Below are 113,392 nucleotides of genomic sequence, written 5' to 3' on the forward strand. Positions count from 1 at the left end.
GTCGAAGCTGGCGACCGTATCGTTGCCGAAGTCCGCCGTATCGTAGACGATGGTGCTGAAGCCGTCGCCGACATTGATGGTGTCGTTGCCCGCACCGCCCCGCACCGCGTCGTTGCCGGCTCCGGCATTGATGATGTCGTCGCCGTCGCCGCCATCGAGGAAGTCGTTGCCGTCTTCGCCGAACAGCCGGTCGTTGCCTGCGCCGCCATAGAGGCTGTCGTTGCCGACACCGCCGGTCAGGGTATTGTCGAGCCCGTTGCCGGCCCCGGTGAAGCTGCCGGTCCCCATATAGGCCAGGTTCTCGACATTCGCGTCGAGCAGGTAGCTTGCAAGCGTCGTCTGCACCGTGTCCGTGCCGCCGTTCGCAAGCTCGACCACCGTATCGCCGAGGTCGTCGACGATATAGGTATCGCTGCCCGCGCCGCCGACCAGAAGGTCGACGCCCGCGCCGCCATTGAGGATATCCGCGCCATTGTTGCCGAAGAGCATGTCGTCGCCGGTATTGCCCAGCAGCGTCGTCGCCTGATTGCCGGCCAGATCGACCAGAACGGTGTCGATATCGGCGGCTGCCGACAGCGTGGTGCCCGTTCCCGTATGGAGCGTATAGGCGCCGCGCATGACCTCGTCGCCTTCGTCGTCGGCGAGATAAAGCTGGTAGCCGTTATAGCTGCCGCCGTCGAAGGTGATCGTCTCGACGGCGCTGCCGGCACCGTTGAACTGCCCCGCGACGCGGATCGTCTGGCCGTTGAGCGTGATGAGCAGATCGCCGTTGGCGGCGCGGCTGAAGTTGAGGTCGGTGAGGGCCGCCCCGTTCGTGGCGATGCTGATCCGGTCGTTGCCGCCCGTCTCCTCGATCCGGTCGACGCCGTCGGCAAGGCCGAAGACATAGATGTCGTCGCCGGCGCCGCCGCGCAGCGTGTCGTTGCCGGCGCCGCCGATCAGCACGTCGTTGCCCGTCAGCCCGTTCAGCGTGTCGTTGCCGGCAAAGCCCATGAGGACGTCGTGGATCAGCCCGGTGCCCACGGCATCGCCGTTCAGCGTTTCGTTGCCGGCCGTGCCGGAGATCACATTCATCGTCAGGTCGGTGAATTCGAGCCGTTCGATGTTGCGCACCGTATCCCGCCCGTCGAGAACCGGCCGCTCCGTCACCCCTTCCACGTTTTCCGCGAGCGGGTCGGTCTCATCCGTCGCCGGCGGCGCATGGTCGACATAGAGGCTGCCGTCCGTGTTCACGCCGAAGCCGTAGTGTTCGCGAATGCCGGTATAGACGGCCGTGTCGATATCGCCTGCGACATTCCCGTCGACGATTTCCCGGACGATCGACAATTGGCCGGGATTGAGCACGCCGGCCAGCATCAGCGCATCGAGCGCACGGCCGCCGAACTGCGCGACGGCGCCGGGGCGCAGCGCACCCCGCTCCATGTCGGCTTCGAGGTAGACCTTCTTCGTCATGCCGTCGGCGGTATAGACATCGCTGCCGACCGCGATGCGGATGCGCACGTTGAGCCACTTGTCGCCGTCGATGATGTCGCTGCCGGCAAGGCCCTTGATGCGGTCGCTGCCGCCGCCGCCGAGCAGGATGTCCGAGGCGTCCGCCGTGTCCATCACGACCGTCTCGGCAACGCCGTCATTGCCGACCTCGACATAGCGCTGGCGATGGGCGACCAGCGTATTGAGGCCGTCTATGAGGGCGACGTTCCGCTCCAGAAGCGCGTTGGAATAGGAATAGAGGGGCGAGTCCGGACCGGGGATCGCCGCCGTGCCCGTCGCCTCGACGCGGGTATTGACCGGCACCACGCGGCCGGTCAGCGTGTCGCTGAACTTCCAGCCGGAAAGCCCTTCCACGAGATCGAAGCGGTCACGCAGGATGAACGCTTCCTGATTGGCGAAGATGGGAATGCCGAGATCGGAATTCGCCGCAACGGCGTCGTCCTTGTGGATCGCCCAGTCGAAGCCGGCCATGCCATTGCTGCGCTGGATGCCGACGCCCTGGAACATGATGTCGTCACCGGCCTCGGCGTCGTAGTCCGTATCCCCGCCCTGCCCGTTCAGCACGTCGTTGCCGATGATGGTGGAGTTGAACATCAGCTCGGAATTCTCGCCGGCCAGCGTATCGAAACGGCCGCCGCCCTCCATCCAGTCGTCACCGGCCTCGCCGAGCAGGAAGTCCATGCCGTCGCCGCCGAGGATGAAGTCGTTGCCGATGCCGCCCATGACGGTCTTGCCGTCGGGACCGGCGATCAGGAAGTCGCTGCCCTCGTTGCCGAAGATCAGCGAGAGGCCGCTGCCGCCGTGGATGACGTCGTTGCCCTCCTCGCCGTGCAGGAAATCCATCGCGCCGATATCGGTGCCCGCATTGGTGATGATGTCGTCGCCGGTGCCGCCATGGATATGGTCGACGCCGTAGCCACCCTCGAGGCGGTCGTTGCCGGCCCCGCCCCAGATCGTGTCGTCGCCCTCGCCGGTGATGATGTGATCGTCACGGTCGGTGCCCTGCACGACGACATGCTCGCCGCCATTGTAGCGGAGGTAGTCGGTTTTTCCGTCGCCGTTCTTGTCGAGGCGCTCGACGAGCGGAGACAGGGCCTGGAGATAGGCATTGTCCTGCACGGGATCGGCAAGCCCGGTCATTGTCGCCTGTTTTGTCGCATCGACATAGAGCACCCGGTCCGGCCGCGAGAAGAAGTCGCCGGGTATGGCGCTGCCCGTCTCGCCGAGGTCCGTGGTGCGCAAGGCCATCTTGGAAAGCGAATTGCCCTCCAGTTCGGACAGGAGATTGAGGCCCTGGGTGCGCGAGAGATAGTAGAAGCGGTCGCCGTCCTGCAGGTTCTCCATCTGCAGCTCGAAGATGAAGGAGAAGGTGGAGCCGAGCATGCCGCCGAAGTCCATCTTCTTCTCGGCAAGGCCGCCCACCCACAGGTCGACATCCATCAGGCCGCCGAGCCGGGGCGTCGCATACTCTCCCGTTGCGTTGAGGAAAGCCGTGCGGTCATCGGCATCCGGCGCGGCTATGGTCCTGAAGCCTCCGGCGACCGGATCCCAGAAGGTTTCCGACGTGCCGAACACGATCGCCATCGCCGCCGCGCGCTTGCCCTCGATGGTGGTCTCGCCGGTAATCAGCTCATGAGTGCCGTAGGCGGCGATGAAGTTGACGATGGAGGCCGGGTTCTTGAGGTTGAGGGCGAAGTCGGTCCAGCTCGCATAGGGCGCAAGCTGGCTGTCGCCATGGGCCATGGCCTGGAACTGGGCACGCGCCTCGTTCAGCGTCGGCATGCCGGTATCCCGGCCGCGGGCGATATTGATCGTCGCAAGGTCGAGGGGAATGCCGAGCAACTGGTTGCGCAGCGTGTTGGTGACGAACTCGTCGATCTCGTTGCCGACCTGGGCACTCATGCCGCGAATGATCGCGCCCGCCGCCTGCGCATGGGTGAGCGTGCCGCCTTCGTCATAGGCGACCGGATTGAGGAACGCATCGAACAGCGACATGTGATCGGACGCTCCATTGGCGCCGATGCGGTCGACGTTCTCGTTGAGCATCGAGTGCCCGAAGCGATAGACCACATTGGCGAACTCGGAGAAGATGGCGGGATTGATGGTCGGGTCCGGCTCGAACAGGAACGCATCGACGTCCGGCTGCATCTTGCGGGCGAATTCCTCGAAGACGAGATGCTGGTATTCCATCTCGGTGACGAAGCGGGCCGCCTGGAACAGGCGCTCGCCATCCCAGACCAGCGTTGCCGGATTCGCCGGCATGGCGTCCACATCGACCAGCAGCCACTCGTTGAGGAAGGCCAGGTCGCCGGCCGCGGCCGCTTCGAGCGCAACCGCCTTGGTCTCCTCCACCATGCGGTTGTGCTCGCCGTGGAAGATGTGGTGGATGGTGGTCAGGCCGATATTCTCGTTGCCGCGCCCGTCGCCGGTGATGAAATGCGCGTCGAGCAGTTCATTGTCATAGGCGGTCTTGTTGCCGCGACCATCAACGGCGATGTGGTTGCCGGCGGCGCTGTTCGTCGCCGTCGCCTCGTCCGTATCGGGCGCGACCATGATCATCGGCGTTCCGGGCAGGCCGTCATGATCGAACATCGTCCCGGGGGCCGCATTGTGGGCGATATCGTCCAGGAAGGCATGACCGGTGCGGGCGGCGCCGACAGCCGTCGGATCGACAGGCGCAAGCGGGTTGCCCTCGACGAGTTCGTCATCGGCCGTGCCGAAGACACCGTCGACGCCGACGCCGACGACCAACTGGGCATAGCCGTTGGCGCCCGGAATGAAATTGCCGTATTCGTCGGTCACGATCAGGGGAATGTTGCCGATATCCATATCGGTGAGCTTGATGCCGAGCTTCTCCGCGGCCTGCGCCTTCACATCCGCCCAGGTCGCAAGACCATGTCCTTTTCCTTCCAGCAGGAGACCGGTCGCCATCGGCTTGCCGTCCGGCCCGGCCGCGTATTCACGCATGAACACCTGCTTGGAGGCATTGGAGCCGTAGGTCTGGTTCTGGTCGACCCATGGCGTGGTGCTATTGCGCGCGCCTTCCCCGGTGGTCACCCGGGTCAGCACCATGAAATTGGTATGCGGGCTGGCCGGATTGTAAAGCGGATCGTCCGGCGAGAGCGGGATATAGACGTTGTCGTTGCCCCCCTTGGCCACAAGGTCGAGACCGTGGTCGAAGAATTGCCCGAACAGGGTGAAGAGGGCGCTGTAGGGCGCGGAATCGCCGATATCCGGCGACACGTTGGGCAGGAAGACGGTCGGGCCGTCCATGACGATGCCATTATCCTCCAGCAGCGCATCCAGGTGCGCCTTCGCGGGAGCATAGGCCGGCGAATTGGTCGGCAGGGCCTTCACGATCACATGCGCGTCGCGAATGGCCTGCAGCGCCTCCGCCTGCGCCGCCCCCACGACCCCGGCATGCTCCAGCGCCGCGACGATGGCAGCCGGATTGTCGAGCGTCTGGTCGACGACAAGGTTCGAGATCAGGCGGGGCTGGGCATCCGTGACGCCCCCGGCCTGCCCGTAGTCGTTGTTTGCGGCATATGGGAACGTGCCCGTGCCCTGCGTGAACTGCGGCTCGGTCAGGTTCAGGAACTCCTGGTCCGCCGCGCCCCATTCTTCCCGCCCCGGCACCAGATTGTTGTAGCTGCCGTCCACGGTGCGCAGGCCATAGGGCAGCAGGTGGATCTGCGCGGATGCCGGCGAATTGGGATCGACGCCGCCGGCTTCGGCGACCAGCGTCGTGAGATCCTCGCCGGCTGCATGTCTCTCGGCGATCTTGATCTGTTTCAGGATGAACTGCAGATCGTGTTTGACGATATTGACCATGATCCTTCTCCCCTGTGGCGTTCCGTTTGCCCTTGTCCCGCCCTGCGCCGTCTTTCCCGACAAACGCAATGCGCGAGCCTGGAGACAATGATGCGACCGGAAAGCGCCCCCGGCACACCTCACATGGTCTGACGGGTTGCGTCCCCAAAAGGGCAAGAACGGCTGGATTTTCGGGAGTCGATAGCCTGGGCTTTAGTCCTGGCAGATGATCGGACCATGGATCATGTTTCACAACGCGAAGGTGTGTTAGCCTTGTATCCGTCCAACAAAGCGTCTCAGGATGCCGATGACAGACGTCGCAATCACATCGCCGCGATTTCGCTGGGTGCAGGATTTTCGCAGCCTTGGCCAATCGACGCAGTTCGCACTCGTCGGCGGGTTCATCATGCTGGCGGCGATGCTTCTGGTCGGCCTGGTCATATCGGGCGTCGTCGCGCGGACCATCACCGACAGCAGGGCGACCAATTCCGCGCTTTTCCTCGACAGCATCCTTTCACCGCTCGTCCAGGAACTGGCGCAGGAGGAAACCCTCAGCCCCGCGAGCATCGCGCGCCTCGACAACGCCCTGAAGAACAACACGCTCTCCGAGCGCTTCGCCCATGTCGACATCTGGATGCGCGACGGCCGCCTCGCCTACTCCACCTCGCCGGACCTGATCGGCGGCAGGTTCGCCCCGCCGGAAGGCACCGCCAGGGCCTTCGAGGGCGAGGTTTCTTCCCGATACACCGACCTGACGGCCGACGAACACATCGCACGCGCCTGGACCACGAAATATCTCGAAATCTACGCGCCGCTGCGCGAGCACCGGTCCGGCCGCATCATCGCGGTCGTCGAGGTGCATGAACTGGCCCACCGGCTCCAAAGCCGGCTCCGCAGGGTCGCGACCCAGACCTGGCTCGCCGTCAGCGGCGCCACGCTCCTGATCGCGCTCGCCCTTATCGGCGTGGTCTATGGCAGCAGCCGGCTGATCGGCGAGCAGCAGGCCGCGCTGCGCAATCGCATCGCCGAGATCGAGCGGGTCTCCAACCAGAACCGGGAACTGCGCAGGAAGGTCCAGCGCGCCTCCGGCCGGCTTGCCGAGATGAACGAGCGCTACCTGCGGCACGTGGCGGCCGAGCTGCACGACGGCCCGATCCAGATCGTCGGCCTTTCCGCGCTGAAAATCGAACAGGTGCGCCGCGCCGCCGATGCCGAGGGGCGGGAGGCGGTGCTGCAATCGATCGAGACCCTTCTCGGGGATGCCTCGCGGGACATGCGCGTCATCGCGCACGGGCTGATGCTGCCGGAAATCGAGGGGCTGTCCCTGAACGAGATCATCGCCAGAGCGATACGGATACACGAGCAAAGGACGGGAACCAGGGTCTCGGTCGCCTGCGGGGAAATCCGGCACGGCGCGTCCCAGGCGCTGCGGATCTGCGTCTACCGTTTCGTGCAGGAAGGCCTGAACAACGCCTATCGCCACGCCGCCGCCCGCGGCCAGGCGGTTGAATGCCGCCTCGACAAGGACAGGCTCGTCGTGCGTGTTAGCGACGAAGGCGGCGTATCGCCCGGTCGAGACCGAAAATCGGATGGAAGCCTCGGCCTTGCCGGCCTGCGGGAGCGGGTGGAAAGCCTCGGAGGCACCTTCTCGGTCTCCCACCGGCGGCAAGGCACCACCATCGAAATGTCTGTGGCTCTGGGTGAGGGAGAAGAAGCATGAATGCGTCCGTCAGGGTCATCGTCGTGGATGACCATCCGCTTTTTCGGGCGGGCGTCAGCCAGTCGCTCGCGCTCGATCCCGCCATCACGGTCGTCGCGGAAGGCAGTTCCGGCGGCGAAGCCCTCGATCTCGTCAAGCGTCATGAGGCCGATGTCATCCTGCTCGACATCACGATGCAGGGTAACGGCATCGAGGCGGCGGCCGCGATTTCCGCGACAGCAAGCGCGCCACGCATCCTGATGCTGACGGGATCGGACGACAGCGACGACGTGCTGGGCGCCATCGAGGCCGGCGCTGCCGGCTACGTGCTCAAGGGTGTCAGCGCAAACGATCTGATCGCTGCCGTCAAAAACGTATCCGCCGGCCAGTCCTTCATGTCGCCGAGCCTCAGTCTGGCGCTTCTGGCCAAGCTCAGCGGCGACACGAAGCCCGATCCCCTCGCGCTTCTGACGGATCAGGAGCGCCGTATTCTCGATCTGGTCGCGGAAGGCCTCAGCAACCGGCAGATCGGCGACAGGCTCGGCGTGCTGGAGAAAACGATCAAGTACCATATGACCCATGTCATGAAGAAGCTCGCAGTACCGAACCGGGTTTCTGCGGCGCTTTATCTGAGAGATGCGATGGCTCGTTGAAAGATGCAGTGATCTTGCTCCCCAAAACACTGAACCTTGCCATGGGGCAAGGGTTTCATCGTCGGCCAGACCATGTTCGACAGCCCCGCCATGGCGAAATCATCGCCGAGCTGGAGGAAGTCGGCACCAAGTGCGGCACTGGCTGGACCTGGCCTGCATGCAGTTAATCCTGCCCTCGCAACAAGCAGGCACCTCCCTCTCGTTTCACATCGGTGGTATGAGGAAGCCATGTGGCGCGCGCAACGCAGATGGGACAGGCGAAGACTTGCCTTGCTGGTTGCAGGGGGGCTGGCCTCCAGCATGCCGACGGATACTGCGATCGCCCAGATCGAATGGCGCGCGCCGCCCTGTACTTACTCAATAGCCACCGGCACCGGAGCGCTCTGTGTCCGCGCGGTCAGCTTCAACCGCGACATATGCGGGGCGCTTGCCCATTTCGCCGGCGAACACGATCTGCCGCCCGAATTCTTTGCGCGGCTGATCTGGAAGGAAAGCCGGTTCCGTCCCGATGCAGTCAGCCCAAAGGGCGCGGAAGGAATAGCGCAATTCATTCCCTCCACCGCAAGACTGCGCGGCCTATCGGACAGTTTCGATGCTTTGGAGGCATTGAAGAAATCGGCCGAGTATCTCGATGACTTGCGGAACCGGTTCGGCAATATCGGCCTGGCTGCCGCCGCCTACAATGCGGGCGAGAACGGACTGCAGGCGTTCCTGAAAACCGGCAACCTGCCGCAGGAGACCCGCAACTACGTCCTCGATATCACCGCCCACACGGCCGAGGACTGGCGCGACAACCCGCCTGCGGCCATCGATCTGCGCCTCGACGGGCAGAAGTCCTTCGAGGACGCCTGCATCGCGCTTGCCGCCACGCGGCGCCTCAAGACCCTGGAATTCGAAGCGGAAGGCGTCTGGGCGCCGTGGGGTGCACAACTGGCGGGGCATTTCCAAAAGCCGGTGGCCATCAGACTGTTCCTGTCGACCGTCCGCTCCCTGCCTGCACCTCTGAACAAGGAAAAACCGCTGATCCAGAAGGAACACAACCGTGCCTTCGGAGCAAGGCTGCGATACACGGCCCGCATCGGTCGGTCAACCCGGCAGGAGGCCGAAGCCGTATGCCTTGAAGTCCGCAAGAACGGCGGCGCCTGCATCGTCTTCAAGAACTGACCGGGACCAGCGGTCGTAGATTGCAAAGCAAGCGCCAAACCGAAACCTTCGCTCTCTTGGATCGGCGCAATAGCCGCAGGCAACCAGCGAACTGAGACTGCGGGCGCGAAGGGGACATTAGCGCCGGATTATCTCGGAATAGTGGGGGAATACATCGACTAAGCCGCAGAAATTTCCGCACTACAGCCAAGCCAACAAAAATTAGGAGATTCCCGCTGGCGGGTTGGTAGCGGAGGACCGCTTCCGGCGGCGCAGCCCTATATGGACCTATACCGCAAAATCGCAACCCAACTGCCGTAACGCTACTCGGCCAGCAGTTTACCCTCAAGGGGGTAAATCTCGCACAGCCCCAGTCAACAGTTCAATCAGATCAAGAAAAGCCGGTTGAACTGGCTGACCTCGATGGTTCGCTCCCACCGAGGCCAGTCGAAATGCTCCCAACAGTCCCGCCGGAAGAGCGCCGATTTTATAGCACGCTCTTCTCAGACTTTAAACTCTGCTCACCAGGGGGAGAGAGATCGTGTCGAAGCAGCATAAAGCAACGTCATCCAAAGCGAAATTTTCTCAACTCACACGACCTGAGAAAATCACGAAAGATCCCGGAAAGCTGCCGAGTTCAGGGGCATTCAACACCGCCCAGGTAAGCCTCATAAGCAAAGGCGACAAGTCCGGTTACGCTCCTGAGAAAATCCCCTGTGATGGCTCCCAGGGTGGCAACGACGATATAGTCGATTTCATCAAATCTGCCCGAGCCATGGTGCTTCGCGGACGCTTCAAAGCCGAAGAAAACGCGCATAGGAACATGTTGCAGCGAGCCAAGAACGGGAAGGTCGTTCACCCCTCCTTTAAATCGTTCCGGGATTTCCTGCTCCATGTCCGCCCGATGCCCGGCAAGGGCATGACACTCGACCGGATCGACAATGACGATCCAGAGTATGCGCCGGGGAAGGTTCGCTGGGCAGACCGTCATACCCAGAACAACAACAAGTCGGACACCCTGACTTTTTACTATTCTCGAACCAGAGATGTTTACACCACCTCCCGCCTGTCCAAACTTCAGAACGTATCACCGGATGCGATCCGTAAGCGGAGGTGTCAGGGCTGGACCGACGACGAGATCATAGAGGGCAAGCGTACCTCCTCAGTCCCGAAGCCTCATGTAACGAAAGGAGCTACAGGCGCTGTCGGCCCGGCCTCCTCCAAGTTCCCCGCAGGACTTTACACCCCCGCTCAGTTGGCGCTGCTCTCACGGAGCGAAAAGCAATTGACCTCGGCGTCTGACATCATGTTCCACCGTGATGCCCACTATCAGCAGTGGGAACGTTCGACCAATGGCACGGAGCACATGCTGCCGACGTATGAGGAGTTCTTGGAGCTGGGAGAGGAATTCGCGGTCATGACCCCCGAGAGCCACAAGCGCGGTTTTCTCAGCCGCTGGGGAAATCTTCGCCCTCATGTGATCTACGGCAACCTCCTCCCCCATCAGAAGGCGATGTTGGCGGAGTATGATCCGGCATGGGTTGCCTGCCAAGAAGCGAAGGCGCGACCAGAGCAAGAGCTTAAGGATCACATATAATCAGATAAGCCTCTGTTTTTTCTATGTATTCAAAAGCCTCCTTGTGCCAGAATTGTTCACACAAGGAGGCAATCAACTTGCAGAATACCATCTTCAGCGTTGGCCATTCTTCGCACTCATGGGAACATTTCCGGTCATTGATCGAGGCCCCCGACATCGGCGTCATACTCGATGTCCGATCCAGCCCCCGGTCGCGCCTGCATCACTTCAACAAGCCGGAGCTGCGCTATCGTCTGAATTCCATCGGGGTCAGCTACGTGCACATGGGCGACCAGCTCGGAGGCCGTCCAGCTAGCGGTGCCGCCGACTACGAGATGATGGTAACGACCGCTCCTTTCCTAGACGGAGTTGCCAAGGTTGTTGATTGCCACTGAGAACTGACCCGGCGTTTCCACCGAGAATTGACCCGCTTATTAGGTATGTTTCGGCTCTGCGGTCGTGGTCAAGTTCCTCGTTTTCTCCTTTGTCGTTTTGGTGTCGTGCGCGGAGCTGTTCTTGAAGCGGAAGCTGTCGTTGCCGGTCTCGAGGATGTGGCAATGATGGGTGAGCCGGTCGAGCAGCGCGGTTGTCATCTTGGCATCGCCGAAGACACTGGCCCATTCGCTGAAGCTCAGGTTGGTGGTGATGATGACGCTCGTGTGCTCATAGAGCTTGCTCAGCAGATGGAACAGCATCGCACCGCCTGAAGCACTGAACGGCAGATAACCGAGCTCGTCGAGGATGACGAGATCGGAGTGTGCCAGGCGGTTGGCGATCTGGCCTGAGCGACCTTGGGACTTCTCCTGCTCGAGCGCGTTGACCAGTTCCACGGTCGAGAAGAACCGAACCCGCTTGTGATGATGTTCGATGGCCTGGACACCGATGGCCGTGGCGATATGCGTCTTGCCCGTGCCGGGACCGCCGACCAGGACAATGTTGTTGGCGTCGTCCAGGAAGTCGCAGCGATGAAGCTGACGGGCCAGCGCCTCGTTGATCTCACTGCTGGTGAAGTCGAAGCCGTTCAGGTCACGATAGGCTGGAAAGCGTGCCGTCTTGAGCTGGTAGGCCGTCGATCGAACTTCACGTTCCGCGGTCTCCGCCTTGAGGAGCTGCGACAGGATCGGGATTGCCGCCTCGAATGCCGGCGATCCCTGCTCGGTGAGTTCGCCGACGGCCTGGGCCATGCCGTGCATCTTCAGTTGCCGCAGCATGATGACGACAGCGCCGCTTGCTGGATTATGACGCATGGCGGGCCTCCGTCTTTCTCAGCGCATCGTATCGTTCGACATTGGCCTTGGGCTCGTTGACGAGCGTCAGGGCCTGAGGTGCATCGATGGTGGGCGGTGTGAAGGATTTGCCGTCGACGAGGCGATGCAGCAGGTTCAGCACGTGGGTCTTCGTGGGGACGCCGGACTTCAGCGCCATGTCGACCGCCGATAGCACGGCCTGTTCGTCGTGCTGGAGAACAAGGGCCAGGATATCGACCATCTCGCGGTCGCCACCCGGCTTCTTCAGGAGGTATTGCTGCAAGGTCCGGAACGCGTCCGGTAGCTCGGCAAAGGGTGCACCGTTGCGAAGCGCGCCTGGCTTGCGTTGCACGACCGCCAGATAGTGCCGCCAGTCGTAGATCGTCTGTCCCGGTCGGTCGTGAGAGCGATCGATGACGCGACGATGCTCGCAGACGATCTGGCCTTCCGCAGCAACCACGACACGATCCGGATAGACCCGCAGGCTCACCGGTCGATTGGCGAAGGATGCCGGCACGCTGTAGCGATTGCGCTCCAGATGGACGAGGCAGGTTGGCGTGACCCGCTTCGTATACTCCACGAAGCCGTCGAACGGACGGGTAACAGGCATCAATGCCAAAGCTTCCTCAGCCCAGATGTCGGCAATGGTGCCGCGCATCTGTCCGTGTGGGGTCTTTGCCCAGAATTCCTTGCACCGAAGCTCCAGCCAGTCGTTCAGGGCATCCAATGATGGAAAGCGCGGAACAGGTTGGAAGAAGCGATGACGCGCATCCTGAACATTCTTCTCGACCTGCCCTTTCTCCCAACCAGACGCGGGATTGCAGAACTCCGGCTCGAATACGTAGTGACTGGCCATCGCCAGGAAACGGACATTGACGTCGCGCTCTTTCCCGCGGCCGACCTTGTCGATCGCCGTGCGCATGTTGTCGTAGATTCCGCGGCCGGGGATGCCGCCGAAGACCCGGAATGCATGATTATGGGCATCGAACAGCATCTCATGCGTCTGCAGGAGATAGGCCCGAACGATGAAGGCGCGGCTGTAGCTCAGCTTCGTGTGCGCCACCTGCAGTTTGGTGCGCTCATTGCCGATGATGGCCCAATCTTCCGACCAATCGAACTGGAAGGCTTCGCCGGGGTCAAACGCCAGGGGCACATATGTCCCGCGGCCCGTCGTCTGCAATTCTCTCTGCCGATCATCACGCCATTCCCGAGCAAATGCCGCAACCCGATTGTAGGAGCCCTCGTAGCCAAGGCTCATCAGATCGGCATGCAACTGCTTCATCGTCCGCTTCTGCTTGCGGTTCTTCTTGGATTCGCTCTTCAGCCAGGCAGACAACCGATCAGCAAAAGGATCAAGCTTGCTTGGCCGCTCCGGGACTTTGAACTTCGGCTCCACGCCGTCCAGGCGCAGGTATTTGCGGATGGTATTCCGGGACAGGCCAGTCCTGCGGCAAATCTCCCGGATCGATAGTTCTTCTCGAAAATGCCAGCGTCGGATCACGCTCAATAACGCCATGTCGATCACTCCATAGCCCCCGCTGAAAACATGCGAGGGAAGGTTGGAACATGGGTCAATTCTCAATGGAAATATCAGGCCACGCCGGGTCAGTTCTCAGTGGCAATCAACACTCGCTTCTCTACCGATATGCAGAACGATAGGTCCGCCGAGGACCAAATCGACTATTGCAAAGATTTCGCGAAAAGTCGCGGCTATGAGATTGTTGGCACCTACGCCGACAAGGCTGTTTCCGGCGCTTCGATCCATGGTCGCTATAATTTGCAGCAGATGCTTCAGGACGCCCAAGCGGGCAAGTTCAGCATCATCATCGTTGAAGCTCTCGACCGCCTGTCACGCGACATTGCCGACATGACGCTCATGTACAGGCAGCTTGGTTTTTTGAACATCCGCCTTATCTCCGTGAACGAAGGTGAGGCGAACCTCATCAGCGTCTCGCTGCACGGCCTTCAAGCCCAGATGTTCCGCGAAGGGAATGTGCTCAAGATCAGACGAGGCATGGGTGGCTTGATAAAACAGGGCTTGTCCGCAGGCGGCAAGGCATACGGATACAGGCCAGTGAAGAAGCTCGACGCCAAGGGCGAACTGATCCGAGGAGAGCTCGAAATCGTTCCAGAGGAAGCGGCAGTCGTCCAACGCATCTTTGAGGATTATGCCGCTGGCACCTCCCCGAAGGAGATCAGCCATCAGTTGACGCGGGAGGGCGTTCCGGCACCACGGGGCTCGGACTGGTCCCCATCAGCGATTTACGGCTGGGCTAGCCGAGGTTCAGGCATCCTTCGTAATTCCATCTATGTCGGGCATCTTGTCTGGAACAAGAACAAGATGATCAAGAACCCAGACACCGGCAAACGAGTATCCCGCCAGAACCCGCCCGAGGACTGGAAGCACGCTCACCTCCCGGAGCTTCGCATCATCTCGGACGAGCTATTCGAGCGTGTACAGGCCCAGCTCGCCGAGCGGTCTCAAGTGGCGAAGGAAGGTCGCATCGGCGCAAACAACCGTCCCAAGCGCCTTCTGTCCGGCCTTCTGAAATGCGCTGCCTGCGGTCGGGGAATGTCCGTCTATGGCCACGATAAATCAGGTAGAGTTCGGGTGCGATGCTCAAAGCACAATAATAGCCGGACCTGCCCCGACCCGAAGACCTTCTATTTGGAGGACATCGAGAACTTGCTCATCAACTCGCTGGCTCACGAGCTTGCCACGCCTGAGCGCATTCGACTTTACGCTGAACGGTACATCGAAAGCAGGTACAAGGACGAGCGAGACAGCCACCGTAGGCGGGCAGACATAGAGCGCCGCCTGTCCCAGATCGAAATCGAGAACAAGAAGCTGGTGAACCTCATGCTTCAAGACGGCGCGGACACTAAGGCGCTGGGGGCGAAAACGAAGGAGAATGCCGAGGAACGAGACCGGCTCGAACTGGAACTGTCCCGGCTCCCGCAGCCCAGCAACATCGTCCTGCACCCGACCGCAATCACGAGCTTCGCCAAGCGGCTCATGACGAAAAGCTCGAACCCCTATCGCTCGAACCGTGCGAAGCTCGAAATCGCTCTGACCGAGATGGACGAAATGGGTGGGCTTGGTCCGGTGCTACGCGAGCTTATTCACTCGGTCACGGTCTATGACGATGGTGATTATATCGGGATCAATGTGCAAGGCCACCTAACACCGTTCTTGCAGGAAGACGGGAAACCCCTAAAGGACATGGGTGCTGTGGCGATGGTAGCGGAGGAGGGATTCGAACCCCCGACACAAGGATTATGATTCCTCTGCTCTAACCTACTGAGCTACTCCGCCGCCCGAAAGGACGCTTGGAACGATGTCCGTTTCCGTCCGGTGGGCGGCTTATAAGGCGGGGTTCCTGCGAGTGTCAAGCGCGGTTTTGAGAAAAATCGCTTTGTCCGCAAAGGCTTTGGCCGGCGCGGCTTTTCAGGCCGCGGCCGGGGTGGCGAGGATGCGCTTCAGGGCGTCCTCGGCCGCCGCTTCCCGCTCGGAGCGCAGGATGAAGCCGCCGCCGTAGATGCGGGCGTCCTCGCCCTCGCCGGAATAGAGCGCGCAGGCCTGGCCGGGCGCGACGCCGGGCTCGCCCTCCGCAAGCTCCACATAGATGCCGGCCTCGCTCGCCTGAAGGCGCGCGGGACGCGGCGGGCGGGTGGAGCGCACCTTGGCGTAGCAGTCGAAACCGGCGGCAGCGACGGTTTCAAGATCGCCGTCGCCCAGCCAGTTGATGTCGCGCAGGTAGAGGCGGCGGGTTTCCAGCGCTTCCTTCGGGCCGACGATGACGCGGCGCGAGCGGGCGTCGAGATAGACGACATAGAGCGGTTCACCCGTGGCGATGCCGATGCCGCGGCGCTGGCCGATCGTGTAATGCAGGATGCCCTCGTGACGGCCGAGCACGCGGCCGTCGATATGCACGATTTCGCCGGCAAGCGCCGCATTCGGCTTCAGCTTGTTGACGATATCCGAATATTTGCCCTGCGGCACGAAGCAGATGTCCTGGCTGTCCGCCTTCTTGGCGACGACGAGGCCCATCTCCTCGGCAAGCGCACGCGTCTCGGCCTTGGAGAGATGGCCGAGCGGGAAACGCAGGTAGTCGATCTGCTCCTGTGTCGTCGCGAAGAGGAAGTAGCTCTGGTCGCGCTCGGCATCGACCGGGCGATAGAGCGCGCGGCGGTGCGGCGCATCCGGCACCGGGTTGGCGCGCGAGCGGATATAGTGGCCGGTCGCCAGCGCGTCCGCGCCGAGTTCCCGGGCGGTGGCCAGAAGATCGGCGAACTTGACGGTCTGGTTGCAGGCCACGCAGGGGATCGGCGTCTCGCCGGCGATATAGCTTTCGGCGAAGGGGTTGATCACCGTCTCGCGAAAACGCTTCTCATAGTCGAGAACGTAATGCGGGATGCCGAGGGTTTCGCAGACCCGGCGCGCGTCGTCGATATCCTGGCCCGCGCAGCAGGAGCCGGCCCGGTGTACGGCGGCGCCATGATCGTAGAGCTGCAGCGTGATGCCGAGGACGTCATAGCCTTCGCGTTTCAGGATGCCGGCCACGACCGAACTGTCGACGCCGCCGGACATGGCGACGACGACGCGCGTATCTTCGGGCTTGCGATCGAAATCGAGACTGTTCACGCGAGGTCCGTTCCGGTGCGCGGGCGCTGCCGTCATACACCTTTGAATTGGGGCCGATCCCGGCCGTTGCGACATGCCGCGCTCGGCGGAATGCCCTTCGGGCGACATATAGAAACTTGCCGCAGCGAGGGCAAGAGAAGGCGCAAAAGCCCCCTGCCCGCGCGAACCGGGATCAGATCAGGCGAAGACGCAGGGCGATGGCGATGGCCTGCATGCGGTTGACGGCCTGCAGCTTGCGGGTCGCGCTCTTGAAATAGCTGCTCACCGTATAGACCGAAATGCCGAGGATGATGGCGATCTCGTCGCTGCTCTTGCCGGCCGCCGCCCAGCGCAGGCACTCCACCTCGCGGCTGGAGAGCCTTTCACGGTTCGCGGCCAGCCCCACGAAGGTCTTTTCGAGGCATTCGAAAAGCTGGAGGGCGGCGAAGTGCAGTTCCTTCAGCTCCGGGCGGGCGAGCAGGCCGCGCGTGCCGGAAAAGACCATGAGATAGGGATCGCCGGCCGTGGAATGCATGAGGAGCGCGGTGGAGACGGAAAGGCCGTAGCTCCCGGCAAGCGCGATCGCCTCGCCGGCCTGCGTGCTTTCCCAGTCGGCGGGCGCCAGCAGCGCGCTGTCGCCCTGGACGGGCAGCTTCGTCATGCCGGTATCCAGCGCCAGCCGGCTGAGATGGAAGAGATTCAGCGCATCGTATTTGCGCACCAGATCGGCCGGCCAGTTGCTGACGAGCAGGCGTTCGGAAAACCGCTGCCGGTCGTCGGCGGGAAAGCGCGCGACCAGGAAATGGCTGAAGCCGAAATGATTGGCGCACTGGCGCATGAGGTGCAGCACCTCGTATTCGGTCTGCACGGATTCGATATTGGCCGGCGACAGGAATTCGGGCGACCAACCACCCTGCTGCGAGAGCATCTTTTCTGGGTCTCTCATTTTCCGTTTCCAACAGCCGGCGGATTACGCCGGGCTTGGGTGTATTCTCGGTCCGGAAAATTTCGGGCGCACCATTCTGTCGGGCGGCGAGAAAAAACGCCGCGGAAGCCATTTCCCTGCGGGAGACAGCTTGCGGAGGCAATGCGTTTGGATGCGGCCTGGAGGCTTCCGGTGGCGTCAACACGACGCCGCCTCCGAATTTTGGGGCGTATTAGCAGTATTTGAATAAAATGGAAATGAAATATTTGCATGGCTCCCATGCGGTTGACGCGGGCGGAAAACCGGCGGACGCTAGGGAAGGCAGGGCTTGCCGCATATCGGCAGCGCCGGCGAAGCCGCTCAAAAGATTAGAAAATTGTTAGTATGCGCTTAGGCAAATCTTAAATGTGGCAGGCTACAGTCCCGGCATATGGTCTTGAGTTTATGTAGAGAGTCCAATGACCGACCTGATACGACCCCGCGTTAAATACGTCATCGGCCCCGATGGCAGCCCTCTTACGATCGCCGATCTGCCGCCGGCCAACACGCGGCGCTGGGTGATCCGCCGGAAGGCAGAAGTCGTCGCCGCCGTACGCGGTGGCCTCCTCAGCCTCGAAGAAGCCTGTGACCGCTATACGCTGACGGTCGAAGAATTCCTGTCCTGGCAGTCCTCCATCAACGACCATGGTCTTGCCGGCCTGCGCACCACGCGCATCCAGCAGTACCGCCACTAGACATTTCCCGAGATTGCCTTCTGCGGCCGCGCCTTGCGCGGCCGCAGTCGCGTTTGCAACGGCCCGGCTTTCGCCGCGGCGCGTCGGCAATGCGCCGATACGGCACGCACCGTTCACAATCCCGCGCCTTGCGGGAGGCCGGAAGACCGGCAAGGATAGCTCCGACACGCAACGCAGCGAGGAGCAGATCCATGAATATCCTGCACGAAGAAACCGGCGCGAAGGGCCGCTATCACGTCACCGTCGAAGGGCATGAGGCGGAAGTGACCTATTCCCGCGCCTCGCCGCAGCTCGTGATCGTCGACCATACCGGCGTGCCGGACGCGCTGCGCGGCAAGGGCATCGGCCAGGCGCTGGCGGCGCATGCGGTGGAGGAAGCCCGCAAGGGCGGCTGGAAGATCATGCCGCTCTGCCCCTTCTTCCGGGCGCAGGCGATGCGCCACGCGGACTGGCGCGACGTCGTCAACCTCTAAGCGAAGGCAGCAACGCGAAGAGCCCTCGTGAGCGGCCTTCCGGCCGATCGCGAGGGTTCTTCAAATTCGAACGGAGCGGACCGGCGACCCGATCAGGCGCGCATGCGCACCGCGTTGTCGCGCTCCTCCAGCGCCGAGGCCTTGGCGAATTCCGCCTCCGCCTCTTCGAGCGCCAGTTCGGCCGCATCCTGCTGCACCTTCAACTCCCGGATGGAAACCTGGAGATTATCGGAGCGCTGCCGCGCCGCCTTGGCGAAGGTCGGATAGGCGAAATGGCTGGGATCGGTGATCCCAGACTTCTTTTCCTCGATGGCGATCTGGCTTTCCAGCTCTTTCGACATCCGTTCGAACTCGGACATCATAAGCTGAAGCTGGGCCAGTTGCCGTCTTTTGTCTTTCACCTGAAATTCCTTCAGGCGAACTAGGCTCTCACGCGACTTCATACGCAATACTCCCGTGGATAGCGAGACCCCGGCATTGGAGCGAACGGCCGCCCAAAACACTGGCGAACATTCACCCGGCATTCCAAATCAGTCCCCGAAGCACGGCGTTTTTCCGTGCGCCGGCGACCGGCATTTCCACCCGTAACGCGACAAACCCTGCCGAACCGTAAAAAAAATTCAGCGAGATTAATGAAATCCTACCGCTGGTAACCTTTCGTTTACGGGCATCGTTAATCATAGGTGCGATGATTTAAGGCTCGGTAAATACGGATCGCAAAAAAAGAGGTGTCCGCATTGATGAGTCGAAAGAGTCGGTTAGCCGTGTTTCCTAAAGTGAGAACTTAAGAGACACATTTCTGATTCATACATGAAATCAGGAGTCTGCCTAAAATAATTAACAGATCGATACACCTTGCCAAAGTGAATCAGGATTTGTTAACCATTTCGTGGCAGCCTCCAAATCAGGCAACGACTGGATCCGTATCGCGTAGGGGGCCAGGTACCTTGGGCGGCGGAAAAGGGGACAGATATGCGGGTTCTACTCATTGAGGACGATAGCGCGACGGCGCAGAGCATCGAGCTGATGCTGAAGTCCGAAAGCTTTAATGTGTATACCACCGACCTCGGCGAGGAAGGTGTGGATCTGGGCAAGCTGTATGATTACGACATCATCCTGCTCGATCTCAATCTCCCCGACATGTCGGGTTACGAGGTTCTGCGCACGCTGCGCCTGTCCAAGGTCAAGACGCCGATCCTGATCCTCTCCGGCATGGCCGGCATCGAGGACAAGGTGCGCGGCCTGGGCTTCGGCGCCGACGACTATATGACCAAGCCGTTCCACAAGGACGAACTGGTCGCCCGCATCCACGCCATCGTGCGCCGCTCCAAGGGCCATGCCCAGTCCGTCATCTCGACGGGCGAGCTGATCGTCAATCTCGACGCCAAGACCGTCGAAGTCGGCGGCCAGCGCGTGCATCTGACGGGCAAGGAATACCAGATGCTCGAGCTGCTCTCGCTGCGCAAGGGCACGACGCTCACCAAGGAAATGTTCCTGAACCACCTTTACGGCGGCATGGACGAGCCGGAACTGAAGATCATCGACGTCTTCATCTGCAAGCTGCGCAAGAAGCTGGCGAACGCCGCCGGCGGCGCGAACTACATCGAGACGGTCTGGGGCCGCGGCTATGTGCTGCGCGAGCCGGACGGCGACTATCTCGAAAGCGCCTGACCAGCCCCTCCCCGCTGAACAAATACGACCCGCCGCTAGCCGGCGGGTTTTCTTTTGCCCGGCCTCCGGCCCGGGGGGCAAAACAAAAGCGCGGCCGCTCCATTGCAGAGCGGCCGCGCCGGCATTGGAATGTCTACGGGGTATTTCAGGCGGCGATCGAAAGATTGCCGAAGACCTGGGTCAGGATCTTGCGGTCGAACGGCTTCAGCAGGAAGTCGTCCGCGCCGGCGCGCTTGCCCATCATCATCTTCTTCAGGTCCGCCTCGACCACGCAGTAATAGATGCGCACCGATTTGCCCTGCGGCAGGTTGCGGATATTGGCGATCAGCTCCAGCGCGCCGTCCATGGTGGAATCGACGATCAGGATATTGGGCAGTTCGGCCTCGCAGCGCACCAGCGCCTCGAGCGCGCTGGAGGCTTCCAGCACGAGGAAATCGAAACCGGAAAGAATACGCTTGCCGACCTTCCGGACGACATCGGAACCGTCGGCGATCATCAACCGCTGCATTAGCTGCTCCTAGGTCTCCCGCTCGCAAAGCGGGAACGATACAGGATGCAACTCTACCGACGCCTGGCAAACAAAGCGTTAGCGGCCATGGTTAACGAACCGTGGCTGCCCACAACCTTATTCGGCGGCCGCTTCCGCCATGCGCGCCGAGAAGACGATCTCTTCCGGGCTTACGGAAACGTCGAGTTCCATGCCCGCCTCGTCGGCCAGCAGCACCGTGTAGTAGGGCTGAATGGAATGGGCGTCGACCGCCTCTTCCGGCGTGCCGGTGAGGATTTCCGTGAACTTCGGCGGCACGCGCAGCATGCGGCCCTTCACGGCGAGCTTGAACACTGCGTCGAATTCCGGGTTCTCCAGCGTCACATCGATGGAGCCGCCGCGCGGGATCGCGCCATAAGCGATAAGGAACAGGTTGAGCAGCAGCTTGACGCGGTTCTTCGCGACGATGGCGCGCGGCCCGCTCCAGGTGATTTCCGTCTTCTTTTCGGCGGCGGCGAAATCGCGCGCGGCCTTTTCCGCCTCGCCCGTATCGATCGACGCGCCGACGGAGCCGGAAGCACCGAAGGCAAGCCGCGCGAATTTCAGCCGGACGGAGGCGTTCAGCGCGCTGGTGCGGATGAGGTCCATCGCCTCGGTATCCGCGCCGCCCTCGTCGAGCAGCTCGAGGCCGTTGTTGATCGCGCCGACCGGCGAGATGACATCATGGCAGACACGGCTGCACAGAAGCGCTGCCAGATCGGGACCGGTCAGCGTAAGGTTCGGATTTTTCGCCATAAAATTCTCCCAGATCCACGCATTGATTCATCGCGGGACGCCTAGCCAAGGACGCGCGCGGCAACATTCCGCACGACGCATAGCACGCCACGATTGCGCGAGGCGTGCCCTATCTCATGGCAGCCATAATGACACCACATTTGGTAAACCGATTGTTAAGACCATCGGATCAAATTGCGGAAGGAACGGGGCCGAACACAGGAAGGCGAACGGACATGGCTATTTCTCATCCGGCCACGACGGCATTCAGGATCGCAGCGGCGCTTTGCGCCATGCTGCTCATGGCCCTGCCCGCAAGGGCGCAGCAGAGCAACCAGTATTCCATGCAGGAAATCGTCGACGCCGGCCACGGCTTCTTCGGCGAAACCTCCGGCGCCCTTGCCAAGCTGGTCGAGCGCGCCTTCGAATCTTATGGCCTGCCGAACGGCTACATCCTCGGCCAGGAAGGTTCCGGCGCCTTCGTCGCGGGCCTGACCTATGGCGAAGGCACGCTCAACACCAAGAATGCCGGCCAGCACTCGGTCTTCTGGCAAGGCCCCTCGCTCGGCCTCGACTGGGGCGGCCAGGGCAGCCGCACCATGATGCTCGTCTATAACCTGCCCGACGTGAACGCGCTCTACGACCGCTTCGGCGGCGTCTCCGGCTCGGCCTATGTGATCGCCGGCCTCGGCATGCAGGTCAACGTCAACCGGGATATCGTGCTCGTGCCGATCCGCACCGGCGTCGGCGCACGTATCGGCATCAATGCCGGTTACCTGAAGCTGACCCGCCAGCCGACCTGGAACCCCTTCTGAGGCATCTGCCGGCGAATGAAACGGGCCTGTCATCCGTCAAGCTGGACAAGCGTTGATTTCGAAGAATCGCCCCTGTGCAAGTTCGAACGAGCCGCTATAGTGCGCTCGTTCGAAACCCGTTTTGGGCCATGTTTGGAACGAGTTGACCCGTGATCGAGTACGCCCTCCTCTTCGCGCTCGGCTTCCTCGCCGCCACGCTGACCGGCCTGCTCGTCGCACCGGCGATCCAGAAGCGCATCGTCAAGTTCACCGAAGACCGCATGCGCGCCACCATGCCGCTCAGCCCGCAGGAAGTGCGCGCGCAGAAGGACATGGCGCGCGCCGCCTTCGCCGCGGAAAACGCCCGCCTTGCACAGAGCGTGCGCCGCGAGCGCGACAAACGCACGCTCCAGGTGGTGAAGAACGAGAAGCTGCTGGCCGAGGCTGCGGGAATCGCCACGGAAAACTCCGAACTGCACGCCCAGATCGCCGACATGAACATCGAGGCCGGCGACATGCGCTCGGCGCTGCGCCGCGAGGAGATGAAGAGCGAGCAGCTTCGCGCCGCGCTGCTGGCGGCCGACCGGGACATGCGCGCCAAGCTCGCCGGCGTCAGCCATCTTTATGCCGATCTCGACAGCATGCGGATCGACCTCGCCACCCGCGAGACGACGATGGAGAACCTGAAGAGCCGCATCGGCAACCTGAAGGACGAGCGGGACAAGCTGCGCCAGGACCTGAAGACGGCCGGCGAGAAGGCGACCACGCTCGAAGTGCGCCTGTCGCGCGAGGAAGGCCGCGTGCGCCAGCTTGAAACCAGGCTGACGCGGGAAGTCGCCGGCAGCGCCGACAAGGACAACGCAATCGAACGGCGCATCGCGGAAATCGACCGCCTGCGCGAGAAGGTGAAGACATTGACGGCGGAAAACAAGGAAGCGGTAAAGGCCGTGCGCGCCACCGGCCTTGCCCGGACGATCTCGACGAGCCGGCTTTCCTCCCGCCGCCCGGAGAAGGCGCAGCCTGCGTCCCCCATCGATATCGCCGCACTGGAAGAGGAAGCCCGCAATCAGGGCACCGCCCTGACCGAACGCCTCCTTGCCGCCAAGGCCGACACGAATGACGCGGCGCTGCGCGAGGAAATGGCCGACCTCGCCGGCAAGATGATCGTGCTGACGGCCGCGCGCGAAGGCGCAGGCTCGCCGGTTCACGAACTCATCGCCACCATCGATCCCGCCCTTGAGGGCGATGAGCGCAGCCTCGCCCGGCGCGTGCGCGAAAAGATCGGCCGCGACGAGGGGTAACCCCGAACGGAGGGCAGGATGAAGACAGCAATCCTGGCGATGCTGATCGCCGCAAGCGGCGCGAGCGCCACGTCTCCCAAGGCCGAGGCGTCGTTCGATGGGCGCTATTGCGGCCGCCTCTGGAGCAGCGGCGCCCTTGTCCAGGCGATCACGGAACTGAAGACCGAAAGCGACGGACGCCTGACCGGCAGCTATCAATTCTCCGATTTCGGCGGCATGACCTCGGGCACGCTTGCCGAGGGCGCCCCCGGCACGGGTCTCGACAGGACGCTGGACTGGCAGGACAAATACGGGACCGGCAAACTCTTCATCACCGTCAAGCCGGACTATAGCGGCTTCACCGGCAAATGGCAGGACACGACCGGAACGCCCAACGAACTGTGGGACGGCATCCGCTGCTGACAGCCGCAACGCCCGGCGTCAGGCGACGCGCCCCATCGCCAGCGCGATCTGGTAGAGCGCGATACCGCTCGCCGTCGCGACATTGAGGCTGTCCAGCCCCGGACGCTGCGGGATGCGCGCGGTGCGGAACGAGGCGAGGATATGTTCCGGCAGCCCCTCCCCCTCCGTGCCGAGCACGAGCGCGATGCGCCGCGCCGGCGGTATGGCCGCGACGGAAACCTGACCGCGCGGCGATAACCCCCAGATCTCGAAGCCGGCCTCGGCCAGCCCCCGCAGCATCGCCTCGCCCGCCATGGCGCGCGAGAACGGCACCGTCAACACCGAGCCGACCGAAACGCGGATCGCCTTGCGGTACAGCGGGTCGCAGGAGGTTTCGTCGAGGAACACCGCATCCGCCCCGAAGGCGGCCGCATTGCGGAAGATCGAGCCGACATTGTCGTGGTTGGAAAGGCCGCAGCCGGCAAGCACGAGGCTCGTGCCCGGCAGGCGGCCGAGAAGCGACGCGCCCACCTGCGCCGAGGGTTTGCGGCCGAGCGCCAGCACGCCGCGATGCATGTTGAAGCCGGCAATGGCGTCGAACACGGCCTGCGAGGCGATATAGACCGGAACCTCCGGCGGAAAGGCGGCCAGCACCTCCGCGATGCCCGCAAGCCGGCTTTCGAGCAGCAGGATCGCCTCGGCGGCAAACCCGTTGGCGCGCGCCTGCGCCTGCCCGAGCATGCGCAGCACGACGGTGCCTTCCGCGATGAACAGGCCCTCGCGGCCGGTCAGGTCGCGCTCGCGGATCGACACGAAGCCGGCAATGCGCGGATCGGCGGGATCGTCGATACGGACCGGTTCGGCCGCCATTAGCGTCACTTGCCCGTAACGTCGATCTCGGCGACGGTGCGGCCGGCCGCGATGTCGAAGACGAACGCCTTGCGCGCGCCATCCGCCATCACGCCGTAGAACAGGACCTGTCCGCCGGACTGCGACACGGCCGAAACGGTGAAGCCATCGGGCAGCGCCGCCGTCGCCTTGACCGGCGCATCGCTCGGCACCACGCCGCCGCTGGCCGAAACGGCGGCTTGCGGCTTGCCATCGCGCGTGTTGATCTTATAGACAATGGCCGCAAGCACGGCCATGAACATCAGGAGCATGATGCCGCCAGACACGAGTTGCAGGCGCATCATCTTGCGACGCACATTCTCCATCACGGGGTCGAGCGGCTTGTCTTCCTGATCGTCGGTTTCGATGTGGGACATGGCAGCGCCCTTCCGGCAATGAGTATAGTTGAACGATGACCGACCCCTTTAAAGAAGCCGAGGCCACAAGAAAAGTCCTGACCGCACCGGAAGATGCGGAGGGGCGCATCGACGCCTGGCTGGCGGCGACACTCGCCGGCGACTTCTCGCGCAGCCGCATCAAGGCGCTGATCGAGGAAGGCGCAGCCATCGTCAACGGCGCGGTCATGACCGAGCCGAAGCGCAAGGTGCATCCCGGCGACGTCATCGAGTTCACCATGCCCGCCCCGCGCGATCCCGAACCCAAGGGCGAGAACATTCCGCTGGACGTGCTCTACGAGGACGACGACGTCATCGTGCTGGTCAAGCCTGCCGGCCTCGTCGTGCATCCGGCGGTCGGCAACTGGACGGGCACGCTGGTCAACGCCCTCATCTACCATTGCGGCGAAAGCCTCTCCGGCATCGGCGGCGTGCGTCGCCCCGGCATCGTGCATCGTCTCGACAAGGAGACGAGCGGCGTCATGGTCGTCGCCAAGAACGACCTCGCCCACCGCCATCTCTCCGACCAGTTCGCAGACCATGGCCGCACCGGCCCCTTGGAGCGCGCCTATCAGGCCGTCGTCTGGGGTCGCCCGCGCCAGCTGCGCGGCACCATCGACGCCCCGCTCGGCCGCGGCGCGGACCGCACCAAGCGCGCCGTCAAGCGCGAGGACGCCGACGACGCCCGCGAGGCGATCACCCATTACGAGGTGGTCGAGCGCTACGGTGAGATCGAAGACGGCACCAGCCTCGCCTCCCTGGTCGAATGCCATCTCGAAACCGGCCGCACGCATCAGATCCGCGTGCACATGGCCCATATCGGCCATCCGCTGATCGGCGATCCCGAATATGGCGCGGCCTTCAAGACGAAGGCGAACCGGCTGCCCGACGAGGCGCGCAAGGTTGTCAACGGTTTCCGCCGGCAGGCGCTGCACGCCTTCCTGCTGCAGTTCGAGCATCCCTCCAGCGGCGAGACCATGCATTTCGAGGCCCCGCCGCCGGCCGACATGGAGCGGCTGCTGGTAGCCCTGCGCAGCATGGAAGAGGCCGCGGACCCTTGATTTCCGGGCATCAGCCCCCATCTTGAGAGGTGCCGCAAAATCCATTCCCCTGCCCGCCTTCACGCAGCCGTGAAGGCCCGTGTCTTCTTGAAACATCGTTTCGCCACACCTATCTTTAGGATCAGTGGGGTCGCCATGACCCACGGGGAGCATGGTCGCTGACGGGGATCCGGTCTTCAGGATCAAGCTCCGTACCGAGGCTTGCCGGAATGGAAGCCGTCTCAGAAAGGGGTGCTGAATGGCCCGCAATACGCTGCCGTCTATCACGGCTGGAGAAGGTGGTCTCAACCGCTATCTCGACGAAATCCGCAAATTTCCGATGCTTGAGCCGCAGCAGGAATACATGCTCGCCAAGCGTTACCAGGAGCACGGCGACCGCAACGCCGCCCATAAGCTCGTCACGAGCCATCTGCGCCTCGTGGCGAAGATCGCCATGGGCTATCGCGGCTACGGCCTGCCGATCGGCGAAGTCGTCTCCGAGGGCAATGTCGGCCTGATGCAGGCCGTCAAGAAATTCGACCCGGAGCGCGGCTTCCGCCTTGCGACCTACGCCATGTGGTGGATCAAGGCCTCGATCCAGGAATATATCCTGCGCTCGTGGTCGCTGGTGAAGATGGGCACGACCGCCAACCAGAAGCGCCTATTCTTCAACCTGCGCCGCATGAAGGGCAAGATCCAGGCCATCGAGGACGGCGACCTGCGTCCCGATCAGGTCAAGGAGATCGCCACCAAGCTGAAGGTCTCGGAGGACGAGGTCGTCTCGATGAACCGCCGCCTCTCCGGCGACGCCTCGCTGAACGCGCCCATCAAGGCCGGCGAAGGCGAATCCGGCCAGTGGCAGGATTGGCTCGTGGACGACCACGACAGCCAGGAAGCAACGCTGATCGAGCAGGACGAGCTCGATACGCGCCGCGCCATGCTGGCCCGCGCCATGGGCGTGCTGAACGAACGCGAACGCCGCATCTTCGAGGCTCGCCGCCTCGCCGAGGACCCGGTGACGCTGGAAGAGCTGTCCAGCGAGTTCGACATCAGCCGCGAGCGCGTCCGCCAGATCGAGGTCCGCGCCTTCGAGAAGGTGCAGGAAGCGGTGCAGAAATATGCCGCCGAACAGGCCCGCGCCGTCCGCGTCATCGAGGACGCATAAGGCCGGGCGGCAGGCAGCCCGAAAAACAGAAGGCCCGGCAGCGATGCCGGGCCTTTCTTTTGTCCGTGAGAGGGCCTTACTGGCCGCCGCCGGCCTTGTCGGCCGCCGCCCAGGCGCGCATCACCTTGTCGAAGGCTTCCGCACCGGCAGCGCCCTTGTCGAGCGTCAGCAGGGCGCGGCGGCCATTGCGATAGGTGATCGGAATGTCGATCCAGGAACGCGTGCGCAGCAGCTCCGTGTTCTTGGCGATCGCCTCGGGGAAATCGTTGAGCGCGATCATGTGGAAATCGTCGGTGATCTTGGCGGGCACGGCGATCAGGGCGTCGCCGCGGTCCTGCTCAGTCCGCTTCATCGCCACGCGCTGCACGCTCTCGATGCCGCCGCCTTCGAAGTTTTCCGGCAGCGAGAAGACGAGTTCGATGATGTGGCTTGCCGGCAGGGAGCGGTCCGCATTGCGGCGGAAGGTCACCAGCGCCGTCAAGCCCTTCGTCGGCACGTTGATCTGCGCGCGCACGACCGGCTCCGGCTTGGCGTCGCCGCCGGGCGATTCCTCGGCGGTCGACCAGACCACCGTGCCCTCGATCGCGGTCGGCGCCGTCTGGCCGAGGCGCTCCTCGTAGAGGAACATCTTCTGCGTCACGCCAATGGCGGCGGCCTGTTCGCCGGTTGCGGCAGGGGTCTGCGTGTCGGCCGTCGCGGCAGCGTCCGTGCCGGTGTCGGCGGGGGTCTGGTCCGTGCCGGCTGCGGGCGTCTGGCCGCCCGCGCCCGCCGAAACGCCGCCGGCATCGGCCGTTTCCGTGGTCTGCGCGGCCACGGACTTGCCCTCTTCCGGAACGCTGCCATCGAGCGCCGGGGCCGGACCGTTGTCCACCTCCGAACCGTCCGTCAGCAGGCGCTGGGTGAATTTTCCGCCGTTCTTCTCCGCCGAGGCGACCTCGGTATTGGCAGCTTGGCCGGTCTGCGGCGTCGTCTGCGCGGTATCGGACGGCTTGGTGTCTGCCGGCAGGCTGCGGCCGCCTTCGGCGGTCTCGCTCGCCTTCGGGGTCTCGGCCGGCTTGTCCGCCGCGGGCGTTGTGAAGGACGCAACCTTCTCTTCGACCCAGCCGTTCACCGTATCCCGGTTGAACCAGTAGGCCGCACCCGCCCCCCCGACGACCGCGAGCAGCGCGACCGTCGCGGCAAGCGCGCCGAGATTGACGCGCGACTTGCGCGGCTCCGCCCGGAAGGAGCGCTGCGGCGCGCGCGGCGTTTCGGCCGTCGCCGACGATGCGGCAGCCGCGGAGCCGGCCTCAGCCGTCGCCACGCTTGCCGCGGCGGCAGCGGTTTCCGCCTTCGGCACGAAGCCGATCAGGTCATCGAGATCGTGCCATTCGTTCTTCTGTCCGGCCTGCGCCGGCTTGTCCTCGGCCGGTACGGTCTTGTCGCCCGGCCATTCCCAGGCCAGAGGATCGAGCGCGTCGGCGGCCGGCTGCGGGTGACTCTCGGCGGCGATGGTGGTCGCAGCAGCCTCGCTCCAGTCCCACTGGGCCTCGGCGGCCGGCATGTGGGCCTCGGCCACCGGAGCGGCCTCGGGCAGCATTTCATCGTGAACGGGAAAGACCTGCGGTTCCGGCTCGGCGACCGTGAAGGCCTCGGCGCCGGCTTCGGACGCCATATCGTGTTCCGGCTCCTGCCAGGAGGGAACGTAATCGGCCGAAGGTTCCGCCTCCACCTGCCAGGACGGCTCGGAATGGGCCGCGACGACGACAGGTTCGTCGTGGAAGGCCTGTTCCTGCGCGACGGCTTCGGGTTCCGGCTCGACGGCGACAGGCTCAGCCTCCGGCCGCTCCTCGGCAACGGCTTCCTCGGTGACAGGCTCCTCGACGGCGGGCGCGTCTTGCGCGTCATGCGCCTCGACAGGCTCGTCACCGGCTTCCGGCTCGGCCTCGACGGGTTCGGCTTCCGGCTCCTCGGCGGCGGGTTCCTCCGCCACCGATTCGGGCACCGGCGCCGCTTCTTCCTGGGCGATCTCCTCGACGGGCGCGAGCGCGGGTTCCTCGGCGGGAAGCGCCTCGGCATGGTCGTTCTCGACGTCCACGATCGCCGCTTCGAGCTTGTCGAGCTGGCGCTTCATGAGGTCATCGGAAGGGCGCGGGTTCATGGATTCGAGCTGCCGGCGGACAGCGCCGCGCGCCTTCTCATAAACCTTCTGCCGCATCTCGGCATTGTTGTCCGAGAGGCCATCCACGGCCCTTCGAATGACTGCTACAAAATCCGCCATCAGAACTTTCCGTCGTGTTCTCGCGCTATCCCATTGGAATAGGTCACGGAACTGGTGTTGAGCTTGAGATTAGTCCTCAAACGGGTCGGTCACAAGTATGGTGTCGTCGCGCTCCGGGCTGGTCGAAAGCAGGGCAACCGGCGCACCGATCAGCTCTTCGACCTGGCGGACATATTTGATCGCCTGGGCCGGCAGGTCCGCCCAGCTCCGCGCGCCGACGGTCGATTCCTTCCAGCCTTCGAGCGTGATGTAGATCGGCTCGACGCGGGCCTGCTGGCTCTGGCTTGCCGGCAGGTAATCGATCTCCTTGCCGTCGAGCCTGTAGCCGACGCAGATCTTCAGCTCGTCCAGGCCGTCGAGAACGTCGAGCTTGGTGAGCGCGATGCCGTTGATGCCGTTGGTCTTGACTGTCTGGCGCACCAGCACGGCATCGAACCAGCCGCAGCGGCGCGGACGGCCGGTATTGACGCCGACCTCGCGGCCGACGGTCGCAAGATGCTTGCCGATCTCGTCGTCCAGCTCGCAGGGGAACGGCCCCTCGCCCACGCGGGTCGTATAGGCCTTGGTGATGCCCAGCACATAGCTGATCGCCGTCGGGCCGAGGCCCGAACCGGCGGCGGCCTGACCGGCAACCGTGTTGGAGGAGGTCACGAACGGATAGGTGCCGTGGTCGTTGTCGAGCAGCGCGCCCTGCGCGCCTTCGAAGAGAATACGCGCGCCGGACTTGCGGTGCTTGTCGAGAACATCCCAGACCCGGTCGACATAGGGCAGGATCTGCGCGGCGACGGAGGTCAGCTCTTCCTCGATGGATTCGACGGAGATTTCGGCAAGGCCCATGCCGCGGCGCAATGCATTGTGGTGCGTCAGCAGGCGCTCGATCTTCGGCCGCAGCGTTTCCGGCTCGGCAAGGTCGATGACGCGGATGGCGCGGCGGCCGACCTTGTCCTCATAGGCCGGGCCGATGCCGCGGCGGGTCGTGCCGATCTTGGTGCCGTTGCTGGAGGCCGCGTCCTCGCGCAGCGCGTCGAGATCGCGGTGCAGCGACAGGATGAGCGGCGCGTTGTCGGCGATGCGCAGCACCTCCGGCATGACGGCCACGCCCTGCGCGCGCAGCTTTTCCACTTCCGCGACGAAATGGTGCGGGTCGACGACGACGCCGTTGCCGATGACGCTGAGCTTGCCGCGCACGAGGCCGGACGGCAGCAGGGCCAGCTTGTAGCTCACGCCGTTGATGACGAGGGTATGACCGGCATTGTGGCCGCCCTGGTAGCGAACGATCACTTCCGCCCGTTCAGAAAGCCAGTCGACAATCTTGCCCTTGCCTTCGTCACCCCACTGCGAACCGACAACTACGACACTTGCCATTTCATCTTTCCCGTTTTCGCGCGCGAACGCATGAAGACATGCGCGCGCCTGACTTGAAACCCGCGCATCTATACTGTGTTGTCTTTGGGAATGCGACCCTGTTATGACGGCCTGCATCCGCTTTTTGCCCATATCCGCTTTTTGTATGACGTAGCACGCTTTTTTACCGTATCCCGGCCACCCACCCGCGCCTGCCCTGCCACACGGACCCTGCCGCCTTGAACACGAGAGCCTATTTCTACCTGACGGTCACATCGCTTTTCTGGGGCGGGAACTCGGTTGCGGGCAAGCTTGCCGTCGGCCATGTCAGCCCGATGGTGCTGACGACTTTCCGCTGGATCGTCGCGCTTTCGATCATCGTCGCCCTGATGATGCCGCAGGTCAAACGCGACTGGCCGGTCATCCGCAAGCACTGGCGCCAGTTGCTGCTCTACGGCGTCTTCGGCTTCACGACTTTCAACGCCCTGCTCTACACGGCGCTCGGCTATACCAGCGCCATCAACGCCGTCATCGAGCAGGCCAGCATTCCCATGCTGATCTTCGCCTTCAACTTCATCCTGTTTCGCATCCAGGCGTCCATCGCCCAGATCGTCGGCTTCGCCGTCACGCTGATCGGCGTCCTGATCACCGCCGCCCACGGCGAGTTCTCGGCGCTTGCCGAACTGGAGTTCAATTTCGGCGACCTGCTAATCCTCCTCGCCTGTATCGTCTATGCCGGCTACACCATCGCGCTGCGCTGGAAGCCCAACCTGCACTGGCAGAGCTTCATCGCCGCCCCGGCCTTCGGCGCGCTGCTCAGCGCCATTCCCCTCTTCTTCTGGGAACTATCGCGCGGCGGCACCATCCTGCCGGATGCGACCGGCTGGGCCATCGTGCTCTATGCCGGCATCTTCCCTTCGCTGCTGTCGCAGGTTCTATATGTACGCGGCGTCGAGATGATCGGCGCGAACCGGGCCGGCCTCTTCATCAACGCCATTCCGGTCTTCGGCACATTGCTGTCCGTGCTGCTGGTCGGCGAGACCATGCATCTCTTCCATGCCCTTGCCCTCCTCCTCGTGCTCGGCGGCATCGCCATCGCCGAATGGGGACGGCCGCAGGAGAAGAAAGGCTGAGAAACGAAAGGCCCGCCGGATCGCTCCGGCGGGCCTTTCCATTTCCGTCCTGGCCGTTTCCGTCCTGGGAAGAGCGAAGATCAGTCGACGTTGAAGACCAGCGGCTTGACCTGACGGATCGCCGGGTTTGCGCCGAGCTTGGCCAGCACGTCGTCGGAGATCGCACCGTCGACATAGAGAAGGGCGATGGCATCGCCGCCTTCCTTCTCACGGCCGAGCTGGAAGTTGGCGATGTTGACGCCGGCCTCGCCGAGCGTCGTGCCGATGAAGCCGATCATGCCCGGAACGTCGGTATTGGTGATGTAGACCATGTGGTTGCCGACATCCGCATCGAGGTTGATGCCCTTGATCTGGATGAAGCGCGGCTTGCCGTCGGAGAAGACCGTGCCGGCGATGGAGCGGGTCTGATTCTCCGTCTTCACCGTCAGGCGGATATAGCCGTCGAAGACGCCCGACTTGTCACGCTTGACCTCGGACAGGATGACGCCCTTTTCCTTGATCATGACCGGGGCCGAGACCATGTTGACGTCGGCGACCTGCGGGCGGATGAGGCCGGCAAGCACGGCGCTGGTCAGCGCCTTGGTGTTCATCGAGGCTGTCGCGCCGTCATAAAGAATCTCGATTTCCTTGATCGCGCTTTCCGTGACCTGACCGACGAAGGCGCCGAGCACGTCCGCAAGGCGGATGAAAGGCTTCAGGATCGGCGCTTCCTCGGCCGTGATCGACGGCATGTTGATGGCGTTGGAGACGGCACCCTTGACGAGGTAGTCCGACATCTGCTCGGCGACCTGCAGGGCGACGTTCTCCTGCGCTTCCGTGGTCGACGCGCCGAGATGCGGCGTGCAGACGACGTTTTCGAGGCCGAAGAGCGGGCTTTCGGTCGCGGGCTCCACCTCGAACACGTCGAAGCCGGCGCCGGCGACATGGCCGGACTTGATGGCTTCGGCAAGCGCCGCTTCATCGACAAGACCGCCACGGGCGCAGTTGATGATGCGCACGCCCTTCTTGGTCTTGGCGAGCGCTTCTTTGCCCAGGATACCGCGCGTCTTGTCCGTCATCGGAACGTGCAGCGTGATGAAATCGGCGCGGGCGAGCAGGTCGTCCAGTTCCGCCTTTTCGACGCCCATTTCCACGGCGCGTTCAGCCGACAGGAAGGGATCGTAGGCGATGACATGCATGCCGAGGCCGATGGCCTTCTTGCAGACGATGCCGCCGATATTGCCGGCGCCGATGACGCCGAGCGTCTTGCCGGTGATCTCGACGCCCATGAACTTCGACTTTTCCCACTTGCCGGCCTGTGTGGAGGTATCGGCGGCCGGAAGCTGGCGGGCAACGGCGAACATCAGCGCGATGGCGTGCTCGGCGGTGGTGATCGAGTTGCCGAAAGGCGTGTTCATGACGATGATGCCGCGGCGCGAGGCGGCCGGGATATCGACATTGTCGACGCCGATGCCGGCGCGGCCGATGACCTTGAGGTTGCTGGCAGCAGCGATCAGCTTTTCCGTCGCCTTGGTGGCCGAGCGGATGGCGAGGCCGTCATAATTGCCGATGATCTCGGCGAGCTTTTCCTTGTCCTTGCCGAGCTTCGGCTGGAAATCGACATCAACGCCGCGGTCGCGGAAAATCTGGACGGCGGTTTCCGAGAGTTCGTCGGATACGAGTACGCGAGGTGCCACGATGGCCTCCTTCAATGAGTCAGGGAAGATGAGATCAAAGATGGCTCCGCCCGAAGGACGAAGCCGGTCGCGAAATCAGGCCGCAGCCTTGGAAAGCGTCGCCTTCTGGGTCTCGAACGCCCAGGTCAGCCAGGGCATCAGCGCTTCGAGATCGGCGGTGTCGATGGTGGCGCCGGCCCAGATGCGCAGGCCCGACGGGGCATCGCGGTAAGCGCCGATGTCATAGGCGACACCCTGCTTGTCGAGCAGGGAGACAAGGCCCTTGGCGAAAGCGCCTTGAGCATCGGCGTCGAGCGCCAGCACGTCCTTGTCGGCGATCGTCAGGCAGACCGAGGTGTTGGAGCGCGTCGCCGGATCCTTGGCGAGATTGGCGATCCAGTCGTTCTTCTCGACGAAATCGAAGATGACCTTGGCATTGGCGTCGGCACGGGCCATCAGGCCCTTGAGGCCGCCGACCTGCTTTGCCCAGAGAAGCGCATCGATATAGTCCTCGACGCAGAGCATGGAGGGCGTGTTGATCGTCTCGCCCTGGAATATGCCCTCGATCAGCTTGCCGCCCTTGGTCATGCGGAAGATCTTCGGCATCGGCCAGGCGGGCGTGTAGCTTTCGAGGCGCTCGACCGCGCGCGGCGACAGGATGATGACGCCATGCGCGCCCTCGCCGCCGAGAACCTTCTGCCAGGAGAAGGTGACGACATCGAGCTTGGCGAAATCGAGGTTCTGCGCGAAGGCGGCCGAGGTCGCGTCGCAGATCGTGAGCCCCTTGCGGTCCGCCGGGATGAAATCGGCATTGGCGACGCGCACGCCCGAGGTCGTGCCGTTCCAGGTGAAGACCACGTCACGGTCGAAATCGATCGTGGAAAGGTCGGGGAGAAGGCCGTAGTCGGCCGTAATCTTACGGATGTCGGGAAGCTTAAGTTCCTTGACGACATCCGAAACCCAGCCCGAACCGAAGCTTTCCCAGGCGACCATGTCGACGCCGCGCGGGCCGAGCAGCGACCACAGCGCCATCTCGACGGCGCCGGTATCGGAGGCCGGCACGATGCCGATGCGGTAATCCGCCGGCACTTCCAAGACTTCACGGGTGAGATCGATGGCCTGCTTGAGCTTGGTCTTGCCGATCTTGGCGCGGTGCGAACGACCGAGCGGAGCATCGGAAAGCGCTTCGAGCGACCAGCTGGGGCGCTTCGAGCAAGGGCCAGAAGAGAAATGGGTATTGTTCGGACGCACGTCCGGCGGTGTGACGGTCTTCGTCATGATCGCTATCCTTCCAGATAGATAGCTCCTCGTTGGGGAGGAGTGTCCCGCCGCCGTGAATATGGGAGAGGCCTTCTCCAGTCAAGAAGAATATGTCGCTATCGAAAAATAATCCGGCGCAATGGAAACGGCGCGCCGGTTGCCCGACGCGCCGTGAAAGAACCGGATAGCGCGCTCCTACCAGAGCGGGACGCGCAGGCCGACACGGAATTCGTGCTTCTGGATGCCGCGGTCGCGGACATCCATGCCGCCCGCCCCGGAGCGGAAGGCATCGCCGCCGGCGATATCGGAGAAGCGGTAGCCGAAGTCGAGCTTGACGTTGGAGGCAAGGTCCATGGACGCGCCGGCCATCAGGGCATAGGTGAAGCGCAGGCCATCCTGCCCCGCAAGCCACGCTCCGGGGCAACCTGCCCCACCGCAGGCGGCATCGCGCCAATCGAGATAGGTCGCCCCCAGCCCCACGCCGACATAGGGCGTGAAGCCGGCGAGCGTGCCGAGATCGACATAACCATTGGCCATCACGCCGGCGGCGGAATAATCGGCCTTGAAGGCGCACGGCCCGCCGGCACAGGCGGCGCTGCCGCGAAAATCGTCCTTGGAATAATCAACGGTCACGTCTGCGCGCGCCAGATCGTTGAACTGGTAGCCGAGGCCAAGGCCATAGGAGAGCGGCCGGGAGAAACGGCGCTCGTCGAACTCCTGCGTTGCGCCGGCTTGCGTGATGCGCGGCCGCCCGCCCTTGATCCAGCCGGAATAGCCAAGGTCACCGCGAATGTACCAGCCCCCGGCGGCAACGCTTTTCGACACGTCGATTTCCGGCGCTTCGATGACTTCGAGATCGCTCGCGAGGGCGCTCGTTGCGACAAGCGCTGCGATAGCGATGATGCCAGACGATGCGATACGGCGGGCCATTGTCTCACTTCCCTGAAGACCGGTTGCCGGTCGGTTGCGCCGGCGCCGGCCGGCATTCCGCCACCCTACACCGTTGGTTAACCATATTTCTTAAGGAATGAAGAAACCGTTAAGCACCCGCCGGAACGCAAAGGGCCGCCCCGAAGGGCGGCCCTGAAAATACGGAAGCGGTCTCTTACTTGTAGACCGGGATATCGGCCGGCGGGATGTAGGTCGCCGTTTCGCAGCCGCTGAAGGAGTAGCGCAGGCCGGCGCGGGCTTCATGGCTGTAATAGCCCTTGTCGTAGCCCGGGCCGCCGTTCAGCTTGTAGCCGAACATGTCGCCCTTAGTGACATGACGGAAACGATAGCCCACATCGGCCTTGAGGTTGCACGTCAGGTCGATCGCGGTACCAGCCATGAGCGCGTAGGTGAAGCGCCAGCTCTTCTTGCCGTCATGTTCCGTCGTGTTGCAGCCCGGGTTGCCCGGATCGTTGCAGATCGTATTGTTCAGCTTGTTCCAGCGAACGTAGGAACCGCCGATACCCGCGCCAACATAAGGCGTGAAGGCGCCGTAGTGCCCGATATCAACATATGCGTTGGCGAGCAGGGTAAGGGCCGACAGGGAGCTTCTGTCGCTCGAGTTGCAGACGGTCGCGCCGCACCAGCCCGTGGTGCCGCCCCGGAAGTTCGACTTGAACATATAGTCCAGCGTCACGTCCGTACGGAGGTGATCGTTGATCTGGTAACCGACACCGCCGCCGATGACGAAACCGCTTCTCAGGCGGGTGAAATCGAAGTCCTTGTCGACCTTGTTCGACCCCTGAAAGTAGTGCGCGCCGCGCAGCTTGTTGTAGGACCAGCCCGCATCGCCGCGCAGGTACCAGCCGCCCGTCTGGACGACGGTTTCCTGAACCGGAGCCTCGATGACCTGCGGCTCGTACATATCGGCCGCATAACCCGACGTGCCTGTCAGCATGACGGCGACGACGCTACTCAAAACTTTCCTCATGGCCTTGCTCCAGTAGGCTTGTGCTGCGGCTTGGCACACCGGCACACCGGCTCCCAAGTCGTTCGATCAGGCCTGGATAATGACGATGAAAAGTTAAGGGGCGATTAACTACGAACATTTACCGTATCTGTTAACGGCCGTTCATGAATTCGGTAAATTTTTAAATAAAACTTCCGTTTCGACTTCCCGCCAAAAGAAAAGGCCGGGGAATGCCCCGGCCTTTCGAAAGTTGTTGCGCCGATATGGCTCAGGCAGCGTTGCGGACCGAGCCGATCACGCCGATGAGCTCGTCGACGATGCGCTCCACCTGCCCCCGGTCGTCGCCTTCCGCCATGACGCGGATCAGCGGCTCGGTGCCGGACGGGCGGATCAGCAGGCGGCCGTTCTTGGCAAGCTCGCTCTCCGCATCGGCGATGGCCTGACGCACGGCGGCGTCTTCCAGCGGCTGGCCGGCCTTCACGCGAACGTTCTTCAGGACCTGCGGCACCGGCTCGAAGCGGTTGCAAATCTCGCTCACCGTCCTGCCGCTGCGCTTGACGCAGGCAAGAATCTGGAGCGCGGCGACGAGGCCGTCGCCGGTCGTGCCGAAATCGGAAAGCACGATATGGCCGGACTGCTCGCCGCCGACATTGTAGTCGTGCTGGCGCATGTGCTCGACGACATAGCGGTCGCCGACCTTGGTGCGCTGCAGGCCAAGGCCCTTGCCGGCCAGGAAACGCTCCAGCCCGAGATTGGACATGACGGTGGCGACCAGCCCGCCGCCGCGCAGCATGCCGTCCGCCGCCCAGCTCTCGGCGATGACGGCCATGAGCTGGTCGCCATCGATGATCTTGCCGTTCTCGTCGATGATCTGCACGCGGTCCGCATCGCCGTCGAGCGCGATGCCGATATCGGCGCGCACTTCATGCACCTTGCGCTGCAACGTCGCCGGATGGGTGGAGCCGCATTCCAAATTGATGTTGACGCCGTCCGGCTCGTTGCCGATCGTCACCACGTCCGCGCCGAGTTCCCACAAAACGGCCGGCGCCACGCGATAGGCAGCGCCGTTCGCACAGTCGATGGCGATGCGCAGGCCCTGCAGCGTCACATCGCGCGGCAGCGTGCGCTTGGCATGCTCGATATAGCGGTCATGCACGCCGTCGACGCGCTTGGCCCGGCCGATCTCGCCGGCCTTGGCGAGCTGCGCCATCATGTCCTTTTCGAGCAGTTCCTCGATTTCCATCTCCAGCTCGTCGGACAGCTTGTAGCCGTCCGGGCCGAAGAGCTTGATGCCGTTATCCTGGAACGGATTGTGCGAGGCCGAGATCATCACGCCGATATCGGCGCGCAGCGAGCGCGTCAGCATGGCCACGGCCGGCGTCGGGATCGGGCCGAGAACGAAGGCGTCGATGCCCGCCGCCGTGAAGCCGGCGACCATGGCATTTTCCAGCATGTAGCCGGAAAGGCGCGTGTCCTTGCCGATCACCACCCGGTGGCGATGCGCGCCGCGGCGGAAGATCGTGCCGACGGCGATGCCGACCCGCATGGCAAGGTCGGGTGTCATCGGGAAGGTGTTGGATTGGCCCCGGATGCCATCCGTGCCGAAGTAACGACGTTTCATGTTCGCTCCTGAATTCGCGGGTCCTGCGGCATCTTCCGCCGCGCCCAGCGCATACGCGTCCCATCTGCCGCGTCCCAGGTGCCATACCGAGGCACCGAATGGGCAAAGACTCTACCGTCCGCGCGTAACTTTAACCTTAAGGCGCGCGGCTCTCGCGCTTCTTTGCCACAAAAGCAGGCAAAGAACATCCACCCTGAAATCAGAATTCGTTACAGTCCGTTACCTAAAGAAAACGGCCGGGAAGACGATCCCGGCCGTTTTTGACGTTTCGCAAATCCGCGCTTATTGCGGCTGCGGCTCCAGGCCGCCTTCCGGCTCGCCGCCCTTCTTGTGGCCGGCCTTCGGCACGGCCGAACCGCGGCTCGGCGGCGTGTCGTCGCCAAGGTCGCGCGCCGGCTTCTCGCCGCGAATGAGCGCCTTGATCTCTTCGCCCGTCAGCGTCTCGTATTCGAGCAGGCCTTCGGCCAGCGCCACGAATTCGTGGTTCTGCTCGGTCAGGATGCGCTTGGCGTCGGCATAGGCTTCGTCGATCAGGCGGCGGATCTCGTTGTCGATCTTCTGCGCCGTCGCCTCGGAAACGTTCTTCTGCTGCGCCACCGAATGGCCGAGGAACACTTCCTGCTGGTTCTCGCCATAGGCGACCTGGCCGAGCTGGTCGGAGAAGCCCCATTGCGTGACCATGGCGCGGGCAAGCTTGGTGGCCTGCTCGATATCCGAGGACGCGCCGGAGGTGATGTTCTCCTTGCCGAAGGTGATCTCCTCGGCGACGCGGCCGCCCATCATGATGGCGAGGCGCGAGACCATCCACTTGTAGCTCATCGAGTAGCGGTCGCCCTCGGGAAGCTGCATGACCATGCCGAGCGCACGGCCGCGCGGAATGATCGTCGCCTTGTGCAGCGGGTCGGCCGCCGGCACCATCAGCGCGACGATCGCGTGACCGGCCTCGTGATAGGCGGTGAGCTTCTTTTCCGCCTCGGTCATGGCCGAGGAGCGGCGCTCCGCGCCCATCATGATCTTGTCCTTGGCGTCCTCGAACTCCTGCATGGTCACGAGGCGCTTGTTGCGACGCGCGGCCATCAGGGCGGCCTCGTTGACGAGGTTCATGAGGTCGGCGCCGGAGAAACCGGGCGTGCCGCGCGCAAGAACCTTGAGGTCGACATTGGGGGCCAGCGGCACGTTGCGCACATGCACCTTGAGGATGCGCTCGCGGCCGACGATATCCGGGTTCGGCACGACGACCTGCCGGTCGAAGCGGCCGGGACGCAGGAGCGCCGGGTCGAGAACGTCGGGGCGGTTGGTCGCGGCGATCAGGATGATGCCCTCATTCGCCTCGAAGCCGTCCATCTCGACGAGAAGCTGGTTCAGCGTCTGCTCGCGTTCATCGTTGCCGCCGCCGAGACCGGCGCCGCGATGGCGGCCGACAGCGTCGATTTCGTCGATGAAGATGATGCAGGGCGCGTTCTTCTTGGCCTGCTCGAACATGTCGCGCACGCGGCTCGCGCCGACGCCGACGAACATTTCCACGAAGTCCGAGCCGGAAATGGTGAAGAAGGGCACGTTCGCCTCGCCCGCGACGGAGCGCGCGAGCAGCGTCTTACCCGTGCCGGGCGGGCCGACGAGCAGCACGCCGCGCGGAATGCGGCCGCCAAGCCGCTGGAACTTCTGCGGGTCGCGCAGGAATTCGACGATTTCTTCCAGGTCCTGCTTGGCCTCGTCCACGCCGGCGACATCCGCGAAGGTGACGCGGCCATGCGCCTCGGTCAGAAGCTTGGCCTTGGACTTGCCGAAGCCCATCGCCCCGCGCGAGCCGCCCTGCATCTGGCGCATGAAGAACAGCCAGACGCCGAGGATCAGCAGCATGGGCAGGAGGGTGCCGATATAGCTGAGGAAGCTGGAGGAACCGTCCGTTTCCGGGCGCGCGCTCACGACCACGTTCTTGGCCTCTAGGCGCTGGACGAGCGTGTTGTCGCCGGCCGGCGCATAGGTCTGGAAGGTCGCGCCGGTCTCGACATAGCTGCCGACGATCTTCTCGCCGGTGATGACGACTTCCTTCACCCGGCTCGAGTCCACCTCTTTAAGGAACTGCGAATAGGGGATTTCCCGCGAGCCGGTCTGGGCCGGACTCGTCTGGAACATGCTGAACAGCGCGATCAGCAGGAGAGCGATAATCGCCCAGAGGGCGAAGTTTCGGAAATTGGGATTCATCGAACTTTCCGGGCACTTTCCCGGCCGGGGGCTGCCGGCCGTTTCTTCAACGCCTAACATAGGGTCGCGTTGCGGCCTTGCCAAGGCAAACCACGCGCTCCACGGGCATTTCTCAAACTATCGTCAACGGCGACTGCAAAACCGCGCCGCCTCCGACACCCACCCTATCATAACGCTTTCGCGTCCGCCTTCATTCGTTCGGCGGAGACGGGAAGCGCGCGCAACCGAGGACATCCGCAAGGGCCTGGGCGGCCGGCAGGTCGAAGCGGGGCAGGAAATGTGCATAGGGCGCGATCACCGGCGTGAAGACGGCATCGCCCGCCGCCACCGCGCCGCCATCCGCGAATTTCAGGCACGGCGCGGTTCGCGCGGCCCGCAGGGCGGGGCCGTGCAGCGCCTCGCCCGCAGCGCCGCAGGCGGCAACCACGACCGTCCGCCCCGCCCGGTTGACCACCTGATAGCGCCCGTCCCATGTCCCGCCCCCCCCCGCTGCAAGGACGAGCGGCGCGATGCCCCGATCCTCGCGGTAGAGAGAAAGCCCATCCCGCCGGCGGTCGAACACCACGCGTCCTGCCGTCAGCCGCGACAGTGTGCCGCTGGCAAGGAACGACCGGAGACGGCCGGCGGAACGGGCTTCGAGCGTGTGAACCCGCCCGCCCGCCGCCGCCGCCAGCAGCATGAGGCCCCGCCAGGCGGCGGGGTCAGATAAGACGGTCTCGACGGCGGGTGCCGCAAGGAAGATATACGCGCCCTCCGCCCGGGCATTTTCCGTCAGGAACACCGCCGCGCGCTTGGCCAAGAGAACGCGCTCCTCTCCGGCCGACAGCAACGGCGCGGCATCGCCCTGCGCCCGCACGCGCACCCGCTCGAAGCGCGGATTGAGATTGCTCGGATCGTCGATCCACCCTTCGCCCCGCTCCGCAAGGAAATCCCGGATCGCGGCGCGGCCGACACCGAGGAACGGTCGCAGCAACCAGACAGCGCCATTCAGCAGCACGCCGTCCGCCATGCCGGAAAGGCCGACACCGGCCTGCGCGCGCGCCGCGCGCATGGCGACGGTCTCGTTCTGGTCGTCCAGCGTATGGGCGGAGACGATGGCGTCCGCGCCGCTTTCCCGTGCGGCGTCGACGAGAAGGTCGTAGCGCATGGCGCGGGCGGCGGCCTGCAGGCCCGTCGCCGGTTTCGTCCCCTCCCAGCGGCGGATCGCATGGGCGATGCCGTAGCGGCCGCAGAGCGCGCCCACGGCGGACGCCTCCGCGGACGAGCCGGCGCGCAGGTCATGGTCGACGGTGCAGGCGCAAAGCGTGATATGCGGATAGCGCCCGGTGGCGCAAAGCGTGGCGAGGGCCACGAGCAGCCCGGTCGAATCGCTCCCGCCGGAAACGGCGATCAGGAGCTTTGCGGGGCGTTTGAAACTGGCAAGCAGATGGCCGGCTGCCTCGACGACGGGATTGTCCGCGCGGGCCACGGCCTTCGCTCCGTCCGCAATCAGCAGGACAGGCGGCTCTGTTCGGAGGTGACCTTGGCCTTCACGGCCTTGGAGGCGTTCGGGTAGCGTTTGCTCACCTCGCGCAGCGTGGCGCAGGCGGTTTCGCGATTGTCGAGGGCGGCGAGCGACATGCCGAGCTTCAGCAGCATTTCCGGCGCCTTCTTCGATTTGCCGAAGGTCTGGTGGGCGTTGAGGAAGGTCTTGGCCGCGTCGTTGAAGTTCCCTTGCGAATACTGCGCCTCGCCGAGCCAGAAATTGGCGTCCGCCGCCTTCTCGCTGGTTGGGAAGATATCGAGATAGTCGCGGAATTCGCGCTCGGCGAGCTGGTAGTCGCCCGTCAGCACATGGCCGTAGGCGGTCTGGTAGAGATCGTCGGGATTGTCGAGAGAGGCGGTCGCGGAGCCGGAAGCCTGCGGCTGGCCGCCATCGACGCCGGGCAGCGCGGCGCTCTGGTTGTTCAGGTCCGGATTGGCGTCGGCGCCGACCGGATTGCCGTTCTCGTCGAACTTGATCGAGCCGAGTTCCTGCGGCTGGGCGCCGCCGCCGCCGATCGGCGTGGCAAGCGGGTCGGTTCCGGCGGTATCGTCCGCCGGAACCGTGTTGGATGCAGTCTGCTGGTCGGCAGCGCCGCTATCGAGGGGCTTTTCGAGCGCGCCGCTCTTGCCCTTCGCGCCGGCCTTGCCGCTCTCGAGGTCCTGGAAGCGATACTCGTTGTCTTCCTGGGCCTTGCGGATCTGCTCCTGCATCTGGAGAAGCTGGTAGCTCATCTCCTCGATGCGGCCGTTGAGGGTGCGGATCTGCTCTTCGAGCTGGCCGACCCGCGGGTCCATGGCCTGGGCCAGAACGATATCGCGGTCGCCCGCCCGTTCCTGCTTGGCCGGAAGGAAGCCGCTCGCCAGCGCCGTGAGCGGCGATGCGTTGAGCTGTCCGACGGTGCCTGCCACCGCTGCAAGACTGAGAACGCCTGCCGCGACAAGTTTCTTCATCTATCTTCGTCCTGTTGGTCCAAATTGCGCGCCGAAGCGCCGCCGAAGAGTTTTCCAAATACTCTCAAAAAGCAACGGAGTTCGGCCAAAGTGTGTTGAAAAAAGAAAGGCGGCCGAAAGGCCGCCTTCCATCCCGTCCCGAAGGAGCGGAATTACATGCCCGCGCCACCGAGAACGGTGACGGCGCGGCGGTTCTGCGACCAGCAGGAAATGTCGTCGCAGACGGCGACCGGCTTTTCCTTGCCGAAGGAGATCGTCTTCATGCGGGCTGCCGGAACACCGCGCGAAGCGAGGTACTGGCGGGTGGAGGCCGCACGGCGCGCACCGAGCGCCAGGTTGTATTCGCGCGTGCCGCGTTCGTCGGCATGGCCTTCGATCGTGATCGCGAAGTTCGGGTAGCGCTGCAGCCACTGAGCCTGGCGGTCGAGCGTTGCGGCGGCATCGGCGCGGATCGACGTGGAGTCGGTGTCGAAGAAGATGCGGTCGCCGACATTGACGGTGAAGTCCTGCGGCGAACCGGGCGTCGCGGCGCCTGCGCCGCCGCCGTTGAGGCCGAGGTCGCCGGCGCTGTTCGGCAGGTTCTTCTTGGAAGCGCAGCCTGCCAGCGCGAGCGTCATGACAAGGGCGATGACGGCCGGGTTGCGGGCGATGGTCTGCATGCGGCCAGCGGCCGGGGTCTGAATGCGGCTCATGAGCCGGTCTCCTTGCATCAGGTCTTGCGTCAAGTTCGTTGAATCGCGGGTTTCAATCAGGGTTGCCAGACTGTAACCGCGCTCGGTTAATCCCTGTTCAACGAGTATGGTTAACGATTGCTTGTCAGACCGTCCCCGGCCCCTCGCATTCTCAATTCACTGTCGCGTTTCCGAAGGCAAAGCTGCTGCGCGCTTTTGCCGGAATCGCCTGAAGACGCGTCTGCCGCGCCTCACCGCCGCCTGACTTACAGGACTTTGCGGCAAGAACGCGGCAGGCACGCTTCATATGGGAATGGCTGCTATTCCAGAAGCGGCGACCAGGCCGGGTCGGACGCGAAGCCCTTCGTCTGGACGAGCTGCTCGTTATAGCCGGACAGGTCGATCGAATAGATCTGCGGTCCGCCGGAGCCGGCTGCCTGGCGGAAGAACATCAGCACGCGGCCGTTCGGCGCCCAGGTCGGCCCCTCGTTGTGGAAGCCGGTGGTCAGGATGCGCTCACCGGAGCCGTCGGGCTTCATCACGCCGATGGAGAACTTGCCGCCCGACTGCTTGGTGAAGGCGATAAGATCGCCGCGCGGGGACCAGACCGGCGTGGAATAGGAACCGTCACCGAAGGAGATGCGGCGCTGGCCGGAGCCGTCCGCGCCCATCACATAGAGCTGCGGCTTGCCGCCACGGTCGCTTTCGAAGACGATCTGCGTGCCGTCCGGCGCATAGGAGGGAGCGGTGTCGATGGCCGCGGTCGAGGTGAGCCGCGTCGTGGTGCGCGAACGCAGGTCCATCGTGTAGATATTGGCGTTGCCTTCCTGCTGCAGGCTCATGATGACCTTCTGGCCATCCGGCGAGAAGCGCGGCGAGAAGGTCATGCCCGGGAAGTCGCCGACCACCTCGCGCTGCCCGGTCTCGAGCTGGAGCAGGTAGACGCGCGGCTGGTTTCCCTCGAAGGACATGTAGGTGATTTCCTGGCGGTTCGGCGAGAAGCGCGGCGTCAGGACGAGTTCGTTGGAATTCGTCAGCGCCCGGGCGTTGAAGCCGTCCTGGTCCATGATGGCGAGCTGGCGCTTGCGGGCCGTCTTCGGGCCGCTTTCGGCGACATACACGACGCGGGTGTCGAAGTAGCCCTTTTCGCCGGTCAGGCGCTCATAGATCGCATCGGCGATGATATGGGCGACGCGGCGCCAGTTTTCCGGCTGCGTGTAGAACTGCTGGCCGGTGAGCTGCTGGCCCGCGAAGGTATCCCACAGGCGGAACTCGGCGCGAAGACGTCCGTCGCCTTCCTGCGTCACGCGGCCGGTGACGAGGGCCTGCGCGTTGATGACCTTCCAGTCGTCGAAGCGCGGCGGCTGGTCGGGGTTGGAGATCTTCTCGATGAAGGCCTGCTTGTTGACCGGCGCGAAAAGGCCGGACCGCTTCAGGTCCGCAGCGATGACCTCGGAAATACGCTGGCCGAGGTCGCCGCTGGCGACGAAATCCGTCACCGCAATCGGCAACGGCTCGACATTACCCTTGTTGATGTTGATTTCCACAAGCGCCCAGGCCTGCGGCAGGAAGGCCGCAAGGCCGGTCAGCACGACCAGGAAACGGAGGAGACTGCGTCTGAACATCTATCTAGGCCTTCCTAGTTCTACATCATTTGGCTGGGGTCGAAGTTCACGACGACTTCGCTCCAGGCATCGTATTTCTCAGGCGGCAGCCCCTTGAAGGGCCGCGATTTCATGATGGCGCGGCGTGCGCCGCCGGCCAGCGCCCGGCGTGCGGCTTCCGTGCCGCCCGTCGCCGTCACCTCCGGCTCGCCGATGATGTCGCCGTTCTGGTCGAGCTGCATCTTGACCTGGATGCGCACGTCGGCGGCGTCGGCAAGGCCGGGAATGATCGACCAGTTGTTCTGGATCTGGCCACGCAGGGCGTCCATTTCGCTGAGGGACAGCTTGGTGCCGCTCGTCGTCTTCTTGCCGCCGAGCGCCGCCTCGTCCTGCGAGCGCTTGGCGCCGCCACCGGCGGCCTTTTCCTTGTTGAGAAGCGCGGAGATCTCGTCGGCGTTGAAGTCGCTGTCGTTCATCGACGTCGCCTTCTCCTGCTTCTTCTTCTGGTCCTTCTTGCGGTCCGGCGTCTTGGAGGTCTCGGCCTTGGCCGTTTCCACCTTCTTCTCGGCCGGCTTCTCCGCGGTCTCGGTCTTCTTCGCCTCGACCTTGGGCTTCATCTCGGGCAGCGGCACCTTGTCCGGCAGCGCTTCGGCTTCCGGGTCCTCGGCCGGCTTTTCCTCGGCGGGCTTGGCCTCCGGCTTCGGGTCCGGCTTGACGTCCTGCTGGGTCTTGGCGACGGCCGCGACCTCGGTCGAGGGCTCGCTGGCGGGCTCTTCCTTCTTGACGTCCTCGACAGGCTTGCTGTCCGGCGTCTGGACGACCTTCTCCGCCTTTTCCGGCGAGGCCGCCGTTTCTATTTCACGCGGCTTGGCCTCCGGCGTCGGCAGGTTCTTCAGGTCGACGTCGTTCTCGCCGGCGTTTTCCGCATTCTCGACCGGCGTCTGCTTCTTGGTCGGAACAGGCGCGGCCTTTTCCTTCATCTCGGCTTTCTTGTCGCCCTGCTGGATTTGCGTCAGCTCCTCGATCGACACGATATCGACCGGCAGCGCCTCGACATTGGCCACGTCGAAGCTCTCGGGACTGCCGAGCGAAACCAGCGCCAGGGTCAGAACGGCGGCGTGGATGACGGCGGATGTGGCGAGGCTGCCCTTCATGGCGTGCGATCAATTATCCGGTTTCTGCTCGGTGACGAGGCCGATATTGGTGAAGCCGCCGGCCTGGATGCGCGACATGACATCGGCGATCACGCCGTAGGGCGCATTGCCGTCGCCACGCACGAAGATGCGTTCCGTATAGCCAGTGGTCGACACAGCCTGCAGCTTGGCGGCGATCTCCTCGAGCGGAATCGCCGTTTCCTGCAGGAACACCTGGCCGTCGGCCTTGACCGAGACGGTGATCGGCTGGGTGTCGGCGTTGAGGGCCTTGGCCTGCGTCTTCGGCAGGTCGAGCGGCACGCCGACCGTCATCAGCGGCGCGGCCACCATGAAGATGATGAGCAGCACCAGCATGACGTCGACCATCGGCGTCACGTTGATCTCGCTCATCGGGGCCTTCTTGCCGCCCCCGCGGCGGCGGCGGCCACCGCCTGAATTCTTCGCTCCGACTGACATGCCCATGGAGTCGTCTCCGTCTATCCTGAACGCCGCGTTACTGCGCCGCAGCGCGCGGCTGCAGCTTCTCGTCGATCTGGCGCGAGAGGATGGCCGAGAACTCGTCCGCAAAGCCCTCCATACGCGCCGTCAGCTTGCCGGCGTCGGCGGAGAACTTGTTGTAGGCGATAACCGCGGGAATAGCGGCGACAAGGCCGATGGCGGTGGCGAGCAGCGCCTCGGCGATACCGGGCGCGACGACCGCAAGGCTCGTCTGCTTGGAGCCGGCGATGGCCTGGAACGATGTCATGATGCCGACGACCGTGCCGAACAGGCCGACGAAGGGCGCCGCCGAGCCGATGGTGGCGAGCGAGCCGAGACGCGCCTCCAGCGTTTCAGATTCACGCGAGAGCGTCACGTCCATCGCCCGGTCGATACGCATCTGCAGGCCGATGGGCGATCGCGCGCCGCGCTCGAAGCTCTTCTTCCATTCCCGCATCGCCGCCACGAAGATGGCGCTCATGCCGGAGGTCTGCCGGTCGGAGAGCGTGCGATACAGCTCCTCGAGCGACTGGCCCGACCAGAAAACCTGCTCGAAGCTATCGAGCTGCCGGCGCGCACGCCCGTAGCTCACCGCTTTGTCGACGACGATAGCCCAGGTCCAGACGGACGCGGCGATCAGGCCGAGCATGACCAGCTTCACGATGAATCCGGCCTGGATGAAGAGACCCCAAAGGCTCACGCTGCCAGCCGCTTCCAAACCCACTTGTTCCATAGACCTATGTCCCCGAATCCAAACACCCGGCACGGGCCTTTGCGGCTCGAACCGGGTTCCATTCACGCCTTTGCGGTCTCCTGGGAGGTGGATATCGCATCGGCATTCACAAAGCGCACGTCGCAGGCAGGGATCGAGATCCGCAACCGCTTCGCAGCCCGTCAAGAATGTCCGGTTGATGCCGCCGGCCGCCATGCCGGTCAAACGCTTACAACCTGCCTTCTTCACGGCAATTTTGGTTAAAGGATGACGTGCAGCGCACAAAACCCTTCTGACCCGCCGAGTAAGACATCATTATGGTTAAGGGTTCGTTACCGCAGCTATGCGCCTAAGATTTCCTGGCCTTTGGCAAGAAAACGCGCGGCCAGCGCTTCGGGCAGCCGGCGCGGCCGGCCCTGGCGGTTGACCACGGCGATCACCACCTTGGCCGCGATCAGCGGCGCGCCGTCGCGCTCCACCGCCTGCTGCAGCACCATCTTCGCCCCGCCGGCCTTTTCCGTGACGGTGCGGATCGTCAGGATATTGTCCATGCGCGCGGGAGACTTGAAGTCGATCTCCATGCGATGCACGACGAAGGCAAGGCCCTCCGCATCGCTGTCGAACAGGCTGGATTGCTCGACGCCGAGGCAGCGCAGGTAATCCGTGCGCGCGCGTTCCATGAAATGCAGGTAGCGGGCGTGATAGACGGCGCCGGAAAAATCCGTGTCCTCGTAATAGACCCGCTGGACGAGTTCGTGCCCCTGCGCCTTCAGCTCGCCGCAAATCGAAAAAGTCGTGCCTGACATGGGTGCCCTCGATCAAGATGCCTGCCGACGGCCCTTACAGGGTTCGCGCCCGATCCGCAAAGGTGATATCTCCCGGCCATAACGAAAGAGGCCCGGCGCAAACCGGGCCTCCTGCATCATCGCACGCGGCGGATCATGCCGCGACGGCCTGCCCCATCAGAGGCCCGCGCGTCGACGCGCCATCCCCGGAGCCGTTCGGAACCACGAGAAGAACGCCATGCGACACCGCCGCGACCAGCGCAAGGATGAGCGCATAGGCAAGGAGGATCGTGGTCATCGGCACGACGAAGTTGAGCTGCGGCAGGGCGCCGAGCAGAAGCGGCACATACCAGGAGGTGGCCGAGATCGCGCCGGAGGTCAAAAGCACGCTCTTCTGGCGCGTCGACATGCCCTGCAGCAGGGAACGGCCGATCTGCGCCTTGACCTTCGGCAGGATGACCGCATGGATGAAGAGGCCGTTGACCGTCAGGATCAGGACGATCAGCATCTTCGCCCAGACCTTTTCATTACCGAACTTGATCGGCTCGAATGCGCCGTAATAGGCCAGGAAACCGAAGCCGGTCACCCACAGGAGAACGAGGCCGGCATTGACGATCTTGGAGCCGAAGTCGAAGATCGCCCATCGCTCCGACGTCACCTTGCCGTTGAGGAAGAACCTGAAGATCATCAGGTCGAGAACCGTCGCCGCGCCGAGGCCGAGTGCGAGGCCGACGAAGTGAACGATACGCAAGCCGGTCCTGATGGCCGCGACCGGGTCGAGGCTTAGCGTGTTGATCAGGTGCATGAGTCCCATTTCAGTGCCTTTCGGTTATGCGAAGCGCACACATCCACGCAGCACGCAAAACGCACGCGAGCACCTTCGGCGGCGCAAGACGCCGTCGAGACAAACAGAGATAAACGCAATACTCTCCCTTAAAGCGTGTGACGCTTCGCTAGCCCATCCGCCCGGGGCTGCAATAGGCGGCCAATCGGTCCAAAACCCGGCTGGTTCGCGACTTAATTATGATTAACTAAAGAATCTACCGCTAATTAAGCGGAATTCAATTTCAAGGTGCCGGCACCGGCCGGATTTGCCAGCACCCCGGGAAAAGCCCACGCTGCCCCTCACTCTTCCTCGGAGAACAGGCGGAACTGCGTCGCCTCGATATCCTTCGGCGGGGTGAGGCCGAGATGCTTCCAGGCATTGGCGGTCAGCACGCGCCCGCGCGGCGTGCGCTGGATGAAGCCCTGCTGGATCATATAGGGCTCGATGATGTCCTCGATGGCGTCGCGCGGCTCGGAAAGCCCCGCCGCGATGGTCTCGATGCCGACCGGGCCGCCGCCGAAATTGTGCGCGATCATCGAGAGGTAACGCCGGTCGAGCTGGTCGAGGCCCATATTGTCGACGAGAAGCCGCGTCAGCGCCTCGTCGGCGATCTTCTGCGTCACCGCCTCCGCACGCGCCACTTCCGCGAAATCGCGCACACGGCGCAGGAGGCGGCCGGCGATACGCGGCGTGCCGCGGGCACGCCGGGCGATCTCGCGCGCGCCCTCGTCCGTCATGCCGAGGCCCATCAGCCGCGCGCCGCGGCGCACGATCGATTCCAGTTCCTCGACGGTGTAGAAATTGAGCCGCACCGGAATGCCGAAGCGGTCGCGCAACGGCGTCGTCAGCAGGCCGAGGCGCGTGGTGGCGGCGACGAGCGTGAATTTCGACAGGTCGATCTTCACCGAGCGCGCGGCCGGGCCTTCGCCGATGATGAGGTCGAGCTGGAAATCCTCCATGGCCGGATAGAGGATTTCCTCGACGGCCGGGTTGAGACGGTGGATTTCGTCGATGAAGAGCACGTCGCGCTCTTCCAGATTGGTGAGCAGCGCTGCAAGGTCGCCGGCCTTGGCGATGACCGGGCCGGAGGTCGAGCGGAAATTGACGCCGAGCTCCTTCGCCATGATCTGGGCGAGCGTCGTCTTGCCGAGGCCGGGCGGGCCGACGAAGAGCACATGGTCCAGCGCCTCGCCGCGGTTCTTCGCCGCCTCGATGAAGATCTTCAGGTTCGCGCGCGCTTCCGCCTGGCCGGTGAAGTCGTCCAGCGTCTGCGGGCGCAGGGCCGTGTCGATATCCTCGCCGCGCTTGTCCGGCGAAAGCAGTCTGGTCTCGTCGCTCATTGCGCCCTAATCCCATTGTCCACGATGGAAGGCAACCGCATCACCGCGACAATTCCTTGAGGCCGAGGCGAATGAGCTTCGCGCTGTCGGCCCCCTCCCCGCCGTTCTTGAGCGCCGCCGCGACGGCATTGGCCGCCTGATCGCGCGAATAACCGAGATTGGTGAGCGCCGAGACGGCATCGGCCACCGGCGCGGAAGCCACCCCTTCGCCGATCTCCTGCTTCAGCCCGATGGAGGCCGAGGCTTCGCCGGCAAAGGCCGGCGCCTTGTTGCGCAATTCGGTGATGATGCGCACCGCCACCTTCGGCCCGACGCCCGGCGCACGCGACACCGCCGTCTTGTCCTGAAGCGCGATGGCGTTCGCCAGTTCCCCCGGCGTCAGCGTGGAGAGCACCGCCAGCGCCACCTTAGAGCCGACGCCCTGCACGCTCTGCAACAGGCGGAACCACTCCCGCTCCAGCGCGGTCAGGAAGCCGAAGAGGCGGAACTGGTCCTCCCGCACATAGGTCTCGATGAACAGCACCGCCGCCTCCCCGGCCGAGCCGAGCCTGCCGAGCGTGCGCGCCGAGCAATGGGCGACATAGCCGACGCCATGCACGTCGAGGACGACATGATCCTCGCCGATCTCGTCGATGGTGCCTTTGAGTTTGCCGATCATGGGAAATCCGTCAGGGATGGGTTTCGGGAGAGATGATGTCGAGCGCGGGGAAATAGGAGCGGTAACGCGCCGCATCGCGGGTGAGGAGCCGATGGGAACGGGCGACGGCATGGGCGCCGACGAGGAAGTCCGGCAGCGTGCGCTCGCGCAGGCCGCCCGCCCGGCGATAGGCGTAATGCGCCTTGCCGGCCGTGAAAGCCGCCTCATAGGAAACGGTTTCCCTGCGCATGCGCAGCCAGCCGAAAGCGAGGTTCAATTCCAGTTCGCTGAGCGGCGACGTCGCAAGTTCCGACCAGACCACGGGATGGAGCACCAACTCGCCTTCCTGTGCGCAGCGCTTCAGCGCCGCCAGCGACCAGACCCGCTGCGGCCGGTCAGGTCCGAGAATGTCGATCAGGACATTGGTATCAACGAGGGTCGAGGTCATCGCGCGGCCCCCGCAGCCATTCGAAATACTCGTCCGGCGTCATGCCATCCAAATCCCATGTGCCCTGCACGCTGGCGGCCCACGCCTCGAAATCCTCGAAGTCGGCCTTGCCGTCACCGACCTTGACCAGCATCACGCCGTCTTTGGAGACAACGAAATCCACCTCCGACCCGGGCTCGATGGCGAGCCGGTCGCGGATATCCTTCGGGATCGTCACCTGACCCTTTTCCGTCACACGCATGGTAATACCTCTGAGGTATTACTTATCGCTGCAATAAGAACAAGTCAAGAACAAATCAGCCCGCAAGCTTGGCGAGGCGGCCGGAGAGGCCCTGGCGGTTGTGGGCGTGGCAGATGGCGATGGCAAGCGCGTCGGCCGCGTCGTTGCCGACGAAGGTGGCCTTGGGCATCAGCACCTTCAGCATCATGTGGATCTGCTGCTTCTCGCCATGGCCGACGCCGATCACCGCCTTCTTGACGGCGTTCGGCGCATATTCGGCAACGCGCAGGCCCGCGCGGGCCGGCACCAGCATGGCGATGCCGCGCGCCTGTCCGAGCTTCAGCGTCGCGGTCGCGTCCTTGTTGACGAAGGTCTGCTCGACGGCGGCCTCGTCGGGCTGGTAGCTGTGCACGATCTCGGCAAGCCCGTCATGCAACTGGCACAGACGCGAAGCGAGGTCCATGTCGCCGTCCGAGGTCACGGTGCCCGAGGCGACGAAGCGCAGCGAGTTGCCGAGCGTCTCGATAATGCCCCAGCCGGTGCGACGAAGCCCCGGATCGATGCCGATGATGCGAATCGTGTCCTGCATGGTCCAACCCTAATCCTGTCGAACGGACCCTGCCAGCGAAATGTGAACAAAACAAAAACAAAGCCATGCTTTGCAATTTCCGGAAAATCCTCGCTTGGATTTTAGAAAACTGAACCTACATGGGAGAGCGATCAAATTCCCTTACAAGAGGCCGCTCCCATGGTGCCCTTCTCCATCCTCGACCTGTCCCCGGTCATCGAAGGCGGCACCGTCGCCCAGTCGCTGGCAAATTCCCGCCGTCTGGCGCAGGAAGCCGAGGCGCATGGCTACAAGCGCTTCTGGCTCGCAGAGCATCACGGCATGCGCGGCATCGCCAGCGCCGCCACCTCCCTCGTCATCCAGCATGTCGCGGCGGGCACGGAAAAAATCCGCGTCGGTTCCGGCGGCATCATGCTGCCGAACCATTCGCCGCTCATCATCGCCGAACAGTTCGGCACGCTCGCCGCCCTCTTCCCCGGTCGCATCGACCTCGGCCTCGGCCGCGCCCCGGGCACGGACATGCGCACCGCGCAGGCGCTGCGCCGCAACCTCGACAGCGCCGCCAACAATTTCCCGCAGGACGTCATCGAGCTGATGCAGCTTATGGGACCGCCGAACCCGGAGCAGAAGGTCATCGCCGTGCCGGGCGCGAACAGCAACGTGCCCGTCTGGCTGCTCGGCTCCAGCCACTATTCGGCGCATCTGGCCGGTATGCTCGGCCTGCCCTTCGCCTTCGCCTCGCATTTCGCGCCGGACATGCTGCCGACGGCGCTGGAAATCTACCGCGAACGCTTCGAGCCGTCGCAATATCTCGACAAGCCGCATGCCATGGTGGGCGTGATGGGCGCGGCGGCCGACACGGATGCGCAAGCCGACCACCTCTTCACCTCCATGCAGCAATCCTTCGTGCGCCTGCGCCGCGGCACGCCGGACGCCTTCCCGCCGCCGGTCGAGAGCATGGATAGCCTCTGGAGCGAGCAGGAGCGCATCATGGTGGAGCACACGCTGCAATATGCCGTCGTCGGCGGGCCCGCGAAGATAGAACGCCGCATCGCCGATTTCCTGGCGCTGACCAAGGCGGACGAACTGATCGTCTCCATGCCGATCTACGACATGGAGGCGCGGGTGAAATCCCTGCGGCTCTTCGCCGGGGCGCAGCAGGCGCTTGCCAAGGCGGCATGACAAAAAGGCCGGAAGCGCGTCGCGCTCCCGGCCTTTCTCATTAAGCATCCGCCGTCGATCACGCCGAAAGCTTGGCCATGACCTCGTCGGAAACCTCGAAGTTCGAATAGACGTTCTGCACGTCGTCGTCGTCTTCCAGCGTGTCGATGAGCTTCATCAGCGACTGCGCCTTTTCCTCGTCGACCGGCACGGTGTTCTGCGCCTTCCAGATCGCCTTGACCGTCTCGGCTTCGCCGAGCGTGTCTTCCAGCGCCTTGGAAACGTCGCCGATATCCTCGAAGCCGCAGATGATCGTGTGGCCGTCCTCGTCCGTCGTCACGTCCTCGGCGCCGGCGTCGATTGCGGCTTCCATGACGGCGTCGGCGCTGCCGACCGAGAGCTTGTAGGTGATTTCGCCAACGCGATCGAAGGAGAAGGAGACCGAGCCGGTTTCACCGAGCGCCCCGCCGGCCTTGGAGAAGGTCGAGCGGACGGAGGAAGCGGTGCGGTTGCGGTTGTCGGTCAGCGCCTCGACGATGACGGCGACGCCGCCCGGGCCGTAACCCTCGTAGCGGACTTCCTCGTAGTTCTCGCTGTCTGCACCGGAAGCCTTCTTGATGGCGCGCTCGATATTGTCCTTGGGCATGGACTGTGCCTTGGCGTTCTGGATCGCCAGACGCAGGCGGGCGTTCATGGCCGGGTCGGGCAGGCCGGTCTTGGCCGCAACCGTGATTTCACGGGCGAGCTTGGAGAACATTTTCGACCGCACGGCGTCCTGCCGACCCTTGCGATGCATGATATTCTTGAACTGTGAATGGCCAGCCATGGCACCCCTGTCTTGGTTTGGCGCCCTTGATTTCGGTCGCCGGTCTTTGAGCGGGACAGGACGACCGCGGTGACGCGCCGGCCTGCTGCCCCGATTTTTGGAATGCCGCCTTATAATTTCATTGTCGCCGCGCGTCCAGCAGTCCCGGCGAACAAAGCGACAGAGCCGTTTCAGTCCGCTTTTGTGCGGGCGCGGCTGAGCAGGAACGAGTGGCCGTCATTGCGCTCGCAGGTCAAACCCGTGCGCTCGGAGTAGCAGGTGAAGGGCCCGCCGCGCCAGACCTCGCCGTAGTCGAGGGTCTTCTCAGCGCTACAGCAGCCCTGGTCGCCGACATCGGAAAGCACCCGGCCCTTGCCGCTGCGGCCGAGAATGGCGCGCACATATTTCGGCTCGATCCGGTCACAGGAAAGCTCCGGCCCGCCATCCTCCGGCTCATAGACGTCGGTTCCGCCCTCGGGAATGTAGATGCAGCCGATATTGCCGGAGGGCATGATGAATTCGTCCGCGACGCCAAGGCCGCGCGCCGGGGCCTTCTCCACCGGCTGTTTGCCCGTTTCGCGCGGCTGGCTGGATTCCACTGCCGGCTCGCCGGGCGTCGGCGCGCCGCTGGCAAGGGCCACGCTGCAGGAAAGGAAAAGGACGGGCAAGGCAGGCAGAAGACGCAGCATCGCAAGGCTCCGGTATCGAATGCCCGGGAGAATACGAATCCCCCGGCCGTTCGGCAAGCGGTGCGCGCCGCGCGAAACTCAGCGCCAGAAATCCGGCACCGTCTCGGCAAGGCGCGGGCCGAGGCGCAGCGGCGCGACCTTCTCGGCAAGCCCCGTACGGTCGGAAATCTCGACCGCCATCCCGCAGATCGTGGCGGGGCCGGACGCCGCCTCGAAACGGCCCTTGGGCATTTTCGAGATGAAGCGGTTCAGCGGCTCTTCCTTGTCCATGCCGAGCGAAGAATCGTAGTCGCCGCACATGCCGGCATCGGACATATAGGCGGTGCCGCCGTTGAGAATCTGGCAATCGGCGGTCGGCACATGGGTATGCGTGCCGACGACGACGCTGGCGCGCCCGTCGACGAAATGGCCGAAGCACTGCTTCTCGCTCGTCGCTTCCGCATGGAAATCGAAGATGACCGCATCGGCCTGCTCGCCGAGCGGGCAGGAGGCGAGGATCGTTTCCCCCGCCGTGAAGGGATCGTCCAGCTCGGGATGCATGAAGACGCGGCCCATGATGTTGGCGACGAGCACGCGCGCACCGTTGCGGGCAATGAAGAGGTTCGCACCGCGGCCGGGCGTGCCGGCCGGATAATTGGCGGGGCGCAGGAACTGATCGTGCCGACCGGCAAAGCCGACGGCCTCCTTCTGGTCCCAGACATGGTTGCCTGTCGTCACCACGTCTGCACCGGCATTGACCGTCTCAAGGAAGATATCCTCCGTGATGCCGAAGCCGCCGGCGGCGTTCTCTCCGTTGACGACGACGAAATCCAGCCTGAAATCGCTGATCAGGCCCGGCAGGCGCTCCCAGACGGCCGTCCGCCCGGTCTTGCCCACCATGTCGCCGAGAAAGAGAAAACGCATCGATCTGCCTTATGAAACCTGTTGGAACATGCTGAGGCCGCTTTCCGTGAGAATGCCATCGAGGGGCACGTCATGCGGCTCGGCGGGTACTGATGCCACTTCCTGGCAGTCGAACGCAATGCCGATGAGCTTCGGCACGCGGCCTTTCGCCTTGAGGCGGTCGATCGCCCGGTCGTAATGCCCCGCGCCATAGCCGATGCGATGCCCGGTCCGGTCGAAGGCGGAGAGCGGCACGAGCAGGATATCCGGGTCGAGTACCGCCGCTTCCGGCCCCGGGCCGGTGGTGCCGAAGCCGGTCTTCACGACCGGCGCGCCGACGACGAGTTCACGGAAGACGATGGTCTCGCGGTCGAGCACCACCGGCAGGCAGAGCCGCGCGCCGCGGCTGCGCAGATGCGCCATCAGCGGCCGGATATCCGCCTCCGAGCGGATCGGCCAGAAGCCGGAAATCACCGTGCCGGGATCGAATGCGATGCGGTCGCCCGCAAGCTCGACCATGGCGAGGCTGCCCTCGATGCGTGTCTCGGGCGTCATCGCATCGCGCAGCGCCAGCCGCTCGTTGCGGATCGCCGCCTTCTGTTCCTTGGGGGTCGTGTGGGTCGTCACGGGTCGCTCCAGCTTGTCTGCCGTGGCTTACCAGCTAGCAGCGCCGAAAGGCAAATCCGCCTCGCTTTGCGACATGACAGGCCCCTGTCCCACGATGGCACAGTGCGGCGCAAAACGGCCGCCTGCCGTTAAGCATCGGCACAGCTTGTACTTTCCCCACCGCCCGCGCGCCCTTAAGGCGGGCGCATGATGCCCCCGGAAAATACCCCTTCTTCCCCGCCGGAACTGACCGAAATCGAGAAACGGTGCCTCAGCCTTGCCGCCAACGGCAGGACGCCGACCGATATCGTGCGTGAATTCGACCTGACCACCGCATGCGTGAACGATATCCTGCGAAGCGCCGTCGAAAAGCTCGGCGCCCGCAACATCGTCGGCGCGATCACCCGCGCCGCGCGGCTCAATCTGCTCTAGCGCTTTGTCTTGCCCGCATCGTCCGCCGCCGAAGCGATCTCGCTTCGGCCGGAAATGCTTTAGACAGCGCCATCTTCCGCGAGGCGCAGCATGGCCATCGCCGCCCCCTCGTCGGTGATCAGCGTGTTGCAGCCGACGCGGCGGATCGTGGCGCGGATGGCCGGCGCACGGTGCGCGCCGCCGGAGACCAGCACGATATGCCGCGCCTTCTTCACCGTATCGAGGTCGATGGACATGACGCGGTGGCGGATCGGGTGATCGATGGTACGGCCCTCGGCATCGAGGAAATTGCACATCGTATCGCACACGCAGCCGGCGGCGATCAGTTCGTCAAGCTCATGACGGGCGATGAAGTCGCGCGACAGCGAGCTTGCCCGCGGGCCGATATCGCCGCAGCTCACCACGGCGATATCCATGTTCTCGGCGAGATCGAACAGCGTCTTCAGGCCGCATTTCTCGATGAGGCTGCGCTTGGTCTCGCCGCTGTCGACCAGAAGCGGCGCAAGGAACAGGTAGCATTCCGCCCCAAGCTGGCTCGCGAGCTGCCAGGTATATTCGATAGGATTGATATGGTGCGCTTCCACCACGCCCCCGAGCAGCGAGACGACCTTGACGCGCTCGCGCCGCGCGGGGCGGAAGCTGGCAAGCGAGGCCGTCAGCGTGCGCCCCCAGCCGACACCGACGGTGCAATCGTCCGGGATCGCCTCCGTGAGGAACTGGCCGAGCGCGAGGCCGACGCTCTTGGCCGTCGCCTCCGCGCTGTTCGCCGCCGGCACCACCACCGCCTCGTCCAGTCCGTAGGCCTTTTCCAGCCGCACGGCGAGTTCGACGCAATCGGCAATGCCCTCGTTGATCCAGATCTGCACCTCGGAGCGCTTCAGCGCCTCGTCGAGCATGCGAATGACGGTGGTGCGGCTGACGCCGATCTTCTCCGCCACGTCCTTCTGGGTAAGGCCCTGATTGTAATAGAGCCACGCCGCCCGCAGCCGGAGCGCCGCCGACTCCGAATAGGCCGTGTGTGTGTCGCGCCGAAGCCTTGCCACGTCGTCTCCCTCTGTCCGCTTTCGTCCGGGCGACCTTAGCACATCCGGCGAGGAATGCGACATATGTTCAGAAGATTAAGCAAAAGTGCTTGACTTTCGCCCAGGAAGCCACCAATAGTCCGCCCATATCTGCTGGCGGTATTCCGCCGGCGGATGGAGCGTGCCAACGCATGCGGCGGCCGAAACGGAAGCACGGCAGCCCATGCGCTTTCACGGGAACAATGGAGGAGGGCCTGGCGTTTCCCAGAAACGCCGCCCGGCAACAACTTTCGGGATTTCGGATATGACGTCCAAGCTTGAACAACTGCGCGCGATGACGACCGTGGTGGCCGATACCGGCGATATCGAAGCCGTTCGCCGCCTGAAGCCGGTCGATTGCACGACCAACCCCACCATCGTCCTGAAGGCGCTCGGCACGCCGGCCTTTGCCGACGCGGTGACGGAAGCGGTCCGCTGGGGCCAGTCGCAGGGCGGAAATCGCGAGGGCGTCGTCTCGGCCGTCGCCGACCGCCTCGCCATCTCGGTCGGCGCGGCGCTTGCCGAACTCGTGCCCGGCCGCGTCTCGACGGAAGTCGACGCCGACCTTTCCTTCGACACCGAAGCCTCCATCGCCAAGGCCCGCGAGATCGTCAAGGCCTATGACGCGCGCGGCATTTCCCGCGACCGCATCCTCATCAAGCTCGCCTCCACCTGGGAAGGCATCCGCGCCGCGGAAGTGCTGCAGAAGGAAGGCATCGACTGCAACCTGACGCTGCTCTTCAACCAGGCCCAGGCCATCGCCTGCGCCGATGCCGGCGTCTTCCTCATCTCGCCCTTCGTCGGCCGCATTCTCGACTGGCACGTCAAGGCCTCGGGCAAGACCTTCACGGCCGAGGAAGACCCGGGCGTGCTCTCCGTCCGCGCGATCTACGACTACTACAAGTCCAACGGCATCAACACGATCGTCATGGGCGCCTCCTTCCGCAACACGGGCGAGATCGAAGCGCTGGCCGGCTGCGACCGCCTGACGATCAGCCCGGCCCTGCTGGAAGAACTCGACGCCGCTGAGGGTACGCTCGAGCGCAAGCTCTCGCCGGAAAAGGCCGCCAAGGTCTCGCCGGTCAAGATCGACGAAAAGGCCTTCCGCTGGATGCTGAACGAAGACGCCATGGCCACCGAAAAGCTCTCCGAAGGCATCCGCGCCTTTGCCAAGGACCTCGGCAGCCTGCGCGCGATGATCGACAAGGAACTGAAGGCCGCAGCGTAAAGCGCCCGCGCCAAAACACGAAGGCCGCCCAGGGGGCGGCCTTTTTCGTTCGGCAGCGGTTTTGGAAAGTGCGATCCACGGCGACCGATGGAGGTTTACGATCCTGGGTGCCTACAAACGTAGGTGGGCACCGTGTGACCAAGCCCACGGGCCGGGTCAGGGACAGCTCCCTTTGGATCGAGTATGGCCCCAGGGATTGTGGTTCCTGTCGGGAAGCGCAGAACGCATCCGATATATAGGATGAAAGCCATGCTTTCGCCAGTGGCAATTCCTGCAGCATTTCCAGCAAATGCACGAAGCGGTTTGGCGTCTGAGATCGCGCGAAGGCCGGATCAGTTGGCGGACGGCTTGCCGTTGAGCTTGGCAGCCATGCCCTGGATCTGGCTGGTGAGTTCGCCCAGCGCCTGCGCGATGGCTTCCTCGTTGCGGGAAACCTCGCCCATCACGCCCTCGCGGCCCTTGCGCAGCGACTCGGCTTCCTTTTCCAGCTTTTCGAGGCGGCGGGTGACGTCGTTCAGCTCGTCCATCACCATGATGCCGGCCATGACGGTCAGGCGCAGGTCGCCGATCTCGCCGAACTGGCTCTTCAGGTGACCGACATAGCGATCGAAGCCGGCGGCAAGCTCTTCGAGATGCCCCTCCTGACCTTCCTCGCAGGCCATGCGATAGGCCTTGCCGTCGATCTGTACCGTTACCTGAGCCATGCCGTCACTTTCTGTTGGGATTAGCGGTCGAGCACGGCCCGGATGGTTTCCATGGCCGTGACCAGCCGGCGGGAAACCTCGCGGTTCACCTCTTCCAGGCGGTTGGCGCGGAATTCGGACTGGTCGAGTTCCTGGGCGAGCCGCGAGCGGTCGGCATTCACCCGCCGCACTTCGCCCTCCACCTCGCCGTGGTCGCGCTCCCGGTCGAAGCGCATGTCGAGCGCATTGTCGAGGCTTGCAAGAGCCCTGCGGAGCTCCTCGATTGCTGCCCTGACTGTTTCCCCGTTGGTCATAAAGCCTTCACCGGCACTCTCAAAAAACGCGAATCGCCGCCGCCAGCGCCGGTTCTCTTCCTTTGACAGTATTCAACTGCGGGCCCGAGCGTCAACAGCCGGGCGCGACCGGCCCGGAACGGCGCTGTGGATCAGCCGTCACAAGGGGCGAAAACGGCCTGCGGCGCATTCATGCGAAAACGCTGAAAAAGTCCGTGGAACCGGCGCGCAAACGCCGCAGGAACCGCCGAATTCGTTGACTCCGACTGTGCACCTGCTATGTGTCACCCCGCTTCCAACCGATCCCCCTGAACGGCATCGGCCCTGACACCCCGAAGAAGACGGAACAGTCATGATCTCTCGCGAAAAACACGACCGGATGGCGAATGCAATTCGCTTCCTTTCCATGGATGCCGTGGAAAAGGCGAACTCCGGCCACCCCGGCCTGCCGATGGGCGCAGCAGACATTGCAACGGTTCTTTTCACCCGCTTCCTGTCCTTCGATCCGAAGACCCCGTCCTGGCCGAACCGCGACCGCTTCGTCCTGTCGGCCGGCCACGGCTCGATGCTTCTCTACTCGCTGCTCTATCTGACGGGCTACGAGGACATCACGATCGACGAGATCAAGAATTTCCGCCAGCTCGGCGCCAAGACGGCCGGCCACCCGGAATACGGCCACGCCGCCGGCATCGAGACGACCACGGGTCCGCTCGGTCAGGGCATCGCCAACGCCGTCGGCATGGCGCTTGCCGAACGCAAGCTGCGCGACGAGTTCGGCTCCGACCTCATCGAGCACTATACCTACGTGCTCGCCGGTGACGGCTGCCTCATGGAGGGCATCAGCCAGGAAGCGATCTCGCTTGCCGGCCACCTGAAGCTCAACAAGCTCATCGTCTTCTGGGACGACAACAACATCTCGATCGACGGCCCGATCTCCATTGCCGACTCGACCGACCAGCACGCCCGCTTCCGCGCCAGCCAGTGGCACACCATCGCCGTCGACGGCCATGATCCGGAGGCCATCGCCGCCGCCATCGAGGAAGCCCAGAAGTCCGACAAGCCGACCATGATCGCCTGCAAGACGACCATCGGCTTCGGCGCGCCGAACAAGGCCGGCACGCACAAGGTCCACGGCTCGCCGCTCGGCGCGGACGAGATCGCCGCCACCCGCAAGGCGCTGAACTGGGAATCGGAAGCCTTCGTCGTTCCCTCCGACGTGCTCGACGCCTGGCGCCTCGCCGGTCTGCGCTCCACCAAGGCGCACAAGGAATGGGAAGGCCGCCTCGAAAAGACGGAAGCCGAGAAGAAGGCACAGTTCGTCCGCCGCTTCGCCGGCGACCTCGAAGGCAGCCTCGATTCCGCCATCGCCGCCTACAAGAAGAAGCTCGCCGAAACCAAGCCGAACCCGGCCACCCGCAAGGCTTCGGAAGACGCGCTCGAAGTCATCAACGGCGTGCTGCCGGAAACCATCGGCGGCTCCGCCGACCTGACCGGCTCCAACAATACCAAGACCAGCCAGACCAAGTCGATCACCCCGACCGACTTCTCCGGCCGCTACATCCACTACGGCGTGCGCGAGCACGGCATGGCGGCCGCGATGAACGGCATGGCGCTGCATGGCGGCCTCATCCCCTATTCCGGCGGCTTCCTGATCTTCTCGGACTATTGCCGTCCGTCGATCCGCCTCGCCGCCCTGATGGGCATTCGCGTCATCCACGTCCTGACGCACGATTCCATCGGCCTCGGCGAAGACGGCCCGACGCACCAGCCGGTCGAGCACATGGCGGCGCTGCGCGCCATCCCGAACCTGCTCGTCTTCCGCCCGGCCGACGCCACGGAAACGGCCGAGTGCTGGCAGCTTGCGCTGGAAAGCCACAACCGCCCGTCCGCCATCGCGCTGACGCGCCAGAACCTGATGCCGGTCCGCCTGGAATATGAGGAAGAGAACCTCTGCGCCCGCGGCGCTTACGATCTCGTCTCGGCCAGCGACGCCCAGGTGACGATCTTCGCCACCGGCTCGGAAGTCGAGATCGCCGTGAAGGCCCAGCAGGCCCTCTCGGCCAAGGGCATTTCCACCCGCGTCGTCTCGGTTCCCTGCGTCGAGCTCTTCGCCGAGCAGCCGGAAGCCTACCAGCAGGCCGTCATCGGCAATTCGCCGGTCAAGATCGCCGTCGAAGCCGGCATCCGCCAGGGCTGGGATCACTTCATCGGCTCGGACGGCATCTTCGTCGGCATGTCCTCCTTCGGCGCCTCCGGCCCGTACAAGGAGCTCTACAAGCACTTCGGCATCACGCCGGAAGCCGTCGTCGCCGCCGCGGAAGCCAAGCTCGCCTGATTGCCCCAGGGCGCGGCTCCCCGGCCGCGCCTCACCTCGCAAAGTTCATCCATAGGGAGAGACCCGAAATGACTGTGAAAGTTGCCATCAACGGTTTTGGCCGCATCGGCCGCAACGTGCTGCGCGCCATCGTCGAGTCCGGCCGCACCGACATCGAGGTCGTTGCCGTCAACGACCTCGGCCCGGTCGAGACCAATGCGCATCTCGTTCGCTATGACTCCGTCCACGGCAAGTTCCCGGGCACCGTCACCGTTTCCGGCGACACCATCGACGTCGGCCGCGGCCCGATCCGCGTCACCGCCATCCGCGACCCGAAGGAACTGCCCTGGGGCGACGTCGACATCGCGCTGGAATGCACCGGCCTCTTCACCACCAAGGAAAAGGCCTCCGCACACCTCGCGAACGGCTCGAAGCGCGTCATCGTCTCGGCCCCGTGCGACAATGCCGACAAGACCATCGTCTACGGCGTCAACCACAACACGCTGACCAAGGACGACCTCGTCATCTCCAACGCCTCGTGCACGACGAACTGCCTTGCACCGGTCGCCTACGTTCTCGACAAGGCCTTCGGCATCGAGAAGGGCTACATGACGACGGTTCACTCCTACACGGGTGACCAGCCGACGCTCGACACCATGCACAAGGACCTGTATCGCGCCCGCGCCGCAGCCCTGTCCATGATCCCGACCTCGACCGGCGCCGCCAAGGCCGTCGGCCTCGTGCTGCCGCAGCTCAAGGGCAGGCTGGACGGCTCGGCCATCCGCGTGCCGACCCCGAACGTCTCGGTCGTCGACCTGAAGTTCGTGCCGAAGCGCAACGTCACCGCTGAAGAAGTCAACGCCGCCATCAAGGAAGCCGCAGAAGGCGAACTGAAGGGCATCCTCGACTACGTCACCGGCCCGCTCGTCTCGATCGACTTCAACCACGACAGCAATTCGTCGAACTTCGCCGCCGACCAGACCAAGGTCCTCGACGGCAACCTCGTTCGTATCCTCTCCTGGTACGACAACGAGTGGGGCTTCTCGAACCGCATGTCCGACACGGCGGTTGCCCTCGGCAAGCTGATCTAATCGGAAACACGAAACACCCGGGCAGCGATGTCCGGGTGTTTTTTCTTGACCAGACGTCACATTCAGGAGCCGTGCCATGACCTTCAAGACCCTCGACAACCTCACCGATATCGCCGGCAAGCGCGTGCTCGTTCGCGTCGATCTCAACGTGCCGGTCAAGGACGGCAAGGTCACCGATGCGACCCGCATCGAGCGCGTCGCGCCGACCATTCAGGAACTTTCCAAGAAGGGCGCAAAGGTCGTCCTGCTCGCCCATTTCGGCCGCCCGAAGGGTGAGGTCGTCGCCGACATGTCGCTGCAGCAGATTCTTCCCGCCGTGAACGACGTCCTCGGCGCCAAGGTCCATTTCGCCGCCGACTGCATCGGCGAGCCGGCCGCAGCCGCCATCGCCGCCATGGCGAACGGCGATATCCTGCTTCTCGAAAACACCCGCTTCCACAAGGGCGAAGAGAAGAACAATCCCGATTTCACCGCCGCGCTCGCCGCAAACGGCGACATCTACGTCAACGACGCCTTCTCGGCCGCCCACCGCGCCCATTCCTCGACGGAAGGCCTTGCCCATCTCCTGCCCGCCTATGCCGGCCGCACCATGCAGGCCGAGCTGGAGGCGCTGGAAAAGGGCCTCGGCAACCCGGCCCGCCCGGTCGTCGCCATCGTCGGCGGCGCGAAGGTCTCCACCAAGATCGACCTGCTCATGAACCTCGTGAAGAAGGTCGACGCGCTGGTCATCGGCGGCGGCATGGCGAACACGTTCCTGGCCGCCCGCGGCACTGATGTCGGCAAGTCGCTCTGCGAGCATGACCTCGCCGACACCGCCAAGCAGATCATGATAGAGGCCGCCACGGCGACCTGCGCCATCGTGCTGCCGGAAGACGGCGTCGTCGCCCGCGAGTTCAAGGCCAATGCCGAGAACGAAGTGGTCGACGTCAACGCCATTCCCGCCGATGCCATGATGCTCGATGTCGGCCCGAAGACGATCGAGGCGGTCAATGCCTGGATCTCGCGCGCTTCGACGCTCGTCTGGAACGGCCCGCTCGGCGCTTTCGAAATCGCCCCCTTCGACACCGCGACGGTCTCTGCCGCAAAGCACGCGGCAGCCGAGACCAAGGCCGGCAAGCTCGTCTCCGTCGCCGGCGGCGGCGATACGGTCGCGGCCCTCAACCATGCCGGCGTCGCCGACGATTTCACCTATGTCTCGACCGCCGGCGGCGCGTTCCTCGAATGGATGGAAGGCAAGCCGCTGCCGGGCGTCGATATCCTGCGCCAGCAGAAATAAGCGAAAGCCCTTGCGCTCCGGCACGGATCACCTACATTCCTTCTATCGTCAACGTTCAGAAAGGAAGGTGATCCGATGTCTAGTGAGAATTTGGCTCTGGCCGCGGGCATGGGAAAAGTGGTGACGAAAGCGGGGCAGCCCTCGCTCTGAACCCACCTTCCTGCGGGCCGCAAGGCCCGGGTCCGTGCCGGACCAGACCTCATGGGGGCCACCTTCGGGTGGCCCTTTTGCGTTTCAGGGCCGGATGAGCACCGTCAGCATCATCAGCCCGATGGCGACCACCGCGATCTTCCAGAAATCCGCGCGCCGACGCAGCCCCGGCAGGCCGATGGGCCGGATGAGATGCAGCAGCATGGCAGCGATGAGAAGTGCGGGCAGGATTTTCGACATGACGGCCTTTCGGGCCCCTTCCTGTCACACCTCAGACACTTTTCCAAGCGATCAGCGCATGGCGTGAAAATCGCGCCGACGTCGCCTTTGCATCTGGCAATCGGCAACAGGTGCGCTATTCCTTTCCCATCGGCGAACAAGCGAAAATCACATGCGAAAAAACCTCCTATCCGTCTTCGCGCTTCTCCTGGGAACCCTGTTCCTTTTCCTGGGCAACGGCCTGCATGGCCTGCTGCTTCCCATGCGCGGCGCCTTCGAGGGCTATGAGACGACGATGCTCGGCCTGCTCGGCACGTCCTGGGCGACGGGCTTCGTGCTGGGCTGCCTGCTGGCGCCGACCGTCGTCAAGCGCATCGGCCATGTGCGCGCCTTTTCCGGCTTCGCCTCGCTCATCGCCATCATCGCGCTTCTGACGGGCATGATCGTCGATCCCTTCTGGTGGATCGTGCTGCGCGCCGTCACCGGCTTTTCCATCGCCGGCACGTCGATGATCATCGAAAGCTGGCTGAACGAGCGCGCGACGAACGAGAGCCGCGGCCTGATCTTCTCGCTCTATATCGCCATCACGCTGGTCGGCACGGTCGGCGGTCAGATGACCGTCGCGCTCGGCGACGTCACGACCCCCATGCTCTTCATGGTCGCGGGCATTCTCTACTGCCTCGCCATGCTGCCGACGACACTGTCGACCGCCGCCTCGCCCCAGCCGCTGAAGCAGGTCAAGCTCGATATCCCCGCCCTCTTCCGGACTTCGCCCATCGCCTGCGTCGGCATCGTGCTGATCGGCATCGCCAACGGCGCCTTCGGCACGCTCGGCGCGGTCTTCGGCGCCAATGCCGGCCTCTCTTCCAGCAACATCGCCTTCATGATGAGTATCGCCATCTTCGCCGGCGCTGTCATGCAGCTTCCCGCCGGCCGCATCTCCGACCGCATGGACCGGCGCATCGTGCTCGCCGTGCTCTCGGCCATCGCCGCCGCCGCCGGCCTTGCGCTCTTCATCTTCCAGCCGGCCTCCGTGCCCGTCCTCCTGGCGCTGACCGCCCTCTACGGCGCGATGGCGAACGCCCTCTATCCGATCGCCGTATCGCACGCCAACGACTTCGCCAGCCCCGAGGACTTCGTGAAGGTCTCCGGCGGCCTGCTGCTGCTCTACGGCGTCGGCACGATCATCGGCCCGACGCTCGGCGGCCCGATCATGTCGTCCGTCGGCCCCTATGCGCTCTTCATGGTCACCTGCTGGGCGCATATCCTCATCACGGCCTACGCCATCTTCCGCAGCCGCCGCCGCGCCGCGCTGCCGGCCGAGATGCGCGAGACCTACACGACCATCAATCCCGGCACGCTCACCACGCCGGAAAGCCTTCAGCTTTCGCCGCGCGCCCTGCCCCAGCCGCAGGCCGCCGACGAGCAACAGGAGGAACGCACCGCATGAGCCTCTTCGACGACGACCGCCCGCAGAAGAAGACCGCGCATGAGATCGGCAGCGACCTGTCGCTGCTTTCCGTCGATGAGCTTGCCGCGCGCATAGACCTGCTGCGCGCGGAAATCGACCGTCTCGAATCGGAAAAGACAAAGAAGGGCGCAAGCCGTTCGGCGGCCGAGAGCCTGTTTCGCTGACCCTCATCAGGTCACCGGTCTTGCCGAAAAGGCACAGACGGCGGCGAAACGACAATAGAGTTAACCGGCCATTAAACCTTACCTGCTATTACCTGCACATCCGGTCCTTCCGGCTTCAGACATTTCCACCCCTTTGGGTTTGCGTCTGATTTTTCCCCTGTTTTACCTTGAGAGCCGCTTTCCGCGGCTCTTTTTTTATTTGCAACGCCCCGTCCGCGCCCCCTGTCCCGAAAGAATTGTGGAGATTAACCCTTTCTTAAGAATACCCTTGCGCGAATTAGGTTATGGCATCATCTTCTAGCCACAGACCGGCCACTTGGAACACCACGGGCCGACCTTCCGTTACCTGCAAGTGATGCGTTCAACAGGGAAGAAACCATGTCCGAAAGAGGATTGAATACCGTCAGCTTCGCTGGCCATGTTGCGTCGTCGGCGCAGTTCAAGTCCCTGTACGCCGAGGGCATGGGTCTGGTCGAGGAAACCGCGAGCTATCTCGACGGCGTCGGCCGTCAGGCCTCCAAGGTCCTGCCGCGCATGGCCTCGGTGCTCTATGCGGCGGAATCGATGCGCCTCACCACCCGCCTCATGCAGATGGCCTCCTGGCTCCTGCTCCAGCGCGCCGTCAACAATGGCGAGATGAGCCGCGACCAGGTGCTTTCGGAAAAGAACAAGGTCCGCCTCGACAGCTTCAACGTCGACAAGACCGCGCCCGGCTGGAACGACCTGCCGGAAGCCTTCCGCGACCTCATCGAGCGCTCGCTGCGCCTGCAGAACCGCGTCGCCCTGCTCGACCGCGAGATCTACCGTCCACAGGAAGTCCAGACCTTCCAGCCGGACAACCAGAACAGCGTCCAGGCCCAGATCAACCTGCTGCAGACCGCCTTCGGCAACAACTGATCGGCACGCACGCAGACCGATATGCAAGACCCGGCTCCGGCCGGGTTTTTTGTTGCCTGCGCATAAGCTGAGGGACACGCCAAACAACAAAAAACCCGGCCGGAGCCGGGTTTTTCGAAATCCGCCGCAAGGCAGGAAGCAGATTAGAGGCCGAGACCTTCGAAGCGCTTCTTGAACTTGGAAACGCGGCCGCCACGGTCCAGCATCTGCTGGTTGCCGCCGGTCCAGGCCGGGTGCGACTTCGGGTCGATTTCGAGGTTCATCGTTGCGCCAGCCGAACCCCAGGTCGAGCGGGTTTCGTACTCGGTGCCGTCGGTCATCACGACCTTGATGGTGTGGTAGTCGGGATGGATATCAGCCTTCATGACACTCTTCCTGCTTGTTCCGGGGGCCATTTGTCGCAATGGATTGCGACAGCGAGGCCAAAGACGTAAATGAAGCCGCGGTCGGTCGGACCTACGGCTTCCCAATTCGATGGCGAGCCTATACATGAAGGCCGTCTGGATAACAAGAGCCGAAAGACAATTCGTGCCGCAAGGCGCTGGAAACGGGGGTATGGTGTCCACAGACAAAGATCACGCCGCGCAGGAAAAGCCCGCGCGCCAGAACATGCGTCCGCTGGGCAGGCTCGCTCCCTATCTTCGCCGCTATCGTGGCCTCGTCGCCGGGGCGCTCGTCGCGCTCGTGCTCGCCGCCGTCACCACGCTCATCCTGCCGATCGCCGTGCGCCGCATGATCGACCACGGCTTCTCGGGCGCCGATGCCGGCTTCATCAACACCTATTTCATGATGCTCTTCGCGCTCGCCGGCTTGCTCGCGCTCGCCAGCGCCCTGCGCTACTACTTCGTCATCACGCTGGGCGAGCGCATCGTCGCGGACCTGCGCCGCGACGTCTTCGCCCACGTTACGAAGCTCTCCCCCGCCTTCTTCGACGTCAACCAGTCCGGCGAGATCGTCTCGCGGCTGACGGCCGATACGACGCAGATCAAGTCCGCCGTCGGGGCCACCGCCTCGGTCGCGCTGCGCAACCTGATCCTCTGCCTCGGCGCCATCGCCATGATGGTCTATACCAGCCCGAAGCTCTCCAGCCTCGTCATCGCCGCCATTCCCGTCATCGTCTTCCCGCTTGTCGCCTTCGGCCGCTCCGTGCGCCGCCGCTCGCGCGAGGCGCAGGACATGCTGGCCGCCGCCTCCGCCTATGCCGGCGAGGCCATCGGCGCGACCCGCACGCTGCAGGCCTTCAACGCGGAGGAGGCCGCCCGCGCCCGCTTCTTCGGCACGGTCGAGAACGCCTACGAGGCCGCCCGCTCGGCCATCCGCGCCCGCTCGCTGCTGACGGGCTTCGCCATCGCCATGATCTTCGGCTCCGTCGTCGCCGTGCTCTGGTTCGGCGCACGCGACGTGCTCTCCGGCACGCTTTCGGCCGGCACGCTCGGCCAGTTCCTGCTCTACGCCGTCTTCGCCGCCGGCAGCCTCGGCGCGCTGTCCGAGGTCTGGGGCGAGCTGTCGCAGGCCGCAGGCGCCGCCGAGCGCCTGACCGAACTTCTCGCCGAGCCCCCGGCAATCACCGCGCCCGCCAACCCGGTCGCCCTGCCCGTTCCCGCGCGCGGCGAGCTGGCGTTCAGGGACGTCCACTTCTCCTATCCCGCCCGCCCCGGCTACCGCAGCATCAATGGCCTCAGCTTCGCCGTGAAGCCCGGCGAGACCGTCGCCGTCGTCGGCCCCTCGGGCGCCGGCAAGAGCACCATCCTCTCGCTCGTCCTGCGCTTCTACGATCCCGATTCCGGCAGCGTGCTGCTCGACGGCGTGGACCTTCGCGCCGCCGATCCGGAAGCGCTGCGCCGCCGCATCGCGCTGGTGCCGCAGGACGTGACGATCTTCGCCGCGACGATCCGCGACAACATCGCCTTCGGCATGGACAATGTCAGCGACGAGGCAGTCCGCGCCGCCGCCCGCGCGGCGCAGGCGGAAGAATTCATCGACCGGCTCGACAAGGGCTACGACACGATGGTCGGCGAGCGCGGCGTCACGCTCTCCGGCGGCCAGCGCCAGCGCATCGCCATTGCCCGCGCCATCGTGAAGGACGCCCCCCTCCTGCTGCTCGACGAAGCCACCTCCGCGCTCGATGCGGAAAGCGAGACGCTGGTGCAGAAGGCGCTCGACGGCCAGATGGGCAAGCGCACGACCATCGTCATCGCCCACCGCCTCGCCACCGTCCTCAAGGCCGACCGCATCCTCGTGATGGAGCATGGCCGCATCGTCGAGGAGGGCACGCACCAGTCGCTCATCCGCCAGGATGGCCTCTATGCCCGCCTCGCCCGGCTGCAATTCGATCACGGCGGCCAGGCGTTCCTCGGCGAGGAACAGGCCGCCGTCTGAGCAAGGCTCAGGCGCCGACCGCCCTGCCCGCGACACGGCCGGAGAAGAGGCACCCGCCGAGGAACGTGCCCTCCAGCGCGTTATAGCCATGCAGGCCGCCGCCCCCGAAGCCGGCGGCCTCGCCCGCCGCGTAAAGCCCCGGCACCGGCCTGCCGGAAAGCTCCAGCACGCGGCCCGAAAGATCGGTCTGGAGACCGCCCAGCGTCTTGCGCGTCAGGATGTTGAGCCGCACCGCGATCAGCGGCCCGGCCTTGGGATCGAGCAGGCGGTGGGGTTTGGCCGTGCGCATCAGCTTGTCGCCGAGATAGGCGCGCGCGCCGCGGATCGCCGTCACCTGCGCATCCTTGGAGAAGGCGTTTTCGATCTCCCGGTCGCGCGCCTCCACCTCGGCCCTGACCCTCACCACGTCCAGCAGCGGCTCGTCGGTCAGCGCGTTCATGGCGGAAACGAGGTCTCCCAGATCGTTGCGCACCACGAAATCCGCCCCCTTGTCCATGAAGGCCTGCACGGGGCCGGGCGGGTTCTTGCCGAGACGCTTCAGGAGAAGCGGGATATTCTTGCCGGTGAGGTCCGGATTCTGCTCCGAGCCGGAAAGGGCGAATTCCTTCTTGATGATCGCTCGCGTCAGGATGAACCAGCTATGGTCATACCCGGTGGCGCGGATCGCCTTCAGCGTTCCCAGCGTATCGAAGCCCGGCATGGCCGGAGTCGAAAAGCGCCGCCCGCGCGCATCGAGCCAGAGCGACGACGGACCGGGCAGGATGCGGATGCCGTGGCCGGGCCAGATCGGGTCCCAGTTTCGCAGGCCCTCCGTATAGTGCCACATCCGGTCGCCATTGATGACGGAGCCGCCGGCCTGCTGCGCGATTCCCAGCATGCGCCCGTCGACATGGGCCGGCACGCCGCTCACCATGAAGCCCGGCGGCTCCCCGAGGCGGTCGCGCGGCCAGTTCTGCCGCACCAGATCGTGATTGCCGCCGATCCCGCCGGACGACACCAGCACCGCGCCGGCACGGAGGCTGAAATCGCCGACGACCTCCCGTGAGGTCGAGCGCCCGCGCTCCGCCGCATCCGGCGCCAGCACCGCGCCATGAGCGCCGACGACCGCGCCATTCTCGACGATCAGCCCGTCGACGCGATGGCGGAAGCGGAAGGCGAGTGTGCCGGAGGCGCGAAGCTCCTGCGCGCGGCGAAGGAAGGGCGCCAGCACGCCGGGACCGGTGCCCCAGGTGACATGGAAGCGCGGCACGGAATTGCCGTGGCCGGTGGCAAGGCCGCCGCCCCGCTCCGCCCAGCCGACGACCGGGAACCAGCGCATGCCCATGGCATGCAGCCAGGCGCGTTTCTCGCCGGCCGCGAAATCGAGATAGGCTTCCGCCCAGCGGCGCGGCCAGTAGTCCTCCTGCCTGTCGAAGCCGGCCGAGCCGAACCAGTCCTGCCGGGCAAGATCGACCGTGTCGCGGATGCGCATGCGCCGCTGCTCGGGGCTGTCGATGAAGAACAGGCCGCCGAGCGACCAGAAGGCCTGCCCGCCAAGGTTTTGTTCGCCCTCCTGATCGAGCACGATCACCTTGAGGCCGCGCGCCGCCGCCTCTATCGCCGCCACGAGGCCGGCAAGGCCCGCCCCGATCACCAGAAGATCGCAATCCACCGCATAGCCTCCCGCCTTATGTCGGGAAAACTTACGCATACGTGCGCGTAAGATCAACAGCACGGAAATCGCGTCTCTGGCGCGCGGGTGTCGCTTACTTTTCGGTCAGTTTCAGCTCGATGCGGCGGTTGGTGGAGCGCGCCTTGTCGTCATCACCCTCGGCAATCGGCTGGAACTCGCCGAAGCCGGCCGCGACCAGCCGGTTGGCCGGAACGCCCTTGGAAATGAGGAACTTCACCACCGAAGTCGCACGCGCGGAGGAAAGTTCCCAGTTGTCGCGGTAGCGGCCCGTGCCGGAGAGCGGCACATTGTCCGTATGGCCGTCGACGCGCAGCACCCAGTTGATTTCCGAGGGAATTTCCTTTGCGAGATCGAGCAGCGCCGTCGCGAGCTTGCCCATCTCCGCCTGCCCGGCCTCGTTGAGATCGCTGCCGCCCGAGGGGAACAGCACCTCGGACTGGAAGACGAAACGGTCGCCGACGATGCGGATATTCTCCCGGTCGGAGAGGATTTCGCGCAGGCGGCCGAAGAAATCGGAGCGGTAGCGGTTAAGCTCCTGCACGCGCTGCGCCAGCGCCACGTTGAGGCGGCGGCCGAGATCGGCGATCTTGGCCTGCGAGGACTGGTCCTTCGCTTCGGAGGCCTGCAAGGCCTCCTCCACGGCGGCGATCTGGCTGCGCAGGGCGGCGATCTGCTGGTTGAGAAGCTCGATCTGGCTCATGGCCCGGGCGCTCACCTGCTTTTCCGAATCCAGCTCGCCTTCCAGCGTCGTGACGCGGGCATTGGCCGTGCTGGACGCACCGGCCCCGCTGTCGAGCAATTGCTGAAGGCGTGTCCGGTCGCTTTCCGACTGGCTGAGCGAGGCCTGCAGATTGGCGAGCGCATCTTCCAGATCCTGCTTGCCGCTTTTCTCCAGCGCGAGAAGCTGCGTCAGCTCGTTGATCTGGCTCGTCAGCCGGTTCAGCACGTCGTCCTTGCCGGAAATCTCGCGGCTGAGGAAGAATTGCGCCAGCACGAAGACGGTGAGCAGGAACATGATGGCGAGCAGCAGCGTCGACAGCGCATCGACGAAGCCCGGCCAATAATCGACGGTGCGCTGGCTGCGCCGGTTTCGCGCGAGCGCCATGACTATTCGCCCCCGGTCGTATGGACCTTCTCGGCGGCGCGCTCGGCCTTTTCGCCGCTGCGCGCGGCAAGCCGGTCGAGCGTGCGGCGCAGGGCCTTCGCCTCTTCCTGCTGCGCCTCGATCCAGTCGCGCAGCATCTGCTGTTCGCTGCGCATGTTCTTCACGAGGCCCTGAATGCCCTCGGCAAGGCTCGCCATCGCGGCCGTGGAGCGGTTGCTGCCGCCGCTCTCCTGCGCAAGCAGCAGGATCTGCTCGGCAAGCGCCTGCACGTCTGCGGAGGACGCGCCGGCCCCGTCGGCCACCGGCTGGAGTTCAGGCCCGACATCGGTGACCGAGGAGAGCCAGTTTTCCAGCTCCGTGTAGAAACGGTTCTGCGCGCGGCCCGCCTGCAGGTCGAGGAAGCCGAGGATGAGCGAGGAGGAAAGACCGAAAAGCGAGGTGGAGAAGGCCGTTCCCATGCCGGTCAGCGGGGCGGAAAGGCCTTCCTTCAGGGCATTGAGGATATCGTTCGCCGTGCCGCCGCCGGCATCCAGCGACTGGATGACCTGGCTGATCGAGCCGATGGTGCCGAGCAGGCCCCAGAAGGTGCCGAGCAGGCCGAGGAAGACGAGAAGGCCGATCAGGTAGCGCGATGTATCACGGGATTCGTCGAGGCGGGTCGCGATGGAATCGAGGATCGAGCGCAGCGCCGTGGTGGAGAGCGCCACCGAATGGCGACGGCCGATCAGCGAGCGCATCGGCGCAAGCAGCACCGGATCGCGCCCGACCTTCTCGGCGCTGCCGGCCGCGCGGAACGAGTTGAACCAGCGCACTTCCGGTCTCAGCGCCAGCACATGGTTGAAGACCAGCAGGATGCCGATCAGGAGCACGCCGAGGATGAGGCCGTTGAGGCCGGGATTGGAAAGGAAGGCCGTCTGCGCCTGACGGAAGAGGATGGCGGCCACGAAGCCGACGATGATGAGGAAGATCACCATCGTCCAGAAGAAGGCCATGGGGCTTGAGAGTTTGTGCGGGTAGTCCTCGGTCTCGGCCGAGCCTCCCCGGCCCGACAGCGCCAGCTTAGCCATGTAGTCGCATCTCCGCTTCCTCGTCGGGGCGGAGACTAGAGGAAGATTGCGACGAGTTGAAGGGCCAAGCAGCCACGCGGCGCCCGAAAGCGCCGCTCATGCCAAGTGCTTAGCGCGTCGGCACCGGGCGATGCAGCACTTCGCGCAGCGCCTTGTGGATATATTCGTTGCCGGCGACGATGGTGCCCGTGTCGAACATCGCCGTGCTGCCGTCCAGATCGCTGACATAGCCGCCGGCTTCACGAATCAGCAGGATGCCCGCCGCCATGTCCCACTCGGAAAGGTCGCGCTCCCAGAAGCCGTCGAAGCGGCCGGCGGCGACATAGGCAAGGTCGAGCGCGGCCGCGCCGAGGCGGCGCATGCCGGCGACTTCGCCCATCGCATGGCGCAGTTCGATCAAGTACTTGCCGTGGTTGCCGCGGCCGAGATGCGGCATGCCGCAGCCGATGACGGCATCCGAAAGGTGCTTGCGGGCCGCCACGCGCAGGCGGCGGTCGTTGAGGAAGGCCCCGCCGCCGCGCTCGGCGGTGAAAAGCTCGTCCGTCGCCGGGTTCAGCACGACGCCCGCGACGATCTCGCCATTGCGCTCCAGCGCGATCGAGGTCGCAAAGCAGGGAATGCCGTGCAGGAAGTTGGTCGTGCCGTCGAGCGGATCGACGATCCAGCGGTGCGCGCCGTCCGTGCCGGCGATCTCTTCGGATTCCTCACCAAGGAAACCGTAGGTCGGGCGCGCCTTCATCAGCTCTTCGCGGATGATCTTCTCCACCTTGCGGTCGGCCTGCGAGACGTAGTCGCCCGGCCCCTTCAGCGAAACCTGCAGGTTCTGCACTTCGCCGAAATCGCGCGCGAGCGACTTGCCGGCCTTGAAAGCGGCCTGAACCATGACGTTGAGAAGAGCTGAACGAGCCATGCAACCTTGTCCTTCGGGAATGTCCGGCGCTGGAGACGGCAGAAGCCGTGGCGCGAAAACGCGCCGGGACCGGGATATGCGGCCTCAAGACCACAAATCCCCCGAAGTTTCAAGCCTTCTGCCCCTGCAAGGGATGCAAAGCAGGCCATCCTATCGCGCAACAGGGTAAATGCGGGGACGGTCAGGACCCCGAACGGTACTTGTTCGCCGCCGTGATCGCCGCCTTCTGCTGCTCGTCGTTGAGGCCAAGATAGAAGTCCTCCAGCAAGGGATCGTTCAGCCCGGCGCGGCGCGCCAGCACGAACCACTTCGCCGCCTCGACCGGATCGGGCCTGGTGCCGATCGCGTTGATATAAAGCTGGGCAAGCTTGCTCTGGGCGACCGGGTTGCCGCCGTCCGCCGCCCGCTTCATCCATTTGAAGCCGGCGTCGAAGTCGCGCTCGCCGGCCGTGCCGTTCACCAGCCACATGCCGAGGTCGAGCTGGGCGGTGTCGTAGCCGGCCCGGGCGGCGCGCAGCAGCCATTCGCGGGCGCGGCTCTTCTTTTCCGCCGGCAGGTCCGGCAGGCTCTCGTAGATCTGCGACAGGGCGTATTGCGCATCCGCGATGCCCTGCTCGGCGGATTTCTCGTAATAGGGCAGCGCATCGCGCAGCCCCTTCTCGCCGGGCGTCTCCGACACCAGCACCTGCGCATAGTTGAACTGCGCCGAGGGATTGCCGAGTTCGGCCGATTTCTTCATCAGCTCGTCGGCCTTCTTGCGGTCGTCCTTGGAGCGGGAGCGCTCCATGAGGAGGACGGCATATTTGAACATGCCGGTCGGATCGCCACCATTGGCCGCCTGCTCGTACCAGAACATCGCCTGATCGCGGTTGCGCTTGACGCCAAGGCCACGGTCGAGAATTTCGGCAACGAGCGTCTGCGCCGCCGGATCGCCGAGCTGGGCGCGCGGCAGGGCAAGCTCCATCGCCGTGAGATAACGCCCGCGCTGGAACGCGCCATAGGCCTCGTCGACCTTGCCGGTGAAGGGCTTTTCCGCCGGCAGGGCGGGAAGCTCCGCCCCCATGCGGTCAAGCACCGTCAGGCCCGTCGATGGCCCGTCTTCCGGCTTCTCCCCGGGCTTGCCCTTATCGGCAGCCTTGTCAGCGGCCTTGTCGTCGACCTTGTCCGTCGATGCCGCCTTGTCCGCGGGCGCGTCCTTCTGTTCGGCCTGGTCGCCGCTCGTGACGGAGGGCCCCTTCTTCGCCGTTTCCGCAAAGGCGGGCGCGGCCACGAGGAGGCCCGTGGCGAGAAGCGCCATCGGCGCGATACGGCTAGCTTGCGAAAGAACGGCCCTGATCATGAACCCTACTATTCCTCAAACCGTGGCGCTTTTTCGTCAAGCAGGGCATTGACGGCGGCAACGACATGCGGGGCCTGCGCGGGATCGGCGAAGACCGCCTTGTCCAGCGCCACGAATTCCGCGCCGGTCTCAGCCACCGCCAGCGCCGATTGCGGATCCGTGCCGCCGAGCACGATGCAGGGAATCTCGACCATCGAGGCCCACCATTCGGCAAGCGCAAGGTTCTTCGGATGCGCCTCCGGCTTGATGTCGCCGCCGATCTTGCCGAAGAAGATGTAATCCGGCTGCACTTCGCCGATCTCCAGCGCCTTGTGCCTGTCCGTCGCATTGCCGCCGCCGACGATGAGCTTCGGCGTGAATTTCTCCACCGCCTCGCCAAGCGCCTCGAGGCCGCCCGTCACATGGATGCCGTCGGCCTTCGCCCGGCCCGCCACGCGCGTATCGCCCGCAACCAGCGCCGCCGCGCCGGCTTTCTGCACGAGCGCAACCAGCGCCTCGGCATGTTTCTGGAACTGCCCGTCGTCCAGCCCGTATTGCGGCAGGATGACCGAAGCGACGTCGCCGCCCTTCAGGGCCCCCTCCAGCATCGCCGCCCGCGCGGCAAGGTCCTCGCCCTCGGGAAGGATCAGCACAAGGCGGCAGCGGCTTTCGACATTGGACATGAATGGGACTTCCTTACGTTGCGGCCGCCGGTTGCGGCGTCCGGTCTCGTCATAACAGATCAAAGCGGATAGACGGAAGGACGAACAGGATCAATCGCCTTCCATGTCCATCGACCCCGCCATCTACTACGCCGCCGTTCCCGCGGTCATCCTCGTCGGCCTCACCAAGGGCGGCATGGGCGAGGCGCTCGCGCTCATGGGCGTGCCGCTGCTCGCCATCGCCGTGCCGCCGGTGCAGGCCGCCGCCATCCTGCTGCCGATCCTCGTCGTCATGGATTGCGTCTCGCTCTGGATCTGGCGCCAGCACAACGACCGCACGCTCCTGAAGATGCTGTTGCCGGGTGCCCTTGTCGGTCTCGCCGTCGGCTGGGCGACCTCGGCCTATGTGCCGCGCGATGCGCTGCGCCTCATCATCGGCATCATCACCGTGCTCTTCGCCGCGCGCTATTTCTACAATAGCTGGCGCACGCGCCACGGCCACGTCATCCATGCGAAGCCGCACCGGCTGGCGCCCGCCGCCGTGCTCGGCACGCTTTCGGGCTATGGCAGCTTCGTCGCCCATGCCGGCGGCGCGCCCTTCCAGGTCTACGGCCTGCCGCTGAAGCTGCCGCCGCGCGACTATACCGGCGCTGCCGTACGCTTCTTCGCCATCCTCAACTTCCTGAAGCTCGGCCCCTATTTCGCGCTCGGCCAGTTCGGCACGGAGAACCTCACCATCTCCGCCACGCTCGTTCCCCTCGCCATCGCCGCGACCGCTTTCGGCGGTTTCATCGTCAAGCGCATGAAGCCGGATGTGTTCTATCCCTTCATGTATGCCATGGCCTTCATCGCCGGCCTCAACCTCGTCCATGACGGCGCGCGCGCCTTCTTCTGAGCGGCCCTTCGCAGCGCACAAAATACTTGCCGCACCTGCTGCTTTGCCATAGCTTTCGGCCATGACCCAGCCGGACCCCTTCTCCGCGATCGCCGACCCGAACCGCAGGTTCCTGCTGGAAGAGTTGCGCCGCGCGCCGCGCACGGTCAACGAACTGTCCGAAGGCCTGCCGATCAGCCGCCCGGCGGTATCGCAGCACCTCAAGGCGCTGCTCGATTCCAATCTGGTCAGCGTGAAGGCCGAAGGCACGCGGCGCATCTACGCCATCAATGCCAAGGGCTTCGACCGGCTCAATCTCTGGCTCGACCAGTTCTGGTCCTGAGCATCGCATCCGCCCCATTTTGAAACAGAACGCCCCGGCACGTCTTTCGAACGGGCCAGGGCGTCACGACATCTATGATTTCGTATTCCGGAAGCGGTTTCGCGAAATGGGCTCCTACCCTGGTCCTCCCTTACAGACCATCTGTTCCGCGACGTGCCTTCCTCCGATTAACTTTGGAAAAACACCTGTCTTTTCAGTGAGAAGAAGAGCGGAGGCGCTCGATCTCATCCTTGATGCGCAGCTTGCGACGCTTGATCTCCGCAATCGTCTGATCCTCAGCCGAGGGGCGGTTCACCGCGGCATGCAGCTCTTCTTCCAGAGCAACGTGCTTCTTTTCGAGCGTAGCCAGATGGGCCTCAATCGTCATGTGACAGTTCCTTCCTTTTGCTTGCACCCGGTCACTTGCGTGCCGGATGATCCAGGTTGCAACAAAGTCAGTGTGCCATGTCATTTTTCATTTGTCGAAGGCGAAAACGTGGCGAGGGATAACTTCCCGTTACCGGGGGTTTCGTGGTAGGAGCAGCCTTCACAGAGGGTGCGGGACGGGGATAGGCCGCAACCGCGACGACGGGGAACGAACAGCATGGCAGACCAGGAACAGGCTGAATTGCGGCTTGCCGCGGCACGGCTCCGCCAGGAGCACGAAGACTACGACGCCGCGATCAACGCCATGATCCAGACCGGGTGCGAAGCCCTCAGAATCCAGCGCATGAAGAAGAAGAAACTGATCCTGAAGGACAAGCTTTCCAAGCTGGAAGACCAGATCATCCCCGACATCATCGCCTGAACGGACGAGACGCCTTGGACACGACAGAAACGCCCCCCGTCGCCATCATCATGGGAAGCCAGTCCGACTGGGAGACGATGAAGAACGCCGCCGATACGCTCGATGCGCTCGGCGTCGACTACGAGGCCCGCATCATTTCGGCGCACCGCACGCCCGACAGGCTCTACAGCTTCGCGCGCGGCGCCAAGGCAGAGGGCTTCAAGGTGATCGTCGCCGGCGCCGGCGGCGCGGCCCATCTGCCCGGCATGGCCGCGGCGATGACCCCCCTTCCGGTCTTCGGCGTCCCGGTTCAGTCCAAGGCCCTTTCCGGTCAGGACAGCCTGCTCTCCATCGTGCAGATGCCGGCCGGCATTCCCGTCGGCACGCTCGCCATCGGCAAGGCCGGCGCGGTCAACGCCGCGCTGCTCGCCGCCGCCGTGCTGGCCCTCAGTGACCCCGAACTTGCCCACCGTCTCGACGAATGGCGCGAGAACCAGTCGAACGCTGTTGCCGAATATCCCGTGGACGGCCCGCTATGAGCGTGCGCACCATCGGCATCATCGGCGGCGGCCAGCTCGGCCGCATGCTCGCCATGGCCGCCGCGCGGCTCAACCTGCGCATCGTCGTCCTGGAGCCGCAGCCCGACTGCCCCGCCGCGCAGGTCGCCAATGCGCAGATCGTCGCGCCCTATGACGACCCCGATGCGCTTGCCGAACTTGCCCGCATCTGCGATGTCGTGACCTACGAATTCGAGAACGTGCCCGTCACCGCCGCCGAAAAGCTGGCGGCATCCGTCCCGGTCTTCCCGCCGCCGCGCGCGCTGGAAGTCTCGCAGGACCGGCTGGTCGAAAAGAGCTTCATCCGCGATTGCGGCATCCTCACCGCCGATTTCGCCGCCGTCGACAGCCAGGCCGATCTGGAAGCCGCGCTCGACGCCTTCGGCGGTGTCGGCGTGCTCAAGACGCGCCGCCTCGGCTATGACGGCAAGGGCCAGCGCCTCTTCCGCTCACCCGCCGAAAGCCGCGAAGGCGCGTTCGAAACCCTGGGCGGCGTGCCGCTGATCCTAGAAAGCCTCGTGCCCTTCGAGCGGGAAGTCTCGATCATCGCCGCCCGCGACCGCGACGGCACCATCGCCTGCTACGACCCGGCGGAGAACGTCCACCGCAACGGTATCCTGCACACCTCCACCCTACCCGCCCGCGTCAGCGAAACGACGGCGGATCAGGCGCGCAAGGCGGCGCGGGCGATTCTCGACAGCCTCGACTATGTCGGCGTGATCGGCGTCGAGTTCTTCGTCCTGCCGGACGGTGGGCTGGTCGCCAACGAGATCGCGCCCCGCGTACACAATTCCGGCCACTGGACGGAAGCGGCCTGCGTCGTCTCGCAATTCGAGCAGCACATGCGCGCCGTCGCCGGCCATACGCTGGGCGATCCACGCCGCCACTCGGACTGCGTGATGCAGAATCTGATCGGCGACGACATCGACGACGTGCCCGCCTGGCTGGAAAAACCCGGCGTGCTCGTCCACCTCTACGGCAAGACGGAGGCCCGTCCCGGCCGCAAAATGGGGCATATCACCCAGATTCTCGACTGAGGGATGCTGGAAAACCGGCTCCCACGGTTGACAGAGGAAATATCACGGGTTACATGCCTGCCAACCCGAAAGCGCGCCCGAAACGGCGCGTTTTTGATTGAGGAAATCCGGCGAACTCGAGTCGCCCCGAAATACGCGGATCAGAAAAATGAAGATCAAGAATTCGCTCAAGTCGCTCAAGGCTCGTCATCGCGAGAACCGCCTTGTTCGCCGCAAGGGCCGTGTCTACATCATCAACAAGCAGAACCCGCGCTTCAAGGCCCGCCAGGGCTGATCAAGCGTCGCGGTCGCCTTTCCGCCTTGCGGAAAGCGATGATCGACAAATAATCGTTTGAAGTTGGCGCATGGCGGTTTACCATAACCGCCATGCGCTTTTTCATGCTTACCGCTTTCTGCCTGTCCCTCTCCCTCACCGGCGCGCTTGCGCAGACGGCGGACAAGGCTTCGCTCGACACCTCCTCCAGCGCCTTCACCACACCCGCCCAGCGACTCGATACGCTCTTTAGCGAGTTGAAGCGCGAAAGCGATCCCGACAAGGCCAGAAGCATCGCCGACCAAATCCGCCGCGAATGGCAGGAATCGGGCAGCGCCACGATCAACCTGCTGATCCAGTGGACCGACAAGGCGATCTCCGAGGAGAACAACGCCGCCGCGCTCGATTTTCTCGATGAGGCGATTCGCCTGAAGCCCGACTATGTCGAGGGCTGGAACCGCCGCGCGACCCTGCATTTCAAGAGCGGCAACTACCGCAAGTCCATGTCGGACATAAACCAGGTGTTGCGGATCGAGCCGCGCCATTTCGGCGCCCTTGCCGGCATGGCGGCGATCATGGAGCAGACCGGCCGCGACGAGATGGCGCTGAAGGCGCTGGAAAAGGTCCTCGATCTCTATCCCGCAGAGCGGGACGCACAGAAGGAACTCGGAGACCTTGCGGAAAAGCTGACCGGCCAGCGCACCTGACCCGTCGGTAGCGCGGACGGCGCGGATCGGCTATCAGAAGCCAACCGGACCGCTCCCTGCCCCTTCCCGTCGCCCATGCTGACAGCCCTCCTTGCCACGCCCCTCACCCTCCTCATCGCCAGCTTCGCCTTCTCGGCATGGAAGACGCGGGCGCTCGAACGGCGATTCCCGAATATCGGCGAATTGATCGATATCGGCGGCCTGCGCATGAACAGCGTGTTCGTGCCGGCCGGCGGGGCGGTGGACCTGCCGCCCATCGTCTTCATTCACGGCGCGAGCGGCAATCTGCGCGACCAGATGCATGCCTTCCGGGAGAAGCTCGAAGGCCGCGCCGACCTTCTCTTCCTCGACCGCCCCGGCCATGGCTATTCGGAACGCGGCGGGGCGGAGAACGCCTTTCCCGACGGGCAGGCCCGCGCCATCGCGCGGCTGATGGAAAAGCGCGGAATCGCAAAGGCCATCGTCGTCGGCCACTCCTTCGGCGGCGCCATCGCCGCGAGCTTCGCGCTGGAGCATCCGGAAAAGACGGCGGGGCTGCTCTTCCTCGCTCCCGCCACGCATCCCTGGCCGGGCGGCATCGACTGGTATTACGATCTTGCGAAACGGCCGGTGATCGGCTGGCTCTTCAGCCATATCGTGGCCATGCCCGCCGGCCTTCTGCGCATTAAGGGCGACACCCGGTCCGTCTTCGCCCCCAATGCCTGCCCGGACGACTATATCGAGGCGACGGCCCCGGCCCTCGTGCTGCGCCCGAAAACCTTCCGCAGCAACGCCATCGACGTCGCGAGCCTGCTCGCCTATGTCCGCCGCACACAGCCGCGCTACAGCGAAATCCGCACGCCCACGGTCATCGTCACCGGCGATACGGACGGGATCGTCTATGAGGAAATCCATTCGGTGGGGCTGGCGCGCGACATAGCGGGGTCGGAACTGGTGTGGATCCGCAATCTCGGCCACAAGCCGGATTATGTCGTCACGGACCTTGCCGTCGAGGCGCTGGAGAGGATCGCCGGCGAAGAACGCGACCTCCAGGAATCGGCAAGGCGGACCGAGGCCCGCCTTGCGAAGGATCACGCGCAATAGGCTCTGTCAGACGCCGCTGACGCCGTCGGCGGCGATATAGGCGATGCGCAGCATGTTCGTCGCGCCGGGCGTGCGCAGCGGCACGCCGGCCGAGATGATGATGCGGTCGCCCGGCTTGCCGAACTCTTCGGCAACGACGATGCGGCAGGCGCGGTTGACCATGTCGTCGAGGTCCTCCGCATCGCCCGTGACGACGCAGTGCAGGCCCCAGACGACCGACAGGCGGCGCGCGGTCTCGATGACCGGCGACAGCGCCAGAACCGGCGTATCCGGCCGCTCACGCGCGGTGCGCAGGCCCGTCGTGCCCGACGAGGTGTAACAGACGATGGCCGACAGCTTCAGCGTCTCGGCGATCTGGCGCGCGGCAAGCGAGATGGCGTCGGCGCCGGTCGCTTCCGGGGTCGAACGCTGGGCATAGATGATGCCCGGATAATGCGGATCGCGCTCGACCTTGCTGGCGATGGACGCCATGGTGGAGACAGCCTCGACCGGATAGTCGCCGGAAGCGGATTCGGCCGACAGCATCACGGCGTCCGCGCCCTCGAACACGGCGGTCGCGACGTCGGAGACTTCGGCGCGCGTCGGCACCGGCGCGGAAATCATCGATTCCAGCATCTGCGTGGCGACGACGACGGGCTTGCCGGCGCGGCGGCAGGCGCGGATGAGCTGCTTCTGCAGGCCCGGAACGGCTTCCAGCGGCATTTCCACGCCAAGGTCGCCACGGGCAACCATCAGGGCGTCGGACAGCTCGATGATCTCGTCGATGCGCTCGATGGCCTGCGGCTTCTCGATCTTCGACATCAGGCCGACGCGGCCGCGCGCGACCTTGCGCACTTCGGCAAGGTCTTCCGGACGCTGGATGAAGGAGAGCGCCACCCAGTCGACGCTGCCGGTCGCCAGAACGGCGTCGAGGTCGATGCGGTCCTTCTCCGTCAGCGCACCCACGCCGAGCAGCGTGTCGGGCAGGCTGACGCCCTTGCGGTCGGAAATCTTGGTGCCGGAGACGACCGTGCAGACGATGGACTTGCCATCGGCGCTCTCGGCGCGCAGGTGCAGCTTGCCGTCGTCGATCAGCAGGCGATGGCCGGGCTTGACCGCCTCGAGGATTTCAGGATGCGGCAGGAACACGCGGGTATTGTCGCCGGGCACGTCCTTGTTGTCGAGCGTGAAGGTCTGGCCGGGCTTCAGCTCTTCCGAGCCGTTGGCGAACTTGCCGACGCGCAGCTTCGGCCCCTGCAGGTCGGCGAGAATGCCGATCGGCCGGCCGCAGCGGGCTTCCACGGCGCGGATGCGGCTGATCAGCGTGCGCATCACGTCATGGCTGGCGTGGCTCATATTGATGCGGAACAGGTCTGCTCCCGCCTCATGCAGCTTCTGGATCATCTGCTCGTCAGACGATGCGGGTCCGAGCGTGGCGAGGATTTTGACTTTTCTGTTCCGTCTCATCAGTTCTGGCTCTCCTGCGTCCCTGGCGTGTCGGAAAGCTGCACCATCCAGCTTCCCTGCCGCCCCGTGTCATATTCCTTGAAGCCCATGCGCTGGAAACCGCGTGCGAAGCAGTCCTCGACGCCGGTGATCTTGAACTCGTTCTCGGCAACGCACATGTTGACGTCGCCGGTCCAGCGGCCGCCGCGCGCGGCGTCCTCGGCATAGAGATAATAGTAGCGCGACTGCAATTCGCCCTCGATCAGCGTGGCGCAGGTCGTGGCCGGCACCTGCCACCAGCCCTCGGTCACCCAGCCTTCCTTGGCGCGGTAGCCGATGGCGACGCCGACGAGGTTCTGCGTGCCGTTGCAGACGCGGAAATCGGCTCTCGCCTCATCCGCGACGGAAAAGGCGAGAAAACCCGCGACGAGGAAGAGGCCGGCCTGGAGAAGGCCGCCGGCTTTCGGGAAAAACGGGCGATGGGTCTTGGCTCTCACGGCTTCCAATGGAACTCCGTTGATTTGAATATGCGCTTTCTTGCGACGGCGGGGCATGAATGTCAACGCGGCTCTAATCGATTACATTGTCATGAAAAGAGAAGGAATCTTTCCCGAACGCCAAGCATTGCGGGTTGCGGGGCGGATCGCCCCATGCGATCACTCGCGGGGTGCGGCGTACAATCGGCAAAAGCATGCAGGACTATCCTCCTTTCGAGATCATCGACGGCGATCCGGGCCTCGGGCTTGTCATCCTCGCGGACCACGCGACGAACCTTCTGCCCGAACGCTACGGCCGCCTCGGCCTGCCGGAAAGCGCCTTCGAGCGTCATATCGCCTACGATATCGGCGTGGAGGGCGTGGTGCGCGGCCTCAACGCCCGGCTGAACGCGCCGGTCGTCATGAGCCGCTTCTCCCGCCTCCTCATCGATCCCAACCGGGGCGAGGACGACCCGACGCTCGTCATGCGCATTTCCGACGGCGCGATCATTCCAGGCAATCATCCGATCACGCCGGAAGAATGGCAATACCGGCTGGAAGCCTTCCACCGCCCCTATCACGATGCCGTGTCCCGCACGATCGGTGCGGTCGCGGAGCGGACCGGCAAGGCCCCGCTCGTCATCTCCATGCATTCCTTCACGCCGGCCTGGAAGGGCGTTCCCCGCCCCTGGCAGGTGACGGTGCTGTGGGACAGCGATCCGCGCGCCGTGCATCCGCTGCTCGACGCGCTGGAAGCGCCCGGCGATGTGGTGGTGGGCGACAACGAGCCATATGACGGGGCGCTGCGCGGCGACACCCTCTTCCGGCACTGCATGAAGCCGGGCATCGCCCATGCGCTGATCGAGATCCGCCAGGACGAGATCGGCGATGCGGCGGGCATCGCCCGCTGGGTGGACCGGCTGGCGCCGGTCTTCGCCCGGTTGAACGCGGACGAGGCCCTGCACACATACGAGATACACCCTTCCCGCACCGGACCCTATTGAGACCGAGACGATGAGCGACCTTACCAAAGACCAGCAGACCGAATTCGAAGCCGCCGCCTTCCGGCGTCTCGTCAAACACCTGCGCGAGCGTAGCGACGTGCAGAACATCGACCTGATGAACCTTGCCGGCTTCTGCCGCAACTGCCTGTCGAACTGGTATCGCGAGGCGGCCAACGAGGCCGGCGTCCCGCTCGACAAGGAAGCGTCCCGTAAGATCGTCTACGGCATGCCCTACGAGGAATGGCGCGCGCTTCACCAGCGCGAGGCGAGCGGGGAGCAGCTTGCGGCCTTCGAGGTCAACCGCCCGAAGGAATGATGCCGGCGGCGCGCGAAAATCCTGAACGAATGCGCGATAAGCCTTGATCTTGCCGGAAGTTCGCGGCAAGTCACGGCACCTTTCGAATTTCCAGCCATCCAAGGAGAAGACCATGTCGGATGCCCACGGCGTAGCACGCGACCAGCTTCGCGCGTTCATCGAGCGGATCGAACGCCTCGAGGAAGAAAAGAAGACCATCGCCGACGACATCAAGGACGTCTATGGCGAAGCCAAGGGAACCGGCTTCGACACGAAGATCCTGCGCAAGGTCATCCAGATCCGCAAGCAGGACAAGGACGAGCGCATGGAGCAGGAAGCGATCCTCGACACCTACCTGCAGGCCCTCGGCATGATCGAGCTGCCGCCGGACGCCGAATAAGCCGCCCGCACGGCGCAAAGAAAAACCCGCCGGATCGCTCCGGCGGGTTTTTTATTGGAGATATGCCTGCCGGTCAGTTGCCGGCGGTCTCGAACTTGCGCACTTCCATGAAGTTGACCGCCGTGCCGCTGAACCGGCCTGAGTCGATCGACTTGCCCTCGGACTGGAAGCCGGCCATGTAGACGGTCGTGGGCGCGGCGCGCAGCGTGCGGCTGACGAAGCGCGGCGCTTTGACCGGCTTGGCGTTGGCCGAGACGCTGTCCTGGGCGAGCGCCCATTGCGACAGGATCTTCTGCGTTGCCTTCGGCTCCGTGCGGATCGCCCCGCGGCTGGCCGCATCGGCATCTTTCTTCTTCGGACGACCACCCTTCGAGGGCGTTTCCTCGACCGCCTTCGCGTCGAACGCATCCGAACCGGAAAGCGAGCGGGTGCCGCCCGCCGGAAGCAGCGCGGCCATCTCGACCGGCGTGCCGCCCGACTGGTCCGTCGCCGGATCGGCCACGGGATCGGCAAGCGCGGCAAGGCCGGAACGGTCGGCGGTGGACGGCAGGACGACCTGCGCCTCCGCGGCCGCCATCAGCGCCGTCTGCGACTTGTCCAGCTCGACCTGCGGGCGCAGGCCCGGCACCGGAACCATGGCCAGCTCCGTGCCGTCCTCGGCTGCGGCTTCCGCCGTCATGGTCTCGCCCGGCTGCGCGTCGCCGGCCTGCGTGCGGGCGCCAAGCATCGTGGGAACCGGCACCTTGTAGGCGGCCAGATCCTCGAATTCAGGCTTCTGCTCCTCGGTCGTCGCCGCTTCCAGCGCCGCAACGGCGCCGCTCGTCGTCGGCGCGACAAGGGCAAGCTCGCTCGTCGCCTCGGCGGACTTGAAGGCCGGACGGTTGCCCGGAACGGGCGCGTTGAAGGCGACTTCCGTCTCGGCCGCCGTGACGGCGGGCTGCGTTTCCTCGACGATCTTCGCCTTGGAGCCGCCCGGATTGCTTGCGTCGAACTCGTCCGCGATGGTCGCGGTGCTGGCGATCATTTCGGGTTCTTCATCCTCGTCGCCGCCGCCGCCGAAGAGCGCGGCAAGGAAGCCGCCCTTGCGCTTGGACGCCTTGGGGCTGGAACCGCCGCCGGCAACCTCGATCGTGTCCGCGCCGACGCGGCGCTTGTAGTCGGCCACCGCCTGCTGGTAGCCCGGCAGCGGCTTGCCGTCCGCCGGCACGTGCATGGTCTTGCCGTCGGGGAAGAGGCGGCTGAGTTCCTGGCGGCTCATGCGCGGCCAGGCGCGCACGCTGCCGACGTCGAGATGGACGAAGGGCGAGCCGGAGGTGGGATAGAAGCCGACGCCGCCGACCTGGAATTTCATGGCCGTGGCGCGCAGGTTCGCGAGCTTGACGCCCGGAATGTAGAAGTCCATCGCCTTGCCGAGCATGTGCTGGCTCTTCTTGGCGACGCCCTTGGAGCGCGAGCGCAGCATACCGTTCGTCGCCGGCGAGCGATAGGCCGAAACGACGTTGATATACCCCTGGCCGCCGACCTTCTGGTAGACTTCCCAGACGAGGTCGAAGAGGCGCGGGTCCATCTTCGTGGGTTCGTTGCGGCGCCAGTCGCGCAGGAACGTGTTGAGCTGCTTGAGGCCGCGCTGATCGTAGCGCCCGTTGCGCTTGAAGGTGATCTCGGCCTTTTCCTTGGTATGGATGAAGTAGAGCTTGAGCGTGCGGTTGCCGCTCTCGGCCTGCACCGTCGCGGGGATGGAAGCCGGCAGGATCAGGGCGGCGGAAAGCACGGCCGTGGTCAACGCCTTCGGCAGCTTATGCAGCACTGTCTTGCAGAGGCCGCTCAGGGAGGCCCCCTGGCGCTTCATCGATGCGAACAAATTTGCCAACTCTTTCCCCGTCCGAAGGACAACGAACGTCCGTTGTCCCAGATGACTGCCAATTGCGGTGAGAGCATGGCAAATCCGCCACACTCTTTGTCGCACCCCCGTTATAGTGAACAATCCACTAACAGGGAATAAACGGCAATCGAGAAATCCCAAGTGGCCGGGATTTCAGGGGTTTTTACGCAGCTTCCTTCATCGGGTCATCCGGATCGATGCCGTAATCCTTCAATTTCCGATAGAGAGTCGAGCGTCCGATGCCCAATTTGCGGGCAACCTGGCTCATCTGGCCATGATAGAATTTCAGGGCGAAACGGATCAGTTCCTCTTCCACATCGGCCAGTTTGCGCACATGGCCGCCCTTGTCGACGCTGGAAATGGCGTTTTCGGCGGATGCGGCCTCCACTGATTCGGCCGGCCGGAAGTCCGGATAGACGTTCGGCAGGCGGGTATCGGCGGTCGGGTCCGGCAGGCGCACGCTCGCCGCTTCCCACGTCGCGGCCCCGCCCTCGGCCAGCCCGTAGCCCGGCACCTGCGCGGCGATCTGCGGGAAATCGGCGGCCGTCAGCTCCGCCCCTTCGGACAGCACGACCGCACGGAAGATAGCGTTTTCGAGCTGGCGGATATTGCCCGGCCAGTCATAGGCAGTCAGCAGCGCCATGGCGCCGGCCGAGACCCCGAGCGGGCGGGCGAGCTTCTGCTCCCCGGCAAAGCGCTGCACGAAGGCGCGCACGAGAACCGGGATATCCTCCTTGCGCCGGCGCAGCGCGGGAATGGTGATCGGGAAGACGTTGAGGCGGTAGTAGAGGTCCTCGCGGAAGCGCCCCTCGCGCACCTCGGTGATGAGGTCGCGGTTCGTCGCCGAGATGAGGCGGACATTGACCTTCTGCGGGAAGCGCGCGCCGATCGTCTCGATCTCGCCCTGCTGCACGGCGCGCAGCAGCTTCACCTGCACCTCGAGCGGCAGGTCGCCGATCTCGTCGAGGAACAGCGTGCCGCCATCGGCCTCCATGAACTTGCCGGTATGGCGCTCGCTCGCGCCGGTGAAGGCGCCCTTCTCGTGGCCGAACAGGATGCTTTCGACCAGATTGTGCGGGATGGCCCCGCAATTGACGGTGACGAAGGGCTTGTTCGCCCGCTCGCTCGCCGCCTGGATGGCGCGCGCGACCATTTCCTTGCCGACGCCCGACTCGCCTTCCAGCACGACGGGGATGTTCGACTGCGCGGCGCGGCGGCCAAGCTCGATGACGCGCAGCATCTCGGAACTGGCCGAAACGATATCGTCGAAATGCACGGCCTCCGAACGGCCCCGCCGGCCGCCGCGGCCGCGCCCCTCGCGCTGGTCCATCTTCAGGGCATTGCCGACGGCGACATTCAGGCGCTCGGGCGAAACCGGCTTCACGACGAAATCGAAGGCCCCGGCGCGCATCGCCATCACCACCGTCTCGATGCCGCCCTGCCCGGTCTGCACGATGACGGGAATGGTGTTCTCCCGCTCGGCGAGCACGTCGAGGAAGGCCGAGCCGTTCATTTCCGGCATCATCAGGTCGAGCAGGATCACATTGATCAGGCCGCCCTTGCGATCGAGCAGGTCGAGGCCGGCGCGGCCGTTTTCGGCCATATGGGCGACATGACCGAAGCGCTCGATCATGTTCTTCAGGAGCCTGCGCTGGACAGGATCGTCATCGATGACAAGAATATGGGCCGTCACTGGAACCTCCTTGCCGAAGGCGCGCGTCATGCACGCCCAAGGGAACTGAATACCAGCGGACCATGGCAGAAAGGGTTGAACATGCCGTTTTGAGAAAGGCTTGCATTTTAACCAACGCCGACGCAAGCAATGAACCCGACCTGCCATCAGGAAGAGAGATACCCGATGAACCGCACTTTCCTTGAACCCCGGATCGATTTCGCGACCGCGGAAGCCGCAGCCGCCGCCGAACTGGGCGACCTGCCCGGCTGGAACCTCGCCGACCTCTATCCCTCACCGGCCTCGGCCGAATTCAAGGACGACATGAAGAAGGCCGAAGCGGATTCGCTCGCCTTCGAGGCGAAATGGAAGGGCAAGCTCGACGCCGCGACGCAAAAGACCGGCGACGAGGGCATCGGCGCGGCCGTGCGCGAATTCGAGGCGCTGGAAGACCTGATGGGCCGCCTCATCTCTTTCGCGGGCCTCACCTATTTCACCAACACGACCGAACCGGCCAACGGCAAGTTCTACGGCGACGCGCAGGCCAAGCTCACCGATCTCGGCGCGCATCTTCTGTTTTTCTCCCTTGAACTCAACAGGATAGCGGACGAGCGCATCGAGGCGGCGCTGAAGAACGACGCGCTCGCCGCACACTACGCCCCTTGGATCGAGGACCTGCGCAAGGACAAGCCCTACCAGCTCGACGACAAGACGGAACAGCTCTTCCTCGAGAAGTCTATGACGGGCGCGGCTGCCTGGAACCGCCTGTTCGACGAGACCATGGCCTCGCTGCGCTACACGATCGACGGCGAGGAGCTGCCGCTGGAAATCGCCCTCAACCAGCTCCAGTCGCCCGATGGCGAGGCCCGCCGCAAGGCGGCCGAGGCGCTGGCGAAGACCTTCAAGGACAATATCCGCACCTTCACGCTGATCACCAACACGCTCGCGAAGGACAAGGAAATCTCCGACCGCTGGCGCGGCTTCGAGGACATCGCCGACAGCCGGCACCTCGCCAACCGCGTCGAGCCGGAAGTAGTTGCGGCGCTGGCGGAAGCCGTGCGCGAAGCGTATCCGCGCCTCTCCCATCGCTATTATGCGATGAAGGCGAAGTGGCTCGGAATGGAGCAGATGGACTACTGGGATCGCAATGCGCCCCTTCCCGAGACACCCGATGCGACCATCCCGTGGAGCGAGGCGCGCGACACCGTGCTTTCCGCCTACAGCGCCTTCGCACCCGAAATGGCCGCCATCGCCAGGGACTTCTTCGACAAGGGCTGGATCGACGCGCCTGTGCGCCCCGGCAAGGCCCCGGGCGCCTTCGCCCATCCGACCGTGCCCTCGGCGCACCCCTATGTTCTCGTCAACTACATGGGCAAGCCGCGCGACGTGATGACGCTCGCCCACGAACTCGGCCATGGCGTGCATCAGGTTCTGGCCGGCGGCCAGGGCGCGTTGATGGCCTCGACGCCCCTGACACTCGCCGAGACCGCCTCCGTCTTCGGGGAGATGCTGACCTTCCGCAGCCTGCTCGACAGGACGAAGGACAAGCGCGAGCGCAAGGCCATGCTCGCCCAGAAGGTAGAGGACATGATCAACACGGTCGTGCGCCAGATCGCCTTCTACGAATTCGAGCGCAAGGTCCACACCGCCCGCAAGGAAGGCGAACTCACAAGCGACCAGATCGGCGAACTCTGGCTCTCCGTGCAGGGCGAAAGCCTTGGCCCGGCGATCCGCATTTCCGAGGGCTACGAGACCTATTGGGCCTATATTCCCCACTTCATCCACTCGCCCTTCTACGTCTATGCCTATGCCTTCGGCGATTGCCTGGTGAATTCGCTCTATGCCGTCTACCAACAGGCCGAGGCCGGCTTCCAGGCGAAGTATTTCGACCTGCTCAAGGCCGGCGGCACCAAGCATCATTCCGAACTCCTGAAGCCCTTCGGCCTTAACGCGAGCGATCCGTCGTTCTGGAGCAAGGGACTGTCGATGATCGAAGGGCTGATCGACGAACTGGAAGCGCTTGATAAGGCGTCATCTTAAAAGAAGCCGGAAGCCCGCATGACCGACCGCGAACGCTTTGTGCTCCTCAGGGACGACCGTGAGGATCGGACGGTGGTTTTCGCCGATCCGATCGCGGTCGTCACCGTGCGCGAGCGCGCAGGCTTCGAGCCGGCCTTCGCGGCGTTGCAGGCCGCGCATGAAAAGAGCCACTGGATCGCCGGCTTCATGAGCTATGAGGCCGGCCATCTCTTCGAGAGGAAGCTGGCCCCGCTCGCCGAGGAAAACCGCCCGACGCCCCTGATGAGCTTCGGCATCTTCGAAAAGCCGGCGGAGGATCATCCGCTCGCAACGCCGCGCCAGCGGATCGAGAACGAACCCTTCCTCACCGAGCCGAAAGCCGACTGGGATTTCACGACCTACCGCAGCCGCTTCGACCGTCTGCATCAACACCTGCGGCAGGGCGACTGCTATCAGGCCAACCTCACCATGCCGATCCGCGCCCGCTGGAACGGCGACCCGCTCGCCGCCTTCTGGTCGCTGATCGAGCGCCAGCCGGTGCGCTACGGCGCTTTCGTCTCGCTGGACGGGCCAAAGCTCCTCTCCCGCTCGCCGGAACTCTTCTTCGATATCGACAGCGACGGCTGGATCGAGACGCATCCGATGAAGGGCACCGCGCCGCGCGGGGGCAGCGCGGCCGAGGACGCGCGCATCATCGCCGCCATGCAGGCCGATCCGAAGACGCAGGCGGAAAACCGCATGATCGTCGACCTCCTGCGCAACGATATCTCGCGCATCACCGAGGTCGGCACGCTGCACGTCCCAAAGCTCTTCGCCGTCGAGACCTACCCGACCGTACACCAGATGGTCAGCCATGTCCGGGCGAAGCTGACGCCCGGCATCTCCATCCGCGACATCTTCGCCGCCCTCTTCCCCTGCGGCTCCATCACCGGCGCGCCGAAGATGCGCGCCATGGAAATCCTGCACGATCTGGAGGACGGCCCGCGCGACGCCTATTGCGGTGCCATCGGCATGATCGCGCCCGACGGCACGATGCGCTTCAACGTCGCCATCCGCACCGTCTCGCTCTTGGAGGACGGCAACGCCGTCTTCAATGTCGGCGGCGGCATCGTCTTCGATTCCACCGCAGAGGCGGAGTATGAGGAATGCCTGCTGAAGGCGCGCTTTGCCGTGGGGGATCAATGGATATCTCGCTGATCGAGACCCTGCGCTGGGAGCCGGAAGCCGGCTTCGTGCGGCTGGAACGGCATCTGGCGCGGCTGAAGCGGTCGGCGGAGGCGCTGGGATTGCCGGGGGCGGATGGAGCACGGGATGCTTTGGCGGCGACGTTCTCTCCCTCCGCCCTGCGCATCCGCCTCGAACTCTTCGCGGATGGCCGGATCGACCTGCAGACCGCCGCCTTCACGCCCCTTGCAGCAGATGCAAGGTGGCGCCTGAAACTCGCCGCCACCCGCCTCACGTCCACCGACCCGCTGCTGCGCCACAAGACATCCCGTCGCGCCCTCTATGCCGCCGCCCGCGCCGAATTCCCGGCGACGGAGGCCGACGAGGTCATTCTCCTCAACGAACGCGGCGAGCTTTGCGAGGGCACCATCACCTCGCTGTTCCTCGACGACGGTTCCGGTCCCCTGAAGACGCCGCCGCTCGCCTCCGGGCTGCTGGCGGGCGTGCTGCGCGAGGAACTGCTGGAAACCGGCAAGGCCGTCGAGAAGGTGCTGCGGCCGGGAGACCTTTCGCGCGGCGCGGTCCTCATCGGCAACTCGCTGCGCGGGCTGATCCGCTGCGTCCTCGCCTGAAGCAGACGACAGCTTAAGCATATCGCCGCAGAAATATCCGGCCGCCCTTTATTGTGACAGAAATCTGTGCTCTAGCGCTGCCATATTATGCTAAGGGGCCTCTGAACCCCTGAATTTTCAGCACAAAGCGGCCGTCCGCAGGAGAACCAAATGGCAGACAGCACCTATCCGGTACATGGCGAAATCACCGGCCCGATCGTGATGATCGGCTTCGGCTCCATCGGTCGCGGCACGCTGCCGCTGATCGAGCGCCACTTCAAGTACGACCGGAACCGGCTGATCGTCATCGAGCCGCGCGAGGACGCCGCCGACGCCGAGATCTTCGCCCGCCACGGCGTCCGCCACGTCAAGGCGCATGTCACCAAGGAGAACTACAAGGACCTCCTGAAGCCGCTCCTGACGGAAGGCGAAGGCCAGGCGTTCTGCGTCAACCTTTCCGTCGATACCGGCTCGGTCGATCTCATCAAGTTCTGCCGCAAGCTCGACGTGCTCTACATCGATACGGTCGTCGAACCCTGGCTCGGCTTCTACTTCGACAAGGACATGAAGAACGCCGACCGCACGAACTATGCCCTGCGCGAAACCCTGCGCAAGGAAAAGGAAAAGCATCCGGGCGGCACGACCGCCGTTTCGACCTGCGGCGCGAACCCGGGCATGGTCTCCTGGTTCGTCAAGCAGGCGCTGCTGAACCTTGCCCGCGACCTCGACATCAAGTTCGAAGAGCCGACGCAGGACGACCGCGAAGGCTGGGCCAAGCTGATGAAGAAGGTCGGCGTCAAGGGCGTTCACATCGCCGAGCGCGACACCCAGCGCACCCGCAACCCGAAGCCCTTCAACACCTTCTGGAACACCTGGTCCGTCGAAGGCTTCATCTCGGAAGGCCTGCAGCCAGCCGAGCTTGGCTGGGGCACCCATGAGAAGTGGATGCCGAAGAACGCCAAGAAGCAGAAGAAGGGCTGCAAGGCCGCCATCTACCTGGAACAGCCCGGCGCCAATACGCGCGTTCGCTCCTGGTGCCCGACGCCCGGCCCGCAATACGGCTTCCTCGTCACCCATAACGAGTCCATCTCCATCGCCGACTACTTCACGGTGCGCGACAAGGACGGCGACGTCGCCTATCGCCCGACCTGCCACTACGCCTACCACCCCTGCAACGACGCCGTGCTGTCGCTGCACGAGATGTTCGGCAACGGCGGCAACCAGCAGCCGGTCCTGCACGTGCTCGACGAGAACGAACTGGTGGACGGCGTCGACGAACTCGGCGTGCTGCTCTACGGCCACGACAAGAACGCCTACTGGTACGGCTCGCGCCTGTCGCTGGAAGAAACCCGCCGCATCGCTCCCTACCAGAACGCGACCGGCCTGCAGGTGACCTCCGCCGTGCTCGCCGGCATGGTCTGGGCGCTTGAGAACCCGAAGGCCGGCATCGTCGAGGCCGACGAGGTCGACTACAAGCGCTGCCTGGAAGTGCAGACGCCCTATCTCGGCCCGGTCGAAGGCCACTACACCGACTGGACCCCGCTCGACGGCCGCCCGGGCCTCTTCCCGGAAGACCTCGACACGAAGGATCCCTGGCAGTTCAAGAACGTTCTCGTTCGCTGAACGGCCCTCGCGCCCCGATACGAAGACGCCCGCGGCATTGCCGCGGGCGTCTTCGCTTCCAATGGGATAATGCTCATTCGCCGGGCGGCGCGTCTTGCTTTCGGCTTTTCTTCACGGCATGTTCGGGCGAAACGAACGGGTGCTTTGCGCCGCCGTGACCTTGGGAGACTTGACATGAAGCCAATCGCAGCCCTGGGCCTGCTCACCGCAGCCGTAGCGCTCGCCTCCTGCCAGACGGAGCGCGCCCCGCGCAACGACATGCCGGTAGCCCAGCGGCCCGCACCGACGGGCGTCGAAGGCGCCTGGGTGGATCCGAACGGCATCGTCTCGACCTTCGCGGCCGGCACCTTCACGACGCGCACGACCGACACGAACCAGCTTCTGGCCTCCGGCACCTATGTCAACACCTCGCCGACGCTGGTCGAGATCAACATGACCTCGCTGGTACGCAACACGCAGTCGAAGGTCAATTGCGCGCTCGTCAGCCAGAGCCAGCTCAATTGCACGACGGCGGAAGGCGCACAGTTCTCCCTCGCCCGCCGCGTCTGAGACGAAACGATATCGCGATGAAAGGGCCGCAAGGCCCTTTTTTCGTTTTAACCGTCAAACGAACCCGCCTTCCGGCCGGACCTCTTTTCTCTTGAAGTTGCCGGCGAGCGGTGGAAACATCCGCCCGCCCGACAGGGATCGCGGCAAACGAGGAGAACAGGACCATGACGATTTTCCGATCCGGCCTTCTGGCCGCTTCCATCATCGCGCTCTCCGGCGGCTCGGCGCTTGCGGATTACGAGCTGAACATCCTGCATATCAACGACCTGCACTCGCGCATCGAGGCGATCAACAAGTTCGATTCGACCTGCTCGGCCGAAGAAGAGGGCAAGGGCGAATGCTTCGGCGGCGTCGCGCGCCTGAAGGCCGCCATCGACGCCGAGCGCGAGAAGCTTTCCGGCAAGAACGTTCTCCTCCTCAATGCCGGCGACAATTTCCAGGGTTCGCTCTTCTACACCACCTACAAGGGCGCGACGGAGGCCGAGTTCCTCAACCTCATGAAGTTCGACGCCATGACCGTCGGCAACCATGAATTCGACGACAGCGAGGACGGCCTCGCCACCTTCCTCGACAAGATCCAGTTCCCTGTCGTCACCGCCAATGTCGCCGCCGGCGCAAGCTCGAAGATCGGCGACCGCATCAAGCCCTTCACCGTGATCGAGCAGGGCGGCCAGAAGATCGGCATCGTCGGCGCGGTCGCCAACGACACGGCGGAACTCTCCTCCCCCGGCCCGAACGTGCTGATCGGCAACGACGTCGCCGACATCACCGCCGCCGTCGCCGAACTGAAGAAGCAGGGCGTCGACAAGATCGTCGCCCTCACCCATGTCGGCTATCCGCGCGACCTCGAGGCCATCGCCAAGATTGCGGATGTGGACGTGGTGGTCGGCGGCCACACCAACACCTTCCTCTCCAACACCTCGGACAAGGCCGAAGGCCCCTATCCGACGCTGGTCGACAATCCCGGCGGCTACAAGGTGCCCGTCGTGCAGGCCGGGGCCTATACGAAATATCTCGGCAACCTCAAGGTCGTCTTCGACGACGCCGGCGTGGTGAAGGAAGCCTCGGGCGAACCGATCCTCCTCGATTCCAGGATCAAGCCGGACGAAGCCGTCCTCGCCCGCATCAAGGAACTGGCCGGCCCCATCGAGGAACTGAAGAACAAGATCGTCGCGGAAGCCGCCGAGCCGATCGACGGCTCGCGCGAGGTCTGCCGCGCCGCCGAATGCCCCATGGGCAACCTCGTGGCCGACGCCATCCTCGACCGCACGAAGGACCAGGGCATGACCATCGCCATCACCAATGGCGGGGGCCTGCGCTCGTCCATCGACGGCGGCCCGGTCTCCATGGGCGAGGTGCTGTCGGTTCTGCCCTTCCAGAACACCGTCGCGACCTTCCAGCTCAAGGGCGCCGATCTTCTCGCCGCCCTCGAAAACGGCCTCAGCCAGATCGAGGAAGGCGCGGGCCGCTTCCCGCAGGTCGCCGGCCTGAAATATACCTTCGACCGGTCGAAGCCGGCCGGCAGCCGCATCGTCTCGGTGGAGGTGAAGGAGGGCGACGCCTTCGTGCCGCTCGATCCCGCCAAGACCTACGGCGTCGTCTCAAACAACTACATGCGCGCGGGCGGCGACGGCTATTCCGTCTTCGCCAAGGCCGGCATGAACGCCTACGACTTCGGTCCGAACCTCGAACTGGTCGTCGCCGACTATCTCTCCGCCCATCGCCCCTACAAGCCCTATACCGACGGCCGCATCACGGAAGTCGCATCGGCGAACGCCGAGGCGAAGCCCGCGGCCACCACGGACACGGCGGCCAAGCCGGCCGAAGGCGCGGCAGCGGGCGCGCAGGCGGCCACGGCCGGCGGCAAGCATGTCGTCGCGCGCGGCGACACGCTCTGGGACCTCGCGACGGAGGCCTACGGCAACGGCGCGTTCTGGCGCCGGATCGCCGAGGCCAACGGCAATCCGCGCCCGCGTGCGCTCCATGTCGGCACGGAGCTGTCGATCCCGGCCAAATAAGGACAATTCGTCTCAACTTTTTCTGCCGGTCCGGGCTTTCCCGGACCGGCATTTCTTTTTAGAACCGTTCTGAACGGACCGGCCTCGCCGCGTATAGAACGACACCCGCACGTACAGGAACCGCCATGGACATCGCCGCCAAGCCCGCCGCCCATCCGCCCGTCAAGCATGGCAAGGTCGGCGTGCTGCTCGTCAATCTCGGCACGCCCGACGGCACGGACTACACATCCATGCGGCGCTACCTGAAGGAATTCCTGATGGACAAGCGCGTCATCGAGTGGCCGCGTATCGCCTGGTATCCGATCCTTTTCGGCATCGTGCTCAACACGCGCCCCGGCAAGGTCGGCAAGGCCTACGAGACGATCTGGAACAAGGACCGCAACGAGAGCTACCTGCGCACCTATACCCGCAGCCAGGCGGAACTGATGGCCGAAGCCCTCAAGGATCATCCGAGCGTCGTCGTCGACTGGGCCATGCGCTACGGCCAGCCCTCCATCGCCTCGCGCATGGAGCATCTGCAGAAGGAAGGCTGCGAGCGCATCGTCCTCTTCCCGCTCTATCCGCAATATGCCGCCGCCACGACGGCGACCGTCAACGACAAGGCCTTCGAGACGCTGCTGAAGATGCGCTGGCAGCCGGCGCTGCGCACCGTGCCGCCCTATCACGACGACCCGGCCTATATCGACGCGCTCGCCGTCTCCATCGAGAAGCACCTTGCGACGCTCGACTGGGAGCCGGAAAAGGTGCTGACCTCCTTCCACGGCATTCCCAAGAGCTATTTCGAGAAGGGCGACCCCTATTACTGCCAGTGCCAGAAGACCGCGCGCCTGCTGCGCGAGCGGCTCGGCTGGTCGGAGGAAAAGCTCGTCGTCACCTTCCAGTCCCGTTTCGGGCCGGAGGAATGGCTCCAGCCCTATACCGACAAGACCGTGGAAAAGCTGGCGCAGGAGGGCGTCAAGCGCATCGCCGTGCTCAATCCCGGCTTCGTTTCCGATTGCCTGGAAACGCTGGAGGAGATTGCCGAGCAGGCGGCCGAAAGCTTCCTGCACAATGGCGGCGAGAAGTTCGCGCACATTCCCTGTCTCAACGATTCACCCGAGGGCATGGCCGTTCTGGAGGCGGTCGTGCGGCGCGAACTCTCCGGCTGGATTTGATCGCGATAATTTTCCTCCCGCTCAAATAGACTGGCACCGTGGGCCGTATTGCCTACAGTAAAGCCGCAATGCCTTTTGGAGAAAAGAATATGGATTTTGCCGGAGTGGATATCGTCGTCGTCGCCCTTGTGATCCTGGTGATCCTGATCCTCTTTGCCGGGATCAAGACCGTCCCGCAGGGCTATCAGTACACGGTGGAACGCTTCGGCCGCTATACGCGCACGCTCCAGCCCGGCCTCAACCTGATCGTGCCCTTCATGGACCGCATCGGCTCGCGCATGAACGTGATGGAACAGGTGCTCGACATTCCCACGCAGGAAGTCATCACCCGCGACAATGCCAGCGTCGCCGCCGATGCCGTCGCCTTCTACCAGGTGCTCAACACGGCGCAGGCCGCCTATCAGGTCGCCAATCTCGAACATGCCATCATCAACCTCACCATGACCAATATCCGCTCGGTCATGGGGTCGATGGACCTCGACGAACTGCTCTCCAACCGCGACAAGATCAACGACCAGCTCCTGCGCGTGGTCGACGAGGCCGCCAATCCCTGGGGCGTGAAGATCACCCGCGTCGAGATCAAGGACATCGCCCCGCCGAAGGACCTCGTCGATTCGATGGCGCGGCAGATGAAGGCCGAGCGTGAGAAGCGCGCGCAGGTGCTTGAAGCCGAAGGCTCGCGCAACGCCCAGATTCTCCGCGCCGAGGGCGCCAAGCAATCCGCCATCCTGGAGGCCGAGGGCCTGCGCGAAGCCGCCTTCCGCGACGCCGAGGCGCGCGAGCGTCTTGCCGAGGCCGAGGCCAAGGCGACGAAAATGGTCTCCGAGGCCATCGCCGCCGGTAACGTGCAGGCGATCAACTACTTCGTCGCGCAGAAATACACCGAGGCCATGGCCGCGATCGGCAAGGCGCCCAATTCCAAGATCGTGCTGATGCCGATGGAAGCCTCCTCGCTGGTCGGCTCGCTCGGCGGCATCGGCGCCATCGCCAGGGAAGTGTTCGGCGACGGCCCGGCGCCCGCCGGCAACACGCAGCGTGCGCGTCCCGCCACGACGACGACTGCGTCCACGCCCGCCTTCCGCAACCCGTTCGACACGCCGCCGCAGGGGACGTGAGCATGATCCACAGCATCGCCGCCGAACTCGGCCCCTGGGCCTGGTGGGTCCTCGGCATCGTCCTCTTGATCCTCGAAGTGCTGCTGCCCGGCGTCTTCCTCGTCTGGATCGGCATCGCCGCCATCGTCACCGGCGCGCTCTCGCTGCTTCTCTGGGAGCAGGCGTTCTGGACATGGCAGGTACAATGGCTGGTCTTCGCCGTGCTGTCGCTGGTCGCCGCGCTCGTCGGCCGGCGCATCGTCAGCGCGCGGGGCGAGACCAGCGACCAGCCGCATCTCAACCAGCGCGGCCAGAGCCTCGTCGGCCGCACCGCGACGCTGGAGCAGCCGATCAGCGAAGGCCGCGGGCGTATCCGCCTCGACGATACGATGTGGAGCGTCCAGGGACCGGACCTGCCGGTCGGCACGCGCGTGCGCGTCACCGCCAGCAACGGCCGCGACCTGACGGTGGAAGCCGTTGAGGGTGCTTAGGCCGCGCCGATCCTGAGCAGATCGTGGAAATGCACGATGCCGACGGGACGGAAGGTCTCGTCGGTAACGATCAGCGCCGAGATATTGTGCTGGTTGAGAAGGCCGAGCGCAGCGGTCGCCAGCGTCGCCGGCTTCACCGTCTTGGGGCTGCGCGTCATCACGTCATCGACAATGAGTTCGGCGAGATTGCGCGACAGGTTGCGCGCGATATCCCCGTCCGTGACGATGCCGACCAGCACGCCCTCGCCATTGACGACGCCGACGCAGCCGTAACGCTTCAGCGCCAGCAGATGCACGGCCTCCGGCATCGACGTGCCGAGCGCCACCAGCGGCATGTTCTCGCCGCTATGCATGATGTCGCCGACATGGGAAAGGCTCGCGCCGAGCTTGCCGCCCGGATGGAACGTCTTGAAATCCGTGGCCGTGAAGCCCCGCGCCTCCAGCAGCGCCACGGCGATGGCATCGCCCAGCGCAAGCTGCATCAGCGTCGAAGAGGTCGGCGCCAGCCCGTGCGGGCAGGCTTCCTGCACCTTCGGCAGCAGCAGCACCGTATCGGCCTCGCGCGCCAGCGCCGAGCGCTCTCCGGAGGTCATCGCGATCAGCGGAATGGAGAAACGGCGCGAATAGGAGACGATGCCCTGCAATTCGGCGGTCTCGCCGCTCCAGGAGAGCGCCAGGATGACGTCGTCGCGCCCGATCATGCCGAGATCGCCGTGATTGGCCTCGACGGGATGGACGAAGAAGGAGGGCGTGCCGGTGGAGGCGAGCGTGGCGGCGATCTTGACGCCGATATGGCCCGACTTGCCGATGCCGGTCACGATCACCCGCCCGGCGCTGTCGCCGATGCGGCGCACCGCATCGCAGAAGGGATCGTGCAGGTCGCCTTCCAGCGCCGCCGCGAGGGCGACAAGCCCCGCCTTTTCGGTTTCGATCGTCCGCATCGCGGAGGCGATTGCGCCACCGCCGTCAACTTTGGCCTGTCTCGTGATCATGCGCCTCGTTAGCGCTTTTGCCCGGACCTGTCCATTGAGAACATTGGCACGCATTGGCCGCCCGCGGCAACCAAGCGTTAACCACGACGGTTTACGTTCGCTTAGGAAATTCGAGAATCGCGGACCGAGCATGCAAGAGGCGAACGGAATGGAACGCGGGGCGCTTTCGCCCTGCCCGACACGGCGACTGGCCGGGCTTCTGCTCGCCGGGACCGTGCTCGTCTCCGCTCCCGCCTTCGCCCAGCAAAACACCTCCGCCTTCCCCGCACCGCTTGCGGGCCAGCAGGCGGCCGCGACCGATCCCCTGTCTACTGCGACGACGGAAACCATTGATCCGGCGGCGATAACACCAGACGCCACCACCACGGCCTCCACACCCGCCATCACCGACGAGGGCGATACCTTCGCCCGCACGGGGCGCGAGACCGAGCAGATGAATGCGCGCGAAGGCAGCGTCGACGGCGCGCGCAGCAATTTCGGCAATCCCTACGAGCCGACCGGCATTCGTGTCGGCTCCTTCATCCTGCGCCCCTCGATCTCGCAGAACCTCGGCCACGAGAAGAACAGCAGCGGCGGCGTCACGACGCGCCGCACCTATTCCCAGACCGGCCTTCGCGGGTCGCTGGTTTCGGACTGGTCGCGCCACCAGCTCTCCGTCGAGGCCGAGGGCATCTACCAGCGCAATATCAGCGGCACCGGCGAGACCGAGCCGCGGCTGCGGCTGGATACCGACCTGAGGCTCGACCTCAGCGACAGCACCATCGCCAACATCACCGCCGGTTACGATTTCGAGCGGGAAAGCTCCAGCGATCCCAACGCGATCAATGGCGCAACCGCCCAGTCCGGGGTTCACACCTATTCGGCCGGCGCCCGCGTCACGCGCGATTTCGGCCTGATCCGCGGCACGATCGGCGCCGAGGTCGAGCGCCGGACCTACGGTTCGGCGACGCTTGCCGACGGCAGCCAGCTCGTCCTTTCCGACCGCAACTATACCGAGGGCACCCTGACGGGCCGCGTCGGCTACGAACTGTCGCCCGCGCTGATCCCCTATCTGGAAGCCTCCGTCGGACGCTCAAGCTACGACGACAAATACGATTCGCTCGGATACGAGCGCTCCGCGACGACGCTCGGCGGACGGGCGGGCGTGGAACTGGACCTTGGCGAAAAGCTGCGCGGCGACCTTGGCCTCGGCTACGAGCGTGCGCGCTTCGACGACACCCGCCTTGTCACGCTCGACGCGCTGACGCTCGACGGCACGGTCCAGTGGTCGCCGCAGCGCGGCACCGACCTGCGGCTCGGCCTCGCCACGGAACTCGAACCGTCGACCGCCGCCGGCCAGAGCGGCTACGTCTCCTACGAGGCGACCTCGGAACTGACGCATGAATTGCGGGAAAATCTCGTGGCGCGCCTCAGCGCCGCGTATACGCTGCGCGATTTCAAGAATGCCGGAAATCCGAACCAGACAATCTATCTGGTCGGCACCGGCATCACCTGGAATATCAATCGCTGGCTCGCGATGACCGGCGACGTCTCCTATGAGCTGACGCGCCAGCGCGGCACGTCCGACACCGGCGTCACGCGCGCCGGCATCGGTCTCGTCCTGCGCCGCTGAGCCTTATTTCAGGCTGGCGACCAGATCCCGCAGCGGCCCCTCGACCGACGGGCGGATATCCGCGCGCGCCAGCGCAAAGGCGATATTGGCGAGGATGAAGCCATCCTTGGCGCCGCAGTCATAGGTCTCGCCACGGAAATGATAGGCCGCGAACTGCTGCTCGACCGCAAGTTTCACCATGGCGTCGGTGAGCTGGATCTCGTTGCCCGCGCCGCGCTCCTGCGTGGAAAGGATCTGGAAGATTTCCGGCTGGAGAATGTAGCGGCCGTTGATGAAGAAGTTCGACGGCGCGGTGCCCTGCGGCGGCCTCTCGACCATCTTGGTGATGGCGAAGCCGTCACCGATCTTCTCGCCTACGCCGACGATACCGTATTTGTGCGTCTGGTCGGGCGCGCATTCCTCGACGGCGATGACATTCGCGCCGGAATGCTCGAAGAGCTCGACCATACCCTTCATACAGCCCTTCTCCCCCTTCATGATCATGTCGGGAAGCAGGAGGGCGAAGGGTTCGTTGCCGACCAGCTCGCGGGCGCACCAGACGGCGTGGCCGAGACCGAGCGGCTCCTGCTGGCGCGTGAAGCTGGTGGAGCCGGCGACGGGCAGGATGCTTTCCAGCAGCGTCAGCTCGGCGGTCTTGTTGCGCTGGCGCAGCGTCTGCTCCAGCTCGACCTGAATGTCGAAATAGTCCTCGATGACCGCCTTGGAGCGGCCTGTCACGAAGATCAGGTGCTCGATGCCGGCATCCAGCGCCTCATCGACCACATACTGGATCACCGGCTTGTCCACGACCGTCAGCATTTCCTTCGGAACGGCCTTAGTCGCCGGAAGGAAGCGTGTGCCGAGACCGGCCACCGGGAAGACTGCTTTGCGAACCTTGCGTGCCTGCGACATATTCACCTCGTTGCGCCCCTTGCCATCATGGCCCGGACATATCTCTGCCGGAATAGAATCGAATTGCTATTTTTTTGCAAAAGAAGACGGGGCAAAATTTTGATGGTAAAGAATTTGTTGACTTCGTTTTTATAAGTTTTGCGTTCAGCCGGTGGTTTCACGCCATCGTACCGAAATTTAGAAACGGACATGACAGCCGATGACACAGAATCTGAAGACCGTTCTGCGCCGATCTGCGCTCACCCTTCTCCTTACGGCCGGGCTTTTCGCCCAGGCGACAGCGGCCCGCGCGGACGCCCGCTTCCAGAACTGGATCGCCGACTTCTACGAGACCGCATCTGCGGCCGGCATCAGCAAAAGCACCTACCAGAAGGCGTTTTCCGGCGTCAAGACACCCGACCCGGACGTGCTGGAGAAGGCGGCCTACCAGCCGGAATTCAAGAGCAAGATCTGGGATTACCTCGATTCGCGCGTCAACCCCTATACGGTGCGCATCGGCCGTGAGATGGCCGCCAAGCACGGCCGCACGCTGGCCGCGCTCGAGCGCCACTTCGGCGTCGACCGCAACATCCTGCTCGCCATCTGGTCGATGGAATCGAACTACGGCGCGGTGCTCGAAAAGGACGACCGGCTGCATTACGTGCCGCGCGCGCTGGCGACGCTCGCCTATGCCGACAAGAAGCGCTCGAAATACGCCCGCACCCAGCTCATCGCCGCCCTCAAGATCATCCAGCGCGGCGATATCGCCGCGGGCGACATGACCGGCTCCTGGGCGGGCGCGATGGGCCACACCCAGTTCATCCCGACGAGCTACCTGCTCTATGCGGTCGATGCGGACGGCAACGGCCACCGCGATATCTGGAACTCCGTGCCGGATGCGCTGGCGACCGCCGCCAACCTGCTTGCCAAGAACGGCTGGCAGGCAGGCAAGACCTGGGGCTACGAGATCGTCGTGCCCGACGGCGGCAACAAATACTCCGGCCAGACGAAGACGCTTGCCCAGTGGGCCAAGCTCGGCTTCACCCGCCCGGGCGGCAAGGGCTTCAAGAACGGCGCGGACCGCGCCGAACTCAAGCTGCCGGCCAATGGCGGCCCCGGCTTCCTGATGACCAAGAACTTCTTCGTCATCAAGCGCTACAACGCCTCGGATTCCTACGCGATGGGCGTCGGCATGCTGGCCGACCAGATCGCCGGCTACAGCGGCGTCAAGCAGCGCTGGCCGCGCCCGGACGGCACGCTGGACATCACCGAGAAGTTCGAACTCCAGACGCGCCTCAAGGAACTCGGCTATTACGAGGGCGAGGTCGACGGCAATTTCGGTTCCGGCTCCAAAGCCGCGATCCAGGCCTTCCAGAACCGCATGGGCCTTGCCGCGGACGGCGAGCCGAGCCAGCAGGTCCTGAAAGCCCTGCGCCGCTGAGACCCACGGCGGATACCGGCATCGGGGGCGCTTCGGCGCCCTTTTTGCTGGCAGGCGCTTTCGCTCAGCGCCGGCATTTGCCATCATGCCGCCACCGAGCTTCCGCAACATCGGGGCAGAGACGGAGCCTTTCACGATGAGCAAGACGATCCCCGCCCGCATCGCGCGCCTCGGCATTGCCCTCGTCGCCGCCGCCGGTATCGTCGCGGCCGCGCTTCCCGCTGGCGCGCAGGAACAGCCGCGCGAGCGCAAGACCATCCTCGAATTCCTCTTCGGCAAGAAAAAACCCCGGGAGGTCATTCCCGCCGAGCCGCAGGTCCGCAAACCGCGCACCACCGCCCGCAAGAAGAAGACGACGACCACGGTCGCCAAGACGCCGGAAACACCCGTCGTGGAAAAGCTGCCGGATGCGAAGGTGGTGCTGGTCGTCGGCGACTTCATCGCCGGCAGCGTCGGCGAGGGCCTTGCTGCCGCCTTCGAAGCGACGCCGGGCATTCGCGTCGAGCGCCGCACGAACGGTTCCTCGGGCATCGTGCGCGACGATTATTACAACTGGCCGGAAACCCTGCCCGCGCTCATCGCCGAGACCAAGCCCGCACTCGTCGTCGTCAGCATGGGCGCGAACGACCGCCAGCAGATGACCGTCGCGGGCGAGAAGGAGAAATTCCGCTCCGAGGCCTGGACGAAGGAATACGAAACACGCGTCGCCCGCCTCGCCACGCTGGCGCGCCAAAGCGGCAAGCCGCTGCTGTGGATGGGCATGCCGGCCTTCCAGTCCTCCGCGCTCACCGCCGACATGACGACGCTCAACAACCTCTATCGCGCGGGCGTGGAAAAGGCGGGCGGCGAGTTCGTCGACATCTGGGACGGCTTCGTCGACGAGGACGGCAAGTTCGTCATTTCCGGTTCCGACATCAACGGCCAGCAGGTGCGCCTGCGCGGCTCGGACGGCATCAACTTCACCAAGGCCGGCAAGCGCAAACTCGCCTTCTACGTGGAAAAGGAAATCCGCCGCCTGCTCGGCGATGCCGCCGCCGACGGTCCCGGCCTGCAGGGTGACCTCAAGGACCTCGTCGTCGCCACGCCCCCGGTCGAGGACGCGGAAATCACCAAGACGCAGCCCATCAGCCTCGCCGACCCGGCGCTCGACGGCGGCACGGCGCTGCTCGGCGGCGCGCCGATCAAGGGCAACGGCAAGAGCCTGCGCGACAAGCTGGTGGAAAAGGGCGAGACCGCCGATGCGCCGCTCGGGCGCGTGGACGATTTCCGGATGAACAAGACGGCAACGCCTTGATTTCCTATGCCTGAAACGAAAAGGGCGCGCCGCTTTCACGGCGCGCCCTTTGTCATTCCCGAAGTCTAGCGCGGCAGCGTCGTCGCGCCCATCAGCGCCTCGTCGATGGCGCGTGCAGCCTGACGGCCTTCGCGGATCGCCCAGACGACGAGCGACTGGCCGCGGCGCACGTCGCCGGCCGTCCAGAGCTTGTCCACCGAGGTGCGGTAGTCGCGGTCGTTGGCGACGACGTTGGAGGAGCCGCGCTTGTCGGTGTTGATGGTCAGGCGGTCGCCGAGGTCCTTCAGCACGCTGTCGGTGAAGGGGCCGCGGAAGCCGATGGCGATGAAGGCGAGGTCAGCCTTGATGATGAACTCCGTGCCGGGGATCGGCTTGCGGCGGTCATCCACCTGGCAGCACTTCACGCCCGTCAGCACGCCGTCCTCGTCGCCGACGAATTCGAGCGTGCCGACCTGGAACTCGCGCACCGCGCCTTCGGCCTGCGAGGAGGAGGTGCGCATCTTCGTCGCCCAGAAGGGCCAGACGGCGAGCTTGTCTTCCTTTTCCGGCGGCTGCGGGCGGATGTCGAGCTGGGTGACCTTCACCGCGCCCTGGCGGAACGCCGTGCCGACGCAGTCCGACGCGGTATCGCCGCCGCCGACGACGACGATATGCTTGCCGCCGGCAAGGATCGGCGCGGAGGGCCAGCCGACGCTGTCGATGTTCTCGCGGCCGACGCGGCGGTTCTGCTGCACGAGGTAGGGCATGGCATCATGCACGCCGGCGAAGTCGACGCCCGGAATGCCGGCATCGCGCGGGGTTTCCGAGCCGCCGCAATAGAGCACGGCATCGTGCTCGGCGAGCATCGCATCCATCGTCTTGTCGACGCCGACATTGACGCCGTAGTGGAAAGTGACGCCCTCGCCGCGCATCTGGTCGACGCGGCGGTCGATGAAGTTCTTCTCCATCTTGAAGTCCGGGATACCGTAGCGCAGCAGGCCGCCGGCCTTGGATTCGCGCTCGTAGAGATGGACCTCATGGCCGGCGCGGGCGAGCTGCTGGGCAGCGGCCATGCCGGAAGGACCCGAGCCGATGACGGCGACCTTCTTGCCGGTCTTCACCGTCGCCGGCTGCGGCACGATATAGCCCATCTCATAGGCCTTGTCGGCAATCGCCTGCTCGACGGTCTTGATCGAGACCGGGGTGTCTTCCAGGTTCAGCGTGCAGGCCTCCTCGCACGGGGCGGGGCAGACGCGGCCGGTGAATTCCGGGAAGTTGTTGGTCGAGTGCAGGTTGCGGATCGCCTCTTCCCAGTTGCCGTTATAAACGAGGTCGTTCCAGTCCGGAATCTGGTTGTGCACCGGACACCCGGTCGGACCGTGGCAATAGGGAATGCCGCAGTCCATGCAGCGCGCGGCCTGCTTCTGCACTTCGGGGTCCGACATCGGAATGGTGAATTCGCGGAAATGGCGGATGCGGTCGGAGGCCGGCTGATACTTCATCACCTGCCGGTCGATTTCCATGAAACCAGTTACCTTGCCCACGTCAATAATCCTTGCTCAAGACGGGTGCCTCTCAGGCCCCGATGCCGGTACGCAGCTCCGCTGTCGTGCCGGTGAAGATGAAATCGATCCTGATTGCGCTGTCGCGCAATCGGTCAGTGAAGAGTAGTGAACCGCTGCCTCATTCGGCAGCGACCCCCATCCTCATGCGCTCCATCTCTTCGAGCGCGCGGCGGTACTCGACCGGCATCACCTTGCGGAATTTCGGACGATACTCGGCCCATTTGTCGAGAATCTCCTTGGCCCGCGGCGAGCCCGTGTAGTGCAGGTGGTTCGAGACGAGCTGGTAAAGCCGCTCCTCGTCGTGACGCGTCATGTCGTCGGACACGTCCACCATGCCCTTGTGCATGAGGTCGCCGCCGTGGTGGTGCAGCTTCTCCAGCATGTCGTCCTCTTCCGGCACCGGCTCCAGCTCGACCATCGCCATGTTGCAGCGGCGGGCGAAGTCGCCCTCCTCGTCCAGCACATAGGCGACACCGCCCGACATGCCGGCCGCGAAGTTGCGGCCCGTCTGGCCGATGACGACGACGACGCCGCCGGTCATGTATTCGCAGCCATGGTCGCCCACGCCCTCGACGACCGCGACGGCACCGGAGTTGCGCACGGCGAAGCGTTCGCCGGCAACGCCGTTGAAGTAGCATTCGCCCGAAATCGCGCCGTAGAGCACCGTGTTGCCGACGATGATCGATTCATGCGGCACCGCGCGGTTGCCCGCCGGGGGGCGCACGACGATGCGGCCACCCGAAAGGCCCTTGCCGACATAGTCGTTGCCGGCGCCCACCAGATCGAAGGTGATACCGCGCGCAAGGAACGCGCCGAAGGACTGGCCGGCCGTGCCGTTGAGCGTCACGGAGATCGTGTCGTCCTTCAGGCCCTTGAAGCCGTAGCGCTTGGCGACTTCGCCCGAGAGCATCGCGCCGGCCGAACGGTCGACGTTCTTGATATCGACCGCGAAGGCGACCGGCGTCTTGGCTTCCAGAGCGGGCTTGGCCTCAACGATCAGCTTGCGGTCGAGGATATCCTCAATCGGATGGTTCTGCCGCTCGGTCCAGTAGGTCGCCTCCTTCGGCGCATCGACCTTGTGGAAGATGCGGGAGAAGTCGAGACCGTTGGCCTTCCAGTGCGAGATCATCTTCTCCTTTTCGAGGAGCTCGGAGGCGCCGATGATCTCGTTCAGCGAACGAACGCCGAGCGAGGCCAGGATTTCGCGCACCTCTTCGGCGACGAAGAAGAAGTAGTTGATGACATGCTCGGGCGTGCCCTTGAAGCGCTTGCGCAGAACCGGGTCCTGCGTCGCAACCCCCACCGGACAGGTGTTGAGGTGGCACTTGCGCATCATGATGCAGCCGGCCGCAATCAGCGGCGCGGTGGCGAAGCCGAACTCGTCCGCACCGAGCAGCGCACCGATGACGACGTCACGGCCGGTCTTGAGGCCGCCGTCGACCTGAAGCGCGATACGCGAGCGCAGCTTGTTGAGCACGAGCGTCTGGTGCGTCTCGGCAAGGCCGATTTCCCAGGGGGAGCCGGCATGCTTCAGCGAGGTGAGCGGCGAAGCACCCGTGCCGCCGTCGAAGCCGGCGATGGTGATATGGTCCGCGCGCGCCTTGGCGACGCCGGCGGCAACCGTGCCGACGCCGACTTCCGAGACGAGCTTGACCGAGATATCGGCCTCCGGATTGACGTTCTTCAGGTCGTAGATGAGCTGCGCCAGATCCTCGATGGAATAGATATCGTGGTGCGGCGGCGGCGAGATAAGACCGACGCCCGGCGTGGAGTGACGGGTTTTCGCGACCGTCGCATCCACCTTATGGCCCGGAAGCTGGCCGCCCTCGCCGGGCTTTGCGCCCTGCGCGACCTTGATCTGCAGCATGTCCGCATTGACCAGATACTCGGTCGTCACGCCGAAGCGGCCGGATGCGATCTGCTTGATCGCCGAACGCTCGGGATTGGCGGAGCCGTCCGGCAGCGGCATGTAACGGTCGGCTTCCTCGCCGCCCTCGCCGGTGTTCGACTTGCCGCCGATCCGGTTCATGGCGACGGCCAGCGTCGTATGCGCCTCGCGGGAAATCGAGCCGAAGGACATGGCCCCCGTCGAGAAGCGCTTGACGATATCGACCGCCGGCTCGACCTCGTCGATGGAGATCGGCTTGCGGCCGGCCGCTTCCGCGCCCTTGATCGAGAACAGGCCGCGGATCGTGTTCATGCGCAGCGACGAGGCGTTCACCAGTTCGGCGAATTCCTTGTAGCGGTCGGCCGCGTTGCCGCGCACCGCATGTTGCAGCGAGGCGATCACGTCCGGCGTCCAGGCATGTTCCTCGCCGCGCATGCGGTAGGCATATTCGCCGCCGATATCGAGCGTGTTGGCGAGCAGCGGGTCGCGGCCGAAAGCGGCCTTGTGGCGGTTGAAGGTCTCTTGCGCGATCTCGTCGAGACCAATGCCCTCGATGGTCGTCGCCGTGCCGAAGAAATACTTGTCGGTCAACTCCGAGGAGAGGCCGATGGCGTCGAAGATCTGCGCGCCGCAATAGGACTGGTAGGTCGAGATGCCCATCTTGGACATGACCTTCAGGATGCCCTTGCCGATCGCCTTGATGTAGCGATAGACGACCTCTTCCGCGTCCACTTCCTTCGGGAACTCGCCGCGCTTGTGCATGTCGGTGAGCGTGTCGAAGGCGAGGTAGGGGTTGATCGCTTCCGCGCCATAGCCGGCGAGAAGGCAGAAGTGGTGCACTTCGCGCGGCTCACCGGTCTCCACGACGAGGCCAACCGAGGTGCGAAGCCCCTTGCGGATCAGATGGTGGTGCACGGCGGCGGTCGCCAGCAGCGCCGGGATCGCCACGCGGTCCGGCCCGATCTGGCGGTCGGAGAGCACGATGATGTTGTAGCCGGAGGTCACGGCCTGCTCGGCGCGCTCGCAGAGCCGGTCAAGCATTTCCAGCATGCCGTCCGCGCCGCGCGAGACGTCATAGGTGAAGTCCAGCGTCTTGGTGTCGAAACGATCCTCCACGTGGCCGATGGAGCGGATCTTTTCGAGGTCGCCATTGGTCAGGATCGGCTGGCGCACTTCCATGCGCTTGGCCTTGGCCGCACCGCCATGGTCGAGAATGTTCGGGCGCGGGCCGATGAAGGAGACGAGGCTCATGACCAGTTCCTCGCGGATCGGGTCGATGGGCGGGTTCGTCACCTGCGCGAAGTTCTGCTTGAAATAGGTGTAGAGCAGCTTGGTCTTGTCGGACATGGCCGAGATCGGCGTGTCCGTGCCCATGGAGCCGATCGCCTCCTGCCCCGTCGTCGCCATCGGCGACATCAGCAGGCGGGTATCCTCCTGCGTATAGCCGAAGGCCTGCTGGCGGTCGCGCAGCGACACGTCACGGCGCAGCGCGCGCGGCTCGACCGGGCCGAGGTCTTCCAGAATGATCTGGGTGTTGTCCAGCCAGTCGCGATAGGGGTGCTTTTCGGCAAGCGCGGACTTCACCTCCTCATCGGAGATGATGCGGCCCTCTTCCATGTCGATGAGCAGCATCTTGCCCGGCTGAAGACGCCACTTCTTGACGATGCTCTCTTCCTTGACCGGCAGCGTGCCGGCTTCGGAGGCAAGGATCACGCGGTCGTCGTCGGTGACGAGGTAGCGGGCGGGACGCAGGCCGTTTCGGTCGAGCGTCGCGCCGATCTGGCGGCCATCGGTGAAGGCGACGGCGGCCGGGCCGTCCCACGGCTCCATCAGGGCGGCGTGGTATTCGTAGAACGCCTTGCGCTCGGGGCTCATGAGCTGGTTGCCGGCCCAAGCCTCGGGGATCAGCATCATGACCGCATGGGCCATGGAGTAACCGCCGCGCACGAGGAACTCGAGCGCGTTGTCGAAACAGGCGGTATCCGACTGGCCCTCGTAGGAGATCGGCCAGAGCTTGGTGATGTCGTCGCCGAAGAGTGGCGAGGAGACGGACGCCTGACGGGCCGCCATCCAGTTGACGTTGCCGCGCAGCGTGTTGATTTCGCCGTTATGGGCGACCATGCGATAGGGATGCGCCAGCTTCCACGACGGGAAGGTGTTGGTGGAAAAGCGCTGATGCACGAGGGCGACAGCCGATTCGAAGCGCGGATCGGCGAGGTCCTTGTAATAGGCGCCCACCTGATAGGCGAGGAACATGCCCTTGTAGACGATGGTCGTCGAGGAGAGCGAGACGGGGTAGAAGTTGCTCTCCTCGCCTTCATACTCATCATAGATGCGGTTGGAGATCACCTTGCGCAGCGTGAAAAGCCGGCGCTCGAACTCGCCGTTCGTGGCGGCCTCGCGGCCCGCGCCAACGAAGACCTGCACATGGCGCGGCTCGGTGGCGGCAATCTCGGGGGCCTTGGAGAGCGAGGAATTGTCGACCGGCACGTCGCGGAAGCCGATGAGGACCTGTCCCTCTTCGGCAACGACATCCCCGATCACCTTCTTGAAGTAATCGACCAGCTTCTCGTCCTGCGGCATGAAGATGTGGCCCACGGCATATTCGCCCGCCTTCGGCAGCGTGATGCCCTGCTTTGCCATCTCCTCGCGGAAGAAGCGGTCCGGAATCTGGACCAGAATGCCTGCACCGTCACCCATCAGCGGATCTGCGCCGACGGCGCCGCGATGCGTCAGGTTCTCGAGCATGAAGAGCCCGTCCTGAACGATCTGGTGCGACTTCTTGCCTTTCAGATGCGCCACAAAGCCGACGCCGCAGGCATCGTGTTCGTTACGCGGATCGTAGAGTCCTTGTTTTTTCGGCAGGCCCGGTGTGGAAGCGCGCGTTTTGGCGCCCGTCGCAGTCGTCTGCGCCCGGGTCTGCCGCAAATCATGTGCTTGAGTCTTCACCACCATCTTTTCCTCCTGTTGGCCCGGCATCGTGCGGGCATTCCGTCCGCTTCCAGGGAAGCGTCGCCTGTTGCATGAACCTGATGCGACCGCAAAACGACGGCCGATCCGGTGGATCATCGGAACCGTCGGGGCGGCGGGTCTTGGAAGTGGCTTCCACCCGGCGCCGTTTTCGGCGCTTTCCAAGGGTGGGAACAGCGCCTC

Annotated in this window: 104 protein-coding genes, 1 tRNA gene and 1 other RNA gene (1 of these 106 cut by a window edge); 48 read left to right on the top strand and 58 right to left on the bottom strand. The window is 64.5% G+C overall.

Going from position 1 to position 113,392, the window contains the following annotated elements:
- On the bottom strand, nt 1-5,322 hold the 5' portion of the coding sequence (locus K8M09_RS13255; protein ID WP_160786420.1) for a peroxidase family protein. It extends 2,046 nt beyond the left edge of the window; only the first 5,322 of its 7,368 coding nucleotides appear in the window; the start codon lies at nt 5,320-5,322; its stop codon lies beyond the left edge, outside the window.
- 286 nt (nt 5,323-5,608) lie between these two features.
- On the opposite strand from K8M09_RS13255, the gene K8M09_RS13260 reads away from it, so the two are divergent.
- From K8M09_RS13260 to K8M09_RS13280, 5 genes are all read left to right on the top strand, one after another.
- Nucleotides 5,609-7,021, top strand: a complete 1,413-nt coding sequence (locus K8M09_RS13260) for a sensor histidine kinase (protein WP_160786421.1) — start codon at nt 5,609-5,611, stop codon at nt 7,019-7,021.
- Nucleotides 7,018-7,653, top strand: coding sequence for a response regulator (locus K8M09_RS13265; protein ID WP_160786422.1), 636 nt, complete (start codon nt 7,018-7,020; stop codon nt 7,651-7,653). Before K8M09_RS13260 ends, K8M09_RS13265 begins: the two co-directional genes overlap by 4 nt.
- Before the next feature lie 228 nt (nt 7,654-7,881).
- Nucleotides 7,882-8,817 carry a lytic transglycosylase domain-containing protein gene (locus tag K8M09_RS13270; RefSeq protein WP_160786423.1) on the top strand — a complete coding sequence of 312 codons (936 nt, stop codon included), beginning with the start codon at nt 7,882-7,884 and terminating at the stop codon, nt 8,815-8,817.
- A 520-nt stretch (nt 8,818-9,337) separates the two neighbouring features.
- Nucleotides 9,338-10,393, top strand: a complete 1,056-nt coding sequence (locus K8M09_RS13275) for a hypothetical protein (protein WP_160786424.1) — start codon at nt 9,338-9,340, stop codon at nt 10,391-10,393.
- 77 nt (nt 10,394-10,470) lie between these two features.
- Complete coding sequence (locus tag K8M09_RS13280) at nt 10,471-10,767, top strand: DUF488 domain-containing protein (RefSeq protein ID WP_229341880.1); 297 nt, start codon at nt 10,471-10,473, stop codon at nt 10,765-10,767.
- A 39-nt stretch (nt 10,768-10,806) separates the two neighbouring features.
- On the opposite strand, the gene istB is transcribed toward K8M09_RS13280, so the two are convergent.
- Both istB and istA read right to left on the bottom strand, forming a co-directional pair.
- Nucleotides 10,807-11,619: an IS21-like element helper ATPase IstB gene (gene istB, locus K8M09_RS13285; RefSeq protein WP_160788246.1), complete on the bottom strand. Its 813-nt coding sequence runs from the start codon at nt 11,617-11,619 to the stop codon at nt 10,807-10,809.
- Entirely contained in the window at nt 11,609-13,135 is a 1,527-nt protein-coding gene (gene istA, locus K8M09_RS13290) for an IS21 family transposase (RefSeq protein ID WP_160788247.1), read from the bottom strand. The genes istB and istA overlap by 11 nt, the downstream gene beginning before the upstream one ends.
- 129 nt (nt 13,136-13,264) lie before the next feature.
- On the opposite strand from istA, the gene K8M09_RS23775 reads away from it, so the two are divergent.
- A complete protein-coding gene (locus K8M09_RS23775; RefSeq protein WP_407697083.1) occupies nt 13,265-14,902 on the top strand; it encodes a recombinase family protein in 1,638 nt (545 codons plus the stop codon).
- Here the strand turns inward: K8M09_RS23775 and K8M09_RS13305 are convergent.
- The 3 genes from K8M09_RS13305 to K8M09_RS13315 all read right to left on the bottom strand — a co-directional run bounded on the left by K8M09_RS13305 (nt 14,859) and on the right by K8M09_RS13315 (nt 17,189).
- Nucleotides 14,859-14,935: transfer RNA gene (locus K8M09_RS13305), tRNA-Met, on the bottom strand. The genes K8M09_RS23775 and K8M09_RS13305 overlap by 44 nt on opposite strands.
- 132 nt (nt 14,936-15,067) lie before the next feature.
- The gene (mnmA, locus tag K8M09_RS13310) at nt 15,068-16,264 is read right to left on the bottom strand and encodes a tRNA 2-thiouridine(34) synthase MnmA (RefSeq protein ID WP_229341888.1); all 1,197 of its coding nucleotides are present in this window, start codon (nt 16,262-16,264) and stop codon (nt 15,068-15,070) included.
- Nucleotides 16,265-16,436: 172 nt separating this feature from the next.
- Nucleotides 16,437-17,189 carry a helix-turn-helix transcriptional regulator gene (locus K8M09_RS13315; protein WP_160785327.1) on the bottom strand — a complete coding sequence of 251 codons (753 nt, stop codon included), beginning with the start codon at nt 17,187-17,189 and terminating at the stop codon, nt 16,437-16,439.
- 437 nt (nt 17,190-17,626) lie between these two features.
- On the opposite strand from K8M09_RS13315, the gene sciP reads away from it, so the two are divergent.
- Together sciP and K8M09_RS13325 are read left to right on the top strand one after the other, a co-directional pair.
- Nucleotides 17,627-17,902, top strand: a complete 276-nt coding sequence (gene sciP, locus K8M09_RS13320) for a CtrA inhibitor SciP (protein ID WP_160785326.1) — start codon at nt 17,627-17,629, stop codon at nt 17,900-17,902.
- A 191-nt stretch (nt 17,903-18,093) separates the two neighbouring features.
- Nucleotides 18,094-18,375, top strand: coding sequence for a GNAT family N-acetyltransferase (locus K8M09_RS13325; protein ID WP_160785325.1), 282 nt, complete (start codon nt 18,094-18,096; stop codon nt 18,373-18,375).
- Between the two features lie 92 nt (nt 18,376-18,467).
- Here K8M09_RS13325 and K8M09_RS13330 read toward each other — a convergent pair whose 3' ends face one another.
- Nucleotides 18,468-18,818, bottom strand: a complete 351-nt coding sequence (locus K8M09_RS13330; protein ID WP_160785324.1) for a flagellar export protein FliJ — start codon at nt 18,816-18,818, stop codon at nt 18,468-18,470.
- Nucleotides 18,819-19,347: 529 nt separating this feature from the next.
- Here K8M09_RS13330 and ctrA point away from each other — a divergent pair.
- On the top strand, nt 19,348-20,046 hold the full coding sequence (gene ctrA, locus K8M09_RS13335; RefSeq protein WP_064331096.1) for a response regulator transcription factor CtrA: 699 nt from the start codon (nt 19,348-19,350) through the stop codon (nt 20,044-20,046).
- 145 nt (nt 20,047-20,191) lie between these two features.
- Here ctrA and K8M09_RS13340 read toward each other — a convergent pair whose 3' ends face one another.
- Both K8M09_RS13340 and chpT read right to left on the bottom strand, forming a co-directional pair.
- A complete protein-coding gene (locus tag K8M09_RS13340) occupies nt 20,192-20,554 on the bottom strand; it encodes a response regulator (protein ID WP_160785323.1) in 363 nt (120 codons plus the stop codon).
- A gap of 117 nt (nt 20,555-20,671) precedes the next feature.
- Nucleotides 20,672-21,328, bottom strand: coding sequence for a histidine phosphotransferase ChpT (gene chpT, locus K8M09_RS13345; RefSeq protein WP_160785322.1), 657 nt, complete (start codon nt 21,326-21,328; stop codon nt 20,672-20,674).
- A 215-nt stretch (nt 21,329-21,543) separates the two neighbouring features.
- Here chpT and K8M09_RS13350 point away from each other — a divergent pair, with 215 nt between their 5' ends.
- The 3 genes from K8M09_RS13350 to K8M09_RS13360 all read left to right on the top strand — a co-directional run bounded on the left by K8M09_RS13350 (nt 21,544) and on the right by K8M09_RS13360 (nt 23,804).
- Entirely contained in the window at nt 21,544-22,122 is a 579-nt protein-coding gene (locus K8M09_RS13350) for a DUF1134 domain-containing protein (protein WP_160785321.1), read from the top strand.
- A 149-nt stretch (nt 22,123-22,271) separates the two neighbouring features.
- Nucleotides 22,272-23,402, top strand: a complete 1,131-nt coding sequence (locus K8M09_RS13355; RefSeq protein ID WP_160785320.1) for a coiled-coil domain-containing protein — start codon at nt 22,272-22,274, stop codon at nt 23,400-23,402.
- Between the two features lie 18 nt (nt 23,403-23,420).
- Nucleotides 23,421-23,804: a hypothetical protein gene (locus tag K8M09_RS13360; protein WP_160785319.1), complete on the top strand. Its 384-nt coding sequence runs from the start codon at nt 23,421-23,423 to the stop codon at nt 23,802-23,804.
- An 18-nt stretch (nt 23,805-23,822) separates the two neighbouring features.
- Here K8M09_RS13360 and K8M09_RS13365 read toward each other — a convergent pair whose 3' ends face one another.
- Together K8M09_RS13365 and K8M09_RS13370 are read right to left on the bottom strand one after the other, a co-directional pair.
- Nucleotides 23,823-24,653 carry a TrmH family RNA methyltransferase gene (locus K8M09_RS13365; RefSeq protein ID WP_160785318.1) on the bottom strand — a complete coding sequence of 277 codons (831 nt, stop codon included), beginning with the start codon at nt 24,651-24,653 and terminating at the stop codon, nt 23,823-23,825.
- Between the two features lie 5 nt (nt 24,654-24,658).
- A complete protein-coding gene (locus K8M09_RS13370) occupies nt 24,659-25,048 on the bottom strand; it encodes a hypothetical protein (RefSeq protein ID WP_160785317.1) in 390 nt (129 codons plus the stop codon).
- A gap of 35 nt (nt 25,049-25,083) precedes the next feature.
- On the opposite strand from K8M09_RS13370, the gene K8M09_RS13375 reads away from it, so the two are divergent.
- Entirely contained in the window at nt 25,084-26,127 is a 1,044-nt protein-coding gene (locus tag K8M09_RS13375) for an RluA family pseudouridine synthase (protein WP_160785316.1), read from the top strand.
- Between the two features lie 238 nt (nt 26,128-26,365).
- On the top strand, nt 26,366-27,271 hold the full coding sequence (rpoH, locus tag K8M09_RS13380; protein WP_160785315.1) for an RNA polymerase sigma factor RpoH: 906 nt from the start codon (nt 26,366-26,368) through the stop codon (nt 27,269-27,271).
- A gap of 76 nt (nt 27,272-27,347) precedes the next feature.
- Here rpoH and K8M09_RS13385 read toward each other — a convergent pair whose 3' ends face one another.
- Entirely contained in the window at nt 27,348-29,531 is a 2,184-nt protein-coding gene (locus tag K8M09_RS13385; protein WP_160785314.1) for a hypothetical protein, read from the bottom strand.
- A gap of 69 nt (nt 29,532-29,600) precedes the next feature.
- Nucleotides 29,601-30,896 (bottom strand): adenylosuccinate synthase, encoded by a 1,296-nt coding sequence (locus tag K8M09_RS13390; protein ID WP_160785313.1) that lies wholly within the window; start codon nt 30,894-30,896, stop codon nt 29,601-29,603.
- A 218-nt stretch (nt 30,897-31,114) separates the two neighbouring features.
- Between K8M09_RS13390 and K8M09_RS13395 the strand changes: the two genes are divergently transcribed.
- Nucleotides 31,115-32,008 carry a DMT family transporter gene (locus K8M09_RS13395; protein ID WP_160785312.1) on the top strand — a complete coding sequence of 298 codons (894 nt, stop codon included), beginning with the start codon at nt 31,115-31,117 and terminating at the stop codon, nt 32,006-32,008.
- Between the two features lie 80 nt (nt 32,009-32,088).
- Here the strand turns inward: K8M09_RS13395 and serA are convergent, their stop codons facing one another.
- The 20 genes from serA to ruvC all read right to left on the bottom strand — a co-directional run bounded on the left by serA (nt 32,089) and on the right by ruvC (nt 52,587).
- Complete coding sequence (gene serA / locus K8M09_RS13400; protein WP_160785311.1) at nt 32,089-33,684, bottom strand: phosphoglycerate dehydrogenase; 1,596 nt, start codon at nt 33,682-33,684, stop codon at nt 32,089-32,091.
- A 75-nt stretch (nt 33,685-33,759) separates the two neighbouring features.
- Nucleotides 33,760-34,941 carry a phosphoserine transaminase gene (locus tag K8M09_RS13405; RefSeq protein ID WP_160785310.1) on the bottom strand — a complete coding sequence of 394 codons (1,182 nt, stop codon included), beginning with the start codon at nt 34,939-34,941 and terminating at the stop codon, nt 33,760-33,762.
- A gap of 177 nt (nt 34,942-35,118) precedes the next feature.
- Nucleotides 35,119-35,853, bottom strand: coding sequence for an outer membrane protein (locus K8M09_RS13410; RefSeq protein WP_160785309.1), 735 nt, complete (start codon nt 35,851-35,853; stop codon nt 35,119-35,121).
- Nucleotides 35,854-36,028: 175 nt separating this feature from the next.
- Nucleotides 36,029-36,844, bottom strand: a complete 816-nt coding sequence (locus tag K8M09_RS13415; protein WP_160785308.1) for an outer membrane protein — start codon at nt 36,842-36,844, stop codon at nt 36,029-36,031.
- A gap of 247 nt (nt 36,845-37,091) precedes the next feature.
- Nucleotides 37,092-38,444 carry a phosphoglucosamine mutase gene (gene glmM, locus K8M09_RS13420; protein ID WP_160785307.1) on the bottom strand — a complete coding sequence of 451 codons (1,353 nt, stop codon included), beginning with the start codon at nt 38,442-38,444 and terminating at the stop codon, nt 37,092-37,094.
- A 282-nt stretch (nt 38,445-38,726) separates the two neighbouring features.
- A complete protein-coding gene (ftsH, locus tag K8M09_RS13425; RefSeq protein ID WP_160785306.1) occupies nt 38,727-40,649 on the bottom strand; it encodes an ATP-dependent zinc metalloprotease FtsH in 1,923 nt (640 codons plus the stop codon).
- A gap of 190 nt (nt 40,650-40,839) precedes the next feature.
- A complete protein-coding gene (tilS, locus tag K8M09_RS13430; RefSeq protein ID WP_160785305.1) occupies nt 40,840-42,117 on the bottom strand; it encodes a tRNA lysidine(34) synthetase TilS in 1,278 nt (425 codons plus the stop codon).
- Nucleotides 42,118-42,137: 20 nt separating this feature from the next.
- A complete protein-coding gene (ybgF, locus tag K8M09_RS13435) occupies nt 42,138-43,124 on the bottom strand; it encodes a tol-pal system protein YbgF (protein ID WP_160785304.1) in 987 nt (328 codons plus the stop codon).
- Nucleotides 43,125-43,276: 152 nt separating this feature from the next.
- A complete protein-coding gene (pal, locus tag K8M09_RS13440; protein ID WP_160785303.1) occupies nt 43,277-43,816 on the bottom strand; it encodes a peptidoglycan-associated lipoprotein Pal in 540 nt (179 codons plus the stop codon).
- Between the two features lie 299 nt (nt 43,817-44,115).
- Nucleotides 44,116-45,420 carry a Tol-Pal system beta propeller repeat protein TolB gene (gene tolB / locus K8M09_RS13445; protein WP_160785302.1) on the bottom strand — a complete coding sequence of 435 codons (1,305 nt, stop codon included), beginning with the start codon at nt 45,418-45,420 and terminating at the stop codon, nt 44,116-44,118.
- A 20-nt stretch (nt 45,421-45,440) separates the two neighbouring features.
- Nucleotides 45,441-46,553, bottom strand: coding sequence for a hypothetical protein (locus K8M09_RS13450; RefSeq protein WP_160785301.1), 1,113 nt, complete (start codon nt 46,551-46,553; stop codon nt 45,441-45,443).
- 9 nt (nt 46,554-46,562) lie between these two features.
- Nucleotides 46,563-47,015, bottom strand: coding sequence for a protein TolR (tolR, locus tag K8M09_RS13455; RefSeq protein ID WP_160785300.1), 453 nt, complete (start codon nt 47,013-47,015; stop codon nt 46,563-46,565).
- 31 nt (nt 47,016-47,046) lie between these two features.
- On the bottom strand, nt 47,047-47,763 hold the full coding sequence (gene tolQ / locus K8M09_RS13460; RefSeq protein ID WP_160785299.1) for a protein TolQ: 717 nt from the start codon (nt 47,761-47,763) through the stop codon (nt 47,047-47,049).
- Between the two features lie 320 nt (nt 47,764-48,083).
- Nucleotides 48,084-48,548 (bottom strand): tol-pal system-associated acyl-CoA thioesterase, encoded by a 465-nt coding sequence (gene ybgC / locus K8M09_RS13465; protein ID WP_160785298.1) that lies wholly within the window; start codon nt 48,546-48,548, stop codon nt 48,084-48,086.
- A gap of 133 nt (nt 48,549-48,681) precedes the next feature.
- Nucleotides 48,682-49,332: a hypothetical protein gene (locus K8M09_RS13470; protein WP_229341891.1), complete on the bottom strand. Its 651-nt coding sequence runs from the start codon at nt 49,330-49,332 to the stop codon at nt 48,682-48,684.
- Nucleotides 49,333-49,652: 320 nt separating this feature from the next.
- On the bottom strand, nt 49,653-50,693 hold the full coding sequence (ruvB, locus tag K8M09_RS13475; RefSeq protein WP_160785297.1) for a Holliday junction branch migration DNA helicase RuvB: 1,041 nt from the start codon (nt 50,691-50,693) through the stop codon (nt 49,653-49,655).
- Between the two features lie 40 nt (nt 50,694-50,733).
- Nucleotides 50,734-51,351: a Holliday junction branch migration protein RuvA gene (gene ruvA / locus K8M09_RS13480; protein ID WP_160785296.1), complete on the bottom strand. Its 618-nt coding sequence runs from the start codon at nt 51,349-51,351 to the stop codon at nt 50,734-50,736.
- Between the two features lie 10 nt (nt 51,352-51,361).
- Nucleotides 51,362-51,778 (bottom strand): type II toxin-antitoxin system VapC family toxin, encoded by a 417-nt coding sequence (locus K8M09_RS13485; protein WP_160785295.1) that lies wholly within the window; start codon nt 51,776-51,778, stop codon nt 51,362-51,364.
- On the bottom strand, nt 51,759-52,019 hold the full coding sequence (locus K8M09_RS13490; RefSeq protein WP_160785294.1) for an AbrB/MazE/SpoVT family DNA-binding domain-containing protein: 261 nt from the start codon (nt 52,017-52,019) through the stop codon (nt 51,759-51,761). Before K8M09_RS13490 ends, K8M09_RS13485 begins: the two co-directional genes overlap by 20 nt.
- A gap of 55 nt (nt 52,020-52,074) precedes the next feature.
- Nucleotides 52,075-52,587: a crossover junction endodeoxyribonuclease RuvC gene (ruvC, locus tag K8M09_RS13495; protein ID WP_160785293.1), complete on the bottom strand. Its 513-nt coding sequence runs from the start codon at nt 52,585-52,587 to the stop codon at nt 52,075-52,077.
- Between the two features lie 159 nt (nt 52,588-52,746).
- Here ruvC and K8M09_RS13500 point away from each other — a divergent pair, with 159 nt between their 5' ends.
- A complete protein-coding gene (locus K8M09_RS13500; RefSeq protein ID WP_160785292.1) occupies nt 52,747-53,748 on the top strand; it encodes an LLM class flavin-dependent oxidoreductase in 1,002 nt (333 codons plus the stop codon).
- Between the two features lie 58 nt (nt 53,749-53,806).
- Here the strand turns inward: K8M09_RS13500 and K8M09_RS13505 are convergent, their stop codons facing one another.
- The 4 genes from K8M09_RS13505 to K8M09_RS13520 form a co-directional block, all read right to left on the bottom strand.
- Entirely contained in the window at nt 53,807-54,553 is a 747-nt protein-coding gene (locus tag K8M09_RS13505; protein WP_160785291.1) for a YebC/PmpR family DNA-binding transcriptional regulator, read from the bottom strand.
- Between the two features lie 170 nt (nt 54,554-54,723).
- Nucleotides 54,724-55,221, bottom strand: a complete 498-nt coding sequence (locus K8M09_RS13510) for a hypothetical protein (protein ID WP_206366654.1) — start codon at nt 55,219-55,221, stop codon at nt 54,724-54,726.
- Between the two features lie 78 nt (nt 55,222-55,299).
- On the bottom strand, nt 55,300-56,124 hold the full coding sequence (locus K8M09_RS13515) for a TIGR00282 family metallophosphoesterase (protein ID WP_160785290.1): 825 nt from the start codon (nt 56,122-56,124) through the stop codon (nt 55,300-55,302).
- Nucleotides 56,125-56,133: 9 nt separating this feature from the next.
- Nucleotides 56,134-56,658, bottom strand: a complete 525-nt coding sequence (locus K8M09_RS13520) for a 5-formyltetrahydrofolate cyclo-ligase (RefSeq protein ID WP_160785350.1) — start codon at nt 56,656-56,658, stop codon at nt 56,134-56,136.
- 258 nt (nt 56,659-56,916) lie between these two features.
- On the opposite strand from K8M09_RS13520, the gene K8M09_RS13525 reads away from it, so the two are divergent.
- Nucleotides 56,917-57,141, top strand: a complete 225-nt coding sequence (locus K8M09_RS13525) for a LuxR C-terminal-related transcriptional regulator (RefSeq protein ID WP_160785289.1) — start codon at nt 56,917-56,919, stop codon at nt 57,139-57,141.
- Nucleotides 57,142-57,200: 59 nt separating this feature from the next.
- Here K8M09_RS13525 and K8M09_RS13530 read toward each other — a convergent pair whose 3' ends face one another.
- Entirely contained in the window at nt 57,201-58,184 is a 984-nt protein-coding gene (locus tag K8M09_RS13530; protein WP_160785288.1) for a sugar-binding transcriptional regulator, read from the bottom strand.
- A 283-nt stretch (nt 58,185-58,467) separates the two neighbouring features.
- Between K8M09_RS13530 and tal the strand changes: the two genes are divergently transcribed.
- The gene (gene tal / locus K8M09_RS13535; protein ID WP_160785287.1) at nt 58,468-59,430 is read left to right on the top strand and encodes a transaldolase; all 963 of its coding nucleotides are present in this window, start codon (nt 58,468-58,470) and stop codon (nt 59,428-59,430) included.
- Between the two features lie 68 nt (nt 59,431-59,498).
- Here tal and ssrS read toward each other — a convergent pair.
- The 3 genes from ssrS to K8M09_RS13550 form a co-directional block, all read right to left on the bottom strand.
- A non-coding RNA gene (gene ssrS, locus K8M09_RS13540) (6S RNA) lies at nt 59,499-59,657 on the bottom strand.
- 105 nt (nt 59,658-59,762) lie between these two features.
- Entirely contained in the window at nt 59,763-60,134 is a 372-nt protein-coding gene (locus tag K8M09_RS13545) for a cell division protein ZapA (RefSeq protein WP_160785286.1), read from the bottom strand.
- A 20-nt stretch (nt 60,135-60,154) separates the two neighbouring features.
- Nucleotides 60,155-60,427, bottom strand: coding sequence for a DUF4164 domain-containing protein (locus K8M09_RS13550; protein WP_160785285.1), 273 nt, complete (start codon nt 60,425-60,427; stop codon nt 60,155-60,157).
- Nucleotides 60,428-60,758: 331 nt separating this feature from the next.
- Here K8M09_RS13550 and tkt point away from each other — a divergent pair, with 331 nt between their 5' ends.
- From tkt to K8M09_RS13565, 3 genes are all read left to right on the top strand, one after another.
- Nucleotides 60,759-62,741, top strand: coding sequence for a transketolase (gene tkt / locus K8M09_RS13555; protein ID WP_160785284.1), 1,983 nt, complete (start codon nt 60,759-60,761; stop codon nt 62,739-62,741).
- Nucleotides 62,742-62,809: 68 nt separating this feature from the next.
- Nucleotides 62,810-63,811, top strand: coding sequence for a type I glyceraldehyde-3-phosphate dehydrogenase (gene gap, locus K8M09_RS13560; RefSeq protein ID WP_160785283.1), 1,002 nt, complete (start codon nt 62,810-62,812; stop codon nt 63,809-63,811).
- 76 nt (nt 63,812-63,887) lie between these two features.
- Nucleotides 63,888-65,087 carry a phosphoglycerate kinase gene (locus K8M09_RS13565; RefSeq protein ID WP_160785282.1) on the top strand — a complete coding sequence of 400 codons (1,200 nt, stop codon included), beginning with the start codon at nt 63,888-63,890 and terminating at the stop codon, nt 65,085-65,087.
- Between the two features lie 234 nt (nt 65,088-65,321).
- Here K8M09_RS13565 and K8M09_RS13570 read toward each other — a convergent pair whose 3' ends face one another.
- Nucleotides 65,322-65,477, bottom strand: coding sequence for a hypothetical protein (locus tag K8M09_RS13570; RefSeq protein ID WP_170299422.1), 156 nt, complete (start codon nt 65,475-65,477; stop codon nt 65,322-65,324).
- A gap of 151 nt (nt 65,478-65,628) precedes the next feature.
- Between K8M09_RS13570 and K8M09_RS13575 the strand changes: the two genes are divergently transcribed.
- The 3 genes from K8M09_RS13575 to rcdA all read left to right on the top strand — a co-directional run bounded on the left by K8M09_RS13575 (nt 65,629) and on the right by rcdA (nt 67,988).
- A complete protein-coding gene (locus tag K8M09_RS13575; protein WP_160785281.1) occupies nt 65,629-66,906 on the top strand; it encodes an MFS transporter in 1,278 nt (425 codons plus the stop codon).
- The gene (locus K8M09_RS13580) at nt 66,903-67,091 is read left to right on the top strand and encodes a DUF1192 domain-containing protein (protein ID WP_160785280.1); all 189 of its coding nucleotides are present in this window, start codon (nt 66,903-66,905) and stop codon (nt 67,089-67,091) included. The genes K8M09_RS13575 and K8M09_RS13580 overlap by 4 nt, the downstream gene beginning before the upstream one ends.
- Nucleotides 67,092-67,469: 378 nt before the next feature.
- Nucleotides 67,470-67,988 (top strand): protease adaptor protein RcdA, encoded by a 519-nt coding sequence (gene rcdA / locus K8M09_RS13585; protein WP_160785279.1) that lies wholly within the window; start codon nt 67,470-67,472, stop codon nt 67,986-67,988.
- 143 nt (nt 67,989-68,131) lie between these two features.
- Here the strand turns inward: rcdA and rpmE are convergent, their stop codons facing one another.
- The gene (gene rpmE, locus K8M09_RS13590; protein WP_160785278.1) at nt 68,132-68,353 is read right to left on the bottom strand and encodes a 50S ribosomal protein L31; all 222 of its coding nucleotides are present in this window, start codon (nt 68,351-68,353) and stop codon (nt 68,132-68,134) included.
- A gap of 244 nt (nt 68,354-68,597) precedes the next feature.
- On the opposite strand from rpmE, the gene K8M09_RS13595 reads away from it, so the two are divergent.
- Nucleotides 68,598-70,367: an ABC transporter transmembrane domain-containing protein gene (locus K8M09_RS13595; protein WP_229342368.1), complete on the top strand. Its 1,770-nt coding sequence runs from the start codon at nt 68,598-68,600 to the stop codon at nt 70,365-70,367.
- A 7-nt stretch (nt 70,368-70,374) separates the two neighbouring features.
- Here K8M09_RS13595 and K8M09_RS13600 read toward each other — a convergent pair whose 3' ends face one another.
- The 6 genes from K8M09_RS13600 to K8M09_RS13625 form a co-directional block, all read right to left on the bottom strand.
- On the bottom strand, nt 70,375-72,018 hold the full coding sequence (locus K8M09_RS13600; RefSeq protein ID WP_229341893.1) for an FAD-binding dehydrogenase: 1,644 nt from the start codon (nt 72,016-72,018) through the stop codon (nt 70,375-70,377).
- Between the two features lie 94 nt (nt 72,019-72,112).
- Nucleotides 72,113-73,144 (bottom strand): peptidoglycan -binding protein, encoded by a 1,032-nt coding sequence (locus K8M09_RS13605; RefSeq protein ID WP_160785275.1) that lies wholly within the window; start codon nt 73,142-73,144, stop codon nt 72,113-72,115.
- Between the two features lie 2 nt (nt 73,145-73,146).
- Nucleotides 73,147-74,211: a MotA/TolQ/ExbB proton channel family protein gene (locus tag K8M09_RS13610; RefSeq protein WP_160785274.1), complete on the bottom strand. Its 1,065-nt coding sequence runs from the start codon at nt 74,209-74,211 to the stop codon at nt 73,147-73,149.
- A gap of 109 nt (nt 74,212-74,320) precedes the next feature.
- The gene (locus K8M09_RS13615) at nt 74,321-75,121 is read right to left on the bottom strand and encodes an inositol monophosphatase family protein (protein WP_160785273.1); all 801 of its coding nucleotides are present in this window, start codon (nt 75,119-75,121) and stop codon (nt 74,321-74,323) included.
- Nucleotides 75,122-75,302: 181 nt separating this feature from the next.
- Nucleotides 75,303-76,460 (bottom strand): tetratricopeptide repeat protein, encoded by a 1,158-nt coding sequence (locus K8M09_RS13620; RefSeq protein WP_160785272.1) that lies wholly within the window; start codon nt 76,458-76,460, stop codon nt 75,303-75,305.
- A gap of 8 nt (nt 76,461-76,468) precedes the next feature.
- The gene (locus K8M09_RS13625) at nt 76,469-77,122 is read right to left on the bottom strand and encodes a thiamine phosphate synthase (RefSeq protein ID WP_160785271.1); all 654 of its coding nucleotides are present in this window, start codon (nt 77,120-77,122) and stop codon (nt 76,469-76,471) included.
- Between the two features lie 103 nt (nt 77,123-77,225).
- Between K8M09_RS13625 and K8M09_RS13630 the strand changes: the two genes are divergently transcribed.
- Both K8M09_RS13630 and K8M09_RS13635 read left to right on the top strand, forming a co-directional pair.
- Complete coding sequence (locus K8M09_RS13630) at nt 77,226-77,996, top strand: sulfite exporter TauE/SafE family protein (protein WP_160785270.1); 771 nt, start codon at nt 77,226-77,228, stop codon at nt 77,994-77,996.
- Nucleotides 77,997-78,057: 61 nt separating this feature from the next.
- Nucleotides 78,058-78,318 (top strand): ArsR/SmtB family transcription factor, encoded by a 261-nt coding sequence (locus K8M09_RS13635; protein ID WP_160785269.1) that lies wholly within the window; start codon nt 78,058-78,060, stop codon nt 78,316-78,318.
- A gap of 193 nt (nt 78,319-78,511) precedes the next feature.
- On the opposite strand, the gene K8M09_RS13640 is transcribed toward K8M09_RS13635, so the two are convergent.
- Entirely contained in the window at nt 78,512-78,685 is a 174-nt protein-coding gene (locus tag K8M09_RS13640) for a YdcH family protein (protein WP_160785268.1), read from the bottom strand.
- A gap of 216 nt (nt 78,686-78,901) precedes the next feature.
- Between K8M09_RS13640 and K8M09_RS13645 the strand changes: the two genes are divergently transcribed.
- From K8M09_RS13645 to K8M09_RS13670, 6 genes are all read left to right on the top strand, one after another.
- A complete protein-coding gene (locus tag K8M09_RS13645; RefSeq protein WP_160785267.1) occupies nt 78,902-79,105 on the top strand; it encodes a YdcH family protein in 204 nt (67 codons plus the stop codon).
- A 50-nt stretch (nt 79,106-79,155) separates the two neighbouring features.
- Nucleotides 79,156-79,623, top strand: a complete 468-nt coding sequence (gene purE, locus K8M09_RS13650) for a 5-(carboxyamino)imidazole ribonucleotide mutase (protein WP_160785349.1) — start codon at nt 79,156-79,158, stop codon at nt 79,621-79,623.
- The gene (locus K8M09_RS13655) at nt 79,620-80,678 is read left to right on the top strand and encodes a 5-(carboxyamino)imidazole ribonucleotide synthase (protein ID WP_160785266.1); all 1,059 of its coding nucleotides are present in this window, start codon (nt 79,620-79,622) and stop codon (nt 80,676-80,678) included. The genes purE and K8M09_RS13655 overlap by 4 nt, the downstream gene beginning before the upstream one ends.
- Before the next feature lie 148 nt (nt 80,679-80,826).
- Nucleotides 80,827-80,952, top strand: coding sequence for a type B 50S ribosomal protein L36 (ykgO, locus tag K8M09_RS13660; RefSeq protein ID WP_119256688.1), 126 nt, complete (start codon nt 80,827-80,829; stop codon nt 80,950-80,952).
- An 83-nt stretch (nt 80,953-81,035) separates the two neighbouring features.
- Nucleotides 81,036-81,638 (top strand): tetratricopeptide repeat protein, encoded by a 603-nt coding sequence (locus K8M09_RS13665; RefSeq protein WP_229342371.1) that lies wholly within the window; start codon nt 81,036-81,038, stop codon nt 81,636-81,638.
- A 75-nt stretch (nt 81,639-81,713) separates the two neighbouring features.
- Complete coding sequence (locus tag K8M09_RS13670) at nt 81,714-82,721, top strand: alpha/beta fold hydrolase (protein WP_160785264.1); 1,008 nt, start codon at nt 81,714-81,716, stop codon at nt 82,719-82,721.
- A gap of 6 nt (nt 82,722-82,727) precedes the next feature.
- On the opposite strand, the gene pyk is transcribed toward K8M09_RS13670, so the two are convergent.
- Both pyk and K8M09_RS13680 read right to left on the bottom strand, forming a co-directional pair.
- Complete coding sequence (pyk, locus tag K8M09_RS13675) at nt 82,728-84,167, bottom strand: pyruvate kinase (protein WP_160785263.1); 1,440 nt, start codon at nt 84,165-84,167, stop codon at nt 82,728-82,730.
- Nucleotides 84,167-84,673, bottom strand: coding sequence for a DUF1036 domain-containing protein (locus K8M09_RS13680; RefSeq protein ID WP_229342374.1), 507 nt, complete (start codon nt 84,671-84,673; stop codon nt 84,167-84,169). The genes pyk and K8M09_RS13680 overlap by 1 nt, the downstream gene beginning before the upstream one ends.
- Before the next feature lie 164 nt (nt 84,674-84,837).
- On the opposite strand from K8M09_RS13680, the gene K8M09_RS13685 reads away from it, so the two are divergent.
- From K8M09_RS13685 to K8M09_RS13695, 3 genes are all read left to right on the top strand, one after another.
- Nucleotides 84,838-85,626 (top strand): N-formylglutamate amidohydrolase, encoded by a 789-nt coding sequence (locus tag K8M09_RS13685; RefSeq protein ID WP_160785261.1) that lies wholly within the window; start codon nt 84,838-84,840, stop codon nt 85,624-85,626.
- A 10-nt stretch (nt 85,627-85,636) separates the two neighbouring features.
- On the top strand, nt 85,637-85,942 hold the full coding sequence (locus K8M09_RS13690) for a DUF1244 domain-containing protein (protein WP_160785260.1): 306 nt from the start codon (nt 85,637-85,639) through the stop codon (nt 85,940-85,942).
- A gap of 112 nt (nt 85,943-86,054) precedes the next feature.
- A complete protein-coding gene (locus K8M09_RS13695) occupies nt 86,055-86,321 on the top strand; it encodes a DUF2312 domain-containing protein (RefSeq protein WP_160785259.1) in 267 nt (88 codons plus the stop codon).
- Between the two features lie 73 nt (nt 86,322-86,394).
- Here K8M09_RS13695 and K8M09_RS13700 read toward each other — a convergent pair whose 3' ends face one another.
- Entirely contained in the window at nt 86,395-88,170 is a 1,776-nt protein-coding gene (locus K8M09_RS13700) for a DUF882 domain-containing protein (RefSeq protein WP_160785348.1), read from the bottom strand.
- Nucleotides 88,171-88,366: 196 nt separating this feature from the next.
- Nucleotides 88,367-89,896, bottom strand: a complete 1,530-nt coding sequence (locus K8M09_RS13705) for a sigma-54-dependent transcriptional regulator (RefSeq protein WP_160785258.1) — start codon at nt 89,894-89,896, stop codon at nt 88,367-88,369.
- 165 nt (nt 89,897-90,061) lie between these two features.
- Between K8M09_RS13705 and K8M09_RS13710 the strand changes: the two genes are divergently transcribed.
- From K8M09_RS13710 to K8M09_RS13750, 9 genes are all read left to right on the top strand, one after another.
- Nucleotides 90,062-91,915, top strand: a complete 1,854-nt coding sequence (locus K8M09_RS13710) for a M3 family oligoendopeptidase (RefSeq protein ID WP_160785257.1) — start codon at nt 90,062-90,064, stop codon at nt 91,913-91,915.
- Between the two features lie 18 nt (nt 91,916-91,933).
- Nucleotides 91,934-93,091, top strand: a complete 1,158-nt coding sequence (locus K8M09_RS13715) for an aminodeoxychorismate synthase component I (protein ID WP_160785256.1) — start codon at nt 91,934-91,936, stop codon at nt 93,089-93,091.
- Entirely contained in the window at nt 93,076-93,690 is a 615-nt protein-coding gene (locus K8M09_RS13720) for an aminotransferase class IV family protein (RefSeq protein ID WP_229341895.1), read from the top strand. The genes K8M09_RS13715 and K8M09_RS13720 overlap by 16 nt, the downstream gene beginning before the upstream one ends.
- Before the next feature lie 150 nt (nt 93,691-93,840).
- Complete coding sequence (locus tag K8M09_RS13725) at nt 93,841-95,292, top strand: homospermidine synthase (protein ID WP_160785254.1); 1,452 nt, start codon at nt 93,841-93,843, stop codon at nt 95,290-95,292.
- A 174-nt stretch (nt 95,293-95,466) separates the two neighbouring features.
- Nucleotides 95,467-95,841, top strand: coding sequence for an outer membrane lipoprotein Omp10 (gene omp10 / locus K8M09_RS13730; RefSeq protein ID WP_160785253.1), 375 nt, complete (start codon nt 95,467-95,469; stop codon nt 95,839-95,841).
- Nucleotides 95,842-96,005: 164 nt separating this feature from the next.
- Nucleotides 96,006-97,859, top strand: coding sequence for a 5'-nucleotidase C-terminal domain-containing protein (locus K8M09_RS13735; RefSeq protein ID WP_160785252.1), 1,854 nt, complete (start codon nt 96,006-96,008; stop codon nt 97,857-97,859).
- A gap of 125 nt (nt 97,860-97,984) precedes the next feature.
- Complete coding sequence (gene hemH / locus K8M09_RS13740) at nt 97,985-99,013, top strand: ferrochelatase (protein ID WP_160785251.1); 1,029 nt, start codon at nt 97,985-97,987, stop codon at nt 99,011-99,013.
- 89 nt (nt 99,014-99,102) lie between these two features.
- Nucleotides 99,103-100,128 carry an SPFH domain-containing protein gene (locus K8M09_RS13745; protein WP_160785250.1) on the top strand — a complete coding sequence of 342 codons (1,026 nt, stop codon included), beginning with the start codon at nt 99,103-99,105 and terminating at the stop codon, nt 100,126-100,128.
- Nucleotides 100,129-100,130: 2 nt separating this feature from the next.
- Nucleotides 100,131-100,598, top strand: coding sequence for an NfeD family protein (locus K8M09_RS13750; RefSeq protein ID WP_160785249.1), 468 nt, complete (start codon nt 100,131-100,133; stop codon nt 100,596-100,598).
- Here the strand turns inward: K8M09_RS13750 and K8M09_RS13755 are convergent.
- Nucleotides 100,595-101,590: a KpsF/GutQ family sugar-phosphate isomerase gene (locus tag K8M09_RS13755; protein WP_160785248.1), complete on the bottom strand. Its 996-nt coding sequence runs from the start codon at nt 101,588-101,590 to the stop codon at nt 100,595-100,597. The genes K8M09_RS13750 and K8M09_RS13755 overlap by 4 nt on opposite strands.
- Before the next feature lie 148 nt (nt 101,591-101,738).
- On the opposite strand from K8M09_RS13755, the gene K8M09_RS13760 reads away from it, so the two are divergent.
- Nucleotides 101,739-103,202, top strand: a complete 1,464-nt coding sequence (locus tag K8M09_RS13760) for an outer membrane beta-barrel protein (RefSeq protein ID WP_160785247.1) — start codon at nt 101,739-101,741, stop codon at nt 103,200-103,202.
- A 3-nt stretch (nt 103,203-103,205) separates the two neighbouring features.
- Here K8M09_RS13760 and galU read toward each other — a convergent pair whose 3' ends face one another.
- Entirely contained in the window at nt 103,206-104,093 is an 888-nt protein-coding gene (gene galU, locus K8M09_RS13765; protein ID WP_160785246.1) for a UTP--glucose-1-phosphate uridylyltransferase GalU, read from the bottom strand.
- Between the two features lie 199 nt (nt 104,094-104,292).
- Here galU and K8M09_RS13770 point away from each other — a divergent pair, with 199 nt between their 5' ends.
- Together K8M09_RS13770 and K8M09_RS13775 are read left to right on the top strand one after the other, a co-directional pair.
- The gene (locus tag K8M09_RS13770; RefSeq protein ID WP_160785245.1) at nt 104,293-105,513 is read left to right on the top strand and encodes a lytic murein transglycosylase; all 1,221 of its coding nucleotides are present in this window, start codon (nt 104,293-104,295) and stop codon (nt 105,511-105,513) included.
- 136 nt (nt 105,514-105,649) lie between these two features.
- Nucleotides 105,650-106,807: an SGNH/GDSL hydrolase family protein gene (locus K8M09_RS13775; RefSeq protein WP_160785244.1), complete on the top strand. Its 1,158-nt coding sequence runs from the start codon at nt 105,650-105,652 to the stop codon at nt 106,805-106,807.
- Between the two features lie 65 nt (nt 106,808-106,872).
- Here the strand turns inward: K8M09_RS13775 and K8M09_RS13780 are convergent, their stop codons facing one another.
- Together K8M09_RS13780 and gltB are read right to left on the bottom strand one after the other, a co-directional pair.
- Nucleotides 106,873-108,330, bottom strand: a complete 1,458-nt coding sequence (locus tag K8M09_RS13780) for a glutamate synthase subunit beta (RefSeq protein ID WP_160785243.1) — start codon at nt 108,328-108,330, stop codon at nt 106,873-106,875.
- A 139-nt stretch (nt 108,331-108,469) separates the two neighbouring features.
- Nucleotides 108,470-113,194, bottom strand: coding sequence for a glutamate synthase large subunit (gltB, locus tag K8M09_RS13785; protein WP_160785242.1), 4,725 nt, complete (start codon nt 113,192-113,194; stop codon nt 108,470-108,472).
- Nucleotides 113,195-113,392: the final 198 nt, after the last annotated feature.

This window comes from Shinella zoogloeoides, assembly GCF_020883495.1.
GTDB lineage: Bacteria > Pseudomonadota > Alphaproteobacteria > Rhizobiales > Rhizobiaceae > Shinella > Shinella zoogloeoides.

What these genes read in the sequence shown, in the direction of transcription:
- K8M09_RS13260 (WP_160786421.1), top strand. Translation starts at nt 5,609, where the DNA reads ATGACAGACGTCGCAATCACATCGCCGCGATTTCGCTGGGTGCAGGAT.
- K8M09_RS13265 (WP_160786422.1), top strand. Translation starts at nt 7,018, where the DNA reads ATGAATGCGTCCGTCAGGGTCATCGTCGTGGATGACCATCCGCTTTTT.
- K8M09_RS13270 (WP_160786423.1), top strand. Translation starts at nt 7,882, where the DNA reads ATGTGGCGCGCGCAACGCAGATGGGACAGGCGAAGACTTGCCTTGCTG.
- istB (WP_160788246.1), bottom strand. Translation starts at nt 11,619, where the DNA reads ATGCGTCATAATCCAGCAAGCGGCGCTGTCGTCATCATGCTGCGGCAA.
- istA (WP_160788247.1), bottom strand. Translation starts at nt 13,135, where the DNA reads ATGGCGTTATTGAGCGTGATCCGACGCTGGCATTTTCGAGAAGAACTA.
- K8M09_RS23775 (WP_407697083.1), top strand. Translation starts at nt 13,265, where the DNA reads ATGCAGAACGATAGGTCCGCCGAGGACCAAATCGACTATTGCAAAGAT.
- K8M09_RS13315 (WP_160785327.1), bottom strand. Translation starts at nt 17,189, where the DNA reads ATGAGAGACCCAGAAAAGATGCTCTCGCAGCAGGGTGGTTGGTCGCCC.
- sciP (WP_160785326.1), top strand. Translation starts at nt 17,627, where the DNA reads ATGACCGACCTGATACGACCCCGCGTTAAATACGTCATCGGCCCCGAT.
- K8M09_RS13325 (WP_160785325.1), top strand. Translation starts at nt 18,094, where the DNA reads ATGAATATCCTGCACGAAGAAACCGGCGCGAAGGGCCGCTATCACGTC.
- K8M09_RS13330 (WP_160785324.1), bottom strand. Translation starts at nt 18,818, where the DNA reads ATGAAGTCGCGTGAGAGCCTAGTTCGCCTGAAGGAATTTCAGGTGAAA.
- ctrA (WP_064331096.1), top strand. Translation starts at nt 19,348, where the DNA reads ATGCGGGTTCTACTCATTGAGGACGATAGCGCGACGGCGCAGAGCATC.
- K8M09_RS13340 (WP_160785323.1), bottom strand. Translation starts at nt 20,554, where the DNA reads ATGCAGCGGTTGATGATCGCCGACGGTTCCGATGTCGTCCGGAAGGTC.
- chpT (WP_160785322.1), bottom strand. Translation starts at nt 21,328, where the DNA reads ATGGCGAAAAATCCGAACCTTACGCTGACCGGTCCCGATCTGGCAGCG.
- K8M09_RS13350 (WP_160785321.1), top strand. Translation starts at nt 21,544, where the DNA reads ATGGCTATTTCTCATCCGGCCACGACGGCATTCAGGATCGCAGCGGCG.
- K8M09_RS13360 (WP_160785319.1), top strand. Translation starts at nt 23,421, where the DNA reads ATGAAGACAGCAATCCTGGCGATGCTGATCGCCGCAAGCGGCGCGAGC.
- K8M09_RS13365 (WP_160785318.1), bottom strand. Translation starts at nt 24,653, where the DNA reads ATGGCGGCCGAACCGGTCCGTATCGACGATCCCGCCGATCCGCGCATT.
- K8M09_RS13370 (WP_160785317.1), bottom strand. Translation starts at nt 25,048, where the DNA reads ATGTCCCACATCGAAACCGACGATCAGGAAGACAAGCCGCTCGACCCC.
- K8M09_RS13375 (WP_160785316.1), top strand. Translation starts at nt 25,084, where the DNA reads ATGACCGACCCCTTTAAAGAAGCCGAGGCCACAAGAAAAGTCCTGACC.
- rpoH (WP_160785315.1), top strand. Translation starts at nt 26,366, where the DNA reads ATGGCCCGCAATACGCTGCCGTCTATCACGGCTGGAGAAGGTGGTCTC.
- K8M09_RS13385 (WP_160785314.1), bottom strand. Translation starts at nt 29,531, where the DNA reads ATGGCGGATTTTGTAGCAGTCATTCGAAGGGCCGTGGATGGCCTCTCG.
- K8M09_RS13390 (WP_160785313.1), bottom strand. Translation starts at nt 30,896, where the DNA reads ATGGCAAGTGTCGTAGTTGTCGGTTCGCAGTGGGGTGACGAAGGCAAG.
- K8M09_RS13405 (WP_160785310.1), bottom strand. Translation starts at nt 34,941, where the DNA reads ATGACGAAGACCGTCACACCGCCGGACGTGCGTCCGAACAATACCCAT.
- K8M09_RS13410 (WP_160785309.1), bottom strand. Translation starts at nt 35,853, where the DNA reads ATGGCCCGCCGTATCGCATCGTCTGGCATCATCGCTATCGCAGCGCTT.
- K8M09_RS13415 (WP_160785308.1), bottom strand. Translation starts at nt 36,844, where the DNA reads ATGAGGAAAGTTTTGAGTAGCGTCGTCGCCGTCATGCTGACAGGCACG.
- glmM (WP_160785307.1), bottom strand. Translation starts at nt 38,444, where the DNA reads ATGAAACGTCGTTACTTCGGCACGGATGGCATCCGGGGCCAATCCAAC.
- ftsH (WP_160785306.1), bottom strand. Translation starts at nt 40,649, where the DNA reads ATGAATCCCAATTTCCGAAACTTCGCCCTCTGGGCGATTATCGCTCTC.
- ybgF (WP_160785304.1), bottom strand. Translation starts at nt 43,124, where the DNA reads ATGAAGAAACTTGTCGCGGCAGGCGTTCTCAGTCTTGCAGCGGTGGCA.
- pal (WP_160785303.1), bottom strand. Translation starts at nt 43,816, where the DNA reads ATGAGCCGCATTCAGACCCCGGCCGCTGGCCGCATGCAGACCATCGCC.
- tolB (WP_160785302.1), bottom strand. Translation starts at nt 45,420, where the DNA reads ATGTTCAGACGCAGTCTCCTCCGTTTCCTGGTCGTGCTGACCGGCCTT.
- K8M09_RS13450 (WP_160785301.1), bottom strand. Translation starts at nt 46,553, where the DNA reads ATGAAGGGCAGCCTCGCCACATCCGCCGTCATCCACGCCGCCGTTCTG.
- tolR (WP_160785300.1), bottom strand. Translation starts at nt 47,015, where the DNA reads ATGGGCATGTCAGTCGGAGCGAAGAATTCAGGCGGTGGCCGCCGCCGC.
- tolQ (WP_160785299.1), bottom strand. Translation starts at nt 47,763, where the DNA reads ATGGAACAAGTGGGTTTGGAAGCGGCTGGCAGCGTGAGCCTTTGGGGT.
- ybgC (WP_160785298.1), bottom strand. Translation starts at nt 48,548, where the DNA reads ATGTCAGGCACGACTTTTTCGATTTGCGGCGAGCTGAAGGCGCAGGGG.
- K8M09_RS13470 (WP_229341891.1), bottom strand. Translation starts at nt 49,332, where the DNA reads ATGCACCTGATCAACACGCTAAGCCTCGACCCGGTCGCGGCCATCAGG.
- ruvB (WP_160785297.1), bottom strand. Translation starts at nt 50,693, where the DNA reads ATGAGCGACGAGACCAGACTGCTTTCGCCGGACAAGCGCGGCGAGGAT.
- ruvA (WP_160785296.1), bottom strand. Translation starts at nt 51,351, where the DNA reads ATGATCGGCAAACTCAAAGGCACCATCGACGAGATCGGCGAGGATCAT.
- K8M09_RS13485 (WP_160785295.1), bottom strand. Translation starts at nt 51,778, where the DNA reads ATGACCTCGACCCTCGTTGATACCAATGTCCTGATCGACATTCTCGGA.
- K8M09_RS13490 (WP_160785294.1), bottom strand. Translation starts at nt 52,019, where the DNA reads ATGCGTGTGACGGAAAAGGGTCAGGTGACGATCCCGAAGGATATCCGC.
- ruvC (WP_160785293.1), bottom strand. Translation starts at nt 52,587, where the DNA reads ATGCAGGACACGATTCGCATCATCGGCATCGATCCGGGGCTTCGTCGC.
- K8M09_RS13500 (WP_160785292.1), top strand. Translation starts at nt 52,747, where the DNA reads ATGGTGCCCTTCTCCATCCTCGACCTGTCCCCGGTCATCGAAGGCGGC.
- K8M09_RS13505 (WP_160785291.1), bottom strand. Translation starts at nt 54,553, where the DNA reads ATGGCTGGCCATTCACAGTTCAAGAATATCATGCATCGCAAGGGTCGG.
- K8M09_RS13510 (WP_206366654.1), bottom strand. Translation starts at nt 55,221, where the DNA reads ATGCTGCGTCTTCTGCCTGCCTTGCCCGTCCTTTTCCTTTCCTGCAGC.
- K8M09_RS13515 (WP_160785290.1), bottom strand. Translation starts at nt 56,124, where the DNA reads ATGCGTTTTCTCTTTCTCGGCGACATGGTGGGCAAGACCGGGCGGACG.
- K8M09_RS13520 (WP_160785350.1), bottom strand. Translation starts at nt 56,658, where the DNA reads ATGACGCCCGAGACACGCATCGAGGGCAGCCTCGCCATGGTCGAGCTT.
- K8M09_RS13525 (WP_160785289.1), top strand. Translation starts at nt 56,917, where the DNA reads ATGATGCCCCCGGAAAATACCCCTTCTTCCCCGCCGGAACTGACCGAA.
- tal (WP_160785287.1), top strand. Translation starts at nt 58,468, where the DNA reads ATGACGTCCAAGCTTGAACAACTGCGCGCGATGACGACCGTGGTGGCC.
- K8M09_RS13545 (WP_160785286.1), bottom strand. Translation starts at nt 60,134, where the DNA reads ATGGCTCAGGTAACGGTACAGATCGACGGCAAGGCCTATCGCATGGCC.
- K8M09_RS13550 (WP_160785285.1), bottom strand. Translation starts at nt 60,427, where the DNA reads ATGACCAACGGGGAAACAGTCAGGGCAGCAATCGAGGAGCTCCGCAGG.
- tkt (WP_160785284.1), top strand. Translation starts at nt 60,759, where the DNA reads ATGATCTCTCGCGAAAAACACGACCGGATGGCGAATGCAATTCGCTTC.
- gap (WP_160785283.1), top strand. Translation starts at nt 62,810, where the DNA reads ATGACTGTGAAAGTTGCCATCAACGGTTTTGGCCGCATCGGCCGCAAC.
- K8M09_RS13565 (WP_160785282.1), top strand. Translation starts at nt 63,888, where the DNA reads ATGACCTTCAAGACCCTCGACAACCTCACCGATATCGCCGGCAAGCGC.
- K8M09_RS13570 (WP_170299422.1), bottom strand. Translation starts at nt 65,477, where the DNA reads ATGTCGAAAATCCTGCCCGCACTTCTCATCGCTGCCATGCTGCTGCAT.
- K8M09_RS13575 (WP_160785281.1), top strand. Translation starts at nt 65,629, where the DNA reads ATGCGAAAAAACCTCCTATCCGTCTTCGCGCTTCTCCTGGGAACCCTG.
- K8M09_RS13580 (WP_160785280.1), top strand. Translation starts at nt 66,903, where the DNA reads ATGAGCCTCTTCGACGACGACCGCCCGCAGAAGAAGACCGCGCATGAG.
- rcdA (WP_160785279.1), top strand. Translation starts at nt 67,470, where the DNA reads ATGTCCGAAAGAGGATTGAATACCGTCAGCTTCGCTGGCCATGTTGCG.
- rpmE (WP_160785278.1), bottom strand. Translation starts at nt 68,353, where the DNA reads ATGAAGGCTGATATCCATCCCGACTACCACACCATCAAGGTCGTGATG.
- K8M09_RS13595 (WP_229342368.1), top strand. Translation starts at nt 68,598, where the DNA reads ATGCGTCCGCTGGGCAGGCTCGCTCCCTATCTTCGCCGCTATCGTGGC.
- K8M09_RS13605 (WP_160785275.1), bottom strand. Translation starts at nt 73,144, where the DNA reads ATGGCGCTCGCGCGAAACCGGCGCAGCCAGCGCACCGTCGATTATTGG.
- K8M09_RS13610 (WP_160785274.1), bottom strand. Translation starts at nt 74,211, where the DNA reads ATGGCTAAGCTGGCGCTGTCGGGCCGGGGAGGCTCGGCCGAGACCGAG.
- K8M09_RS13615 (WP_160785273.1), bottom strand. Translation starts at nt 75,121, where the DNA reads ATGGCTCGTTCAGCTCTTCTCAACGTCATGGTTCAGGCCGCTTTCAAG.
- K8M09_RS13620 (WP_160785272.1), bottom strand. Translation starts at nt 76,460, where the DNA reads ATGATCAGGGCCGTTCTTTCGCAAGCTAGCCGTATCGCGCCGATGGCG.
- K8M09_RS13625 (WP_160785271.1), bottom strand. Translation starts at nt 77,122, where the DNA reads ATGTCCAATGTCGAAAGCCGCTGCCGCCTTGTGCTGATCCTTCCCGAG.
- K8M09_RS13630 (WP_160785270.1), top strand. Translation starts at nt 77,226, where the DNA reads ATGTCCATCGACCCCGCCATCTACTACGCCGCCGTTCCCGCGGTCATC.
- K8M09_RS13635 (WP_160785269.1), top strand. Translation starts at nt 78,058, where the DNA reads ATGACCCAGCCGGACCCCTTCTCCGCGATCGCCGACCCGAACCGCAGG.
- K8M09_RS13640 (WP_160785268.1), bottom strand. Translation starts at nt 78,685, where the DNA reads ATGACGATTGAGGCCCATCTGGCTACGCTCGAAAAGAAGCACGTTGCT.
- K8M09_RS13645 (WP_160785267.1), top strand. Translation starts at nt 78,902, where the DNA reads ATGGCAGACCAGGAACAGGCTGAATTGCGGCTTGCCGCGGCACGGCTC.
- purE (WP_160785349.1), top strand. Translation starts at nt 79,156, where the DNA reads ATGGGAAGCCAGTCCGACTGGGAGACGATGAAGAACGCCGCCGATACG.
- K8M09_RS13655 (WP_160785266.1), top strand. Translation starts at nt 79,620, where the DNA reads ATGAGCGTGCGCACCATCGGCATCATCGGCGGCGGCCAGCTCGGCCGC.
- ykgO (WP_119256688.1), top strand. Translation starts at nt 80,827, where the DNA reads ATGAAGATCAAGAATTCGCTCAAGTCGCTCAAGGCTCGTCATCGCGAG.
- K8M09_RS13670 (WP_160785264.1), top strand. Translation starts at nt 81,714, where the DNA reads ATGCTGACAGCCCTCCTTGCCACGCCCCTCACCCTCCTCATCGCCAGC.
- pyk (WP_160785263.1), bottom strand. Translation starts at nt 84,167, where the DNA reads ATGAGACGGAACAGAAAAGTCAAAATCCTCGCCACGCTCGGACCCGCA.
- K8M09_RS13685 (WP_160785261.1), top strand. Translation starts at nt 84,838, where the DNA reads ATGCAGGACTATCCTCCTTTCGAGATCATCGACGGCGATCCGGGCCTC.
- K8M09_RS13690 (WP_160785260.1), top strand. Translation starts at nt 85,637, where the DNA reads ATGAGCGACCTTACCAAAGACCAGCAGACCGAATTCGAAGCCGCCGCC.
- K8M09_RS13695 (WP_160785259.1), top strand. Translation starts at nt 86,055, where the DNA reads ATGTCGGATGCCCACGGCGTAGCACGCGACCAGCTTCGCGCGTTCATC.
- K8M09_RS13700 (WP_160785348.1), bottom strand. Translation starts at nt 88,170, where the DNA reads ATGAAGCGCCAGGGGGCCTCCCTGAGCGGCCTCTGCAAGACAGTGCTG.
- K8M09_RS13710 (WP_160785257.1), top strand. Translation starts at nt 90,062, where the DNA reads ATGAACCGCACTTTCCTTGAACCCCGGATCGATTTCGCGACCGCGGAA.
- K8M09_RS13715 (WP_160785256.1), top strand. Translation starts at nt 91,934, where the DNA reads ATGACCGACCGCGAACGCTTTGTGCTCCTCAGGGACGACCGTGAGGAT.
- K8M09_RS13720 (WP_229341895.1), top strand. Translation starts at nt 93,076, where the DNA reads ATGGATATCTCGCTGATCGAGACCCTGCGCTGGGAGCCGGAAGCCGGC.
- K8M09_RS13725 (WP_160785254.1), top strand. Translation starts at nt 93,841, where the DNA reads ATGGCAGACAGCACCTATCCGGTACATGGCGAAATCACCGGCCCGATC.
- omp10 (WP_160785253.1), top strand. Translation starts at nt 95,467, where the DNA reads ATGAAGCCAATCGCAGCCCTGGGCCTGCTCACCGCAGCCGTAGCGCTC.
- K8M09_RS13735 (WP_160785252.1), top strand. Translation starts at nt 96,006, where the DNA reads ATGACGATTTTCCGATCCGGCCTTCTGGCCGCTTCCATCATCGCGCTC.
- hemH (WP_160785251.1), top strand. Translation starts at nt 97,985, where the DNA reads ATGGACATCGCCGCCAAGCCCGCCGCCCATCCGCCCGTCAAGCATGGC.
- K8M09_RS13745 (WP_160785250.1), top strand. Translation starts at nt 99,103, where the DNA reads ATGGATTTTGCCGGAGTGGATATCGTCGTCGTCGCCCTTGTGATCCTG.
- K8M09_RS13750 (WP_160785249.1), top strand. Translation starts at nt 100,131, where the DNA reads ATGATCCACAGCATCGCCGCCGAACTCGGCCCCTGGGCCTGGTGGGTC.
- K8M09_RS13755 (WP_160785248.1), bottom strand. Translation starts at nt 101,590, where the DNA reads ATGATCACGAGACAGGCCAAAGTTGACGGCGGTGGCGCAATCGCCTCC.
- K8M09_RS13760 (WP_160785247.1), top strand. Translation starts at nt 101,739, where the DNA reads ATGGAACGCGGGGCGCTTTCGCCCTGCCCGACACGGCGACTGGCCGGG.
- galU (WP_160785246.1), bottom strand. Translation starts at nt 104,093, where the DNA reads ATGTCGCAGGCACGCAAGGTTCGCAAAGCAGTCTTCCCGGTGGCCGGT.
- K8M09_RS13770 (WP_160785245.1), top strand. Translation starts at nt 104,293, where the DNA reads ATGACACAGAATCTGAAGACCGTTCTGCGCCGATCTGCGCTCACCCTT.
- K8M09_RS13775 (WP_160785244.1), top strand. Translation starts at nt 105,650, where the DNA reads ATGAGCAAGACGATCCCCGCCCGCATCGCGCGCCTCGGCATTGCCCTC.
- gltB (WP_160785242.1), bottom strand. Translation starts at nt 113,194, where the DNA reads ATGGTGGTGAAGACTCAAGCACATGATTTGCGGCAGACCCGGGCGCAG.